Raw genomic sequence first — 93421 nt, 5'->3', positions numbered from 1 at the left:
TCTACAACCAGGAACGCATCCAGCTTAACTTGAACAACAAGAGCCCGATTGAATACCGGACTCAAGCTGCTTAATTTAAGGGCATTTTCTTTACTGTCTATTTGACAGGGGTAAGTTCAGGACAGAGGCTCTTTTTTTATATTCATAATTCATTTCAATGTAGAGCATATAAATCAAAACTGGCTTAGAGACTAATCTTTTGTAGTCTGATCTCTTTTATTCTTTTTTTCTGAAATAAGTAATCCTAGCAACGTATATCCCCTATACAATATTCCTATCAATAGAACACCACTAATAATAGAAAGAAGAATAACCAGGATATTAAGTATAAGGGACAATATTTCCATGACCAAAGGTAACACATCCTTCAAAAAATCATAGAAGTATAAATAGTGATCTGATCTACATCTAAACTCTATATTCTATATACGCCGGACTAAAAGTTACATATCGTGCCACTGGCTTACTTCTCTTCAACTTGGTTGATTAATAGCAAAAGAACTCCCCGCTAACTTCAACTGGTCGGTGAGGATTTCTTTTGGTCCCTAACCGTTTAGAATCCTCCAATTTGTACTTGAGGCGCTATTCTTTGATTTTCGTTATGCGACTGAACAGGTATAGCTAAAATAAACAAGAAGCTAGTTGCGATGACCAGCAGAATCATTTTTTTCAACATTGTCTAACCACACCTTTTCTAATAGTTTGAAATACTCTTCTCTTGTTTCAGGAAGCGCATGTGCTTGAAAATGTGCAAAGAGCCCTGTACAGTTTATAAAATAGGTCTCATTATTTAGTATATGAGCTTTTAGCAATGCATATATTAAGTGTTTAAAGCCATCACTGTACATTCCTCGCTTCAAATAATAATAAGCCAGTTCGTAACCAAACCACGCAAAATAATCCGGCATCACTTGTTGAGTGTACATATCAGTAGATGTTGGTAACTGAGCAAAAGAATTAATCTCCACTTCAAAACGCGAAAGGACTTCATCGATATCTATTGTATATCGGTTAGCCGCTATCATAACGTTCAGCAACTTTGATAGCTTTTCATTCTCTGTAGTGATTGATGTGGCTGCAATATATTCAACATAATCCGGAAGCACACTGGTATCTCCAGACAGGAGTTTATTTACATAAGTATTACCTTCTGCCCAATGCTTGAACAAGTTGACCCAGTGTTGGGTTTCCTGGTCCGTCTCGATCACCCAATCTAAATCTGCGTAGGCGTATGTAAATTGTAGAGCTTGCTGATAATCGCCTTGGGCTTCACAGACACATGCACACAACAGGTCAGCATAAGCAATGTATCCAAATAACGGACCCCTTGTTTTCTTTCCGTGCTCCCTATGCTTGCGTTCTTCATTATAATTCAGTGAATATTGGATCTCCGCTTTAGCTCTCATTTTTCGAGCTGTTGCATCAAGCTTGTCCCATTCACGCAGAGAACGATACACATTTGCCAAATCTTTCAACGCATCAAGTTGATCTATTTCATCCAGACGTTCGACAAAGGGTTCAAATCGTGTAGCCGCCTTGAGATTTCGGATCTGATTGTTCCCCACCTGAATTGTAAACAGACGATACTGACAGATAGCCAAGCGTTCAGAGTGCTGGTACTTCTCGCCTTCCGCAATTCCTTCGTAGAGCAACAATGCAGCATTATGCTGACCTTGTGCGAATAACTTTTCTGCCGCATCAAATAGCTTCGGGGAATAAAGGAGGTTGTCCATAATATGTCCCACTACAAGCCGGATCGCATCCAACTTGTCCAGTTCCGCACAGCGAAATAACAATGGCTCAATTCGCCGCCAATCCGGTGAACGCTCAATGATGTAGTTATCTATGTACAGTTCGTAAAAAAAACCTGCCGGTAATCCCATAGCCAGAGTGATTCGATCTAGCTGATGTATAGCAACAGGACGATGCTTGGCAATCCAATTATTAAGCGTTCTTTGATGAACACCTGAATGCTCCGCAAATTGTGCCAGTGTCAAATTATTTTGCCCTAAATAATCCTCTAACGTCGCTAAAATCGTAGGTGTATGTCCCAAGTCATAACCACCCTTCATACAAAAAATCCAAATTTTATTATCTCACCTCAAATTATTCATCAAGTATTGACATGTGTCAACATATTTTTTTCCATTATACCTACTATATGAACATGAATATGGAAATTAATAACCACTCGCATGAGAACCCTTTCAGAATTCAGGTGGTCGTTCGCTCCACTAATTTGAATTCCAAATGATGTATCGATTCATCCAGCCCTTCAAGGGCATTGCGAATCATAATGAACGCATTCTCGGCTTGCTTGTCTATCGGGTAATGAATCGTAGTTAAATCAAGCAAATGTGAGATTTCTGTGTTATCAAAGCCTACCACCGCAAAATGATCCGGCACACGGACGTCGAGCCTCCGCGCTTCAGTCAAAAGACCTGCTGCCAAATAATCTGTAGAACAGGCGAAGGCATCCGGTCTGTCTGTTTGTTCACGTTCTGCCCACCAGTGAGCTATTTTTTCACCGGCTGCTATTGAATTTAAATCATAAAAATGCGGGAAGGCCTCAGCGTCCAAATCATATTTTTCGCAAAAGTCATGATAAGCCCGAATGCGTTCCTTTGTATTCAGCCCCCGCATGCTGCCATACACATTCACAATTTTTCGGTATCCTCGGGCGTACAAATGCTCCAATGCCAGCGTATAGCCCTGATACTGATCCATAAATACGGATGGAATCGTCTCTATGTTCACACGCTGCCAGGTCACAATCGGACCATATTTGGTGTAGTGCTCAATCACACTCCACTCATTGACGCGAATCATACAGACCAAAGCGTCCAGTTGCTTTCTCCGCAACATTTCCAGTGCTTCAAGCTCCCGTTCCTTCTCTCCATTCGTAATAAACAGCGCTATATTAAAGCCATGCTCCTGAGCATACATTGTAAAACCACGCACAAATAAACCCAAGGAATCATTAAAAGAAATTGAAATAATCCCTATGAGCTTTGTCATGCCCTTTTTTAAAGATACCGCATTTAAATTAGGAACATAATCCAGTCGGTCTATAACCTCCTGTACACGCTGTCTTGTCGATTCACTTACGTACGGATGTTTATTAATGACACGGGACACCGTTGCCGAGGATACACCCGCTAGCTTTGCAATTTCATGAATATTCGCCACTTTTCTCACCTCGTTCTTTCTATTTTAGCATGTTCGTGGTCCCCGCCCTATAATTGTCACCTTCCCCAACTAAGTTTTGTAAAAGCCCTTGACCTGTAATGCATTACAGAGATTACAGTGAAATAGAAGCTTAAGAAAGCGGTTTAAAAAAACGTACTCAGGAGGCAACAATCATGAAAAAAGGCTTGAAGATAGCAACCATCGGCGGAGGCTCCAGCTATACACCAGAATTAGTAGAAGGCTTCATCAAACGTTATGCAGAGCTTCCCATTCGGGAATTGTGGCTGGTAGACATTGAAGCAGGACGCGAAAAGCTGGAGATCGTAGGGGCCATGGCCAAACGGATGGTGAAGGCAGCCGGCATTGATTGTGAGGTACATTTGACGCTGGATCGTCGGGAAGCCTTAGTTGATGCTGATTTTGTAACGACACAATTTCGGGTAGGCTTACTCGAAGCCCGGATTAAGGATGAAAGTATTCCTTTAAAACACGGCATGATCGGTCAGGAAACCAATGGTGCCGGGGGGATGTTCAAAGCCTTTCGTACCATTCCCGTTATCCTCAGTATCGTCGAAGATATGAAAGAACTGTGTCCGAATGCATGGTTGATTAATTTTACCAACCCTGCGGGTATGGTCACCGAAGCCGTGCTTCGTTATGGTCAGTGGGACAAAGTCATCGGATTATGTAATGTTCCAATCGGCGCGATCAAGAGTGCATCGGCTGTGCTAGACAAACCGGAAGAAGAGCTGTTCTTTAAATTTGCAGGGATTAACCACCTTCATTGGCACAAAGTTTATGACAAAACAGGGGCCGAATTAACAGAGCAAGTCATTGAAGGATTGTACGCTCCCGGCGCAAAGCCAGAAAAAGTCGTTGAAAATATTAAGAACATGCGCTTCCTGTATGATCAAGTTCGTCAATTGAAAATGCTGCCTTGTCCTTACCATCGGTATTACTACATGACGGATAACATGCTGAAGGAAGAATTAGAGGAAGCCAAAAACGAAGGAACTCGGGGCCAAGTCGTCAAACGTCTGGAAGAGAGCCTGTTTGAATTGTATAAAGATCCGAATCTGGATTACAAACCGGAGGAACTATCCAAACGCGGCGGTGCGCATTACAGCGATGCAGCCTGTGAAATCATTAATTCCATTTATAACAACAAAGGCACATTGATGGTGGTTAGTACACGTAACAATGGTGCGATTGATGATGTTCCTTATGATAGCGCCATCGAAGTGACCAGTGTCATTCGCGCCCATGGTGCCGAACCTGTCAACTTTGGCAAGTTCCCACCTGCACAGCGGGGCTTGCTGCAAGTGATGAAGGCGATGGAAGAGCTGACGATTGAAGCGGCGGTAACCGGTGACTATGCGACAGCGTTGCAAGCCTTCACCCTGAATCCGCTCGTACCAAGCGGTGATATCGCCCAAACGGTGCTGGATGAATTGCTGGAAGCACATAAAGAGCATTTGCCGCAGTTCTTTGCTCATAAGGCGAAGGCGACAGTGTAAATCTATAAAACATGCTGTCCATGCTGGACGTATGAAAAAACGGTCATCTCCCTCCGTTTCGGAAGGGTCATGGCCGTTTTTTGTTTGCCATCTATGTTGAATGTAGATTGAACCAAGCGCTGTCATATAAAAAAAGCTTCCTACAATATAGGAAGCTTCCGCAGTACGTCCCAGGAGGGATTCGAACCCCCGACCGACGGCTTAGAAGGCCGTTGCTCTATCCAGCTGAGCTACTGGGACAAAATGTTACTCAGTAAAACCTTATGTATTCAGCGCATTAGTTATTATATCACATTTCGGGCAACTGTCAAAAGCATTTTTTCATGATATAGGGAAGCTGGCTGCAAAAGGAATCATTTGGACGCTGACGGGGTATTATGTACAAAGAGCCATGCCATAAAGGAGGGGTTGAGCCGTGAGAGGTCTTTTGTCGTCACTTTGTTATTTCAGCATTTTCTTCGCGCCTTTTCTAGTGCCTGTCATTGTGTGGATTGCAGTACGGGACGAATATGTTCAAGGACATGCAAAAAAAGCTATTTTATCGCATATTTTCCCCATTATTGCGGCGATTCCGCTGGTGTATTTTATTATAACGGCGAATCATGCAGGTTCGGTTATCGGGTTTGTACTGCTATTCGTAGTGGTTTATCTCGGGGTTTTTGTTTATAACATCTACAAAGGGATTATGACGCTGCGTGAAGCGGCCTAGTTCAAAAGAAGCCTCCTGCATCCGCAAATTTGTCGGGATACGGAGGCTTCTTTAGGGCATTTTTGATGAGCGGCTGTCTAGTTCTATGACTGCTTATTTATTACCAAAGCGTTTAGGACTTCTCCGTACCTCGTGTCTTACGTTTTTCTCCAGCACTTCTTCCGCGAACTCATTGTTATGAATATAACTGCTGCCTTTATTTTTCTTGTACTTCGCTTTACTGTCTATGATTTCCCCCTCCTTTCACGCTGATTCGGCGATGGCGCCGAAGTCCAAATCAACAGAAGCCGAGGCATAGCACACCATATCCTCATGCCCCAAACTCCTTGGCAAACTCTGTGCTGAGCTGCCCATAGGAGAGCAATTCCCTTTTAAACTTTTCTCGTTCCTCACCAGCGGTAATGTGTGTAGAGTCAGTAAAAGCCTTGTCTGTCACTTCCTCAAATGCTGAATGCAGATTATTGTCGTACCAATCCAGCTCCAGATCGGCGTCATTGCGGATGATCCGTACCATGTCATAGTCATGCTGACCATCCTTCTGATCCGTGGCCGTGATATAGACCAGCAGTTCCGGGTCATCTGCGGCACCGGGCCGCACCTCTACCTCAGCGCAGCGCACTCCGTCAAGTTCAGTAAAGCGGCGTATTTTGGCATCCTTGATGTAGTACATTGTCTCCCTCCTTCCTTGCGAGTAGACGGGTTGCCCCATCTGTAGTTTTCGGAACGGACAGACATTTTATGCTTCTTTTCGGCATATATACTGATGAACTGGGGATTTAGTTTTTGATTCATTCCAACACTGGATGAACACGACAAAGAGAGGATGAACAGACATGTGCGGAATTACAGGTTTCATACAGTGGAACGGAGACTTAATGCATCAATCTGAGCTGCTGCTGAATATGACGCAAACGCTCTCCGATCGCGGACCGGATGCTGCGGGTACCTGGATATCCAACCCGTGTGCCTTCGGACACCGAAGACTGAGCGTTATGGACCCGGAAAATGGCGCTCAGCCCATGATCCGGCAGCTTGAGGATATCACTTATACGATTGTATATAACGGGGAAATATATAACGCGCCTGAGCTGAAAAAAGAGCTGCAACAGCGCGGGCATTTTTTCCGTACACAATGCGACACGGAGGTGCTGCTCGAATCCTATATCGAATGGGGCCCCGAATGTGTGAATCGGTTGAACGGCATTTTTGCGTTTGCTGTCTGGGATAGTGAGCGGGAGCAGGTATTTCTGGCACGGGATCGGCTGGGAGTGAAGCCGCTATTTTATAGCCAAACCGAAGATGTATTCGTATTTGGCTCAGAACCCAAAGCGCTGCTCCAGCACCCTGCGGTAGAGGCGGCAGTGGACGCCGAGGGCTTGGCCGAAATTTTTATCATTGGGCCTGCACGCACCCCTGGACACGGCGTCTATTCGTCCATGAAGGAGCTGCGTCCCGGGCATACGCTAACCTACAGCCGCGACGGCGTGCGCATTCAAGCCTACTGGAAACTGGAAAGCATTGCGCATGAGGATAACACCGAAGAAACGGCGCTTAAGGTACGAGAGCTGTTGCTGGATACGGTGGAGCGGCAGCTCATTTCGGATGTTCCGGTGTGCACCTTATTATCTGGCGGGCTGGATTCAAGCGCTCTGTCCGCATTAGCTGTCGATTATTACAAACGTACCGGGCAGGGACAAGTTCATACGTATTCGGTCGATTATGTGGATAACGACAAGCATTTTAAAGCCCATGCGTTCCAACCTGGAGCTGATGCCCCCTGGATTCAGCGGATGGTCGATGAATTAGGCACAAATCATCACTGGATCGAATTCGATACGCCTGAGGTCGTAGCGGCTCTGAATAATTCGACGCTAACGCGCGATTTGCCCGGTATGGCAGACGTGGATTCGTCGCTGTATCTCTTTTGCCGGGAGATTAAAAAAGGAGCTACGGTTGCCATTTCCGGCGAGGCGGCGGATGAAGTGTTTGGCGGATATCCATGGTTCCATCGGGAGGATATGCTGAACTCGGGCACATTCCCATGGGCGGTTGCTCCCGACATGAGAGCCAGTCTGTTGTCTCCCGAGGTGCGGGACTGGATCAAGCCGCTGGAGTATTTGAATGACCGTTACTCAGAAGCGGTAGGAGAAGTGCCGAAGCTACCGAGGGAAACAGGAAAAGCTGCGCAAATGCGCGTCATGTCCTATTTGAACATCACCCGCTTTATGCCTACTCTGCTGGACCGCAAGGATCGGATGAGTATGGGGGCCGGACTGGAAGTGCGGGTGCCGTATTGCGATCATCGGCTGGTGCAATATGTATGGAACATTCCGTGGAGCATTAAGATGACAGGCGGACGTGAAAAAGGTATTTTGCGCAAGGCGCTGGAGGGCGTATTGCCTGATGATGTGCTGTATCGCAAAAAAAGCCCCTATCCCAAAACGCATAATCCTTCCTACCTTGAGGCTGTAAAAAAGCAGGCGCTGCAACTGCTGGATGATTCCTCTTCCCCACTGCTCAAGCTGATTGATGCGCAAAAGGTACGGGATATTGCCGCCTCACCGGAGGCATCCACCAATCTGCCCTGGTTTGGTCAGCTCATGTCGGGCCCCCAGTTGTTTGCCTACTTGGCCCAAGTGGATAACTGGTTGCGCACTTACAAGGTAGCTATTCGATGAGATACGCTGAATGCTGAAGCAGCAGTAGAGCTTTTTAAGCGGGAAGCGGCAATTTTTCGCTGTGCACTATACGGAGAGCAGAAAGTACCAAAAAGGCTATCCGCAGCTCATGACTGGCGGATAGCCTTTTTTCGTTATGTGACTGGGCTGTGGTTGCGCCCCTGTTACCAAGCTATGCCTGCGGATTACCCAGCTTTGTCGCCAAATTACGCAGGGCTATTCCTCGATGGCTGATAGCCTGCTTTTGTTCCAACGTCAGCTCGGCCATTGTCTTTTCAAACTCCGGCAAATAAAACAGCGGATCATAACCAAATCCGCCGCTGCCAGCGGTTTCAGTAGTAATCCAGCCCTCCACCGAGCCCGTCGATTCCAACGTCTCCCCAGTCTGCGGATTATACAGAATCAAGGTACAGACGAATTGAGCCGGGCTTAGCAAAGGCTGTCCGGTATCATCACCAAGCTGCTTCGATTCCAGAACGTCGAGCAGCTTTATATTGTTTTCGTGATCGCTGGCACCTTCTCCAGCATAACGGGCCGAGTATACCCCCGGCGCACCGTCCAGCAAGTCCACACATAGGCCGGAATCATCGGCTAGCACAGGCAATCCGAGCACGTCTCCAACCGCTTTGGCCTTTTTTAACGCATTTTCGGCAAAGGTTTTGCCATCCTCAACGACATCAGGAATGTCGGGATAGTCGTACATGCTTTTGACTTCCTTGCCAAACGGCGCAAAAGCATGTGCAAATTCCCGCACCTTCCCTTTATTCTTCGTAGCGACAATGACGACCGGGCCATCCAGCCGCATTAGGCTCCAGCTCCCGTACGTCCTGCCCCGATTTTATCAGCAATCGGTCCGAGCACTTCTTTTTGGCGCTCGATCATTTGCAGAATCCCTTGTTCGCCCAAGCTAAGCAATTGATCCAATTCCTGACGATCGAATGGGCTTTCTTCACCTGTACCTTGCAGCTCGACATATTTTCCACTGCCAGTCATGACGAGATTCATGTCCACTTTGGCCTTGGAATCCTCTTCATAGTTCAAATCCAGCAACGCCTTCTCGCCAACAACCCCTACGCTGACGGAAGCCAGAAAATCGGTAATTGGAAAAACAGGCAACTTGTGCTGGATCACAATTTTATTTACTGCAATCGCCAACGCTACGAAAGAACCGGTAATTGAGGTTGTGCGTGTACCGCCGTCCGCCTGAATGACGTCACAGTCCAACGTAATCGTCCGTTCACCAAGCGCCTGCAAATTTACAACCGAACGCAACGCTCTTCCGATCAGACGCTGAATTTCCATGGTACGGCCTGTCAGCTTGCCACGCGCAGCTTCACGCTGATTACGGCTGTGAGTCGCCCGCGGAAGCATGGAATACTCTGCGGTCACCCAGCCTTTTCCTTGGCCCTTCATAAAGGGTGGCACGCGTTCTTCCACCGTAGCCGTACAGATGACTTTCGTCTCGCCAACCTCTATAAAAACAGAGCCCTCCGCGTATTTATTTACTCCTGCTGTCAATTTCATCGGGCGCAGCTCATCACCGTTTCGTCCGTTAGATCTACTCATGCTTTTTCCTCCTACGTCGTATGCAACCTGTTCTTATATGTTTATTTTACCAAAGTGTGCAGGCAAAAGCACCCCAAGGACGATTCCCCGTCCTTAAAGAGGAATTTCGTTAATGTGCTGCGGCTTGGCTACAGGCTCTCCGTAATTTTGATTATTTTGTCCAATAACGCTTTTCTCACCATTCAGTTCAATCCGAATCTTCGTTTTGACCGCATCATCCGAATTGTCTGCCGCTGTCAGGACAACCGATTCCAAAAATTCAGCAGGCACGGCTTCTCCCTTGGCAAACATATCATCCGAGAGCGATACCGTAATTACGTTATCTTTGGAGCGTTCTACCGATTTCAGCGCCGTCTCCCCTGTCATCACTTCCTGTAATCCATCCTTGGTCTGCGGCCCTTGAATCAATTGATGCAGCGCTGACTGGACACGATCTTTTTCCGGGCTGACCAACCGTGTTACAGGCACATAATATTGAACTCCAGCAGGAGAAGATGAGGAAAAATACACGGTGACTGGACTGGAATCCAGTGGTGTCACGCCATGACCGATCTCCAAATTAATACCTACTGCGCGCGTCAACGGATGATCCAACGGTGTGCCGCCAACAGGCATTTCGTTCAACTTTTTGCCATCTACCCAGATCTGTACGCTCTCAATATCGGGACGGTCGGTCAGGGTCCAGGTCAAGCTTTCCATTAATTTGCGTTCTTCCTGTGGCTTGTAGTTTGCGAAAGATTTGTTGAATTCGACGACAGCCAGCTTGTTATTCTTGTCCACCGTCACACTTTTTACTTCCGTACCTTGGGGTAATACACCTTTAAATCCCTCTGGCAATAATCCGGCATATGGCCCGCCCTCAACCAGTGTTTCCAGCGCCGACTTGGCATCTGCCTGTACATCACCTGTAGCAATCGGTAAGGATACAGGGGCCAGCAAACCGTTATGATCTTGCAAAAAAACAGCTCTCAGTTGACCGGTACTGGCGGGTGCTTTTCCAGTTACAGCCTTAATCATGGACTGCTCTGTCGTGGACGGCGGGGGGTCAATGGATGCCGATTCATTGCCGAAAAGGCTGCAGCCGGACAACAACAGAGGCAGGGACAGCAGCCCGGCTACAGAAGTCATACGCCATGGGTGTTTTATGTTCATAAGTGAAGTTCCTCCCTAACAATTTTGTACAGATTGTACTAATATGTATACGAGCCCCGCTAAAAAAATAACTACTTTTTCAGCAGACTGGACACACTGGTCATAATTGCAGTACAAATCAGGATCTATACCAGGAGGGGAACTTCAACTTTATGGACAAGAAAAAAGTACCTTATAGCTTGAATAGTAAAAAGGTAGCCGATGCCACCCGCGAGTTACTGCACAAGCGTGGTGTAAACATGACTGAAATCGCAGAACTGGTCATGCTTTTACAGAAAAATTATTACCCGACCCTAACGATGGAAGAATGTATTGAGAATGTGGACAAGGTGCTGATGAAGCGCGAGGTTCAAAATGCAGTGCTCACGGGCATCCAGCTAGATATCCTTGCCGAACAGGGCGCCCTTCTTTCCCCCTTGCAGGATATGATTGAAAATGATGAAGGGCTGTACGGAGTGGATGAAATTCTGGCCTTCTCCATAGTCAATGTGTACGGCAGTATTGGATTTACAAATTACGGTTATGTCGATAAGCTCAAACCGGGTGTACTGGAACGCCTGAACGATAAAAGCGACGGGCCAATCCATACGTTTCTGGACGATATTGTGGGTGCTATCGCAGCTTCGGCCAGCAGTCGTATCGCCCATCGCAAACAGGCAGAGCGCGAACAGGAGCTCGGAGAAGAAAGTGCTTCGGATACAACACGTTAAATAACGACACGCTAAATAACCATACGTATAGAAATAATGCATTAGAATACAACAGATAGATACAGGGTAAGAGGAGAACTAGACATGGCAAACGTAACTGAAGGTTATACATTCCGTACGATGAAGGCTGACGATTATAATCAGGCCATTGAGCTGTGGAATGGCTTAGACGGATTGGGATTAAGCGAGGCCGACTCACCGGAGCGGATTGCACACTTTTTACAGCGTAATGATGGGCTTAGCTTTGTCTGTGAGTACGCTGGAAACATCATAGGCACGATTTTAGCGGGCCATGATAGTCGCAGAGGGTTTCTGTATCATCTAGGTGTAGCCACAGAACATCGTGGTCAAGGGATTGCGCCCAGACTGGTGGATAAAGCGTTATCTGCTTTGCTGAGAGAAGGCATTGATAAATGTCATCTTTTTGTGATGGAGCATAATGCAGGGGGTCAACGCTTCTGGTCATCTAACGGCTGGGAAAAGCGAAATGGGATTTTACTATATTCGCGAGGGCTGGAATAGTATCTAAGCGCTTGAGTTACTAAATAGGAACGCCGGGTCTGATTCAAGTCGAGCCAGAAACGATCAGATCCGGCGCATAAAACTCACAGCTTATTCATTGGCAATCCTGACATTTCAATCCAAGACTACCTTCATTCATAAATTACAATCAATTTTGTGGACGTAATGTACGTTCTACAATTCCCAGCGTGGATTGACGAGAGAAGAACCGGGACACCTGAGCTACCCAATAGTTTTGACGACCGGAAATGATGTGACTACGCCCCTTTTCAAATGCTTTCAACGCGTTCTTCACAACGGTTTGGGGAGTTTCCCTAATTCCAATTGACGCTTCACTTGCGCCAACAATATCAAAAAACGGCGTTTCTGTTGAGCCTGGACAAAGGGCCAAAACTTTAAGCCCCCGTTTCCGATTTTCGGCCCATAGCGCTTCAGTAAAAGAAAGCACAAATGCTTTGGTTGCTCCATACACCGCCATATAAGGATCGGGCTGAAATGCAGCTGTGGAAGAAACATTGATTAATCCACCATCCCGCTTACGCAATAAATCAGGCATAAATGCATGTGTGATGTCGACTAAAGCAGCCACATTGAGCATCACTTCCTCATGCTGTCGTTCTCCTGAAACCTGCTCAAAGTATCCATAGGTGGCAAAACCCGCGTTGTTAATCAAGAGATCTACCTTTAGCTGTTGTTTTTGAACCTCCTGATGCAATGTTTGGGGTGCTCCTGGTGTGGAAAGATCCAACGCAATCACTGTTGCTTTTACGTTATATTTAGCTGAGAGTTCTTTAGCCAGCGCTTTTAATTTGGTTTCGTTGCGTGCTACCAAAATGAGATTACATTTCTTAGCTGCGAGCGAATAGGCAAATGCCTCGCCAATACCGGATGAAGCCCCTGTGATCAGAGCTGTTTTGTTTGCGTACATAAACATGATGATAACCTCCATAGTATCGTTGTTTTATTCAGGAAACATTGTTACCACTACTCTATAATGAACTGAAGTCATCTACTATGACGACCTCAGTACACTTCATATTTACGATGGGGATGAGGATGTTTTAAATGCTACGAGCGTATTCTTCAATGTAAATGCATACACTCCTTGAGCCATATCTACATCCGAAAAATGACCTGCAAACTGAAGATGTATGACTCCATGTAAAGCAGACCAAAACATCCGGACAACCAGCAGCGGATCTTGCTCTTTCAGTGCCCCTAGCTCCATAGCGTGTGTGACGGTGTGCAGAATTCGTGACAAGGCCGTTGTGGTACCCTCCAAGCTCTGTTCATCCGGCTTGAAATCAGATAATGCCCCGCCAAACATCATTTTGTAATAGGCTGAATGAAGCTGCGCAAATTCCCAGTACGCCCAGCATAGAGCTTCAAGATCAGCGAGTACGCTTTCGGTAACAGGTACTTGCTGGAAGGTTTCAGCCAATAACCGACATCCATCCAGGTACATCTCATTGGCAAGACCATCCTTACTCCCGAAAATACTGTAAATAATTTTAGTAGAACAGCTTAATTTCTGCGCAACTCGCCGTACGGTCACAGCCTCAGGCCCTTCTTCCACAAGAAGGATGCATGCGGCGTCAATGACATTTTTACGGAGCAATTGCTGCTGCTGTAGCTTCACCTCAGAATAGGTTCTATAAGGCTGCGATGGCTCGGACATGATTAAATGCACTTCCTTTTGCTTATTAAAAACTGTTGCTTATTGCTACTATAATAAATTAAAGATCTACACAAGATTTTCAAGAAACGGTGTTTCCTTTAAGAATCATAGTATTCTAAGCCTGAGTGTTTGTCAAATAAAAGAACGCAATAAGTAGGTACACACTTACCGCGCTCTGGTTGAATGCTTAAAAATGAAGCTATGTTTGGCGTTCCACGATCAGTAAGCAATGCCTACCCGTGTACGGATAAATTCGTAACTCTTGCATTGACGATAGGTAAAATCAGCCGTATCCGCGGTGGTAATTTGTGAGCCGCCTTCAGGCAAAAAATCTTTTTCCACGCGATAAATACCTGTCCGTGCTCCATCCGGCAGATAGGTGGGACATACGATTGTCCAGTCCAGTGCCGATTCACGCAGCAATTCGTAAACCCGCCGATGTTCCTCGGCCGCACGGGTACTGCGTCGCCGGGTCTCGGAAGACTCGTACCGATACAGGTCCGGTTCGGTCCGGCTTTGCAAAATTCCTGCCGTTCCTACCGTAATGAGCCGAGAAATGGACTGCTCCTGCATGAGCCGGATCAGAAGACCTATATTAACGGATAAGGTAGTCGTTCCATCTGTATTCAGCGCACTGATCACAACCGTTGCCCCGCCCTTCAGCGCTTGTGCTACGTCCTCCGCATTGGTGGCATCGCCTTGTACGATTTGCAGCTGCTTCCCGTATTTGGATGCGTAATCCTCCAGCTTGTCCGGTGAACGAACGAGGACAGTAACGGTATGACCGTCCGCTAATGCATAATCTAATATAAAACGTCCTACGCGTCCGGTAGCTCCCAGCAGCAGCAAATTCATAAAAGCCTCTTTCCCGGCATGCATGCCGCTTTGTCATGTTGCTTTGCCATGTCGCTTTGTCATGTCACTTTTTTCGGTAACTTTCCGCAACTATTTCCGGCAAAGAGGATAGAAGCGCGTGATTAGGTCCATCTCGCTCAGAGAGGCCCGTTCACGGCGCACTAGCTCCACCAGATGAGCTAGCGTCTCGGACATGGCAAACCTTAGCTGGTGAATACCCAGCTTGCCGCCAAACACGGCAATGCACAGCTCATAGGCTGTGCTGCCTTCCGGTTGGATCAGCTGCTGGAATTTCTCCAGCCGTTCTTCATGATGCGCCAGCAATGCTTGCGTCCGTTCTCGAAAATAACCAAACGGATTGCGGTGCCCGGGATATGCCCATGCTACCTCCAGCTCGCCCAGACGCTGCAAGCCGTCGACATAAGACTTCAACGGCTGGGCATCACTTCCCGGCAGCAGACTGATATTAGGTGAAATCTGCGGCAAAACCGCGTCACCGCACAGGATAACGCCGCTATTCGGCTCATATAAGGACACATGTCCGGGCGCATGCCCTCCTGTCTCTACCGGCATCCAGCTACGTCCACCCCAATCCAGACAAGCATCCATTCCGGTAGGAATAACGGTAATCTCTGGCTGTGGATTCACTTGCAAATAAGCCTGTCGCATATGTAATTCCAAGGCCGATACTTGCTCCAAAGGAAAGCCATGCTGAACAAAAAAGCTGGGAAGCCTGTTTTCCATGGCAGCCGTCGATTCTTGATCGTCCCCGTCCCACATCATCATCGCTTCCTTATGGCTTCGAGCTGACATATGTACGCGAGCCTGACTTTGCTGCTGCATCCAGCCCGCCAATCCATAATGATCGGGGTGATGATGCGTCACCACAATGTCCGAGATATCCCCAAAGGACATCCCCAGTTGTTGGAAGACATGCGCCCATTCTGCCTCTGTATCCATATTGCGCGGACCAGGGTCTACAATCGTAAAACCGTGCTGTCCCTTGAGCACATAGCTATTCACCCAGCGCAGCGGAAAAGACATGGATATTTTGACCTGAAAGCCTCCGTCTATTCGCTCACACGGTGTAAGCTCTGGCATTTTCATGGCTTCCCATCCGCCTTTCTGTTTCAAGCCCGCACGCCGACAAAAATCATTCGAGGCGAAGCATCTTCGATATATTGATCTTCATTATAGCTTCCGTGCACCTGCTCTACGGATAGCCCTGCTTGCTCTAGCAATCCACGGAATTTTTCATACGGATATAACTTCACTCGCTCATGATACACGCGCGCGGGTTCTCCCCCATTGGGAGTCGTACCCAGACCAGAGGCTGCCTCAGTAGCCGTAACGGATGCGGCTGACCGAATCGCAATTTGTTTTTTCACAAATCCATCTTCAATGACCCGATGCTCCTCAATCCAATTTCCTTCATCTTCCCGTGACGAATGCGGAACCAAGTGAGCGGCTACGTAGGCAGGGTTCAAATAATCTATGATAAAGCGTCCTCCCGGCTTCAACAGTCGATAAATTTCCTTTAATACTTTTAGCTGCTCCTCATCCTTCTCAAAATAACCGAAGGAGGTAAACAAATTCACCACCGCGTCAAAGCTTTCATCCAGCGGCACCGCTCTCATATCCCCTTGATGCCAGCTTACCCGCCCTTCGGAATCTGCTGCACGAGCCTCTCTCAGCAGCACATTGGAAAGGTCCACACCCGTCACCTTATAACCTGCATCTGCGAGCGCAAGAGAATGACGTCCCATACCACAGCATAAATCCAATACGCTTGAGCCTTGCGGTAATTTGAGCCAGGAGATCATTTTTTGCACTTCCTGATAGGCTCCCTGAAAGTCGCGATGCTTGTATACCAATAAATAATCTTCCCCAAAGCTTTGCTCGTACCATTCTGCCATATCGTTTCTCCTCCATGAACTCATTTCGCTCTATTACATACTATATTAGCTTTTTCAAACTGGAAACTCAAAAGCATTACGAATAAGGGTTTTACAAAAAATCCTGAACAACAAACATGTTACAATAATCGTTATTTGAATCCATTTCATAATACCTTCAGTAGCTTTAATAAAGAGTACATATAGATCAAAATGGTTTAATAATTTATGAAATGGATTCATTTGAGCTTAAATATTCATAGGAACTTCATACCAACTCCATGTGATTCACCCCATTTTATCATTAAAATGAATCATGGGAACGCCTTTAGAGAGGATTCATGAAAGAAAGGAGCGGCAAAGTTATGATTCAAATTGGACTAACAGGTTGGGGCGATCACGATGACTTGTATCCAACCGGCACCAAAGCTAACCAAAAACTAAGCGTCTATGGAAGCCATTTTCCGGTAGTAGAGATGGATAGTTCTTTTTATGCGGTGCAGCCTACGGATCGTATGGCACGCTGGGCGGCGGAAACTCCTGACTCCTTTTCATTTCTCGTTAAAGCCTATCAAGGCATGACAGGACATACCCGTGGCAAACAGCCCTACTTCAAAACAACTGATGCAATGTTCGAAGCACTTCATGCATCCATACAGCCTCTTCGCGAAGCGGGCAAGCTCAAAGCTGTGCTGTTTCAGTACCCGCCCTGGTTCGACTGTACACGTGAAAATGTAGCTGTGCTGCGAGACACGAAAAAAAGAATGGGAGAGGTCCCATCCGTACTTGAATTCAGACATCAAAGCTGGTTCACACCCGACTTTCGGAAACAAACGCTGGCATTTATGCATGAAGAAGGCTGGATACATAGTGTATGCGACGAGCCGCAGGCGGGACCTGGGTCGGTTCCCATTGTGCCGCAGGCTACAGACAGCAACCTGACAATCGTACGTCTCCACGGACGGAACATATCCGGCTGGAATCAAAGCTCCGCACCTAATTGGCGGGAGGTTCGTTATCTGTATCGGTACAATGAACAAGAGTTGACCGAATGGAGAGACAGGTTGCTGGAGCTGGAGCAGCAAAGCCGTGAGGTGTGTGTTATTTTCAACAACAACTCAGGTGGAGACGCCGCTGCTAACGCTAAGCAGCTCATGACCATGCTTGGCATGGAGCCTAAACCTTTTCCACCTCGCAAGCCACCCGAAGAGGATAACGGACCGGAACAGCTTGAACTATTTTGAGGGACGAGCTGAGGGTGAATGATTGGGAATAGCCTCCCTGAGCTTGCGTTCGTTATCCAGCAAATGCGGGTCGTCAGGTAAATAACGTAAAGCAATTTGGTTATGCTCATACGAAGCGTCCAGCTTACCTAAATGGGCGTAGCAATGACTGAGCCGCACATGGGGTAACCAAGAGTAGCATGGTAGTGGAACAGGTCTCATACCAGAATGGTGATGCTGTTGCTCCAATGCCTTTTCGTACCAGTATGCGGCAGTGCTCCATTCGTTTCTTGTGAAAAACCAGTCACCGATCATGCAGCACAAGTCTGCTTGCGGCACACCGTATCGGAAGGAGCGCAGCAGACTATCCAGCTGTTGCTCCGGCTTCCCGAGATGGAGATAGCATTCCGCCGACCGCGCACAAGCGGTAATCCGATCCTCCCGGTAACCGCTTGGCTCCTTCAGCAGACGGTTGAACGCCTCTGCCGCTTCGGCATATTCTTTACGGTCAAAGCATTCATTGGCGTGAAAATACAGCAGACGCCCCTCCAGCTTGCCGCTTTCACTGATCCACCGGGCGAGAATATGTTGATTACGGAGCGTGTGGTCTTGCATTCGGCGGTGTGTTACTGCCACATCCGAATGAACGATTTGCCCCTCAGGTATCACCAGATCCTCATGCAGACGCCCTTTCCAGCGGTATTGTCGCTCCCGCTTCACGAGACGGATACGGCGTGAGGTGAACAATAGTTCACCCTGCTCACCTTCTGCCAAATGAAGCGGCATCATCACTGCGTCGATATCCACAGACAAACGCTGCTTCAAGGTACGCAGGCGCTCGCGATCCGGGCTCAGCAGCACATCGTCTGCATCCAGCCACATGATATAGGAACACGTTGCCTTGTCAAACGATTCATTACGGGCGGCTGCAAAATCATCCTCCCACTTAAACGTATATAGCCGATCCGTATAACGGGCTGCTATCGTCTTCGTCTGATCCGTCGATCCCGTGTCCACAATGATGATTTCATCCATCAGGTCGGCGACCGAATCCAGACAGCGGGCAAGTGTCTGCTCCTCGTTTTTTACGATCATACACAAGCTGATGGTCATTGGATGCTCAGTCATGACTTCACGTCATCCCCTTTACCTCTCCTTTCAGCCTGCGTCTTGTCTATCTGTTCGACACGTGCATACCTTTCCAACTGCAAAAGTTGTTCCTCCATATGCCGGATTCGCTGTACCGCCTTGTCGAGTGCGGCCTTTCGCTGATTCATTTTGCGAACATGCTGCTGCTCCACCAGTCGGAACTGCTCCTCATCCAGTTTCATCCACTCATTCAGATGCTCTGTCCCTGGCTTGGCCTCACGAAGTTCTTTCGATTTCTTGCGACCTGCAAAGCACAAATATTTGTGATGCACCTCCAACGCTTTTTCTTCAAAATAAGGATACAACACACGGGAGAGGTTCCCGGCATAGTAAGTCCGCTTGTGATCGTGAAACGGATGGTATCCATAAGGTACAGAAAGGACGAGCGTCCCCTTTTTATTCAACAAGCGGTAAGCATGAGCCAGCAGGGTGTCGGGATGCGCAAAATGTTCCAAAATCTCCCCTAAAATAATCGTGTCAAATCCACCAGGAGGACGTTCAAATTGTGAAATGTCCTTTAATTGAAAGTGGACTCTTCCCCGGACGGGTGCGGATTCCTGACGAAGTTCTTTTTTTGCATAAGAAATGCTGCCCTCTTCCAAATCAATGGCCGTTACCTCAAAACCTTCCCGCCCGAGCAAAATGGACGTTATGCCCTGACTGCACCCAACATCCAGCACGGTATGGCCCTGTACATGGCGGCAAATCCAGTGAATTCTATTGCGGGTGGCTTCATGAGATTCCTCCGAATTGATCTGCCCGTAATAACGTTCATTTACCTGATCATGGTTAGCCAACAGCGGCGCCTCCTCCATCACCAGGATGCCCCAAGATCACGACATGTCCACCTGTGCAATGTGCAGTCGCATTACGTGTATCGAAGACCAGCGGGGCATGGTCGACCAACTGTTGGTAGTCCACCACAGAATGGTCTGTCGTGATGACTACGATATCTGCACTTTCCCATAGCTGGGCATTTGCCGTTCGAGATGGGATTACTTCACCGTTCAGCTTAAAGCTCGATACATACGGGTCGGTGAAGCTCACCGAAGCTCCCATTTTTGTTAGATGTTCAAACAGGACAAGAGCCGGGGATTCCCGAACATCATCAATGTCCTTTTTGTAGGCCACACCGGCCAGAATGATTTTGGCCTTGTTTATGGCTTTACCTTCCTGAGCAAGCATGGCTTCAATTCGCTCCGCGATATACAACGGCATACGCCGATTCATACGGTCTGCCAAATCCACGAACTCCAGCGGAAAACCATGCTGCTCGGATTTCCACGACAAGTATAGCGGATCGACCGGGATACAGTGTCCCCCGATGCCTGGTCCCGGATAAAACGGCATGTAGCCGAACGGCTTGGTTGCCGCTGCATCCAGTACCTCCCATATATTGATGCCAATTTTCTCACAGGCAGCTGTCAGCTCATTGACCATTCCAATGTTGACGCTGCGGAACGTATTCTCGAACAGCTTGGCGGCTTCCGCCACTGTTGTCGAGCTAACCGGAACAATCTGATCCAAAAAGGACCCGTAAAAACCTGCTCCCGCTACTAGGCAATCCGGCGTGCAACCGCCGATCACCTTGGGTGTGTTGCGAATGTTAAAATGAACGCTGCCCGGATCGACACGTTCCGGTGAAAAGCACACATAAAAATCCTTACCTACCGTCCAGCCCCTGCGCTGCTCTATCACCGGCCGGATCAGTTCCTCGGTTGTTCCCGGATAGGTGGTGCTTTCCAAAATCAACAGCGTTTGTCTACGCAAATGAGGTATGGCCTGATCAATAGCCGTTTCAATATAGGACGTATCCGGCTGATGTCCATCCGTCAGCGGCGTAGGCACACAGATCACGACGATATCCGCATGCTCCAGCACCTTGATATCCGTAACCGGATGCAATTGCTGCCCGATCAGACCTTCCAATGCATCATCGCCAATGTCTATGATGTACGACTTTCCTTGAAGCAGCTTGGCTACTTTGACGGGATCGGAATCCACACCATATACATCATAACCAGCCTTTGCCATTTCCACTGCCATGGGCAGCCCTACATAACCGAGGCCGATCACCGCAACTTTTACAGTTCCTTTAGTTATTTTTCCCATAAGCTGCAAAATACCCACCTCTTTCATCGTTACTCCATGCCTCGCAGTAACTCAGCAATTCCCGCACGATCCATTAACTCATCGTCTGAGCGATATTGATCGAAGCTCACCCGTTCTAGTCCACCATATTGGCTCAGTAAGCGCTTGTCTGCTTGCTGGGGAAGAATAACAAAATAACGATCATCGTAGCGATACGTGTTCGGCACCTCATAGGGTGAAATCAGCACCTCATGCAGCTTTTCCCCACCACGTATACCAATTTCCTTCACTTTCAATCCAGGCTGACCCGCCTGTTCTTTCATTACTTCTGCCAAATCCGCAATATTGCAGCCCTTCATTTTCATCACTAGCGTCTCTCCACCAATCGCCGTGACAGAAGCCTTCAGCAGCAAGCCAATCGCCTCTCCGAGCGTAAGGAAGAAGCGTGTCATATCTGGGCTCGTCAGCGTTAAATCCTGTCCTTCCGCGATCTGGCGCTTGAACAGGGGCACGACGCTTCCACTCGTCCCTAACACGTTGCCGCCGCGAATACACACAAAGCGAGTACGCTCACTTAAAGCGTTGGCGCGGATCATCAGTCTCTCACCTATCGCCTTCGTCATGCCATATACATTCACCGGGTCTACCGCCTTGTCTGTAGAGACATCAATTACTTTGGCGACTCCCTGCTCTATACTGGCCCGAATCACATTTTCCGTACCATGTACGTTCGTCTTGAAAGCCTCTTCCGGCTGTCTCTCACACACGGGAACATGCTTTAACGCCGCCAAATGGAATACATAGTCCACCCCGCGACATGCCTCCTGCAATGCCTGAAGATCCCGAATATCTCCAATAATGAAATTCAACCGAGGATCAGATTGAAATTGCCGCTGCATGGCAATCTGTGCAAATTCACCGCGTGAGAAAATACGAATTTCCTCCGGTCCCTCCTTCAGCAATTCAGCCGTTAGGCGTTGTCCCCAAGATCCCGTGCCTCCGGTCACCAGCAGTTTTTTTCCTTTGAACAATATAATCTCCTCCTGACCGTTACGAATTGGCAATGCCTGTTCCCAGAAATTCAGCCAGTACGGCATTCATTTCATTCTCTGACAGCCGATCCTTCGCCGGTACTTTTTTCACCGAAGTATTTGCGGCATGGATGACGTTCACATAGTTGCGAAGCGGAATTACCTCATGCGGCAGCTCCGTTACATATCCGTGCGTGCCCTTCCCAGGAATGACGACACGGTAATCATTCAGAAAATCCTCCACTTGATAGCGAAACACATAAAAGGAAGGCGAACGGTGAAACACCGGTGCCATCTGCCCCTCAACCGCATCCCACAGGTAACCCATCTGGTTCACCAGCGCAACTGTCTCCGGTTGAAACTTGTAATCATGCAACTGTTGTACAAATGACTGGTGATACAAATCGTCGGAATCTATTCGAGCAATGAGCAGTTCGTCCGCGCCTTCGATGTACGCATTAATACGACGTTTGCTTTCGATGCTCGTGCCAAAGCGAATGTGGTCGGGAATGGGCTCACGTTTGGCCAGCTCCTCTTCCACGATGTCACTGCATCCGCCCGCCAGCTTGACGACAGATAGGAAATCCGCATTCGTCTGACTGAGCAAACTACGCAGTGTAAAGGTTCTGAATATATCCAGTCGCTCGCTGATCCACTCACGTGTCAGGCGGTTGGGATTCATCCCATAGTTATTAAAATTAATTTCAATGACAATCTTGCGATTCATGTATCTTCCTCCCTTTCAACCGTCTTCTCTCAAGTTATGAAGACGCCCCTGAAACGGCATGTACAAATGCAACAACTCTTTCAAAAATAGGTAGAATCCAAAAAGAATAGCCGTTCATACAAAAACCTTTTCGCTTTCGACATATGATAGAATACAAAGTTTTTTGCTCTATTTGAAAAGTTGAACAAGCAGGAACGACAGGGAGGAAACATGATATGACTAATCCAAAGTATCTGGAGATTGACGAGGTACTGAAACGTTTGAAGCTGGCACTCGATCAACACCAGCCCTTTTCGCTGATTCGTATTGGAGATGGTGAAAATTTGGTGTTGGCGCAGGACACCGTCTGGCCGATGGAAAAGGTGTTACAGGAACGTTGGGCGGTCAAAGCCAATCTCGGTCAAAAGGGACTATTTCTGCCGAATACGGAGCTGCGAGACGCGGTGGCTGAGGCAGTAAACAAAGCCAGCATCGCTGGCATTTTGCCATATGATGACGAATCTATTAAAGCACCATCCTATATGAAGCGGGAGCTGACCGATCAGATCTTTGCTCACTATGCTCTTTCCCCCGCGCTGACCTGCCATGCCTGCCTGAATCGGTATTTGGCTGAGACACCCGCTTTCTGGGACATGCTGAAAAATCGACGCATTCTGCTGGTCACCCGGACGGCCGCTGAAGTCAAGCCCGTTCTTGAGGCCGAGCCGTACGGGCTGCATATCGCACACACGCTCGCATTTCATCAGTATGAACAGATGTCTGAAACACTCCAATGGATCGCAGCACACAGAGATGACTTTGATATTGCGTTGTTCTCTTGTGGTGTCAATGCAGTGGTGTTGGCGCAAAAAACGGCAGAATTAACTGGCAAAGTAGGGATAGACTTCGGCAAAGCGGTTAACATCGTCATGTTCGGCAAAGCTAATTAATGGATAAAAATAATATTTAAGAAAAATTAGCTTAGTAATCTTTGCTCCGTATATCAAAAAAGCACCAGCAAATTGAAATTTGCTGGTGCTTTTTGCTATCCTATACTGTCCTAAACCGTGGTTGCACAGAATAATCCATATAAAGCCTTGAAACCTTACTTGCTTAAAAATAGAATTTGAGATTTCCTGTCACTTCTTTTACAATATCACAGAAACTAGCATTAAATTGGAGATCATGAGGAGGATATTGAAAATGTCACATAACAAGAGATTGAAGACATATCCACTTACAAAAGCAAAGCATGTAAAGGTTCATGGTCGAACTACGCAAACACTTACACCTCTAACTCTGTTTTGGACAGGCAGCGGCATTGAATTGAATATCAAAAGCTCGGAGCTGTGGATTGAAATTGAGGCCGATTACCAGGTATATGAGCCCTGGATCAGTATTGTCATCAATGGTGTCTCGATGAGTCGCCTGATGGTGACCGCTGGACGGCATTGGATCTGTCTTTTGAGAGGTATGAACCCTGACACGGTCAAAAATGTCCGTGTAGTCAAGGATGTCCAGCCTATGAGTTCGGACTCGCGCTGCTTGTTGCAAATTCATGCCCTGAAGGTTGACGGAGACTTGCTGCCGGTCATAGATAAGCCTCACAAGGTGGAATTTATAGGTGACAGCATTACCTCGGGAGAAGGAACGATTGGAGCGAAGGAGGAAGTAGACTGGGTTCCCATGTTGTTCACGGCACTACATAATTATACAGCCATAACAGCCGAAGCACTGAATGCGGATTACCGAGTATTATCACAAAGCGGATGGGGTGTCCTAACAAGCTGGGATAATAATCCGCATGCGAACATACCGGCATATTATGAGCAGATATGTGGTGTGCTCACCGGAGAGAGAAATGAAGCATTAGGGGCATTTTCCGATCATGATTTTACCTCATGGCAGCCGGACGTGGTCGTAGTGAATTTGGGGACTAATGACGGGGGAGCCTTTTATTCTCCTGAATGGACGGACCCCGTAAGTGGGAAAGTGTACAAACAACGCTTGAACGAGGACGGCACATTCAATGAAGAAGATTTACAAGCTTTTGAAAACGCTACCGAACTTTTTCTTATCAAGCTTCGGACCTGTAATCCTGCTGCCCATATTGTGTGGGCCTATGGGATGCTTGGTACTCTGATGATGCCAGCAATCTACCGGGCGGTAGACGCATACAAGAAAAGAACGAGGGATCGGAATGTGTCCGTGTTCCAACTGCCTAACACGACAGAAGAAATGATAGGGTCTCGCAGCCATCCCGGGCTCCCCGCCCATACCAAAGCGGCAAATGAGTTGACAGGGTATTTGCGAGAGATTTTAAAGAATTAGATTCCGGGAAGCAAAATCAACTCTATTGAACACAACACCCAGGATATTTGTGTTCTGGGTGTTGTTGTTAAAAATCATAGGAGAACCATGAACAGGCAGCGAGCTTTTAATAGGGAATTACTTGTCTGATATATTTACAAAAACGGAGTCGAAGCGATGCCCGTAAATACCTCCGGACCATTACGAACAGTGGTCGATACACCAGAAATATAAGAAGAATATACCGTTTGTATTGCCCAGGGGGCGGACAGATCCTGTGCATTAAAAGCTTGCGTTTCATTAGCCCCAGTCACGCCCAGTACCCCCTCGGCGCGGTAGACTACCTCACTCGGATCATAGTCGGCTCCACGCACGATTTCAACCGCATACTTATCACCAAGTTCACCGATTAATCCAATGGAACCGCTAAAAGCCACAATCGGACCTGGCACAAGAAAGGTCCGCAGGGAAATCAAACCAAACCGCTCCGGTACAGGACCCAGTTGTATATCGGGACCCTCACCTGTTTTTGATGAATTGGTGGAGCTTCTCATATCTAGAAAAAAACCCATAGCTTATCCCTCCAAATTGCAAGATACTCCATGCTATGCTAGAAATTCTTAAGCGTATTGGACAAATTAGCAATAAATCTATCAATTCAGCTCAAAATAACCGATAGTAAATACATATGGTATAAATATTAGAAATGAATATGTAGATAGAAAGCAGGGGTTTGATGAAACAACTGAGACGACTCAAAACATTAACACTACGCAAGAAATTGACAGCAGCATTTCTACTGGTCATGCTTGTTCCAAGTATTATTGTAAGTTCTTTTTCTTATCAAGCAGCATATAACCAGACGGACCGCCAATTACTTGACAGTGCGACGACTAGCGTCACCGCATCCGATCGTGCAGTTACTCAAACGATTCAAGCCAAAATCGCTGATCTCGAATATTACTCTACGACGATGACGGCTAGTGATAACAGTGCCGAAGCAGATGATGACATTCTGAAAAGGTTACAAGTGTATTTGAAAATGCATGCGGAAGCTGTTGATATGTTTGTAGGAACTCCCGAAGGAAAACTCATTATTGGCAAAGCCGTAGGATCCACAAACGACCCTCGTGAACGTCCGTGGTACAAACAGGCCATGGAGAAACCCGGACAAACCGTAATCAGCCCTGTCGGACTCAATACGGCTAAGGTCCCCGTTGTGTATATTTCACGTACACTTCCTGACAACAGTGGTGTTCTCGGTCTTTCCCTGAACCTAAATAATTTGAAAGAGATCACAAATTTAAAAATCGGACAAAATGGATATGTCATGATATTAGATGGCACCAAACGTATCGTTACCCACCCGACAGAAGTCAGCGGAAGCACCAAAATGGGGGAAGCGATACCCAAATTGTTTGCCTCCAAAGAAGGCAGCTTTAGTTACGATCTTAATGGTGTAGATAAACACCTGATTTTCAAAACCAATACGCTGACAGGCTGGAAAATTGCCGGAACGATGAACAAAGCAGAAACCAGTGCCTCTGCCCAACCGATTCTTATCACAACTATCGTTGTGTTGGTGATTGCAGCCATCATCATTGGTGTGCTCGCAATGTGGCTAATCAGCAGTATACTTAAGCCCATCCAAAGATTACGTAATTCTATGGATGCCATCAGCCAAGGTAATCTTTCGATTAACGTGGCTACGACCAGCACAGATGAAATTGGTGAATTATCAAGATATTTTCAACAAATGGTAGATAACCTGCGTAACATGATTAGAGAAATTCAAGCGATGACAGGCAATTTGTCGGCATCCTCGCAAGAGCTTGCAGCAGGTGCAGAACAAACGACCCGTGCCATCGAGCATGTGACCATAGCCATTCAAGATGTGGCCGCAGGCAGTGAGCGCCAAGTGGGCAGCGCTAAAGATAATCAGGAACGGATTAGCGGCATGGCAACAGACATTACCGCTATGACCGAAACCATGGCTGAAATGACCACTTACTCCGCACAGGCCATTCAGGCGTCGGATGCAGGCAGCGAGCATATCGGCAACAGTGTCGTCTCCATTGACGGCATTCGTACTACAGTGGAAGAGCTGGATACGATTATCAGTGCTTTGAGTGACCGATCCGGACGAATCGGGACGATCGTCACCGTCATTACGGAAATCGCCAGCCAGACTAATCTGCTCGCACTGAACGCTTCCATTGAAGCAGCACGCGCAGGAGAGCATGGCAAAGGTTTTGCTGTCGTAGCAACAGAAGTCCGCAAGCTGGCTGAAAACTCAGCTTATTCCGCACAACAAATTCGTGAACAGATTCAAGGGATACAGAGCGGTGTATCTGAAGCCCTGATCGCTATGGAATCCGCCAAGGAACGCGTAAGCGAAGGTATCAATTCCATTGACCTATCCGGTCGCTCCTTCTCCCGCATCCGTAGAGCGGTAGCCAAATCAGCGAAGCAGCTCGATAACGTCGCAGCTTCTACCGCCGGAGTCGTAGATGGAACGAGTACAGTCGTTAGTAGCATGGAGGAAATTACACGCATCGCTGAAGAAGCGGCATCCCATACGGAGACCGTATCCGCAGCCGCAGAGGAACAGCTCGCCTCCATGGAAGAGATCGGTTCTTCTGCCGCAGATTTGACCCGTCTGGCAGAGCAGCTTCAAGATTTGCTGACACAATTCCAATTAGATGAAACAAAATAACCGTTCCAACCGATAAATATAGAGAAAGAGTCTTTTCAATGAAGGAGGATGGGACATGGATATTGCAGCATTATCAACAGGTATGAGCCAGGTCAGCTTGGCTCAAGCCGTAAGTGTGAAAGTATTGGGTATGGCTAAGGATCAAGCTGGTGAACAGGGTCAAGCACTGATCCAGATGATGGAAAAGAGCGTGCAGCCACATCTCGGTGGTCAACTGGACATCCGGGCATAAGTACATCCTATTCATGGTTAAGGGCGATTCTACTCAGGTCTGGACAGACCGGGGTAGAATCGCTATTTTTTATCTCCCTATTTTTCGTTCAGCACAAAACGTAGTAAACTAGACATATCGTCCACGACCTCGTTCGGAGGATAGCGCCACATACACACGATTTATATTTAAAAAGGAGGATACATAGTTTATGAGTTATTCTGAATATTTTGAAAAAGCCAGAGAACAACAACTGGGCGAGCTACAGGAATGGTTGTCCATTCCGAGTATTTCCGCATTATCGGAGCACAAAAAGGACATTAACCAAGCAGCCGATTGGCTCGCTGCCAAACTGACTGCTGCCGGTCTAGAAAACGTTGAAATTATTCCAACCAAAGGTCACCCACTGGTGTACGCCGATCATTTGCACGCACCTGGTAAACCAACGATCCTCGTTTATGGACACTATGATGTACAACCCGTAGACCCGCTTCACCTGTGGGAAACGCCACCGTTTGAGCCATCCATCCGTGATGGAAAATTGTATGCGCGCGGAGCGACAGACGATAAAGGACAGGTTTTCTTGCACATTAAGGCGGTTGAGGCCATTTTGAAGCAGGAGGGCAAGTTGCCGCTGAACATCAAATTTTGCATTGAAGGCGAGGAAGAAGTGTCCAGCCCGAACCTGCTTGAGTTTTTGCAAACTGGAGCTGAACGTCTGGCTGCCGATGCTGTACTGGTGTCCGACACCTCCCTGATCGAAAAAGGGAAGCCTGCGATTTGCACAGGGTTGCGTGGACTATGCTCACTGGAAGTCGCCATTCACACTGCGAACACAGATCTGCATTCCGGCTCCTTCGGTGGCGGCGTGCCGAATGCCTTGCATGCTCTGGTGTCCTTGCTGGCAACCCTGCATGACGACAAAGGCGGCGTTAGCGTCGAAGGATTCTACGACGATGTTGCTCCATTATCGGCAGAGATGAGAGAAGAATTCGTGAAGCAAGGCTTCAATGAGAGCAAGCTGCAACAAGATCTTGCACTTGATTCCCTCTATGGCGAAGAAGGATTCAGCTTCGTCGAGCGTGTTGGGGCGCGTCCGACACTGGAGCTGAACGGCGTATACGGCGGCTTCCAGGGCGAAGGCACGAAAACGGTTATTCCGAAGGAAGCCCACGCAAAAATCACGTGCCGCTTGGTGGCTAACCAGAATCCGCAAGATATTCTGGACAAAATCGAGCGCCATTTGCGCGCACATGTTCAGGCAGGAGCTACCCTAGATATTCAACAGGGTGAGAAAGCGAACGCCTTTAACATCGACCCGTCACATGCGTTTCTGCAAGCGGCGGCCGATGCTTTTGAGAAGGTATACGGAGTGCGTGCCCTGTTTACCAAGGATGGAGGCTCCATCCCAATTGTGGAAACCTTCTCCCGTGTGCTGACTGCCCCGGTCGTGCTGATGGGCTTCGGCTTGCCGGATGAAAACCTGCATGCGCCAAACGAGCATTTTAACTTGGACAATTTTGACAAGGGTCTGCTGACGATTGTAGAGTTTTTGAAATCTGTGTAAGCACATGACAACTTCGTATGGCTAAGTTACAATAGAGAGGGCGAAAGCCCTTTCTATTTTTTTAGAGGAGCGCTGCACAATATGATTATTCAGTTCATTCGTTTACGGTAATGTGAGGTACAGTTCATATAAACTCAACCATTTTCAGAAAAATGGGTTGGGTCTATTTTACTGTGCCTTTTTCATTCACCAAATACGAATGAACGGGGTGCTTTTCTGTGTCCAAATGGAATAAACACGCGATGAAGGCTGGCCTGATTGGGAAGCATCAACATCTTTTTAGATGTCCTCTATGCTCTCAACCGATGCATATGGTGGAAGGTAAAAGCCTCTTATGTACGAATCAGCATTGCTATGATCTTTCAAAGCACGGGTATTTACATTTATCTTCCCGGTCCTATAAAACCAAATATGATAAACAATTATTTACCTCCAGAAGAATGATGTGCAATAGCGGATTTTTCGATCCCTTAAATAAAGCCATAAGCAGCAATATGATGACGTTTATGAAGCCGCTGTTCGATCAAAAAGAACACCTTTACTTGTTGGATGCGGGTTGCGGGGAAGGCTCTCATTTGAGCCACATTCAGGATAAGCTAACCTGGAGGGGAATCACCGAGCTTACATGCGTAGGTATGGATCTGTCTAAAGAAGGTATTGTTGCTGCGTCCAAAAGATATCCTCATACCCTCTGGTGTGTTGCCGATCTGGCTCATTGTCCGTTTACAAATCAACAATTTGACGGTGTACTCAATATTTTATCCCCTTCTAATTATGCTGAATTCACAAGGGTTCTTTCGGAGGACGGCTGCATCCTGAAGGTCATTCCCGAACAATATTATCTTCAGGAATTGAGATACTTGTATGAACAGAAAAAGAATAAGCCTGCTTATTCAAATGACAATATATTAAGCCGGTTTAAAGATCATTTTAAACTTCTATCCGCCGAACGGGTAACCTATCGTTTTATGTTAAATGCCGATCTCATCGAGCCTTTGCTCCATATGACTCCCTTATCATGGGGAGCTACGGAAGCAGACTGGCAGCGAGCGCAGGAAATAGATTTACCGTATATCACAGTAGACTTGCTCATCTTATGCGGTAAAAAATAGAATACCAAAAAGCATTCACAGCATGGAATCATCCATGCTTCGTGAATGCTTTTTTTACGTTACTGCCGTCGCTTAAGAAAAACGGGTGTAGCGCAACAGGTGAACCAGCCGATTCAGCCGTTCTATTTCCCGATCCAACTCGTGAAGCGGCTGTCCGGCCAAAGCAGCGTTTGCTCTCAGATCACGTAGCGGGTTCATTTTCCGATCAATGAGTTTCAGCACTGTGGCCTTCCCCATGTTATTCACCACCACATATTGCGTTAACGGATCAAGCTCAATCCACAATACATGATGCTGTTGAAAAAACGACAATAGTTGCTTTTTCAACTCCTCCAGCCCTCCAAGCTCACCTGTGATTTGCGGATGATGATGAAAGGCCACATAGCCCATCACCCGCAGGTCACTTATGATTTGTTCCAAATGAAGCGTTTCATTTATGTACACGTTGTTCGTGCTCATGCGGTTTCTTGCACCATTCGTATGATTTTCCCGGATGACGTTCACCACCTGACTATCGTTATCATTTTATCGAGTATGATTCAATAATATACAAAAAAAACAACCGGCTTATACGCCAGTTGTTTCCCGTTCTACAAAATACTTATTGGTCATATAATGAGCCTTGCCTCTGGAAGTGTCAACCATTCCCTTTTTGTTGTCGAGAAAAACAATCTCCCGGCATTTGGTGCAGTACCACTTGGTCCGCTTAAAGGGGGATTCTGTTACATACGATGTACCACATTTGCAATCTACTTTAATTAAGGTTTCTGTTGATTTGTAAGCCTGGGACAGCTCTTTTAAGCCAGTATCCGGCTGTTGAACCGGGATAATGACCTCCTGATAGGTTGAATACTGATTATGCACTTTAAAATCAGCCACCAGTTCCGCATGCAGTCCAAAGTACTCTTTGCCAATCTCGGTTACAAATTTCTTGCCGATTCTGTAACACTCAAGCCATTCCTGTATCTGTTGATTAGACAAAGGCACCGTGCCCTTGATACCACTATTTAATGTGTAAGTCATGATGTATAAAGTATCATCTTGTCTATGTCCGTACATGAGAAGCCTCCTTATAATACACTTGATAATGTACTACAAAGCGCAAAAAACATCAATTTTATTATTTGGCAAAAGACTTAATATATCTCGGTAAGCACACAAGAGGTATGAGTGTATAGTTAGAAAGCAACTGACAGATTGTCAGTTGCTTTGTCTTTCCACATAGTATTTGTTGGTCATGTACCACGCCTTGCCTTTATCCGTATCCACCATGCCCTTTTTACGATCCAGGAACACAATGTTATTACACTCCTTGCATGACCACTTGGTTCTTTTATGCGGTGACTCTTCTATATAGGAAGCTCCACATTTACATTCTACCTGAATTAATGTTTTATACTGGCTGTACGCCTCTACCAGTGGATCCAGCTCTACAGCTTTGCGTTCCATTACAGGCTGTATCATGGATATGTGCTCTCTCTGCTCCGAGTATTCATTATGTACCTTGAAATCTGCTACCAACTCAGGGTTTAAACCAAAATACTGTTTACCCACAACCGTTACAAACTTACTGCCAATTCGATAGGCTTTGATCCATTCCTGCACCTGCTTACTGGATAGGTCGACAGTTCCCTTTATGCCGCTGTTCAGCGTATAAGTCATCAAGTGTTGGTTGGGTGTCATATGTCTTAACGTTCACCTCCGATCAAGAATATACCACAGGTAGCTCTATGGAAAAGCTACTTATTGCCACCTGAAGCAACGAGCCTTTCTGCCTTGTGATTCTTCTTCAACACCTTTATACAAGTATAACTCAAAACCCGATCCATCTTCCATCCTGTCGTCATACTGAATACTGCTTTTGCAGGGATCTAGATTCGCCCTCTTAGACTATCACCAGATGCATTTCTATCTTAGTATAACTTTGTGGTACAGCCTTCTACCTCAATGATTCATGTGGGTTAGCGGCAAATCTAATGGTATTTTCTTCCTTCCCTATATAATACAACACTTACACACAATTTCCCACATATTTCAGCGGTTTAAATCGTTTTATTTTTTTACATTCCCTTGAGACGTAAATACACTTTATTTAACTTATTACAAAACAAAAGCCTTCCCGACCACCCTTCACTGTTAAAGGATCATCGAGAAGACTTTGTACCCCGCAAGGAACGAGAGGTCAGATTTTTATTTCGCCAAGCCTGATTAATTCCACGACCGCCTGTGAACGACCTTTTACGTTCAGTTTCTGCATTACATTGGAAATATGGTTTCGGACCGTCTTTTCGCTAATAAATAGCTGTCCGGCGATGTCACGCGTCGTTTTGTCCTGCACGAGCAGTTCAAATACTTCACGTTCACGGTGAGTTAACAAAAACTTGTTTTTGTGGTCGTTACCCTTCGTCAATTTCACCCCTCCTTGCTCGGGTTTTGTGTGGTGTAACAAGGTTAAGGGATACAGTCAACACATTTTATGTCATGTGCTCAGGTATGGTTCAATATGCGGATAAAAATGGGCATAGGCACCTTATGATCAGCCTTCGATGAAGGGTTGGACTTTGTGTCTAATTTATGTATTGACAGGCATATGGGCCAGCCTTATGATAAGAAAAACCGCGACTGATAATCATTATCAAAATGATAATTCGATATAGATATCGCGCAACAGACTATGGTTCAGGGCCAGTTTGGCCAGAAAGGGTGATCATTGATTATGAAACTACGTTATGCCGTACCGGCCGGAGTGCTAGTCTCTTCTATTCTGTTCGCAGGTTGCGGACAAACCGGAACTACTACTCAGCAGCCTGCTGCAACGACCAAAGATGCAGGAGCAACAACACAGACAACGACTCCTGCCGCTTCTGCTCCCAATTTTGATCAAGCGGTAGCAGCTTACCGCACCTATGCCATCGAGCAATGCGATACGTTTGTGAAGAAGACAGAAGAATTCACGAACGCGGTCAAAGCTGGCGAGCTGGATAAAGCCAAGGCGCTGTATGCTCCTGCACGTATGTACTATGAACGGATTGAACCGATTGCAGAAGCACTGGGTGATCTTGACCCGAATATTGATGCACGTGACGGTGATGTGGATGCAGCGGATTGGCGCGGCTTTCACCGTATTGAAAAAACATTATGGGAAGAAAACACCACCAAAGGAATGGACGAGTTTTCCGACCGACTGCTGAGTGATGCCAAGCTGCTGCGTGCCAAAGTAGAAACAGTTAATATTGACGCCAGCCTGATGGTAACGGGTGCAGTCGAATTGCTGAATGAAGTATCTACCTCGAAGGTGACGGGTGAAGAGGAACGGTATTCCCATACGGATTTGTACGACTTTGCTGCCAATGTAGAGGGCGCTCAAAAGATATATGACATTTTGAAAACAGATCTGAACCAAAAAGATGCCACGTTGGAAAAACAAATCGGTGAGCGCTTTACAGCCTTACAGCAGGAGTTGGCTCCTTTTAAGGACGGAGAAGGCTATGTATCATATACAAAACTGAAACCGGAAGAAGTTAAAAAGCTGAGCCAAAACCTCGATGCCTTGGCAGAACCATTGTCCCAAATGGGGAAATTGTTAGGAGTGTAATGATATGAAAGGCTTTAAGCGGCAAAAAGGGCAAGAAAAGCCGCAATATGCGGAATCCCATAATGAACAGGCCGATCTGGTAAAAAAGGATGCTCAGCCAGCGGATGATGAGCTATCAGGAAAGAGCAAATCCGTATCGCGCCGGGATCTATTGAAGCTGGCCGGAGTAGGTGGATTGGGTCTCCTGCTTGGCGGCGGTGGCGTGGGGGCCGTGCTGTCAGCCGGTCAACGCCTCGAAAGCATGATGACGGAGGCAGATACCAAAGATGTGGTCCCTTTTTACGGAAAGCATCAGGCTGGTATTGTGACTCCGGCACAGGATTTCATCTGCTTCGCCGCTTTCGATCTAACGACCAGCGACAAGGAACAGGTGCGAAACCTCTTCAAAGCCTGGACGGAAGCAAGCGCTTCAATGACTTCTGGCGCGCTGCTTGGCAACGATAATGAAAATCTCAACCTCCCACCTTCCGATACGGGCGAGGCGGCAGGGCTGTCGCCATCCCGCACGACGATCACCTTTGGTGTGGGTCCATCGTTTTTTGATGGACGATATGGCCTGTCAGGACTCAAACCTGCCGGGTTCCGTGAGTTGCCCCGTTTTCAAGGGGATGCGCTGGATGCGCAATGGTGTGGCGGCGATATCGGAGTGCAGGTATGTGCCAATGACTTGCAGGTGGCTTTCCATGCCCTGCGTAATTTGGCGCGTATCGCCAGAGGAACGGCGGTGCTCCGCTGGACGCAGGAAGGCTTCCAGCGGACAGCACAGGCCGATCCTGCGGGAAGCACACCGCGCAATTTGCTTGGCTTCAAGGACGGTACGGGGAACCCGGACACGTCCAAGGCAGACGAGATGAATCGGCTGGTGTGGACACAGACCAGTGACGGGCCAGCATGGATGGGCGACGGCAGCTATATGGCTGTACGCCGTGTACGTATGCGGGTAGAGGTATGGGATCGCTCAACACTGGGCGACCAGGAGGATACCTTTGGACGCCATCGCAGCAGCGGGGCCCCACTGGGCAAGGTCAAGGAATTCGACAAGCTCGATCTGGCGGCCAAAAATCCAGAAGGCAAGCCGATTACGCCTCCCACCTCTCATGTGGCATTGGCTCATGGAGACGGAAGCATTAATATTTTGCGGCGCTCTTATTCGTATTCAAGCGGATTGGATAAGCAAACAGGACAGCTCGATGCCGGGTTGCTGTTCATCAGCTACCAACGTGATCTGTTCAAGCAGTTCGTCCACATTCAGGAGAAGCTTGCGCGCAACGACAAGCTGAACGAATATATTGTACACAAAGGCAGTGCGGTGTTCGCCTGCTTCCCGGGTGTATCGCAAGGCGGCTACATCGGGGATACGTTATTTTAGCAGCAGGCAAGGAAGGGGATTTATATGAATCGGAGCAATAAAAGCTTGGGGTGGGTGTTTCTGCTGGTGGCGGCTCTGCTGCTGACCGTAACTCCGTTCATATCCGGCTCCGGAGCGGTCGCTTTTGCACAAACAGATGCCAAAGCTGTCTCCAACGATCAGCTGATGCCTGTAGTGGGCGGAGCGCTGGTGGAGGCGGGACAAGCCCAATGGACGGAAGCCTCCAAGGATCTGAAAGAATTCCGCACGCTGTGGGAGACCGCCAAAACAAATGGCGGGGATTCAGCTCACATCACGGCTGTAGATCAAGCACTCACCGATGCGGAGCAGACACTCGCCAGTGGCGGCGGGGAACCAGCGAAAGCTGCGTTATCCGTGCTGGCGCGCTCGGTCAATGAGTACGTCACTGCTGCCGAAGGGGACAAACCAGCCCCGGCTGGAGCCAAAGCAGCGGAAAAACTGCTTCCCATGGCGAAGGGCAGTTTGGCCGCCATGCAAAAAGGCGATTGGGCAGCCGCCCGGGTGGATTACGACCGAATCGTCAAAGCCTGGTATCAGGTAGAAACACCGATTCGTTTGGACAATTTTCCGGTATACAGTTCGCTCGAAACTAAAATCAGTCTCATTCGCATCTCCATGCAAGCTGAGCCCATTCGCCAAGAACAGGCTCTCAAGGAAATGCAGGAGTTAACGACTCTGTTGTCTGATTATAGTCAGGGCAAGTCTGTGAACACAGGCCAAGGAACAGATGCAGACAATACGGCTGCCGGAACAGCGAATGGTTCGACAGCTTCCCTGAGCGATGCAGTCACCTTACTCGAATCCGCACGCCAAGATGCTGTAGCTAATCAATCAGAGCAAGCGGCTGGCAAGATAGGGCAGTTTATCGCTCTGTGGCCTTCCGTCGAAGGACATGTACAAATTTCCGATCCGGCGTCTTACACTGCGATTGAAAATGAAATGACAGAGACTTCCGGTTATCTGCTGTCTTCTCCACCGAATACGGACAAAGCCATTCAGACTCTTGATCAGATGCTGGACAGGCTCCGTCCGTTGACGGAAGAACGTTCTTACACTGCGTGGGATGCAGCGCTGATTTTGCTGCGTGAGGGCCTGGAGGCCATCCTCGTGCTCGCAGCTCTGCTGGCGTATGCCAAAAAAAGCGGCGAAGCCGTGGCTGGACGATGGATATGGGTAGGAGCCGGAACGGGGCTGGTGCTAAGCGGAATTCTGGCGGTGCTGTTCACCACGCTGGTTGCAGCTGCCGCATCTGGCAGCATGCGTGAGCTGCTAGAAGGTATCACGGGGCTGGTGGCGGTCGTGCTGATGCTGACCGTCGGTAGCTGGCTGCATAGCAAATCCAACGCTGCCGCGTGGAACCGCTTTGTGGAAAACAGCGTGGGCAATGCGCTGGCGCGGGGCAGCCTGTGGTCGCTATTTGCGGTTTCTGCGCTCGCGATTCTACGTGAAGGAGCCGAGACAGCTATCTTTTATATCGGTATGGCTCCGGCTATCGAGACCTCGCAATTGCTGATCGGCATTGGCTCGGCGGCGGTTATACTGGTCGTTCTGGCATTTGCGATCATTAAGTTCAGTGTACGATTGCCGATTCGCGCCTTTTTCCTGACTGCCACTATCCTGATTTACTATCTCGTATTCCGGTTTCTGGGCGAAAGTATTCATTCGCTTCAGGTGGCTGGCAAGCTTCCGGGACACACCGCCTCCTCGCTTCCATCCATTAGCTGGCTGGGAATGTATCCAACTTGGGAAACGTTTGTCCCACAAGCCGCTGTACTGATCTTCATGGTGTGGCAGCTAGTGCGTCAGGAAATGCGCAGCTCCAAGCAACATTAAGTCGATACTACAATACTCATAATGTAAAAAAAGCGCCAAATCACAGGTCCGATTTGTTTCGGCTCCCATGATTTTGGCGTTTTTTACATACTTACATCACATCCTCCGGCAACGGAATCATGCGCTGATGATGCAGCAAATCCGTACGGTTACCGTGTTCACGAATCACATGCACCTCCCCACGAAAATCGAGCAGCTCCGCTGGGGTAGCATGTCCCAGAAAATGTAGTGGACTGTAGCTTAATCCATAGGCTCCTGCATTCGGAAAAGCAATATAATCGCCCTCGTGAATCGGGGGAAGCTGCGCTTTTTTCACAATACAATCCTCGGGTGTGCAAAGCGGACCGACAATGCTTACTGTCTCCAGCTCCATGGATGCCTCTGCCGGAAGCCCTCCTATCTGGCTTGCGACCTCTCCTAATGATTGTTCGACAGCGACAGCCGCCTGAGCAGAAGCGTTTCTCTGTCCCATCCGTAGGGTTGCCTCCACTTCTCGTTCTTCCTGTTCTCCCGCTTGCCTGCGCATAATTCGCACCGGGTAGTTGTCCCTAATGCGGCGTCCTCGAAAGGTAGCCGCGGCGTAGTGATTCATGCCACCATCAGCCACGACAAACTTCTCTCCCTTGGATTCCTTTGTATACAATGCGCGGCAGACGTACATGCCCGATTGAGCGACCAGATACCTGCCGCTTTCGATGATCAGCGTAACCCCTGGCATGCGGGATCGGGTCTGCTCCGCGAGTGCGTTCAGTCCGTCAATGACGTGATCCATATCGAGCGGCTGCTCATGAGTAAAATAAGGTACACCAAATCCGCCGCCCAAATTGACCGTATGCATCGCTACACCATACTGAGCCTGTACCCGTTCAGCCAACTGCAGGGTATTCTCAAATGAAGCTAAAATCTGATCCGCCTTCAGCATTTGCGTACCTGTATATACCTGAATGCCTTGAAAATATACATGTGGGCAACCTTCCAACACCTTAAAAAAGTGATCCAGCTGCCCTTCATCGACTCCAAAGGGGCGAGGAACGCCACCCATTTTAATCGTTGCTCCCGACAGATCGTTATCAGGATTGATGCGAACCGCAGCCCTGACAAACAGGCCCGCTTGGGCGGCAATGTCCTCCAGCTGACGTAGCTCCCTCACCGATTCAACATGGATACAGCCGATACCACAGGCTATTGCCTCGCTCAGCTCCGCTACCGTTTTTCCCGGCCCGGCGTACAGCACGTCTTCCGCGGCATACCCGGCCTCCATGGCGACGAACATTTCTCCAGCCGAAGCAATCTCGACGCCGCAACCTATCGAGCGCAGCAACCCGGCCAAGGCTACGTTACCATTAGCCTTGAGCGCATAATGTACACGCACAGCCGGGTGCAATCGGGCCAGCAACGAGCTGACATGCGTATACAGCGCATCCCCATCATAATAGTAAAATGGTGTTGGATGCTCTCCGAATCGCTCCAGTAAGGCTTCGTCCTTCTTATCCATCTGCTGAATCCCCACCTCTCTTCGCTTTTATACCCGGCATTTTGCATCATTCGATTTTCACCGCTCGAAAGTGCAATAATACTCATACTGCATAGATCGTCTCGCCCGAGCGTGCTGCTTCATGAATGGCTGCCAGCAGTCTGACACGCTCGGCTGCCTCGTGAAATGGAATGGGCTCCGCTTCCCCCCGGATGATGCTGCAGAAGGCATCCAACTGATTGACATAATAGTTCATGGGCTCGAAAACCGTTTTGGTTTGCAAAGATGTCTGTGATAACACGGGCAGTGCGTCCGCATCCGTTATATTCGCCGCGATATCCTTCTTTATTTCCGTCTTGAGTGTCATTTTATAAAAGCCTAAATTTGCCCGAAAGCAGTCCTTCAAGGTGACCACTGCCGAATCAAAGGTCAGTACATGAGCACAGCGATAAGGCCGCTCAAATGAAAAGAGGGCGGATGCCTCCAATCCACTCGGATAAAGGGCTTGCGCACGAAATGTCCAGTCACAGCCATGGGGACCATCGAAATCCGATTGACTGTGGAATTCCGCCTGCTCTAATCCAATGACGGCCTGAAGTAACTGGAGCCAGTACACGCCCAAGTCCCAAAAGCATCCCCCACCCTGCTCCGGTCGGGATCTGTAATTGTCCGCATGCCCTTCTTTTGCCGGAATGCATAGACTCGTCTCTATGGAGCATAAACGACCATAACGCCCCGATTCTACGATCCTTCGCAGCTCACGCTGCCAAGGGTGATGCTGTACCATGACTCCCTCCAGCAGGTAAGCGCTGCTCTGCTCGACTGTCGCTGCCAAGGGAGCCAGATCAGCCGTATTCAGGCATAACGGCTTTTCCACCAGCACATGCTTATGAGCCCGTAGTGCTTTGCCAATCCACTCGGCATGTAAGTCGTTGCTGAGCGCAATATATACAGCGTCGATCTCCGGGTCCTTTAGCATATCCTCAGCATGCCGATAAACGACACTGACGCCAAAACGATCTGCCATTTCTCCTGCCTTGGCAACCGTGCGGTTCGCAAGCGCGGTCACGCGTGCTCCTGCAACATGTCGGATCGGTTCCAGCAACGCACGGGGAGCAATGGCAGAACAGCCAATGATCCCAAAGCGAATATCTCGCATCGCAGGCTCTTGCGCAGCGGCGGCAGCGTTCATGACCCCTGCTCCATTCCCGGTGAGCCTGCTGGCATTTGGATGCTATTCACATAGGACTCTATATAACGCGGCGTTCGACTACGCAGCTCTACGATCCTGCGATGCATATCCTCCAGGATCTGAGCACTGCCGTCATAGGTTTGTATCCACGTATCGTACCGCATACCAAGTCCCAGCCGTTCCCATAGATCTGCATTATGCTTTTCATGCACACCAAATGGCTCCAGCATAATGAGTGGAGTGGCTGTAGCGAACGAATCGGTCAGGCTTCCACCACCTGGCTTGCTGACAATGGCCTGGACACGACATGCTTGGTCCAGCATGTTATGGTAATCCGGTCCGACCTGATACACTGTCTTCTCGCCCTTTTTCACCTCTCCGAAAGGCGGAAATGTATGCTCCCCGGCTTCATTACGCTGCCATGTCCTCCACTGCGGATCCATCTGAAAATAGCGTATACTATCCCGCTGTTCATCCGGTTGATCCTGATCATACAACAGCAGATCCAGCTCCCAGCCCGCTTCTTCCAGCCGTCCAACCTTGTCACGGTATGTCCCCATTCCCCAACCGCCGCCATGTACGAACAAGCGGGATTGCCGTGCTTCAAACGGTACATACTCCACGGCCGGTACATCAATATAGTGGCTGACTCTATTCTTATCATTTTCAAAAAAGGTCATTTCTCCACAGCCATCCGCAAAACGTGGGTTATGCTTGGCTAGATTTTTCCAGGAAGGAGAAGGTGTCGAATCCATGTACACGATGTCCACATGCACCGACTCCGGTTCTCTGCGCTTGCGATACTCCTCCAGTACATACATCCAATGACCGGATAAGCATATAAAATACCGCCGATCCTCCTCCATCCATTGGTTCAGCAGCACTTCCATCGCAGCGAGATCCAGTGAATTACGCATATCCTGCGGAACCTTTTGTGACATTAAGGCCACCGCAAAATTGTCATGGTAAGCTTTGCGGCTTTTATCGACCTTGAGACGGGCCGATTCTGGCAGCACATTTTCAAATACATGAATCGCCGTATCCACGCCCAGCCTGCGAAGACCCGCTTGCAACAACAAGCCGGGGGTATAAAAGCCCAATCCGAAACCGGAACACAAAATCGTGACCTTCATAAGCTTATCCGTACTCTTACGCATGCTCATACGCCTCCCGTTTAATTCAGCACTGTAAAATGACGCTCTGCCAAAAAACGCTCCAGCTTTGTAGTCAATCGCATTTTCTCTTCATCACCCGCAGCAACCAGTTCCAAATAAAGACGACCCTTGCCTCGTGCCCGTTCGCTTCCAGTAGCTTCTTTTTTACCACTCAAGTCCGGCTTACCCACGCCGTTCCCTTCTGATCCACCATCACCAGCACTAATTCCGCTCACACGAACCTGCCTGGCAGACGATCTGCCTCCGCGCCCGGTTGCATTTCTGCTTGGCGTGCTTGTATGGCCTACAATCTTGTTCTCGCCATCTCGTCCACCTGTGTTTACATATAATGTATTGGCACCTAGAGGCATGACACCTTCCTCACGTTCACCTGTGAACAGCAATCCTTCACCTTTCAGCCCTTCCAGCAGTTCTTCATAGCATAGACTGCCATCATGGGACAGCGAATAATTCGTCAGCGTGCCACGCATATTTTTCCCGGCCAGAAAGGTATCGAGCTGATGCTTGATCAAACTCATCGACTTTCTGGCATTAATTTCGATAATGGGCTCCAGCTTCCCACCACGAAGTGTCATAGAGTCAATGCAAACATCGCCGTAATATCCATCCTGATACAATTGCCGCCCCACGTCCTGCATTAAGCTAAAATAGCCCTCGCGCTCCAGCCGTTCCAAAAAAGCCCCGTCCGGTGACAAGGATTCCCGATAGGCGAATTGAGTGTTAGCCAGCCATTGCACAGATATGATATCGACACTTCCATCATCATCAATCGTAAATTGGCATGAAAAATCCTGCTCTTTCTCCAGAAAAGGCTCCAGAAGAAACAGCACCCGTTTGCCTTTGCGCTCCTGTCCACGCAAATACGATACGATCCGGTCCAGCATTTGCGTCGAGGTAATGTGCAGGTTTCCTTTGCCCGATACGCCAAAATCATCCTTGATTAAAAAGCTTCCATCCCGCAGAAGCTTACGCCCCGCCTCTGCCACATCTGCAAACGAAGTCACAATATAGCCCGGGTTGCGCAAACCGAGATTGCGTTTTAGATCAGAGGAATAGGTTTTGGCATTTACCTTGCGAATCGTTTCCAGCGGTGGCTGATGCAGTGTTATTCCCCAGGCCCGTGCAGCCTCCTCCACATGCGGCAAACCCGCAAACGGGCTAAGCACACAACCTTCCAGTTGAGGAAAACCCGCTCCGGCATCGGCCTTGCGACTGCCCAGCAGCTCAAAAACGGAAGCGGCCGACACATTGCCCGCTTGCTCCATTCCATCGGTCAAATCCCGTTCGTTTACAGCCGGATGAAAGCCCAACTGCGCGATATACTGACGATGTACTGGCGAAATGGCATAACGGGTCAATAACGCATCTCCCGGCTGGCAAAAGCTGAACAGCAGTTCATCCATGGCCGCTACTATCGCAGAAGAAGCCCGGTCAGGCAGGGCTGGCAGGGAAGCTAACTGGGCATCTCGCCAGTAAACCTCCGCTTCGAACGTTCCCATATACAAATGACGCTGGTTCGGTATCGCATTCATATGATTCGCTTCCTTTCCTGCTTCATATTAGCTACTACACGGTAGTGCTACTGGCTCGCGCTCGTATAGTCACGCAGAGCAAATTGCCATATCAAGCGGATGATCGCCAGCAGCCAGAGAGGTGCGAGAAATGCCCATACAATCAAACCGGGTTCCATTTTGCCGAGAATGAACATGGGCGGGAAATTACAAATGACAAACACCGGAAGCACGAACAAACCGATACGCTGAATCAGGTTACTGTACACGGCCATCGGCACATAGTTCGTCTCGAAAATGCTGTTGGACAGCTCCGTGATGCCGTTCGTGCGGATAATCCAGAAGGCCAGTAGTTGGGGCAGCAAAAACACGGAGTATGCCGTAAGTACTCCGCATCCGAGCAGCACAGAGAACCCTCCTACGGTTTCCAAATTAAACGGTAATCCGACTCGGTACCAGCCGATCCCCGTCATAATTCCGCCACCAACTACATTCGGCACGGTATAGCCCAGTTCAAACTGACGCAGTGTCACCATAAATTGCAGCGACACCGGTTTGGTCATGAGCACATCCAGTGAGCCGGTACGAATTTTGTCGGGCAGGCTTGTAAAATTACTGTAGAACAATCCACTGTAAAATCCGCTCATCATCGTAAACACGCCGATATATAACAGCATGGCGTCAGGAGACCAGCCGTTAATGTCCGTCCCGGCCCGGTATGGAACCGAAGCGTACAGCAGCTTGATGAGCAAATAAGCCGTTTCAACCAGGAACGCAGTTATAAAATTAATACGATATTCCATCTGCGACATGACGGAAAACTGGACAAACTTCCAGTACAGTCTGATGTAGCGCCCAACGTTTCGGAAAACATTTTTCATGTTAACCCCCCACCGAGACAAAGCGTTTGACCCCGGCTTGCCACACCCAGCGTGATACGGCCGTCAGCACTACAATCCAGAGCCATTGCACGCCAATGCCTTCAGCGGCTTCCAGTACAGTCAGCTTGCCCGTCAACGCATTTACCGGAAAAAATACGGTATAGCTGAAAGGTAGCAAACTGAACAAGCGGGCCAAAACGTCTCCAAAAATCGTCAGCGGAAATACGGTACCGCTAGCTACATAAATGACAAGCGAGAGCGTATAAAATAGTCCCGCCGATTCCGTCACCCAAAAGGCTATGCCGCTCAGCGCGTAATAGACCACAAAATTAAGCACAAGCGCTCCCGGCAACGCCAATATGTAAAGCAGGATATACGACAGCCCGAAGCTAATTTTCCCTTCCAGGCTAAGACATAACAGCAGAATAGCAGCCGCCAACAGCACTACTGCGGACTGTACTACTTTGCCTCCGATAAATCGGCAAAAACGGTAAGCAAAATAATGCACAGGCTGTACCATGAATTTTGCCAGTCCGCCTTCCTTGATATCTGTAGCAATTTCGTATTCAAAGCCCGTGGCAATCAGTTTTCCGGTTACTCCCGCCATAACCACATACACCAGCATTTCCGACAGAGAGTAGCCCAGCACTCTTGCTTGTCCCGAAGAACCGAATACTGCAAGCCAGAGAAAAATTTGCGTCATGATCGGCAGCATAAATCCTGCCATCTGGAGCCAGTAATTGGCCCGATACTCCATTTCATTTTGCATGCCAAGCTGGAGTACTTTCACATATTTGTTATTTCGCATCGGCCAGCCTGCCCCCATCGTACAAATTGGCTATCCCCTCTTCCAGTGGGACGTCCTCAATCGTAAAATCAACGACAGGCAGTGCATCCAAAATCTTTTTGGACCAAGCCAAGGTATCTTCTGCATCCAGCTCAAATACTGCCTCCAGTTCCGAGTTGGAGCGAAGTTTGCCGAGTCCCGCCAACGTCAGGTTAGATACGGGGGTCTCCAGTCGAACCTTGAGCAATTTACGAGCACCGATGACCTCATTCACTTTGTGCAAGTCTCCGTCATAAACCAATCTGCCCCCGCTGATAATGATGGATCTACTGCATAAATCCTCAATGTCCTTCATGTAGTGGCTTGTCAGCAGGATGGTCGTCCGATGCGTACGGTTATAGGCTTTGAAAAACTCACGAATCCGCCGCTGAGAAACAAGGTCCAGTCCGATGGTCGGCTCATCCAGCAAAATGACCCGTGGACGGTGCAGAAGCGCGGCGATCAGTTCCATTTTCATACGCTCGCCGAGAGATAGCCGCCGAACCTGCACATGAAGCTGCTCCTCTACCCCAAGCAGAGTGACCAGCTCATCCAGCGCCTCTTTATAACGATTTTCATCGATTTCATAGATAAGCTTGTTCAGCTCAAACGACTCGCTTGCAGGCAAATCCCACCAAAGCTGGTTTTTCTGTCCCATCACGATGGAAAACTGACGTTTAAACTCTTTTTGTCGCTTCCACGGGGTAAAGCCGAGTACCGATGCCTCCCCGTCAGTGGGATGAAGAATGCCGGACAGCATTTTGAGCGTCGTTGTTTTGCCCGCCCCATTCGGACCGAGAAACCCGACAATTTCACCTTCCTCAATGCTGAAGCTGACATTTTGCACAGCCTCCTTGGTCAGCTTCTCACGCTTGAACAGGTTTTGTAACGATTTGCGCACGCCCGGCTCCTTTTTGTAGTACGTAAACGTTTTCGACAATTGGTTCAATGTAATGGACGGCAATCAATTCCCCTCCTCTTTCCTCTGTGCGTGACACCTGGATGAACGTGCCTGATACGACCGAATGCTTTGAACTACTCGGCTGCTTGCTCCGCTAAAATCATCAGTTCCTCCAGCATATGCCGCTGTCTTTCAATCAAATGTAGAGCTCGTTCCGTAATCTCAGGCATCCGATGCTTGCGCAGTTGAAGACCTGTTTTGTAAATATGCAGATTGAGCTTGTGCCAATCCGCGTGCAGCGCCTGTGCCAATTCAATCACATGCTGTGTTTGCGGCCCTAGAGTAGCTTGATGCAGCAGGCAATAATCAGCCGTGTAATCCGTCAAATGAAGAGCACTACCCAATCGCAGATTGTAATAGATTTCATGACAGTACGTCCGAAACTCCTGATCCTCCATGTCTGCCAACAGGCGGAAGTCACCGACAAATGCCCGGTAACCCTCATCTCCCCGCTTGATCTGCTTGCCTGTTGCAACATTTTCCGACTCATTAGACGAAGGCACGCCTCTCCAGATGGCTTCGTGTCCAGTCACATACTGACGAATATGGTAAGCACACGCAGCATGCAACTCACTTGGCGAAAGCGGGGCAGGCTGCTCCACCAGCCATGCATACTCAATAATGCCCTGCATCAAATCGTCGAGCCGGGCCGAGCCCACATAAGTCATGGCATGTCCCGAGGAATCGAGCAGGAAGCTATCATTCACCTGTGCCGTCCGCTCTTGCAAGTCCAACCCGCACAACTCAATCACATGACCCCTTGGGTAATTTTTCACATATACATCGTGATAGGTTAAAGCGGTGCTCGACGTATGCAGCATCGTGCCATAGCCTGATGTGAGTACCCGCAACAGGTCGGTTTCATCGCTGACACCAGCGACCCACGGTTCTACCTGAATAACAGGTCCACCACTGGCCGCCATTTCTTGAAGCTGTTCCGGATATTTCTCGGGTCCGAAGCGCTTCAAATCTCCACTATACTCCGCGCACATACTCCCACACAGCATGAATAGCTCGGATTCTGCCATGTTCACTCCGTACCTCCGCAATGAAGTACGCAGGGAAGAATATACACAATGTTTCCCTGGAAGAGCGTTTGCTGCTTCTTCAGCACCATAGTCAACAACGGAATCATTACGGGTCCCCATACCGGATTCCTGCATAGGTCTTATCTTTTCAGCGCCCTTATGCATATTTGCCCAGCAGACGCTCAATGCCTTGCAGTGTAGATAGATGCTCCAGCACCAAATCGTCGTCCTCCATCGTAATATCAAGCTCATTTTCCAACTCTACAATTAATTCAACAGCGGATAGGGAATTCAGCCCCAAGGTTCGCAGATCCTGATCCGGAGTCAATTGTTCCAGCTCGCCCGGAGCCAGCTTCAAAATCTTTTCCAGCAAGGGTACTACATGGTATACATCTGTTTTCATCCTAGATTCCCTCCAATTTATGAGCATCCTAATCCAGCAATGATACCTTCCAATTTGTGCGCATAAGCTTCGGCTTCCTGCCAGCTGTCTGCCAAAATAAGTGTGAAAATCCGGTTCACATAGCCCCGCTTCACAGGAATACCGGATAATGTACCCGCCGTATACACAAACACTCCTTCAGGCCGTTCCGGCGTATAGAGCAAGCCTTCCTCCGCGAGCAACCCGCACAAGCGGCTGTAAGTGAGGGGTGTGGCGGTAACGTTGCGGTAATAACGGGACAATGTTTTATGCTGTTCTCCCAAGACGGACGACAGGAACGAGATATAGGTAGACAATGTAAATCTGCCGTTAATCTCAATTACTGGAACCAGCAAACCTTCTTCGTCAACAAAACCGTCAATAGAGGCCATTCCTGTGTACCCAATGGAATAGAGATACGTACCCAGCTGATAGGCGCAACGTCTCACTTCTTCTTCCAGCGCATCACCAATCTCAGCCGGCACTTGAGATCCGATATATACGGTGCCGTCCACGTTTTGCCTTTTTAGCGAAAACATCGTCACACCACCGCCCTCGTCAATGCAGAGCTGGTAGTTCAGATCCATCTGCTTATTGTGCCAGCGCTCCACCAGCCAGCCGCCGGAAGATGGCGACGAGCCGCCAAAGCGCCTCATCACACTCAGCAGCGTGTCCAGCTTGGACAGCTCGTCCAGCATATACATGCCTTGTCCCGAGGCACCGTGCGGCTGCTTGATAATCAGCTTCACAGGTCCATCCGATAAGTCAGCTAGTCTGGCACACTCCCTGCGGATCGCCGATTCGTCTGCACATACGGCGCCTTCGCTGACAGCAAAACCAAGCTTTTGCGCGGTCAGGCGGCTGAATATTTTATCATTCACCTGAGCGCTGACCGCGGATGGAGCGCCGATCAGCTCCAGCCCGCAACACTCCGCAATCGCTTCCTCCTGCGGTGTGACCGCATATGGAACGAGCCACGCTTTGGCACCGCCGCTGCTGTGGCCTGCATCCGCAACCGTGCGTAGTCGTGCCAAAAGCGCCTCGTCCGCCAGCACCAGTTCTGAAATCGGCGTTAGCGGATCAGAAGGCTCCGGCACCTCAATACGCGGCAGGCTAAAGCCCAACCGCTGAAGCATGTCGAGAAAAGCCTCATCCGGCTGTTCCCGAAGTACAATGACATCCTGACTTCGGCATAGCAGGAGATTCATTTCCTCCATCCGGTTTACGACCTGCTGTTCATCACGGTCTACCATGCCCCCCTTACGGGGGGATGGATGCCACACTTGCTCTGCGCCAATATTAAACAGCCAAATCAGGACCCCATGATCCCGTTCATGAGCAAGCGCTTCCACAAGGTTAATGGTTTTAGTCGTCACGTCTTGTCATCATCCCTCTCTCTTCCATCCAGTAACAAACAACATCCATAGAAAACTAAATGTATTTCAGAGAGCCTGCCCCGTGCAGATACAATACGCTGCATTTGGAGCACACCGGCGTCAATCCTTCATGATTAATCTTTTGACGGGTTTTCTCATACGCATCCGAATTCCATATTTCCTTCAGACTGTGCTCACGCAAGCTTCCAATCGTGAACTCGCTGAAAAATTTGCAAGGCATGACCTTTCCGTCCGGTAAAATATCCGTTCTGGAGGTGAGCGCCAAGCAATGATTGGAACAACGGCTGACCATTTCCTCGCCATGTATAAATTTATCAATTTCCTCATAATCCAAGCCGGGTTGATAGCGCACGCGAATGTTCCATACCCGCTCATTGATCCGCTGCAATTCCTGCATCAGAGGGTCGATGTTATCCGGGTTGATTTTATATTTGAAAGCATGCCAGCTACTAATATTTTTTTCTTCAAGTTGTCGGAGCCAGGAGAAATTACGTGTAAAATATTCATCCATTTTGAGGGAGGTTTCTTTGGAAATGTACCAGGGGAACGTCAGCAGCACCAGATCCAGCCTCTTGTCCTCCAGCATTTGCAGAAATTCGTACATCCGTCCGATCATGTTATCGTTAATGACCGCATGGACAGTTACCCGTCCCTTGTACAATCCCTGGTCGCGCAGTTCAATCAGCTTATCCATCTGCCGCATTGTTTTTTGAAAGGTGCCTTTACCGCGAATTAGGTCGTGTTCTCTTTCAAAACCTTCAATCGCTATTAACAACTCCAGATTTTCGGACAAATCCAAAATCCGGTCCAAATATTTATCAATGAGTAATCCATTTGTACAAAAGGTCATTTCGCGCCGATCTTCCGCTAGCACGTCCAGAATTTCATCAAAACGCCGATGAAACATCGGTTCACCGCCCCACATGTACAGCCGGGACTTGACTTCCTTGGTTTCACTCAAAATCTGCCGGAGCATGTCTGGAGCAAGATCCATGTTTTGCTCTTCTTTATCCATTTGGTGATGGTAGCCTTCCTCGTTCCATTCAAAGCAGTGTGTACATCTCAGGTTGCAGCGGTTGGTCAGCTTAATACCGATCGTCTGGGGCATGTCCGTTTTGAAAGCCGGGTCCTGTGTTGCGTTACGGTAAGACACAGAAGCGTTTTTCAGGTTGCGCTTGATGAGCTTGAACGCTTTCTCATCAATCAGCACATTGCTTTTGGGCTGCATGCTAACACCTCGTTTAATGGATTTTCAGGCACATGTACCAAGCTGTACGTCAGACCGTCTCCATTCCCTCCAGGTGCGGCGCTTGTTCCGCATCGCTGATCCCCTGAATGTAGCTGCAGAACGCATCTACCGAGCTCAAATGCTCTAGCTCAAAGGAATCAAAATCAATTTCCACATCAAACGCATCCTCCACTTGCAGCATGAAATGAACCAACTGCAGCGAATCCAGTCCCGCATCATGAATAATGTCCGAATGTCCATCCAGCTTAGCGACCAGTTCAGGATCTTCTTTGACCGCGCTGATCATTTCAATCACTTGGCTTTGCATAGCAAACTCCTCCTTGTGAATGAGATTCTGTTCGTTCCGCCCAATGATGCCCTCTGCAAAGCTCCTAGAAAAATTCCTTCACTGGAACTTTATTCAATTATACTCCTCCAATGAAGAGACAAGTCAATAGGTTGTTTTGTAAATAAAACTTGTAATATGTAAATTAATGTATGATAATTTCCACAATTTTCGCAGGCTATTTTTTCGTAAAATCGAATAAAAATCCTCCTCACATCTCTTGCATGAAGGGCAGAATTATTTTACAATAAACGCGAAAATGTTTTTCTTCATTTTATATATTTAAAAGAAAATTTTTTTCATTCAAACACTCTACAGCCAAAGGAGCATAGCTCATGTCCCCCATTCTTCATACATTAGCCCACAGACTGGAGCAGCTTCCCGTACAAGAGCGCAAACTGGCGGAATCCATCCTGCAATCCCCGGAAAATGTGCTGCATCTGGGTATTCGGGAGCTGTCAGAGCGTTGTGGTGTGAGTGCGGCGACCATTACGCGGTTTTGCAAATCACTGCATTTTAAAGGCTATCCCGATTTCAAAATGAAGCTGGCCGCCGAGTTGTCCCATTCAAACCGTAATGGTGAAGAATCCTATCAGGACATTGTGGCCGGAAATTCACTTTCACGTATCGTGCAGGCTATTCAGGCGAACCATACCGCATCCATTGCGGACACGACCCGACTGCTGGATTTCGACAAGCTGGAGCAGGCCATTACATGGCTGTCAGCCACAAGCCGCATTGATCTCTATGGGATGGCGACATCCTCGATTGTGGCGCAGGATTTTTACCAAAAGCTCATCCGTATTGGCAAGAATAGCACCGCCTTCGCGGATTCGCACATGCAGATTACCTCTGCCTCCTCACTCGGAGCCAAAGATGTCGCCTTTGCCGTCTCTTATTCAGGGGAAACCCAGGAAACAATTGCGGCTCTACGTTGCGCAAAGGAACAGGGGGCCAAGACATTATCCCTGACCTCCTTCGGGAACAATACGCTGGCAAGCCTTGCGGATATTGCGCTTTTTTCCTCCTCATTGGAGGAGGGAATGCGACGTGGAGACATGGCCTCCCGCATCGCCCAGCTTCATATCATAGATATCCTGTTTACAGGTATGGTAAGCGCGGATTTTGACAAATATATTCCGAGATTGGAAGGTTCATATCAACAAGTGAGCAAGCTCAAAAAACAACCAGGGGGTCACTAAAGATGAACATACGCATTTTGAACAGCCGTGAAGACCTGAACGCTACTGCCGCCGCTGTGATCACCAGCTTGTTGCTGTCCAAACCACAGGCCATGCTTGGCCTGGCCACCGGTAGTACGCCGATTGGCATTTACCGACATCTTGCAGATATGTACCGCAAGGGACAGGTCAGCTTTGCACGAGCCTATTCCGTGAATCTTGATGAATACGTTGGTCTTCCCCCAGAACATCCGCAGAGCTATCGAAGCTTTATGAATGAGCACTTGTTTCAGCATATCGACATTCCTATGTCCCATACACGCGTCCCTGACGGGAATGCACTAGATCTGGCAGCAGAATGTGCAGCGCACGAACAGGCCATTCTGGATCATGGACCCGTGGATCTCCAATTGCTTGGCATTGGTCATAACGGCCATATCGGCTTTAATGAACCCGGTCACAGCTTGACTGGAGCCACACATGTTGTAGATTTGAAAGATAGAACGCGCTCGGCGAATGCCCGATTTTTTGGCGATATAGATGCTGTACCCCGGCAAGCAGTTACGATGGGAGTAGGCACGATTCTTAAGGCGAAGCAAATTATACTGGTGGCTTTTGGTGCGGATAAGGCCGACATTATAAAGCAGGCTTTAACTGGACCCGTCACGACTGAGTGTCCGGCTTCCCTGCTGCAATGCCATCCCAACGTGCTTGTCTTACTAGATCAGGAAGCAGGAGGATGGTTCAATTGAAGTCAGATGAAATGAGTGGTAACATACCCCAGCTACTGTATGGGCAAGTCGTCGTTGGCAATGACATCATTGAAAACGGGGTTGTCATCATTGAGGGACAATCCATTGTATACGCTGGTTCAGAGGAGGATTTGCCCGTTGATTGGACATCAGTAGTCTTGGCAAATCAGGAAGAAAGCGCAGCGAAAGCAGCAAAAATTGTACGTCTGGAAGGAGGCTATCTGCTTCCAGGCTTTATTGATATTCATGTTCACGGCGGTAACGGTGAGGACTTTATGGACTCCGATCCGAGGGTGCTGGATACGATTACCTCCTTTCACAGTTCGCACGGAACGACGGCTATGCTGGCTACCACCATGACCGCGCCCAAGGAACGAATCGACCGGGTATTGAGAGAAGTTCACGCATACATGGCACTACCCATGCCCCATGCTCAGTTGGAAGGCGTGCATCTGGAAGGGCCATTCATCAGTCCGAACTGGCCGGGAGCGCAAAACCCGGAACATATCGTGCCACCGAATCTCGCATGGATGGCAGAATGGGAGCAGCGCTACCCGGGCCTTGTTCGTCAGCTCACGCTTGCGCCCGAACAAAAAGGCGCGCTGGAGCTAATCGCATGGCTGCGAAGCCATGGCATTACCGCTGCTCTCGGTCATACGGATGCCACGTATGAAGAGGTTGAACAGGCAGCGACGGCGGGACTGAACCACGCAGTGCACGCCTTTAATGCCATGACTCCGCTGCATCACCGCAAGCCGGGAGCTGCCGGAGCTGTACTCGCTGATCCACGCATTGAAGCGGAAATCATCGCGGACGGCATTCATGTGCATCCCGCCGTCATTTCCCTGCTCGCCAAGTTAAAGCAGGATCATAATCTCATTCTCATCACCGATGCCATGTCTGCTACCGGGCTGGAAGACGGGCATTATACGCTCGGCGATTTGCCAGTAATCGTGCAGGGCAGTATAGCACGATTGGAGGATGGAGTCACATTAGCGGGAAGCACATTAACGATGATTGAAGGTTTCCGCTATCTGGTTCAACATGTAGGCATGAGTATTCCCGAGGCATCACAAATTGCCAGCCTGAATCCGGCTCGATCCCTAAACATTGCTTATCGTACAGGTTCGCTTGAAGCAGGTAAACAAGCAGACATCCTCTTACTGGATGCAGACTTAAAGCTGCAAGGCGTGTGGATTAAAGGGCTGCGCAAATAATTCAGTTATAGTTATATAATTCCCCGAAACCAAAGAGCTATCCACCAGGCGTATTCGCCGAGATGGATAGCTCTTTCTTTGGCATTGCACACATATAGGGTTTGAATTAGCGATGATTCATCGGCGCGGGCGTATAATTTTGTGGGCGTGTGGGTGGTGTATTTTCCATTGGACGGTTTGTATCTGCCGCAGACGTCGGGAATACACGTTCAATCACATCCACCATTTCATTGCTCAAGCCTCTGATCGGACGACCATTTTGCACACTGCGTGAAAAGTCAGTGGTTTGTTTGATAAAGTCCGGGTTAGCCGATACATACACCTGTTCAATCGAAGGTGCAAATTGCTTAACTTTGTTAGCAATACGGCTCTTGACTTCATCACTTGGTTCGTATGCAGTTCTTGCTCCCTCAATTGTGGTATTAGTGTTATCTGTACGATTGTTGTCCGTCAAGCCACGCAACATACCGTACGAGCCTGTACCCATCGTACCGAACAAACCATCATCACGACGCGCAGGTGTTCCAATCCCGGTAACACCATTGTCAGTCATTCCTGGCGTTGTAGTATCCGTAGTACGGTTCCCTCTAGTACCATTTACACCATTCACACCATTCACACCCGGTACATTCCTGTTACGCTCAGTACCGTTGACGCTCGGAGTACCGACACCTGTTCCGTTTCCTTGATCATTCAAGGAAACCGCTACATAGGCATTACGTTCACCAACCAGTACCGTCGCTGATTTTACATCCGGCAGCTCAGATATGCGATTAGATAGGGAACGATCTACACGCAGATTACCGACACGGTTTCCATTTCCGTTGGCATTTTCATTCAGCCGCATTCCGTCCATACCATTGGACTTGACCCCGAAACGGTTCACACCATCCATCTGTGTGTTCTGTGCATTGTAACGGGTATTGTTCGTGCGGACGTTACGATTATCTGCTTCCCCACATCCAGTCAAAGCAGCCATGCTGGCGAGTAAAGCAGCAGAAATCGTAAAACTGATGACCTTCTTAGTTACTGGCATGAACTCATCCTCCATACATATAAAATGTGTGACGAGATTAGCATGCGCCATGAATCATAGGGATATCCTGACTAAAAAATGACTAAAAAAATAAAATTTTAATGTAAATATGAAATACAATTGATGATTTACCACAAGATGGCATGTATAATAAGCTTGAAAAATACTTTATTTTACAAAAAGGAGGATTTCAAGTTTGAAAAAGATCACCGTTTTGATGCTTATTTTTGTGTTATCTGTCGCTCTTGTTCCCGTCGGCGCTTTTGCAGGCTCCACTACACCCCAACCCCCGAAAGATCCCGCCGGAAGCTGGGCAGAAGGCCCGCCACCTGATCGCGTTGATCCTGCCAAGCCGGCACTATTGTTTGTACATGGTTTGAACAGTAGCGCCGAAGTCTGGACCAAGAATAACAACGATATGCTTCAGCACGCACGTGACGCCGGATACCAGACGGCCACCGTTAATCTTTACGATACAAATGGTACATCCCAGGATATGTGGGACAATGGTAAGCTTCTAGCCGACAAAATTAAAGCAATTAGTAATCACTTTGGAAAAAAGCTCATCGTCATCGCCCACAGCAAAGGTGGAGTGGATACTCAAACCGCTCTCGTATATAACGGAGCCGCTCCCTATGTACAACGTGTCATCACCCTCAGCAGTCCCCATCATGGCTCACAACTTGCAGATCTCGCCTACAGTAGCTGGGCCGGATGGCTGGCAGATATCGTCGGCTCACAGAATCCCGGTACCTCTACTTTACAAACATCTTATATGAAGTATTTCCGATCCAAGACCGATACACTCAGCAACGCGACTACAATTCCGTTTTTCACGTTTGCTGGTGATAACTGGTCTGACGGCACCGCTTCCTACATACTGGGTGGACTTTACCTCTCATCCTTTGGCAAGAATGATGGAGTGGTCACAGTCGACAACGCAAAGCTTCCCGGTGGACGTATAGTCAAAGTCGGCCCTTGGAATCATGCCAAAGTTCGTACCGGCTCTCACGTCTTCTCCCTGATCCAACCCTACCTCCAAGCGAACACTCCAGCATTGAATCAAGAAACTGAAGCACTTTCAGCATCTTCTTTGACGGCTTCCGCTTCACAATCCACCTACGGTGGAATCGACAATTCCTACTTTATCCGAGGCGGCGATTATAATGGAAAAGCCTCAGAAACCCTCACTGTTGAAAATGGTGTCAAATCCATTGAACTGGACTGGATCAGCGATAAGCGTGTGAGCAAGCTTGAACTGACCAAGCCTGACGGTACTAGCGAAATTGTTAGTCTGAATGCAGGTTATGATGACGAAATTTTTGCTGGTGCCTGGCATCATAGTGCAGTTATTACAAATCCAAAACCGGGCATGTATAAGCTGAACGCCATGATTCCAGATAAAGGGGCCTATCTCCTGATTGCCCGCTACCAGGCTGTTCAGGTTCCTGAGCTGAAATACAATCTGAATGCAGTAGGTCCGAAACTGAATCTGGAACCACAGGACTCCCCGGACAGCGTTACACAAGTCACCTATCAGGTTCAATATTACGGTGATCCGCAACAAGGAATCACTTCTGCATCCAAGGGTCTGACGTTACAGCAAAAAACCGTTAACCCTACCGGACAAATTGAGCTTTCCAAAGCGGACAAGCCTGGCATTTATTCTATAACCTATGAAATTAACGGCACCACAGAGGCAGGATATCCGTACCGCCGCACAGCTGTTCAATCCATTTATATTGATGCTGACGGTAACAAGTATGTTGACTAAATAAATCCACAACCTAAAAAGCCTGCGAACACCCATTATAGTTTGGGCGTTTGAAGGCTGTTTTATCATTGCAAAACATCTTGATAGAGGAAATACTTTGTAATTCATTCGTTGTGTTCAATCCGTTGTCTGATTTTTCAGCTTATTAAGCCAATAGTAGCGGTGTAACTCCATAATAAAATGAAAAAGAACAAATGCCAGCATAGAGTATACACTCATCAATACTGTGGCTACTAATTGTTGTGTAGCAAATCCGAGGGAAAGATTAGCTATCAGATAACCAGCCCCAGTAAATGTGGTAATAGTTACTACAGACTCTCGCTTGTTTTTTTTCTTAACTTTTGGTTTTTTCTTATGATTTGAAGGATCTTTGAATTTCGCCAAATCATATTTTATATAGTAATACAAGGCGACTCCATAAAGGGCAAAAGAACCTATAAAATACCATGGAGTATCCAGACCCAACATGCCATAAGCAAACTTTTGTGTCATAATCATAAAGCCAATAGAACAAACCAAACCAAATACACCGCGGAATAAAATGTAATTCAACTGCAATTTTCGTGGCATGATGACCAGTACAAGGGCCCAAATGTTTATCATAACAATCGGTGGCATCAGTACATAAACGTAAACTGCAATGTAGGGATTTCCCACTAAGGGGATAATCAAAAACAGATCTAACAGTAATAAAACAAGAATGATGACATTGGAACGAATACTGTTGACTGGATACATCTTCATATTTTTTTCAAAAGAAGTCCTGTTATCACTCATAAACTTATAAGTCCTCCGTTAAATAAGTTAAACCTACCGATAAGGATAGACAAGGCTATATCCATTGTCCACTTTTTCTATTTCAGCATTTTACATAATTCGATTCCCAACGCTCGTAAGTACAATATATAGACGAACTAAAGCGTTTCGATCTATATATTGCTGACTTGAAAACGCTCTTGGGATTTATGCAAAATGCTCATTGATCTGTCTTTAACTCTTGCCGCAGTTCTTCTATAAAATCAGTCACAATACTTTGGACAGCATCTTCACGGGACATACGAATATATCGACTAGTCTTCTGAATGTCTTCCTCGAACAAATGAAGTATCCTACACATGGCTTCCTGATCTCCACTTCGTACTAATTTGAGTAATTGGACAAACTCAGCATCCGAAATAACTCTTTGAGCATTTTCTTTTTCCATTTATTCACCGCCTGTTGGGATAGCTTCAACTCTTTTGCAATCTGTGCTTCGGTTTTGTCTAGTATGTAAAGGTCAAAGATGATCATTTTTCCGATCTCAGAAGATAGAGAGTTGATAAGCTGTAGTGTGTACATGTTAGAATTTACAGAGTCTGTAAAAGATGGAGTGCTGACGGCTTCGTTCTTTTCCATTACGAATTCATGATTGGTTTGTACCCGAGCACGATACTGGATTCTCCATGCAATGCGGTACAACTTCTTTCGATATTGTTCTACCAATGTTAGCTGAGACTGATTCATAGTAAATCACCCTTTCTCTTTGGATTTGACTTTTTCTAAATCCTCATACTATAGGGTAATTTGCAAACCTATTTTACAACCAAAACAGAACACTTGTTCTTATTTATTATACTATTTTTACGTTCAGTTGTATACGGTTCTTTTAATTTACCTTCCTTTATATATGGCTAAAAAGGGGGGAATACATTGCAAATGGATGACGCTCTTTCTCTGGTTACCAACGTAGGCTTTCCGGCTGGACTTTGTTTTATTTTGTTGAGGCACATTCTGCACACGATGGAGGAAAAGTTGGATAAGCTGGATCTCTCGCTTCATGAGCTGATTCAGGTTATTAAGGAATTGAACGATAGTAACAGCTCTTCTTCCAAAAACAGCAGACCTGATGAATAACGAACGCAAAGAAGCTCCAGCCGACGGTAATCCGCCGATGGAGCCTCTTTGTCCGTTCATGACTATGTTCTAATCATCATTTTCCAGTCTGAGCCTGGTTATGCCCATCCTGTTCGATACGGTTCACGTCAGATATCGACATACCATACGCCCAGTTGCTTTGTGGAGGTACGACCCATACGGTATCTGGATCATCGTTAAGCGTCCAACCCTGATAGACCAGCTGGGAATCATCCTTATCCAGCGATACGCTCAGCGTAAAGCGGTGGACGGGTTTGCTCAGCTCGGAGGCTTTGCGCAAGGCCTGACTGCTGGTCAGGCTTTTGATTTGTTGGGACAAGGAGGTCGCCGTGTCACTGGCTACTGACTTTCCGTTCAGCGTCCAAGATGTGGAAGCACCGTCTCCGGTTCCACTGTTCCCGGAGGATTTGAGCATCCATGAGGCATTCTGGCCTTCCCACTCTATTCCGCTCAGCTTGGTATCGTCCCAATCGAACGGCGTTGTATCTGTAAAATCATCAGCACCCAGCAGCAAACTTGAAAGTGTATCTATAGGTACGGAAGCTATCTCTTTTTTGTCTGATAATACATAAACAGCATCACCGGAAGGCAACGTTTCACCGAAGGCAAAGGTACGCACGTCACCATTCTTGGTCTTAATCTCAATCTGGTCATTGGTAGCGCTGATTCCATATTTGGCTACGTCTGCAGGAGAAGATTCCACCACTTCACCCAACTTTACATTTTGAATCGCGATTAGCCAATTGTCTATTGTATATCTGTTTAACGGGTAAGACCGTGGCTTGCTCATGCTCCATTTGCCATCACGTTGTTCAAGTTCCACCGACTTGCCGTCCTTCCCTGTTATCGCGAAAGACGTAATGTCGCCTTGCGTAATCTGAACCAGCTGACGAGCCGCCGGCGCTGATTCACGAAAGAAGTTTTGGCTCTTGGCATAAATTATACCCGCTCCCAATACAACTAACAGCAGCACTGTGGGTATCCATTTTCTCATGCTCTTCTTCGCCTCCACCATAATAAGATTCCGATTACCGCGAACAGCAACGGCAATCCGATGACAGATATGGTCAATATTGTTTTCGCTTGTGCAGGAGTCAAATAAGTTACCTTATAATCCTGCTCCTGACGAGGACGAATGGTGAGCCCATCAGAGTGTTCCTGCACATAATTGAGACTGTTCAGCACAAAGTCTCGATTGCCTCCCGTACTGATCTCGGTGTCGCTTAGGAGAGCCGACGTTCCGAGAATAACAGCTTTGGGCTTACCGTCTTTCCCTTCTACCGCGTAACCGAGATCAAGCGGCCCCTGCGGGTCCTTGTCATCCTTCTGCGTTTCGTTGTTCAGTAGCCCCTGGATATTCGTTTCGCCATAGCTGGCTGCAGAAGATTTAAGCAGAAGCGTCGTCTTCCAATCCTTCTGCTCCCCTGCCTGCAAAGCAATAGACAGTGAAAGAACCGGGTACAGATTGGAGGCCGCCAACTTATCGGTGATCGCGTGACTGCCGAAGGTAGGAACCGTCCATAGAGGCCCAAGCGTATTCGTCTGTTCCTGATCCACCACGATCGCATGAGTATCCTTTACCCCATAATCAGCCGCTAATGCGTCAAGGTTTTTCCAGTCGGACCCCAAGTTCGGATGAAAGCCTAACGCCATAAAAAGCTTTCCACCATCATTCAGGTACTTACGAATACTCTTCAGTTCCGTTGCGCTGATATCCCGCTCTGGCCCAACAATAGCCAATACCGACGCATCTTTGGGCACGCTACCCGCCTGATTGAGCTGCACTTCCTCTGTTTTCACATTATCTTGTGCCAGTGAGCCGCTTAATTCGGCCATTTGGGACAAAGGGATTTCCTCATGTCCAGTCAGAAAAACCACTTTCCCTTGACGGGTTGATGATAGTCCCAGCAGTCCACTAGTCAGCTTTTCTTCCCCGGTAAACTGGTATGCCCCTTCGCCACTCCCCTGCGCTTGCGTAAATAGACTCCCAATATCTATAACCCGCTTCTTCTCTCCCTGCACCAACACAATGGATGCTGCAGTAACACCATATTGCTTGGCCAGCACCGGTTCCTGATTCAAATCGTACTGCTCGACCTTGAGCTTGTTGTTACGCTTGGCATATTCATTCAGCATATCCGTAACATCCCGGTTCAGCTTCTGATTTTGTGAAGTAGATACGGTAAAAGCAATTAATCGTACGTCTTCTTTTACTCCCTGAATGGTCGTCAACGTCTGGTCAGACAGCGTATACTGCTTGCCTGCCGTCAAATCCAGTTGAAAGCCTCCCAGCGAACGCAGAAATAACGTTAGCAAAATAAAAATACCTACAGCAGCAACCGATAGTACCACACTATTTGTATGACCCAGCCATTTTTTCATATTCATTACCTCCACCGTTTCCGTTCAACCACTTGGATGCTGAATAGCAAAAAGAGCACCGCCACCGTCACGTAGTACATCACATCGGCTCCGTTCAGCAATCCTTTGGTGAAACTGTCAAACCGTGCGGTTAGTGAAAAAGGCTCGAGCCATTGCTGTACCGCCGCAGATGCACCCGTTTGTCCACCAAACGAATCCAGCATCCAGAACACGAGTAAAATAATAAAACTGACGACCGCTGACATCATCTGATGCTGTGAAAGCGTCGAAGCGAATAAGCCGATCGCCATCATGGCTGCGCCAAGCATAAACAGACCGATCACAGATGTAAATACCAGCGTCCAATCCAGCGACCCATAAAAGGACATCACGACCGGATACGCCAGGCTGCACAGCACCAAAATGAGCAACATGCCCAGCGACGCCAAAAATTTACCCACAATCATTTCCGTCACACTCACAGGTGAGGTAAGTAGCAGTTCATCCGTACCTTGCCTGAATTCCTCCGCAACCAGCCGCATCGTGAGCAATGGGACGACGAACACCAGCATTGACAAAGTGTCACCGAGTACCAGCCGATAATCCAGAATACTAGGCTGATACATAACAAAATTCGTATAAAAAAGTAACCCCGTCAGCAGCATGTACACCGCAAGCGCAAAATACGTCGTTGGTGTCCACAGGTAGGCTTGCAGCTCCTTTTGACAGACCGCGAACAAACGCCTCATGACCGATTACCTCCTGTATCCTTGTTTTCTTCAGTCTTGTCGTCGCTGGACGCAGCTTCTCCATGATCTACGATAGTCGCAGATGCTGCATTCTCCGAGGAATGTAGGTCATGAACCGCTTGATCACCGACCTGACCTTCTCCCGTCTCGCGGGTCGTTAACTGCTGGAAGATATTTTCCAAGCTAAGGCTTTCTTTTTTCATTTCCAAAATCGGAAGCTTCGCACCAGACAGCACATAAAACAGCTCTTCGCGAAAATCCTCACCGGAAGCTCCTGTGAGTAGCAATCCGGTCAGGTCTTGCTCTGCAGCAGTCTGCTTCATATTCGCTGGAGGCAGCGTAGCCGTCAAAGATTCAACCTCTACTTTTCCCCAAGCACGCAGCACCTTCAGCACCTGCTCACGCTCGCCCTTAACCTCCACCTTTACCTTGAATCCATCTTCCATCGAACCGCCGAGCGCGTCAGGGCGCCCATCCATGACCAGTTCCCCTTCATGGATAATAAGAACCCGATTGCACAATGCGTCCACCTCAGGCAAAATATGCGTGCTGAGCAATACCGTATGATTTTCACCAATCTCCTGAATAAGCTGACGAATCTCCAAAATCTGATTGGGGTCCAAACCCGAGGTCGGCTCATCCAGCACCAGTAAATCCGGGTTATGAATAATCGCTCCTGCCAGTCCCAAGCGCTGTTTATACCCTTTGGACAAACTACGGACCAGTTGTTTTTCACGCCCATTTAGTCCCAGCCGGGAAATCATCTCCGAAATACGCAGCTTCTGCTCTCTCGCAGGCACGTCCCGAATACTAGCTACAAACTTTAAGTAGGATTGTACGGACATATCCCCATATAAAGGGGGTGTCTCCGGCAAATAACCGATTTTGGAACGGGCCTGTCTGCCATTATCCTGAATCGGGATGCCATCAATCGTAATCACTCCCTCGATTGGCTGAAGATACCCCGTAATCATGCGCATCGTCGTCGTTTTGCCCGCACCATTCGGCCCCAGAAAACCAACAATTTCACCGCGCTGCATTTCAAAATCCAGCTTATGTACGCCCCGGTTGCCCTCATACCACTTGCTCACTTGCTGCACCTTGAGCACATGTTTCACCCTTTCCTTTATCGTAATCTTCTCCCTACTGCTCCCCTACCCCAAAATGTTGCATGGGAAGCGGGTAGCAGCGGAGCGGAGGATTTGGAGCTGTAGAAGCGTCAACAGCGATCGGAAGCCCAAAACCTTCGCGGAGCGGTCTCCCCGCACCTCATGCTACACTTTTAAATTCTAATGATAATCCCCCACATATAACTCCAGCTTAACGTCACTTAAATAGAAGCTTAAAATAATGTGTCTAAAATGTGAAAACAAAAATACACATCTATCCTCGGAAAGCTGTACGGTTCACTATGGCCTTCTTTCGAATTTACTACCATTACAACGTGTGAAGGGAGTGTATAAAAAGCGATGAGCGTATTGTTTACCAATCTTATTTCAAACGGCGACTTCGAAGCCGGATCAACCCTTTTTTGGAATTCTGTCAATGTAACCGTCACTAACTTATCCGTAAAAAAGACAAACTTTTATAGTGCGATCCTGGCAGGAGGCGCGGTTGACGCGTCTCTTTCCCAGGTCGTTTTAGCCAATACAGGCGAAAGCTATACATTGAGCCTTTCAGCCGCAAAAATAGGAAGTATGTTCAATCCTCAAATCAACATATATCTGTTCTATTATGATGCGGCCTTTAACTTCCTTGGCACGGGACTGACTACCTATTTGAGTGCTGGCACATTGCCGGACGCTGTTAATGGAACATGGCAGAGCGTGTATGAAGTAACGGCTCCTGTTCCAGCCAACACAACCTATGCTTTTTTGGCTATTACCAAAAGCCCTTTGCTCAACTCAGCTGATGTAGCAATTGATTCCGTTTCCTTAGTCAAAGCAAGTGCAACTGGACTCGTGGGGCCAACCGGACCTACCGGCAGTACAGGACCTACAGGACCTACAGGACCTACAGGACCTACAGGACCTACAGGGCCTACAGGATTCACTGGACCTGTAGGCCCTACCGGCGACACTGGGGCTACCGGACCTGTCGGACCTACTGGCGACACTGGAGCTACCGGACCTGTCGGACCAACAGGAGATACAGGTCCAGAAGGACCAACAGGAGATACAGGTCCAGAAGGACCGATTGGCCCAACTGGACCTACGGGGCCGACTGGACCTACCGGACCTACCGGACTCTAACCTCCTTTTACTACCACATCATGGATTTAAGCGATGTACCACACCCTATCGACAAGCCGCCCAGCACGTTATGACTTTGTCATCCTTGCCCTGCCGCGATTGCGGCAGGGCTTCTATAAATCAGACCTCTTGATAAATAAAGCTTTATGTTTGACCTGAATCCTTAGATGATTCCCGAGGGAGTGATGCTCAATTGATCAGTATCAGCCTGTGCATGATTGTCAAAAATGATCAGAATACCATTGGCCGTTGCCTTGAATCAGTCCATCATATTGTGGATGAAATCAACATCGTGGACACGGGTTCACAGGATCGGACCATTGACATTTGCCGTACCTTTACAGATCGGATTTTTCCGTTTGAATGGGTAGATCATTTTGCCCTTGCACGTAACTATTCGTTTGAGCAAGCTACGCAGGAGTACATTCTCTGGCTTGATGCCGATGATATTTTGAAGGAGCAGGATGCCGTCAAGCTGCTTGAACTGAAGCAAACCCTTGATTCCTCAACCATACCAACCGTCGATTCAGTGTCCATGAAATATCATTACGGCTTCGATGATCATGGCAATGTTACTCTACATTTTCGTCGAAATCGCTTGGTCAGACGGTCGGCCGGGTTCCGTTGGCACGGAGCAGTGCATGAGTACCTCGCCGTAGATGGAAATATTCAACATGCGGATATTGCCATAACTCACACCAGAGCACATACGGTCTCTCCAGGACGAAATCTGCGAATTTATGAGAAACAGCTCGCCCAAGGCCACATCTTCTCTCCACGCGACCTCTACTATTACGCTAACGAGCTTAGAGACAATGGAAGATATGAGCAGGCAGTGCAGGCATACCAGGATTTTTTGGATACCGAACAATGCTGGGTAGAGGACGCGATTAGTGCATGTGGTAAAATGGCTGACTGTCTGCATCGGCTTGGCAAGCTGGAGCAAAGCATCACCGCGGCTCTCCGTAGCCTGACCTTCGATACGCCCAGGGCAGACCTGTGCTGTCGGATGGGTCATTATTTTTTGCACAAAAATGAGATCCCCAAAGCCGTTTACTGGTACGACATGGCTACCATTCTGAATCCTCCTGACACGATGGGACCGGTACAGGACGCGTACCAAACTTGGCTTCCTCATATTCAGCTATGCATTTGCCATTTTCGGCTGAAGGACTATACACGTGCGAACTGGCACAATGAGCAAGCTGCCACGTACGTTCCCAACGACCCGCATGTCCTGCATAATCGGCGATATTTCAGCACAATCCTGAATCCTCCCCAATAAAGGTGCCTCCCATACTCACCCATCATTCTTTAAGTAAGTCAAAGGAGGAGCAAGCAAATGCAACAACAGAATCGGTACAAGATAGCTGTCTATGCCATCAGTAAAAATGAAGCCCGATTCGCCAAGCGCTGGATGCACTCCATGCGAGAAGCAGATGTTGTCATTGTAGCGGACACCGGCTCAACAGACGACACCGTTTCCCTGCTACGCGAGGCGGGTGCAGAGGTGCATCGCATTCAGGTAACCCCTTGGCGTTTTGACAAGGCTCGCAATGAGTCCCTGCGGCTGGTCCCCGACGATGTAGATATTTGTATCTGTACGGATCTGGATGAAGTCTGGGAGGAGGGTTGGCGGGCGCGGCTGGAACGCAACTGGAAGGAAGGAACTACCCGAATGCTATATGCCTTCACGCATGGACAGCCCGAGCAAGATACCGCTTATACATGGTTCTGGAAAGAAAAAATACACACTCGTCACGACTACCGCTGGGTACGCCCGGTTCACGAGGTACTTGAATATATCGGGGAGGGTGAAGAACGCAGCATCCGATCAGACCAGCTCCGCTTGTATCATGATCCAGATCCGCACAAATCCCGCAGCCAATACCTTCCACTGCTGGAGCAGTCAGTGCGCGAGTTTCCCGAGGATGACCGCAACATGCATTACTTGGGGCGGGAATATATGTATCATGGCCGTTGGGACGAATGCATCGCTACACTGCAACAACATCTTGTCATGCCGCAGGCGCGCTGGGCAGATGAACGCAGCGCTTCGATGCGCTTTATTTCTAGAGCCTATAAGGCAAGTGAACAATGGCAGGAGGCTGCACGTTGGTTATACCGAGCTATTGCGGAAGCGCCGTATTTACGTGAACCTTACACGGAAATGGCTCAGCTTGCCTATCATACACGGAACTGGCCCGCCGTCTATCATATGGTCGAAGAAGCACTGCGTATTTCAACACGACCGGATACGTACATGCAAGAGGATTTTTGCTGGGACGCCACACTGTATGATCTTGGAGCCCTCGCTTGCTACGAGTTGGGTCTACTGCACAAAGCATGTGAATTTGCGAGAGAAGCAACGGAGCGCTCACCGGAAGATTCTCGCCTTAGCCATAATTATGCGCTGATTCAATCCAGGCTTCCATAGAAACCCACACCCCGTCCTGTAGGTTGAATAACTTGGTATAGGAGCTTGTGATTGGCAAAGGAGGTTATCGAGATCAAAGTTCTATTTACTTTTTATATACCTAGCGGCGGCGTGGAAACCTTGAACCGCCAACGCTGTAAAGTGCTCATTCAGGACGGGATTGAATGTCATCTTCTCTATTATCAGCAGGGTACGGGGATGCAAAACCTGCACGGCGATATTCCTGTGTTCATGACTTCATCTGAAGAAGAAATTCGAATGCTGGTAATTACTAACCGCTATGATGCAATTATCGTCTCATCGGATTATCCTATGCTCGCCAGACTGCGAATGTTGGGCTATCAGGGGATATTAATCTATGAATCGCAGGGCTTTGGTTCTCACGAAGAGGCTGCTTGGGTTGTCGCGGATGCAGTTCCGTATCTTCAAAGATATGCCAACGCGGTGCTCTTGCCCAATACAACTCATCTGGTGCAGCTATTTACCAACACGTGTCCATGGCTTAATCGTTATGTATTTCCCAACGTACTGGATACCAGCGTATTTAATTATGTACCTAACACTCCTCCGACCAATCCGGTCATTGCATGGGTTGGGCGGCTGGAGCCCAATAAGAATTGGAGGCATTTTATCGACATTTCTTACTGGATGCTACAAAATCGTGCGGATCTTCGGATTTGGATGTTTTATGATGACACATTGTCACAGCCAGAGGATAAAATACAATTCGAAAAAATGCTTACTCAGCTCGGCATGTCCTCAGTAATCGAGCGTTTTCAAAGCGTGCCTCATGTCAAAATGCCTCTGTATTATTCCATGATTGGCGACTCAGGTGGCTACCTGCTATCGACTTCGCTGGTGGAGGGATTTGGCTATGCGGTAGCTGAGGCGATGGCCTGTCGTTGCCCGGTATTAAGCACTGATTCAGACGGAGTACGGGCATTCATTGACCATAACGAAACCGGTAAATTTTATCAGCAGGGAGACATCTTACAGGCGATATTGCAAGGACTAGACCTGATGAACAACGTACCTCAACGCGAATCTATCCGCCAGAAGGGGCTGGCGCGGATCGTCAGCCTGTTGGCACCGGATAAATATGTACGCTCCTTCCGGCAGATGATGAACACGCTGGGTGTGAGGTAACCCGCTATTTTAGTGAATGTCTGCAAAAGTCAGTTTTATTTTCCAAAAAACAGCTGACGACAACCCTTTTTATACACGGGCCATCGTCAGCTTTAACTTTCCTTTTTATGATTGAATATTGGAATCTATCTAATCTTTAGTATGCAGTCTCCTGCATGAATATCCTTGGAGTCTTCAACTAAGATATCCGTGTACACGGCTGTATTGGTTACAATGACGGAGGTGGTAATATCATATCCTTCATCCTCTATAGCTTTTGGATCGAATTCAACCAGCTTGTCCCCTTTTTGAATCGTATCCCCTTCAGACACAAAGGAAGTGAAATGTTTTCCTTTCAAGCTGACCGTATTAATTCCAATGTGAATGAGCAGTTCAACTCCATCCTCAGAAATCAGACCGATGGCATGCTTGGTCTTGAAAACGGTAACAACTGTTCCGTTAAATGGCGCATAGGCTACCCCTTCCTTCGGGATAATAGCAGTCCCCTGACCCATCGCACCACTGGAAAAAGCTTCATCTTTTACTGCGGTTAAAGGAATCAATTCACCGTTTAAAGGACTGAATACCGTTTTTTCTTCTTCTTTGCCTTCATCTGCGACCTTAATCTTAGACGCCGGTTTTGCATTTTTATAACCAAAAAGATAGGTCAAAATAAATGCGACTACAAAAGCTACAACCAAAGATATGATAAAGCCTATGAAGCCTGCATCCATGCCTTTTGGATTAATGAATAGAGGTATACCAAAAATGCCGCCTGAGGCAAATCCATATGCCGTTGAGCCGAGTAAGCCCGCTACAGCTCCTCCTATACCTCCAGCGATCGAGGCTAAAATAAACGGTTTTTTGGCGGGTAGCGTAACCCCGTAAATAGCTGGTTCCGTAACCCCCATCAAGCCTGCAATCGTCGCGGAAGTCGCAATCGGCTTTAATTTAGGGTCCCGTGATTTCAAAGCGATAGCAAAAGCCGCACCTGTTTGCGCAAACGTAGTACAGAACAGCATACCGTTAATCGGATCAAACCCGTTCGTAACTACATTATTCAGGAGAATTGGAATGAATGCCCAATGCAGACCGAAGATAATGATGCCCTGCCAGAACCCGGCCAAAACGAGACCAGCTACAGCCGGACTTAACTGGTAAATCCACATGGAGCCTTTGGCTAACCCATCACTGATTATAGTTGCTATCGGTCCGACAACCAGAAAAACAAGCGGCGATACGATGACCAAGGTCAGAAAAGGCACAATGAACATTTTAATGGAGGCAGGTGCATATTTACTTATCATTTTTTCAACCTTAGCTGCCAACAACGCTCCAATAATGATAGGTATAACAGAAGAAGTATAATTAATCAGAACGACAGGTATGGTCAAAAAGGACAGCGCCGCTTTATCCGTAAAGGCCGAAGTAATGGTGGGATACACCAAGGCGGCCCCCAAAACAGCAGACAGGTACGGGTTTCCTCCAAACTTTTTACCTGCTGAAAACCCTAGAATAACCGGAAAGAAATAAAACATAGCGTCTGCTGTCGCATATAAAATTTTATACGTGCCCATCTGATCAGTCATCCAGCCCAGGGATGTGCATAAGGCCAATAGTCCTTTTAGAATCCCCACAGCAGCGAGCACACCCACAACGGGCATGAACACGCCTGAAATTACATCGACAAATCGGCTGAATAGGCTCGCTTTTTCATTTTTTTGATCGTCTTCAACCATTTGATCTCCATGCTTTACTCCCATTGTATCCAAAAGAGCTTCATAAACTTTGGGGACCTCATTCCCAATGACCACCTGAAATTGGCCACCACTTTCCACAACGGTAATGACACCGTCAATTTGCTTGATCTTTTCTTTATCTGGCAATTGATTATCCTTCAGTTTGAATCTCAATCGAGTGACACAGTGAATGACACTGTTCACATTTTCATTTCCGCCCACGGCACTCAAAACTTCTTTGGCTGTTTTTTTATGATCCATCATGTTCACTCCTTCTTGGATGCGCTTTCTATTTTTCTATTCGCAGTAGCCGGATGTGCAATAACTGCGACAATTACGGCACTTATCCCACCTGCAAGTTTACCCACGATCATAGCAATCACCATATTCTTGTCCATTCCTGCTACAAAGCCAAGATGTCCTCCCAGAACAAAAGATCCACTGACAGCAAAAGCAATACTGATCACTTTTCCTCTGGGCTCCATCTCTTTAACTAAAGTGAAAGTAGGAATATTATGAGCAAGACTAGCTACCAGACCCGCAGTAGCCGATGGATTTATGTTGAGCAAACGTCCTGCCCGTTCAAGCGGATCTTTAAATATTTTTGTAATACATGCAACCAACGGAAACGCACCAGCCAATACAATAGCAATCGTTCCAACCGTTTGCACACCGACAGACAACGGAGCCATATTGGGAATGATCACAAATCCGGTTAAGGTTTCGACCCCAATGGCTACCAAACCGACAAGAGATAGAAGCCTGATGCCGTTACCAAACCACTTGAACAATCGGATCGTAAGCTCCGTAAATAAACGTAAACCCATCATAATAAGGAGTGAAAGTACAATTGGAATGATCAGATTTTTTAAAATCATAATCACGTCAAATCCGGCGGTCATTCCCCCTATGAAACAGCCAACGGGAATTGTACTGATACCGATCAAGATACCTTTTGCAAAATATGGATGATCCTCTTTTCCCAAAATGCCGAGGGCAACCGGAATCGTAAATACGAGCGTTGGGCCAAACATGGTTCCTAGAAAAACCCAGGAAAACACGCCCGCTTGTTGGCTGTGTGCCATTTCCGCCGCAAGTGCGTACCCTCCCATATCTACCGCCAATATCGTATTGGCAAAGGATGCCGGATCGGCACCGATTGCCACATATAACGGTGAAACAATGGGGATCAACCATGCGGCCAGTACAGGAGCCAAGGAAACAATTCCTATCATGACCAGGGCAAGAGAGCCCATGGTCATTAGCCCATTGTTGAAGGCTTGTCCCAACCCCCAGCGGTTACCCAAACATTGATCCAATGCACCCAGCACTAAAAAAAGAGCGATAACATACATCACAATATCGTTAATAGACATTTACTTGCCTCTTAATACACATGAACTTTATGATTTTCTGCGCTGTCATAGGTGTCGAATACAAGCTGGAGTGTCTTGATATTATCGTGACCACTCGTTTGAAATTCTTTTCCCGTGTTGAGGCAATCTATAAAATGAGCCTGTAGCTTTTTGTGGCTCTCCTCATAGTTTAATTCTGTTTTTTCAACCAATACTTTTTCAACTCCCTGGTTATTAATGAGCGTTAATTTACCTGTGTTATACAGTTTTAGGGTGGCCTGATCGCCTTCAATCACCAGCTGTTCTTTATGATCAGGAAGGACCTGCTCCGGCAGTTGCTCATTCAGTTCCCTACGAGTCGCCCAGCTCATGTCCATGAGACCGAAATAATGTTCATAACCTAACATGATGATGCCGGTGTCTTCTCCCTTTGTATAAGGGCTGACTCGTTTGGTTTCCGCATATAGACGTTGGGGTTCACCAAATAAGAAACGCCATGTGTCCAGCCAATGAACTCCCATTTCATAAAACAAAAGCTTGGGCATATCTCTGAAAAATGGCTGCGGCAGCTCTTTTTCCGGGGCGAACCTCGGCGAATAAAAATCAGTATGCGTATAACGTATAACGTTCATATTCCCAACGATATTCTCTGCCAGCAGTTTTTTAATGATTTGAAAAGGTTCAAGCCAACGCCAATTTTCGGTCACCATAAGTCTGACTCCTGCTGCTTCAGCAATACCTACAATCTGCTCAGCTTCTTCAACAGAACGTGCAAAAGGTTTTTGGCACATAATATGTTTTCCGGCTGCGGCCGCCAGTCTAACCAGTTCCAGATGTGTCTCAGGAGGTGTAATGATGTCCACGACATCAATATCCGCTTCGCTTAGCATCTCCTCCAGGCCGGTATAACAATATTCAGTAGGTATATGGAATTGAGCTGCTTTTTCAAAAAGTAAACCTTTATTTCGATCACAAAATCCTTTGATTTCTGCATCCGAGATAAACTGCCATGCTTTTATATGTTTTTCCGACCAATATCCCGTTCCAATAACGCCGATTTTCCACATGTTGCTTCACTCCATCCACATTCTTCTCTGTTTTTATTTCGTTCCAATGATGACAACATCACTTTCAAAGCTGTGCATGTCTAGCACCGATTGATCCTTTTGGACAGACACATCAGTTTGGGCAAACCGCTTCCCGGCTAAATCAATCGTTGTAAACTTGTAATCCTGCACGTTGATACTTAGTCGTACCTTCGTGTTAAATGGGACATACAAGACAAGGGTATTCTCGTTCCCCGCAGCTCTAATTTCCTCTGTCTTGTTTAAAACAACATCCAGCGGCTTAACGCCAATAAGGTTATACATTTCAAACAAATATTTAATAAAGGAATAATCCCACGCACCTTCAAATCGTAAGGCCGTTCTCCAATCATAGGGACTATCGAATCCTTCCCCTTCTACAATACCGAATTTCTTCCCTTTTTTATGCCAGCTCCAAATGCCATGCGCCCCGTAGGTAATTCCCGCTCCCCCGCCTGCAAGGAGACTTTGCCATGCCGCTTTTCTGGCATCCAGAGCAGTGTATCTGCCATACACATTGCGGCTGTAACTAATTTGTTCATAACATGGCTCCCCATTAATGACAGGCCGTATATCCGGCTTATGATAGAAATGTTGAGCAATCTCATGGGCTACATGTTGAAACTGGGAGTTATGTCCTGATTGATACATATAGAATCCAAGACCCTGGTGTTTCTCAAAGGCTTGAGGAATTTCTCTCAATCTTCCTTGAATATGCAGCGTAGTTAAGCTTGCAGGGCTTAATTGTTGTACAATATCCAGTGCTTTTAAATAATAGGAATTGGCACGTTCGGTCGGAAAATCACTATCCCCGCTGATCAGAAAAATAGGATCCAATGGAGAAAAACGGTTTACGACGTACGTTACATAGTGTTCAACGCATTCAAACGGCATTTTATTACCCTTTTGGAACATCTCAGCCCATGTATCCGGTACATAGTTACACCACAACAGAACCAATGCTGGAACAAATCCACGCTCTACAGCCATCTGTATCATGACTTCCGCCCGGTCAAAGTAAGCTTCGTTTAAGGTATGGTAGTCAAAATCTCCATTTTTCAGTAATACAAACGGCTGTAGATCCAGATCTGATTCACTGGCATCCCATTGTCGGAGCATATTGATTTGCAAAACGTTGAAGCCCTGCATCTTCCGATAATCCAGGTAATCGCTCCACTCTTCCAACGTTGCATTAGTAAACACACTCCAGACGGTATCCGCTAAATAAAAGAAAGGCTTACCCTCTTTTGTAAAACTTCTTTGATTATCTGCAATGTTCAAACTCAAATAAATCACCTTTCCTTTCTTGCTGCATTTACAATCACCTCTAAACAAAACTAAACAATAAACTAAATTTATATGTGTTTTTCGCGAAATAAACTAAATTAAAGCGCTTTACAGTTGAATATTAACACTATCAATGATAATAGGTCAATAAATTTTTATTTTTAGTTATTTAGTTTAGTTGAGTTTATAAACTAAACTTTTTTGTAGAGTAATGATATAATTTATGTAGTTTAGTTCAATAGGGGGTTCCACATTGAAAATTGATGATATTGCAAGGCTTGCAGGTGTTTCGAAATCTGCTGTTTCTCTTGCTTTTAATAACAAACCCGGAGTCAGTGAAGAAACTAAGGAGCACATTCTAAAAATTGCCCAAGAGCATGGATATAAACCACGCACTATGAAGACCAGCAAGGAAATCATTAAAAATCATCATGTGATTCGCTTTGTGGCCTGTAAAAATACAGACATCGTAACAGAGCATTATGATTCACTTCCATTTTTCAATGAATTAATTCATCATATTACCAATCAGGTGAGAGAACATGGAAATACTTTGATTTTTTCGTCTTTTGATAGCCATAACCTTGAAGAAGAATTATCTGCTTTGGAAAAAGATCAGCCTTCTTCAGGTATACTTCTGCTTGGCACCAATTTAACTTCCGAGATTATTCATTCCATACAATCCATTCATTCCAATATCGTGATTTTGGATACGTGCTTTGAACACGTCGATGCCAGTTTTGTATCCATTAATAACTATCTTGGCGGGTATCAGGCAGGCCAATATTTAATTCAGTCGGGACACAGAAATATAGGATACGTACAATCCAGTACCAGAATTCTTAACTTTAAAAAACGAAAGGAAGGGTTTATGGCGGCTTTAGAGGAGCACAATCTTTCTATAGAAAATGGGCTTACATTTGATATGCATCCCATGCTTGTGATGTCACAGGACACATTTAAAACAGCTATTCATGAATCGAATGAGCTCCCTTCGGCCCTATTTTGCGAAAATGATTATATGGCAATCAGTGCCATAAAAACGTTTCAGGAAATGAACATTCGAGTGCCTGAACAAATTTCCGTCATGGGATTTGATAATATTCATGAGGCCAAGGTCATTAGCCCGGAACTCACAACCATTCACGTGAAAAAGGATATTTTGGCCCGAACTGCTGTAAACTTGCTTATGGAGAGGCTTAACAACAAGCAGGAGCATCATACTCAGGTTCTCGTGAATACAGAGGTTATTGAAAGAAGATCTTGTTTAGTCTCAGAATGACCTATGATCATTGGTTTATTATTGTTTGCTGTCTCTATGATTTTAGAATAAAGCCGCCGTGTAGGCGGCCTTTTCTATCATCGGATTCCACACTGGAACCTTCCAATTTCTCATCATTCTTTGAAATCTTCCTCGGTCAAATCCATATTTACGCTCGCAGCAGTTCGACTGCCGTCGGCCGCGGCAAAAATCAATTGAGAAGGCATGAAATACGAAGAATCCCCCGCAGCATATACACCAGGTATGGAGGTTCTTCCCGCTTCATCTGTCTTGATCCCGCCCGACTCCGTCCTTTCACAGCCCAAACGTTCTCCAAACGGTGCACTTTGAACAAATTGAGGACTCACGAAGCCGCCGACCCTCGGGACTTGAGTGCCATCCGTAAATCGCATATGCTCAAGCTGTCCATTGTGACCGATGAACGCCGCAACAGGTTGCTCCATTACCACAATTCCCTTGGATTGAAGCCGTTCTTTTTGCTCGTCAGACAGGGATGCTTGACCGTTCGTGCAGACGATCAAATCCTTACTCCAATTGAGGAGTAGTTTGGCTGTATGATATATAGCCGACGATTCAGAGACGAGGACAAGCGGTTGATCCCGCAACTCCCAGCCGTCGCAATAAGGGCAATTAAACAAACTTTTCCCGTATAACGGATAAAAACCTTCGATCTCAGGGAATATCTCCTTTACGCCCGTCGCCAATATCAATTTTCGCGCTTGAACGCGAAGGCCTGACGAATCAAGCACCTCAAATCCGGATTCTTTTTTCGTAATCGAAATAACCTCGGTTTGCAGATGATGGACAGACGGATAACGCAGCACTTCCTCGTAAGCTACGCGGCGGAACTCGGCCGGCGTTACGCCGTCTCTCGTAATAAAACCGTGCGACGCATGCGTAACAGCATTTCTGGGCCGATTATTATCAATCAAAGCCACACTTCTCCTTGCCCTGCCAAGCACGAGGGCTGCATTCAATCCGGCGGGCCCTCCGCCAATAATAGCGCAATCGTACAGCAAAACATCCAACTCCTTTTAAAAGATATTAAAGACTTTTTATATCTGTAAATAAAACAAAAAAACGCTTCACATCACTGGCAACCACCCTCTTTCTATATAAAATCGCTTATCTTTAAACTTGCGTTTGCTTTTGAGCCAAATCGACCAATTTCGTATTTTTAAGATGGCGTTCCATTTTCTCCTCTGCTTCCCTCATTACAGCTTGAATCACGCATTCCGATCCGTGGACAAAATCACATTCAAACAAAGAATTCGTCCCTTCAATGGCATGGATAATATCCAAAAAGGTAATATCATCTTTATTACGGGATAGGCGATAGCCTCCATTGGCTCCAGAAATCGATTCGATCATTCCAGCTTTCACAAGCCTCGTCAAAATTTTTGAAAGATAGGTTGGTGAAACATTTTGGGATTCGGCCAATTGCTGAACACCTACCGGCTTGACCGACGAATCCGTAACGAGCATGAGCATAGTGTGCAGAGCATAATTTGTTGCTTTTGTAAATTTCATAACTACACCTCAATTAAAGACTTATTGTATCTACTATATCTCCGAAGCTGCTGGTGAGTCAAGTTACGCCTTTTCACAAAAAAATGTGCGTCAGTACAGAAACCATCATCTAGGATTCACGCTGTTGTCAATCCTTCTTTTGGTTACGCTCTAACCGTTGTATACTGTTCATCAGAACAGCTAAGAAAGGGGGCTCGTTTTGCGTATTTTTGATATTCTTCGTATATTGGTTGCTGAACAGATGGTCAACGGAGAACACTTGGCAAATGCATTGAAGGTATCCTCTCGAACCATACGAACGGATCTAAAGGAATTGGGTGCGCTGTTGTCAAAGCATGGAGCAGCAGTCAAACCCCTTAAAGGAACAGGCTACAAGTTAGAGATTCATGACGAACAAAAATTTCATCATCTGCTGAAGCAATTAAAGGATCATGAAAATAATGTGCCCTATCCATTAGCGAATTCTTCTGAAGCCAGAAATCGTTTTTTAATGAAAAAGCTGTTGCTTACCAATGCATATGTCAAACTTGATGATTTGGCTGAGACCCTGTTTGTCAGTCGGTCTACTTTACAGAATGACCTCAAAGAACTGCGCAAGTTACTGGCAACTTACGGACTATCCCTGGAGAACAGACCTCATCATGGTATTCGAGTCAAAGGGAATGAGGCCAAGCTGCGTTATTGCATTTCCGACTATATATTCAGTAGGACAGATGAAATAGGCGAGCAGCAGATGTCCCACCCTCCTTTGATCTCTAACGAAGAGATGGAATTCATAAGAGAAGTGATTCTGGATCGTATTGAGTTCAATGATATTCAGTTGTCGGACATTGCCCTGAACAATCTGGTCATTCATATCGCCATAGCATGTAAGCGCATTCGTGAAGAAAGATATGTTTCGTATTATCCTCAGGAGATGAAAAAAATTGAAGCGCAGAAAGAGTTTAGGGTGGCGACTGAGATCGTATCTGCTTTGGAAGAAAACATGAAGCACTCCTTTCCACTTGTTGAAGTTGCGTACATTGCTGTACACCTGCTGGGTGTAAGGACCGTCGTTAGTGCCCATATGGATGAAGTGGAGATTAAAAAGATCATTGATAAAGATATCTACGAATTGACTATAGAAATACTGGACCAAATTGATCAGCAGTTGAAAATGAACATTCAAAACGATCAAGAATTGCTGATTGCTTTTTGCCTTCACCTCAAACCGGTCATTAACCGTTATCAATACGGAATGAATTTGCGTAATCCTATGCTGGATGAAATCAAAGCCAATTATCCGCTTGCCTTTGAAGCAGGTATCATTGCTGCGGAAGTCATTAAGCAGCGGCTTCATATACACATCGAGGAAAATGAAATTGGGTATTTAGCCATTCATATCGGAGTCGCGATGGAAAGAAAGAAAATGGAGGACGCACCCAAAAGGTGTATGATCGTATGTGCTTCTGGACTCGGCAGCGCAAAGCTGCTGTATTATAAGCTTCAATCGGTCTTCGGTTCCAGGTTGGATATCGTGGGAACCACTGAATTTTATAAGCTCAAACAAATGCCGTTGGATACACTGGACTTTGTCATTAGTACGATCCCCATTTCAGAACCGCTCTCTATACCCATGATCCATGTGAATACATTTTTGGGTGGTTCCGATATTACTAAAATTGAGCAAGCCATTTCTGAGGCAAGACTTCCTGCTGTGCAGTATGTACGAAAAAAATTGGTCTTTCTTCAGCAGAAGTTTGATAACAAACTCCAAGTGCTTGAATTTATAGCCGAAAAAATACACGAAGCAGATCTTGTAAAAGGCCCCCTGCTGCAATCTGTGATAGAGCGTGAAGCCGTTTCCCCCACTTCATTTGGCAACTTTGTCGCGATCCCGCATCCGATGGAACCTTTCGCTGATTCCACGTTTTGGGCCATCTGTACATTACAAAAAGCTATCGATTGGGATGGCAAGCCGGTACAGTTGATTTGTATGCTCTGTATACAGCGCGCCAAATCGGAAGATTTACAGAATATGTATAATATTTTGCTTGAAATCTTAAATAATGAAAAGCTCGTCCAGCAGCTTATTCGCTGCAAAACATACACGGAATTCGTAGAAGTGTTGCATAAAAATAGTTGAACATAGGAGTATGTAAAAACGGAGAAATCTGAAGCCTACATGGCTGGGTTTCTCCTTTCTTTATGTTTAATGATGGAGATATCATGTAGAAAGAACGATTTATTTCCGTTAAGAAGAGGAAATAATGTGCGTTATGTTGAAAGCGATTCCAAATTATAATAAGCATACGGCAGAAACGCCAAAACACAGTAAAGCAAATACACATGCATAAGGAGAGCCCACGAAGTATAGGTTGGCGTATGCTCAAAAAGACAGCTATTGAAAGGAGTCAAGATCACGTGAATAATGATGAAACTACAGAGCACGACGTGAGCATGGAGGACATGGATGATACAGAAATTGTATTCCAAATTATATTATACGCTGGGAATGCACGCAGCTCGGCCATGGAGGCGATTGAGCTTGCAAAGGCGGGAAAGTTTCGGGAAGCCAAAGAAGAATTAGCCTCAGCTAAAAAAGAACTGGTGTCCTCTCACAAAATTCAAACCAGAATCATCCGTAAGGAAGCAGCGGGTGAAAAAACAGAAATGTCGGTCATGATGGTACATGCTCAAGATCATTTGATGAATGCCATCACCATTCGCGATATGGCCTCAGAGTTTGTAGAACTGTATGAACGCATTGATCAATTCGTACCAAAATCGTAGAGGGAGGGGCGCTATCCCATGGCTTTCAAAGACAAACTGGTCGATGGCCTCACATCAGTGGCAAATGCAATCAACAATTTTAAATACATTATAGCGATCAAATCAGCTTTTATCACATTAATGCCTGTTATTATTGTCGGTGCCTTTGCTGTACTGATTTCCAATATGGTCATGGACCCGGTAAATGGTCTGGCCCATTTTAAGCCGTTCTCATTTCTGGCTGAGTACAAACCGATTTTCTCAGGCATTAACTATGCCAGCTTGAATATCCTTACCATCCTGGCTATTTTCATGATTGGTCTGGAGCTAGGAAAAATTAACGGAGAGAAAAATCTCTTCCCTGGGTTACTGGCTGTGATCTGTTTTATATCTGTGACACCAACCACAATAGAGTTGATGGTTAATGGAGAAATGCAAAAAGTAACGGATGTCATAGCCCGTCAATTTACGGATACCAAGAGCTTGTTTTTAGGTATTTTCATAAGTATTCTATCCGTTGAGCTGTATAGCAAACTGGGCAAGTCTGATAAGCTAAAAATTAAAATGCCTGAAAGTGTTCCCAGCAATGTGGCCGTTTCTTTCTCTGCACTCATTCCAACCATCATTACGGTGACTGTCTTCTCGATGCTCGGATTCTTCTTTCATAAGTTTACGGGGCTCTACCTGTACGATGCTGTCTATAATGTGGTGCAAAAACCTCTAGAGACCGTGGTACAAGGACTGCCGGGTATACTGGTGCTGATGCTGGTTGCGCAAATCTTCTGGGTGATCGGTATTCACGGGAACCAAATGGTAAAGCCAATTCGTGAACCCCTGCTGCTTGGAGCGATTACCGTCAACATGACTGCTTATGAGCAAGGACTGCCAATTCCGAACATTATTACGATGCCTTTCTGGGACGTATACATGAGTATCGGTGGTTCAGGGATTACGCTGGCCCTTTTGATTTGTATTATGATCGCTTCCAAGCGTGAGGATATGAAGGAAATTACAAAGCTTTCGTTTGGCCCGGGTCTGTTTAATATTAATGAGCCTGTCATTTTCGGACTTCCGATTATGTTGAATCCATTGATGGCTATCCCTTTCATTATTACTCCGCTCATCACAGGAACGATTGGTTACTTTTCCACGTTGCTTGGATTTGCAGGTAAAGCCGTCGTCATGGTTCCATGGACGACTCCGCCTATTATTAATGCATACCTATCTACAGGTGGAAGTATTGGCGCCGTCGTAACTCAGATTATTTGTATTGTCGTAGCGATTATCATCTATTTCCCGTTCGTCAAAATTGCCAACAAGCGAACGGCTGAATAATGCGCTACTATAGAAATACATCATTCAATTGAAAGCGTATTCTTGGCAGATTCAGGTTAGTGATAATTTTTAAAGGAAGAAGCTGATCATGATGAAAATGACTTTTCGGTGGTATGGCGAGCAGGATTCCATTCCACTCTCCTACATCCGACATGTCCCCTACATCAAAGGGATTGTAAGCGCCGTTTACACCGTTCCTCCCGGAGAGGTATGGCCTTTGGACCGTATTACTGCTCTCAATCAGCAAATTGAGGAAGCAGGACTTACATTTGAAGTCGTGGAAAGCGTTCCAGTGCATGAAGCGATCAAGCTGGGGCTCCCCACCAGAGATAACTATATTGCCAACTATAAAGAAACGCTGAGAAGACTGGGTGATACCGGGGTAAAAGTAGTTTGCTACAATTTCATGCCTGCCTTTGACTGGTTCCGTACTGTCATCGACAAGCCCCTTCCCGACGGTTCGTTGACCTTGGCCTTCTCGGGGGGAGAACTGAAAAAGATTGAGCCGATCATTGCTGACTTTACGCTTCCAGGTTGGGATTTATCATATCCAAAGAAAGAGCTCCCTGCATTGATGAAGCAGTATAAACAACTGGGAGCCGAAGGAATCTGGGAGAATCTAGCTTATTTTCTGGCAGAAGTGATTCCCGTAGCCGAAGAGGCCGGTGTGAAAATGGCTATCCATCCGGATGATCCGCCATGGCCTGTTCTGGGTCTGCCGCGTATTCTTAGCAAGGAAGCGGATTTTGACCGTCTGCTGGAGCTTCAACCCAGCGTGCATAACGGTATTACCTTTTGCAGTGGCTCGCTAGGCAGCTCTTCAGACAATGATTTACCCAGAATGCTAGACAAATATGCCGCGCAGAAACGGATTCATTTTGTTCACCTGCGTAATGTCCAACGTTATCCCAACGGTGATTTTGAAGAGTCCGCACATCTGTCTGAATCCGGCAGCATAGATATGGCGGAGCTGATTCATATCCTGCATCGTCATCAGTTTGAAGGGTATGTAAGACCTGACCACGGAAGAATGATCTGGGGAGAGCAAGGAAAGCCGGGTTATGGACTGTATGACCGCGCACTGGGAGCAGCCTACTTAACAGGCCTTTGGGAATCTATAGAACGAAAAGGAGAAGCATGTAATGGCTAAACATACGATACAAATTCCGCCGAATTTCATCATGGGTGCAGCGGCTTCCGCCTGGCAGACAGAGGGCTGGAGCGGTAAAAAAGAAGGTCAGGACTCCTATCTGGATTTATGGTACAAAAATGACCGCTATGTCTGGCACAATGGATATGGACCCGCGGGTGCAACCAACTTTTATAATCGTTATGCCGAGGATATTGCGCTGATGAAGCAGATTGGCCTGACCCATTATCGTACTTCTATTAATTGGTCCCGCTTCTTAACAGATTATGAGAATGTTGTGGTGGATGAAATGTATGCGGATTATATGGGCCGGGTCATTGACGAGTTGATTGCAAGCGGGGTCGAGCCGATGATTTGTCTGGAGCACTACGAGGTACCCGCCTATCTGATGGACAAATATGAGGGCTGGTCTTCCAAGCATGTGGTGGAGCTGTTTGTGAAATATGCGGAGAAGGTTTTGGAACGGTTCGGGGATCGGGTCAAACACTGGTTTACGTTTAATGAGCCCATTGTTGTACAGACTCGTGTCTATCTGGATGCCCTTCGCTATCCCTATGAACAAAATACGCGGAAGTGGATGCAATGGAATTATAATAAAACGCTGGCAACCGCGAAATGCGTACAACTTTTCAAAGCAAAAAACTATAGTCAGAACGGGGCTAAAATAGGCGTTATTCTGAATCCCGAAGTCACCTATGCCCGATCCAGCGCCCCTCATGATCAGTACGCAGCGCATGTGTATGATTTATTTTACAATCGAGTATTTCTGGACCCGCTTATTAAAGGCGAGTATCCGCAAGAATTGTTCGATCTCATGAGCAAGCATGATATTGCATTTGAAGCGACAACGGTAGAACTGACAGTGATTAAGGAAAATACCGTTGACTACGTCGGGATCAATCTCTATTATCCCCATCGGGTCAAAGCACAGAGTAAAGCGTGGAACGAAAATATTCCCTTCCACCCCTCTTACTACTATGAGCATTTCGATCTTCCGGGTAAAAGAATGAACAAGTCACGGGGCTGGGAAATTTATCCTAAAATCATTTACGATATGGGGATGCGTATCAAGACTGAATATAACAATATCGAGTGGTTTGTCGCGGAAAATGGTATGGGCATTGAGAATGAAGTTGCCTTCAAAAATGAGGAACACATCATTCAGGACGACTATCGTATTCATTTTATAACTGAGCATTTATACTACACGTTACAAGCTGTAGAAGCGGGCTCCAACTGTACAGGTTATATGCTGTGGGCCTTTACAGACAACGTTTCTCCTATGAATGCTTTTAAAAATCGCTATGGACTGGTAGAAATTAACCTGGAGAATGATCGAAGTCGGCATTTGAAGAAATCGGGCTACTGGTATCAAGCTGCTATCAAGAACCGCTTGTTTGTTGCTGATCTGGATGAAGAGTATAAGTAATTAAAAATGAATTTCTGGAGGCGCTCAAATATGAAAAAAATTATTCTGGCCTGTGCTGCGGGTATGTCCACATCCATTCTGGTTTCCAAGATGAAAAAAGAAGCAGCAGCAAGATCCATAGAGCTGAACATCGAAGCCATCCCCGAAAGCACCATTAAGGAAGAGCTGGAAGGCATTAAAGATTCTGTGATTGCTATTTTGCTCGGACCTCAAGTGCGGATGCGTAAAAAGGCAGTAACCGAAATTGCAGCACCCTATGGTATCCCTGTAGATGTCATTGACACGTTGGCTTACGGTAGAGGAAACGGTGCAGCTGTCCTGGATCAAGCCTTGAAGCTGGCTGGCGAGAACTTATAATTTCTATTCAAATTAAAAAGAGGCTGAGAGTTTTCTCAGTCTCTTTCTTGAGTCGCTGTCAGGTGATAAAACACATAGGAACCAATTCGTAAAAAAAGAATGTGTGGAACCGCCAGGAATCAGCATAAAAAGAAAGTTAGAAACCAATATCGAACGGTACCATTGGACATTAAAAAATGACTCCTAATGAAATCAGAGTTATCTCATTGTGGCTTGATTAAGAATTATATACCCTGAACGTTATCCGGCGAAATCCAGAAAATTTTTATACAAAAAAGCGGCTCGCATCGATCCAGCGCGGCCGCTTTTGAAATCAAGCTATACAATTTTCGTCGTATTACTTTAAATTGCATTAGAGGCGATTGCTTTGTTTCTTTACCGTTCCCACAAATTTAAACAATCGCTTGGCAATTTCCGCCCGATTCAGTCCCTTTCCGTTTAGACCATCCCCCCTTTTTATAATTGTTTGATAGACATTTAGTAAGCTGTCCAGCCGTTATTGCCCAGGATAGTGATTTGCTATATCCTTATCGACCAATTTTCTTGATAACGGCCTCAGCAACTGCAATGGTTGATTTGGGGTTTTGGCCTGTAATCAGATTTCCGTCGATTTCAACGTGACTCGTCCAATTCGGAGCAGCGACATATATCGCTCCCAATTCTCGAATTTTACTTTCGAGCAGAAACGGCAAATCTGGTCTAAGCCCTGTCTGTTCTTCTTCAAGATTAGTAAAGGCGTTAACCCTTTTGCCAGCTACCAACGGTTCACCATTCGATAGACTTGCACCTACCAAACCGGCAGGTCCGTGGCAGACCGCAGCTACTATTTTGTTGCTTTCATAGAAGTGTCGCAGAAGCTGTTGAAGTTTTTCGTTGTTCGGCAGATCAAACATCGTGCCGTGTCCACCCGGAAGGAAAATAGCATCAAACTGGCTCTCTGATACCTCGTCTAGTGACACCGTGTTCGAGAGATGCTTTTGTGAATCCCAAATTTCTTTAGGCGTATTAGCATCAACACTAACTGGATCAACCGGTGCTTCGCCTCCGAGGGGACTGGCTACAACAACCTCATAACCTTGTTTGCTAAATGCTTGGTAGGCTTCGGCAAATTCGGATAACCAAATTCCCGTCGCTTTACCTGTTTTAATTTCAGATTGATTTGTCACAACCATCAATATTTTCACCATTTTCCTGGCCTCCTTAATATTTTCGGGTGAGTCAACCTCAATGTGTTATGTAAGAAACTCCGAAACCACTAAAGATGTGAGAATCGAAGCATCTTACATGTTGGGGTTAAAAAAGAACTATTAAAATTACATAATGGATTGGATAATACCGCCTTCGACGCGCTGGGCGATGCCATTGATAGCCGCGGCATTTACGGAGCTTAGAAAGACGATCGTATCGGCTACTTCCTCTACGGTGGCGAAACGCTGAATCAGGGAAGTAGGCGTGCTATCTTGGAAATACTCCCGGATGAAAGAATCTAGTTCTTGACCTTTCTCCGCCGCCAAGTCCGTAATAAATTTAGCAAATCCTTCCGTCCATGTTGGGCCTGGAAGCACAGAGTTAACGGTTACGCCAGTTCCTTTCGCCAACTCGGCCAATCCCCGAGAGAACGTAATGAGGGAAGTTTTGGAGACTCCATAAGGAATCAATTCAGGGTAAGGTTTAATGCCTGCTTCGCTGGCAAGATTGATAATGCGTCCCCAATTTCTCTCCATCATGCCAGGGAGAAATGCACGGGAAAGCCTTATAGCACTGAGTACATTGGTTTGGTAATAGTCCAGCCACTCCTCATCAGTAACATCTACAAAGGGTTTGACTTCGAAAACTCCTGTATTGTTAACTAGAACGTCCAACGAACCTATTTCGTTGACTTTTTCCACAAGAACTTGACTTTCTTCAGCCTTTGATACATCAGCTGCAATCCCATACACTGTGCCGAATGCCGCCAACTCCTCGGCGACTGCTTGAACACCTTTTTCAGTTCTGCCATTGATTATGACGCGAGCACCTTCCTGCAAAAAGCTCTTAGCTGTACCCTTTCCAATACCGCCAGTAGAGCCCGTAACAAGAACCAGTTTATTTTCTAATCCTAACTTCATATTATTACCTCCCAATTGATTTGTATTGACCAATTAATATCTCGTGATCATTGTAAAGTGATGAGAAAGAATAAAAAAGTATGTACTATTTAGTGCCATAAACACTTTGTGGTACTATAGGTACTAAAAAGTGCTCAGGGAGTGATTAAGTGAAGAAGTATAATATTCCGGTTGAGGCGGCGTTAGAGGTCATAGGAGGTAAGTGGAAAGTAGTCATTCTATGCCATTTGATCTTAGGCACAAGACGAACAAATCAGTTAAAAAAACTAATGCCGGGCATCACGCAAAAGATGCTCACTCAACAACTACGTGAACTCGAAAGTGATGGCGTGATTGAACGGAAAGTTTATAACCAAGTTCCACCGATGGTAGAGTATACATTAACGGAGTATGGATGGTCGCTTAAGGATATTCTGGATTCGTTGTGCAAGTGGGGCGAGCGGCATATTGTGAAAGTCCATGGAAACAAATATGAAGTCCTTGAAGAGAGTATACTGAACAAGTAACACAAGAGCACCCTGATCCTATCCTAGTAAGTCAATGTATTATTGAGATCATCACAAAAAGCAGGCCAACTGATGGCCTGCTTTTTGTGATTCGGTATGATGAGCAAGTTTCGATTAATTGATACGTTTTACCCAATTAGCTCATTGTTGTTAAATCATGTGCCGCACCAATCCTCCATCAACTCTCAGTACGGCGCCGTTTATAGCTGAAGATAAAGGACTACTTAGGAAGGTGACAAGATTAGCGATTTCCTCCGGTCTAATAAGCCTCTTAATGATAGAGGTTGGCCGACTTTCCGCCATAAACCTCTTTTCAGCTTCCTCCGCAGTCATTGTTTCATTAGGATAAAGAACCTTTAACATGGCTTCGACGCCTTCCGTAAGTGTAGACCCAGGCATAATTGTATTCACAGTCACCCTCGTTCCAGTAGTAAGTTCCGCCAAACTTCTGGAAATTGAAAGTTGCATTGCCTTCGTAGCGCTGTAATGAGCCATATCCGGAGGCGGTGTGATGGCAGCCTCGCTGCCGATAAATATGACTCGACCATCCTGTTTTTCGATCATTCGATGTAAGTAATGCCGGGAGAGTCGTACGCCGCTCATTATGTTGATCTCAAAAAATTTATACCAGTCGAGATCAGGTATTACAAAGAAATTGGCCGACTCGAAAATCCCTAAATTGTTGATCAAAATGTCAATCTCAGGATATTCCGAAATGATCTCCTCGCATCCTTGTTCCGTTCCCAGATCAGCGATCGCGGTTTCAAGAATTGCACCAGGATGGCAATGACGTATATCTTGGATCGTTTGAACAACTTTGTCCTCATGACGTCCATTAATTATGACATGTACGCCTTCCGCAGCCAGTGCGGCTGCGATGGCTTTTCCGATCCCGGACGTAGAGCCCGTAACTAGAGCTTTCTTGCCTTGAAGATGAAGTTCCATAATGATTCCTCCACAGAATGTAATATGGATGATTATCTAAGGCGTAAAATCCATGATTACCAAAAGATAGGGTCATCCATTATTATTATGAAGATTTGCGGAATTGTTGAGAAGTGCGTACTTTTTGGTGACATAGGTACTATGGAGTGCCTATCGAACTTAAAAGTGCTCTCTTGTAGCCGTAGAGAATTAGAGCATAATAAAAGAAGTCGACACCAATTCTTATAGCTAAAGGGCCCTTTTGGTTTACGGAATCTTAAAGGAGGAGTTTACATGATAACAGATGCTAGTGCTGTTGCAATTAAATAATCGAACTCACGAAGCATGCTAGCACTACTTGCCTTAGCTATCAGTGCATTTGGGATAGGTACTGCGGAGTTTATAAGCGTAGGGTTATTGTCTTCGATGGCAGATGATCTAAGTATTTCCGTAACTACGGCACTTTAACGGTTTCTCTTTATGCACTTGGAGCAACTATTGGGACTCCTATACTAACTGCCATAACATCTTACACCTAGAAAAACATTAATGCTATTATTATTGGTCGTTTTTGTACTTGGAAATTCAGTGGCTGCAATCTCTACAAATTTCACTATGCTATTAGTAGCGCGTATTATTACAGCATTGTCTCATGGAGTGTTTATGTCTATCGGCGCAACATTGGCAGCTAGTCCTGTGCCAGAGAATAAAAGGGCAAGTGCAATTGCCATCATGTTCACAGGGTTAACAGTTGCTACGATTACGGGAGTGCCAACTAAAGGTGCACCTGCTTCTTTGAGTGACATTTTTAAATTAGTCTCAAATGGGTGTCTGTTATTGGATAGTACGTATGTTTTTGTTATCCTACAATAATTAACTACTTAGGGAACAGCTGAGCTGCCGCTAGTCGTTCTTGAGGAGAGATGAGGATACACAATTAATAGTCATTCCCGATGATATCTCATCGGGAATGACTTCAGTGGTACCATATATTCTTTACTGGTTCCACACTTTATTATCACCAGACAGTCGCGCACTCTTTATCACTACATACCTTCTTTGCCTGAGCCCATACTGCTCACATACGTTTCCTTTAAACCGGCAGAGATGCCGTATAGCGGTTCCCAACGAAGCCAATGTCTGGCGACTGCGTTACTAAGACAGCTATGGTGAATGTCTCCCGCCCGCGCTGGTGAATACACAGGGCGGACAGACGAACCGTGCAGCTTTAGTAAATCGTAGGCCAATCGATTGATGGACGTCGTTCGTCCCGTACTTACATGAACCGTGCGTTGGTCCGCTGCATGTATAGCCGCCATATTCGCTCGGACTACATCCTTGACGTACACAAAGTCGCGGGTTTGCGTCCCGTCACCGTGAATGAGCAAGGGGCTTCCTTTTTTCAGTCGCTCCATAAAAAGAGCGACTACACCGCCCTCTCCCTTCGCGGCCTGACCGGGACCATACACATTACCGTAACGCAAAATCGTGTAGTTCATACCGTACAACCGATAAAAAAGCCGAATATACGATTCTGCGGTCAGCTTGGACAGTCCGTAGCCTGAAATGGGCTCCACGGGATCGTCTTCCTGAATACATTGCTTTTGCAGTTCTCCATATACGCCGGATGTGGACGCAAATATGAATTTCGACACACCGGCTTCATGACAAGCCTGCAACAGATGAATCGTCCCCAGCACATTCACATCCGCGTCCTCATCGGGTTGATGGATGGATTGTTGCACATCAGCCTGTGCGGCCAAGTGAAACACAATATCCGGGCTTTCCCGAATCAGCAGCGTCCTGACTTCAGAACTGCGAATATCCGCAATATGCATGACCGCGCGCGGGTCCACATTTGCGACATTCCCGGTCGTCAGATTATCCAGCACATGCACTCTGATGCCCGAGTCAGCAAGCGCACGTACCAGCTGGGAACCAATAAATCCGGCTCCCCCGGTGACCAAAGCCTTCACTAGCGCACCCTCCTTTTGAACCGAAGCATATGTCTTCCCTTCGCATCATGTTATGCGATGCCCTACAGCTTGGCGCAGGCACAAGCACAGTCCGAAGACAATCTATAGTGTCTCTCCAGAATCTCAGCACCTCAGACATGCAGCCTGACGTCTTCCAGCATATAACGCCACATCTCATCCTGACCGTTCCATATATCCTCAGGTGGCAGCGCCACTGAAACCAGCCGCTCCAGCCCCCAATCCAGCTCCGTCACACCATCAGTCCCTGTATAATCCACGTATAACAAGCGAAAATCATGTGCAATCATCTGTGACAACACATCATGTAGTTCTACCGCTTGCTCCCGACTGCCCCCGAGACGAACCAGCAGCAGACGGGACGCAAGCGCGAATTTCTCCAGCAGACGTGCGATACGGCGATCAAGCGTCGTTTTGAATGCAGGGTAGGAAGTCAGATGCTTAGATGTATTCTGGCTAACCGGAAAATGGTGTGCCGCTGTAATCTCATAGGACGCATCCTCGACCATGAAGTTATGGTCACCGTAATCATGCCCCGTGACACGCAGACTGTCATAATCCATAAAATTGGAAAAACGGGCGTCCAGCAAGCGACTGATCTGTGACAAGTTGCCGGAAATCATCCAGTCCAGCGGACCCGCATACGGACGCAGTCCGTTTTTATCCAGCTGAATGGAAGGCAAACAATGTCCTCCCAGACTGAATACAGCATCATAATCCCCCTGCAATCGCTCAAGCACGACGCCCTCCCCTTTCCGAAGACAAGGATATCCCCTCAAAAAGTGTGCGCCAGTGTGGATCACTCTTGTAATTCCATACATCGGCAAAAGGCATTTCCACCGCGCATACATGCGGAAGCTGCCAATCCACCTCCGTTAACTCCGTTACACCGGAGCAATTAACCACCAACAAATGAAATTCATTCGCTACCATGCCCGACAAAATACGTTCCAGTTCCTCTACTTCTTCATAGGTTCCCAGCATACGGACGAACAAGCTGCGCTTCGCCATCTGTGTTTTTGCAAAAAAACGTTCGATACGACGGTCTATCTTTTCCCTGAACTCGGGATAGGTCACCAGATCTGCGGATGTATTGCGCTCCTGCGGAAAATCATGTACCGAGATCACATTATAAGCAATATCTCTGACCATATAATTCAGTTGGCTCGTACCAACGACACTTAAATTAGGCAAATCCATAAATCCGGCAAACCGATTTTCAAGCAAGCGGTTCACATCGGACAGCGTGTCAGACATCATCCAATCCAGCACGCCGGCAAACGGCCGCAAACGGTTTTTTTCCAATTGAATGGCAGGTGTACAGTTTTGCCCCAGACTGAAGACCGCCTCATATTCTCCTGCCAGCTGTGCGAGTCTCATAGCCGTGCCTCCTTTTTTAATGCGACCCTTCTCTCACATCTTGCTCTACCCTTCTTCTGTAGTCGAAAAGGGGCTTCAGGCCGCAGATTGTTCCACTCTACATTACATGCACGGCACGGTGGAAAGGGTTGGACACCGATGCGCTTTTTGTCAAAGAGGCGTACAACTATCCAGTCCGACCCCGGCTATTTTTCATATGATATAAGGCTGGTAACCTAACGGAATTCAAGGAGGCATCATCATATGTCCGTGTTTCTTTTAACCGTCGATCATCATCTCGCTTACCACAGCGCCCATATACAATACTGCCATGTGACCTTTTTCAATCGTGAAAAGAGAGCCGTCGATGTGTTGCTGGAAATGGGGAATAGCAGTGGCGTTTTCCGACGGCATCTTCTTCGGTTGAGCCCTTCTCCCGAAGCTGGCTCTGTGCTAGAACTCAAGGATATGGAGACAGCCCAAAATCCTTTTTACCTGCGAGTGGTCACGAGTATTTACAATCCGGAAACGCTGTTTATCCTGGCTGAATTTGTGGAAAACGGGAACGTAGTCGCTAAGCGTACAGCCAGTCATTTTACCGTGATGCCCTAATGAACGGGCAGGGAGGGAAGAATGTATGTTGAAATATTCAGTACAAAACAAAGCTGAGGCAGGCACACATGCACTGCCTTTTCAGGTCACCGAACAGGAGAACGTGCTCTCTACGTTGATCATTCCTGCAAGTGAGTCTGAAGGACGTATTGTCATTGAAGCCTCTTTGGCATGGGGAAATCCGCTGCTCAACTGGGATATCGGGGAGCTGGATATTCGATTGCGTCGCAACGATGAGCAGGGACCTGTGCTGGATTGGTTGCAGGATTCTTGCTATCAGGAGGGATTTGCCGAGTTAAGTTATGAGGAAATGGGGAAACAGGCAGAGCCTTATGTATATTGCCTGACCGTGCAATCATCTGACCGCCGTGCTGTTATTACAGGACCGCTCATGATTCGAGGCTCGGTTTATGAAGATCGGATTGACGAAACCCTGGATGGACAATGAGCTGAAATGAACTAAAGGCAGGTGGGAGTTTTAAGCCCGACCTGCCTTTTTAAATTGTCTGTACTTTTATGGCGCGGGTTGTTTCAGACGTTCCAAAATGTCAGCGTCCGGCAGCTTATAATTTTCCGGCAACGAGGTGTTAATTCGGTTCCATGTTGCGTAATCGACCTTCAGATCCGGGTGCGACTGCTGGATTTCAAAAATACGGTTGTACAAGTCTCCAACGACAGGAAAAGTCATGCTCTCCCTCCTAACTATTGAATCAACGTACTTGATCAAGCGCTTGCCCATAAATATTCACGAGTCGTTCAATCATGACATCGAGAGACCAGTGCGCGGTCCCCCATGTTTTGGCACAATTCCCCATAGCTATCCGTACTTCATCCTGAGCCACCAAATGCTGCAAATGAGCTGCCAGCGTCTCTACATCGCCAACCGGGGAAACCAGTCCGGTGTGTTCATGCTTCACCATTTCCGGCAGTCCACCCGCATCCGATACCACTGCCGGAAGCCCCAAAACCTGTGCCTCCATGACCGAAAACGGCTGATTATCCTGTATGCTCGGATGAACAAAAAGATCCGCCAGTTGTAAAAGAGCAGGTACATCTTCACGATGCCCCAGAAAAACCACTTCTTCCTCCAGTCCCAGCTCCTTCGCCTGTGTTTGAAGTTCTTCCCTTTTATCTCCCTCCCCGACAATCCAGCAAACCCAGTCCGTACGTCGACCTTTCAGCAGTCCAAGAGCGCTTATTAAATAATGCAGCCCTTTGATATAGACTAGCCGCGAAGGACAAATCATAACTTTTTTCCCCTCAGGCCGTACCATGTCCGTTCCCTGGGCATGGACTTCCCAGAAGTGCTCGGTATCCAATCCGTATTGGAAAGTGACAATCTGCTGCTCAGGCACTTCGAACTCACGAACAAGCGTCTGTTTCATCCATTCTGTCGACGTAATTGTAATATCAGCGGATAGAGCGCCATAGTGCTCCAGCGCCCAATAATATTTCCACATCAAGGTCTCGCGATAACCTTCCTCATGATCCCGTTCCAAAGCCATCATGACTTCACGGGCAAGCGAGCCATGAATATTGGCCACCAATGCGCTATCCTTGCGTTTGACCCGGCTTAGAGCACGTGTCGCAATGACATCCTGCGTGTGAATGACATCGTACTGATCCACCCCAAAATACGCCGCCGCCAGCTCCATACAGTAGCGATCCTTTTCCACCGTCTGCACCCATGAATCCAAATGTAAAACAGGGACAGCCAATTCATTCAGCTTCGTGTCCAGCATGGGCAGCAGTTGAGCCTTCAGCAGTTCCTTGTCTTCAAAAACAATATGGTATTTAGGTGTATCCGGCCCGTTCCCCATCAAGTCTACCGTGTGACCCAGTAGCTCGAGCCTTCGTTTAATTTGCAGCATAAAGGGCCACACGCCACCCAAATGAGGAATCGGCCAGTACGTAGCCAACAAAATTTTCAAAACAGCCTCACCTCCTCTGTCTCGTACGCCAAGCTACATTCCGTTGCTCCCGTAAATTTGCTGGAAGCCCGATAATGCATCTGTCCAGACTGCAAAAAATCCGTTATTCGGCACGATCGTTACATCAATAAAATTACCGATCGTAACGACTGGAACCGGACTAATTCCGTTAGGATTAAAGGAGCTGTCTGTTATTCTGAGGTTCGTAAATGTATTCCCTCCGTCCGTTGATTCGGCCACAAATACGTCTAATAAAGAGGTCGTTATTTGATTGGTATAATATACGATCTTAATCACGCCAGTCACGGGCGAAACATCAATGGCCGGGAAAAAATGCTGTGCCCCTGCACTGGCCCCTGTCACGGATTGTGGTGCAGTCCAGCTCAATCCACCATCCAGCGACCGGGCGAGCAGTACATCCGCATACCCTGCCCGATTATCCTGCCAGACCGCATAAAGTGTACCCTGATTCGGGCTAGTAGAGCGATCCACGGCAATGTTGGCCGTCGGCAACACGTTAAAACCGAAACCAGCCACGGGCAGCGGGCTGGGAACCGGGACAACAGAAGACACAGGTAGCGAGGAACTGAAGGCCGTCCCTCCATTGAAGGACACAATGACCTGATATTGGTTAACAGGACTGGTCACAATGTACCCGACATAAATAACCCCCGTAATATTCACCGTGATTTCCCCACGCGTAATCTGATTGGAACCAGCAGTGAGCAACACGGGTGTATCCCACGTGATCCCCCCATCCTGTGAGCGCTGGAAAAACATGACCGATCCGCCGAAGAAGTCAGGATTGAACTGATGCGTATAACATAAATAGATGTTTCCGGTATAGGAGCTAACCTGAGATGTATCGAACTTCACACTTACCTCCACATTATTGACAAACGTACCATACCCTCGCTGGGCAATCACGGGTGCTTCAAATGTATTGCCATTGTCTCTGGACACGTAAGTAGCAATGGTACCGTTCAACCCGTCTGAGGTGAACACATGACAGGCTACGATGAACAAATTGGGAAAGCCATAACTGACACTATGAGACTCGGCTCCCACGAATCCGGCTGGAAGCGGTAAAAACTGCTGTGTAAAGGATACGCCACCGTTACCTGAACGGTACACCACCGTCAACGGCGGCCCTGTCGTAAAATCGATAGCCGCGCTCACGATGGTACCGTCGAGCAGATTGAAAGCTACACTAGGCTCCTGCGCAAGCCTTCCATTGGGCGTGAGCTGTACGTTCGGCATCAGGCTTCACCTCCCGGTACACCAGCAAAAATCGTCAGGCTGCCTGTGCGCGTATCCGTCCAGACGGCAAGGTAGCTGTTCGGCGGCACAATGGCTACATCAATATAGTCACCGATTAGCTCTGATTCGCCTCCACCGACATTCGGGTTAAATGAGGTCGTCGTCAGACGGCTGTTTACAAAGGAGTTGCCTCCATCTGACGATTGAGCGGTGAATACATCCAAATTAAAACCGTCCAATCGATTGGTGTAATATACGATAGCAATAAGCCCCGTCTTGGGCGACACCGAAATCGCAGGAAAGAAATTTTGCGAGCCGGGCGGGCTATCCGTCACGATGACCGGAGCACTCCAGGTTGTGCCGAAATTAAGTGATTTGGACATTAAAATATTGCTGTATCCCTGACCAAAGTCCTGCCAAACGGCATATAACGTATTTGTTGTGGAAGGCGCACCCGAGCAGTCCGCGGCCAAGCTGGGAAAATTCAATATCCGAAAGTTATAACCGGGAACGGGTAGGGGGTTTGGCACAAGCGTTATATTGGATACCAGTATATCCCCGCTAAAGGTAGCCCCCCCATCAAAGGATCGCCGGATAAAAAAAGCCGGCGTTTGCGGCCCCGTACGAATCCAGCTGACATAGACACTTCCAAATTTGTCGACCGCAGGCTCAGGTCGTTCCGTGGAGGATTGGATATTCGAAAGCAATAACGGGCGGTCCCAAGTTAAACCTCCATCGGTGGAACGCTGGTAGAAGGCCGCAGACCGGGCATTAAACTCTATAT

At 47.2% G+C, this 93421-nt stretch carries 91 protein-coding genes, 1 tRNA gene and 2 pseudogenes (1 of these 94 only partly in view); 36 read left to right on the top strand and 58 right to left on the bottom strand.

What is annotated here, in order from left to right; translation table 11 throughout:
• Nucleotides 1-638 precede the first annotated feature (638 nt).
• Nucleotides 639-2054, bottom strand: coding sequence for a helix-turn-helix domain-containing protein (locus AC6EJC_RS07600; protein WP_444953427.1), 1416 nt, complete (start codon nt 2052-2054; stop codon nt 639-641).
• A 160-nt stretch (nt 2055-2214) separates the two neighbouring features.
• Nucleotides 2215-3189 carry a LacI family DNA-binding transcriptional regulator gene (locus tag AC6EJC_RS07595; RefSeq protein ID WP_444953426.1) on the bottom strand — a complete coding sequence of 325 codons (975 nt, stop codon included), beginning with the start codon at nt 3187-3189 and terminating at the stop codon, nt 2215-2217.
• A gap of 173 nt (nt 3190-3362) precedes the next feature.
• Between AC6EJC_RS07595 and AC6EJC_RS07590 the strand changes: the two genes are divergently transcribed.
• The gene (locus tag AC6EJC_RS07590; RefSeq protein WP_444953425.1) at nt 3363-4706 is read left to right on the top strand and encodes a 6-phospho-beta-glucosidase; all 1344 of its coding nucleotides are present in this window, start codon (nt 3363-3365) and stop codon (nt 4704-4706) included.
• A gap of 166 nt (nt 4707-4872) precedes the next feature.
• On the opposite strand, the gene AC6EJC_RS07585 is transcribed toward AC6EJC_RS07590, so the two are convergent.
• Nucleotides 4873-4946, bottom strand: a tRNA-Arg gene (locus AC6EJC_RS07585).
• 175 nt (nt 4947-5121) lie between these two features.
• Here AC6EJC_RS07585 and AC6EJC_RS07580 point away from each other — a divergent pair.
• Nucleotides 5122-5415, top strand: coding sequence for a magnetosome magnetite crystal formation protein family (locus AC6EJC_RS07580; protein WP_016324668.1), 294 nt, complete (start codon nt 5122-5124; stop codon nt 5413-5415).
• Between the two features lie 310 nt (nt 5416-5725).
• Here AC6EJC_RS07580 and AC6EJC_RS07575 read toward each other — a convergent pair whose 3' ends face one another.
• On the bottom strand, nt 5726-6085 hold the full coding sequence (locus tag AC6EJC_RS07575) for a hypothetical protein (protein WP_444953424.1): 360 nt from the start codon (nt 6083-6085) through the stop codon (nt 5726-5728).
• Between the two features lie 163 nt (nt 6086-6248).
• Between AC6EJC_RS07575 and asnB the strand changes: the two genes are divergently transcribed.
• Nucleotides 6249-8093 carry an asparagine synthase (glutamine-hydrolyzing) gene (asnB, locus tag AC6EJC_RS07570; RefSeq protein WP_444953423.1) on the top strand — a complete coding sequence of 615 codons (1845 nt, stop codon included), beginning with the start codon at nt 6249-6251 and terminating at the stop codon, nt 8091-8093.
• A gap of 172 nt (nt 8094-8265) precedes the next feature.
• On the opposite strand, the gene AC6EJC_RS07565 is transcribed toward asnB, so the two are convergent.
• The 3 genes from AC6EJC_RS07565 to AC6EJC_RS07555 all read right to left on the bottom strand — a co-directional run bounded on the left by AC6EJC_RS07565 (nt 8266) and on the right by AC6EJC_RS07555 (nt 10811).
• Nucleotides 8266-8898 (bottom strand): XTP/dITP diphosphatase, encoded by a 633-nt coding sequence (locus AC6EJC_RS07565; RefSeq protein WP_444953422.1) that lies wholly within the window; start codon nt 8896-8898, stop codon nt 8266-8268.
• Nucleotides 8898-9659: a ribonuclease PH gene (gene rph, locus AC6EJC_RS07560; RefSeq protein ID WP_444953421.1), complete on the bottom strand. Its 762-nt coding sequence runs from the start codon at nt 9657-9659 to the stop codon at nt 8898-8900. Before rph ends, AC6EJC_RS07565 begins: the two co-directional genes overlap by 1 nt.
• Before the next feature lie 93 nt (nt 9660-9752).
• Nucleotides 9753-10811: a GerMN domain-containing protein gene (locus AC6EJC_RS07555; protein ID WP_444953420.1), complete on the bottom strand. Its 1059-nt coding sequence runs from the start codon at nt 10809-10811 to the stop codon at nt 9753-9755.
• A gap of 152 nt (nt 10812-10963) precedes the next feature.
• Between AC6EJC_RS07555 and AC6EJC_RS07550 the strand changes: the two genes are divergently transcribed.
• Both AC6EJC_RS07550 and AC6EJC_RS07545 read left to right on the top strand, forming a co-directional pair.
• Complete coding sequence (locus AC6EJC_RS07550) at nt 10964-11521, top strand: phosphatidylglycerophosphatase A family protein (protein ID WP_444953419.1); 558 nt, start codon at nt 10964-10966, stop codon at nt 11519-11521.
• A gap of 84 nt (nt 11522-11605) precedes the next feature.
• Nucleotides 11606-12043, top strand: a complete 438-nt coding sequence (locus AC6EJC_RS07545) for a GNAT family N-acetyltransferase (RefSeq protein ID WP_444953418.1) — start codon at nt 11606-11608, stop codon at nt 12041-12043.
• 148 nt (nt 12044-12191) lie between these two features.
• On the opposite strand, the gene AC6EJC_RS07540 is transcribed toward AC6EJC_RS07545, so the two are convergent.
• From AC6EJC_RS07540 to AC6EJC_RS07520, 5 genes are all read right to left on the bottom strand, one after another.
• Entirely contained in the window at nt 12192-12977 is a 786-nt protein-coding gene (locus AC6EJC_RS07540; protein ID WP_444953417.1) for an SDR family NAD(P)-dependent oxidoreductase, read from the bottom strand.
• A gap of 105 nt (nt 12978-13082) precedes the next feature.
• Entirely contained in the window at nt 13083-13721 is a 639-nt protein-coding gene (locus tag AC6EJC_RS07535; RefSeq protein WP_444953416.1) for a TetR/AcrR family transcriptional regulator, read from the bottom strand.
• A 219-nt stretch (nt 13722-13940) separates the two neighbouring features.
• On the bottom strand, nt 13941-14576 hold the full coding sequence (locus AC6EJC_RS07530) for an NAD(P)-dependent oxidoreductase (protein WP_444953415.1): 636 nt from the start codon (nt 14574-14576) through the stop codon (nt 13941-13943).
• Between the two features lie 90 nt (nt 14577-14666).
• On the bottom strand, nt 14667-15683 hold the full coding sequence (locus AC6EJC_RS07525; protein WP_444953414.1) for an MBL fold metallo-hydrolase: 1017 nt from the start codon (nt 15681-15683) through the stop codon (nt 14667-14669).
• Nucleotides 15684-15706: 23 nt separating this feature from the next.
• Complete coding sequence (locus AC6EJC_RS07520) at nt 15707-16492, bottom strand: class I SAM-dependent methyltransferase (protein WP_444953413.1); 786 nt, start codon at nt 16490-16492, stop codon at nt 15707-15709.
• A 344-nt stretch (nt 16493-16836) separates the two neighbouring features.
• On the opposite strand from AC6EJC_RS07520, the gene AC6EJC_RS07515 reads away from it, so the two are divergent.
• A complete protein-coding gene (locus AC6EJC_RS07515; RefSeq protein WP_444953412.1) occupies nt 16837-17715 on the top strand; it encodes a DUF72 domain-containing protein in 879 nt (292 codons plus the stop codon).
• Here the strand turns inward: AC6EJC_RS07515 and AC6EJC_RS07510 are convergent.
• The 5 genes from AC6EJC_RS07510 to AC6EJC_RS07490 are packed head-to-tail and all read right to left on the bottom strand — an operon-like array spanning nt 17707 to nt 22692.
• The gene (locus tag AC6EJC_RS07510; protein WP_444953411.1) at nt 17707-18822 is read right to left on the bottom strand and encodes a glycosyltransferase; all 1116 of its coding nucleotides are present in this window, start codon (nt 18820-18822) and stop codon (nt 17707-17709) included. The genes AC6EJC_RS07515 and AC6EJC_RS07510 overlap by 9 nt on opposite strands.
• The gene (locus AC6EJC_RS07505; RefSeq protein WP_444953410.1) at nt 18819-19640 is read right to left on the bottom strand and encodes a class I SAM-dependent methyltransferase; all 822 of its coding nucleotides are present in this window, start codon (nt 19638-19640) and stop codon (nt 18819-18821) included. Before AC6EJC_RS07505 ends, AC6EJC_RS07510 begins: the two co-directional genes overlap by 4 nt.
• On the bottom strand, nt 19633-20982 hold the full coding sequence (locus tag AC6EJC_RS07500; RefSeq protein ID WP_444953409.1) for a nucleotide sugar dehydrogenase: 1350 nt from the start codon (nt 20980-20982) through the stop codon (nt 19633-19635). Before AC6EJC_RS07500 ends, AC6EJC_RS07505 begins: the two co-directional genes overlap by 8 nt.
• Nucleotides 20983-20984: 2 nt before the next feature.
• Entirely contained in the window at nt 20985-21965 is a 981-nt protein-coding gene (locus tag AC6EJC_RS07495; protein WP_444953408.1) for a polysaccharide biosynthesis protein, read from the bottom strand.
• A 19-nt stretch (nt 21966-21984) separates the two neighbouring features.
• On the bottom strand, nt 21985-22692 hold the full coding sequence (locus AC6EJC_RS07490; RefSeq protein ID WP_444953407.1) for a glycosyltransferase family A protein: 708 nt from the start codon (nt 22690-22692) through the stop codon (nt 21985-21987).
• A 215-nt stretch (nt 22693-22907) separates the two neighbouring features.
• On the opposite strand from AC6EJC_RS07490, the gene AC6EJC_RS07485 reads away from it, so the two are divergent.
• Nucleotides 22908-23621, top strand: a complete 714-nt coding sequence (locus tag AC6EJC_RS07485; protein ID WP_444953406.1) for a GT-D fold domain-containing glycosyltransferase — start codon at nt 22908-22910, stop codon at nt 23619-23621.
• A 253-nt stretch (nt 23622-23874) separates the two neighbouring features.
• Complete coding sequence (locus AC6EJC_RS07480; protein WP_444953405.1) at nt 23875-25002, top strand: SGNH/GDSL hydrolase family protein; 1128 nt, start codon at nt 23875-23877, stop codon at nt 25000-25002.
• Between the two features lie 134 nt (nt 25003-25136).
• Here the strand turns inward: AC6EJC_RS07480 and AC6EJC_RS07475 are convergent, their stop codons facing one another.
• On the bottom strand, nt 25137-25553 hold the full coding sequence (locus AC6EJC_RS07475; protein ID WP_444953404.1) for a hypothetical protein: 417 nt from the start codon (nt 25551-25553) through the stop codon (nt 25137-25139).
• A gap of 164 nt (nt 25554-25717) precedes the next feature.
• On the opposite strand from AC6EJC_RS07475, the gene AC6EJC_RS07470 reads away from it, so the two are divergent.
• From AC6EJC_RS07470 to AC6EJC_RS07450, 5 genes and pseudogenes are all read left to right on the top strand, one after another.
• The gene (locus AC6EJC_RS07470) at nt 25718-27697 is read left to right on the top strand and encodes a methyl-accepting chemotaxis protein (RefSeq protein ID WP_444953403.1); all 1980 of its coding nucleotides are present in this window, start codon (nt 25718-25720) and stop codon (nt 27695-27697) included.
• Nucleotides 27698-27752: 55 nt separating this feature from the next.
• On the top strand, nt 27753-27929 hold the full coding sequence (locus AC6EJC_RS07465) for a YjfB family protein (protein WP_444953402.1): 177 nt from the start codon (nt 27753-27755) through the stop codon (nt 27927-27929).
• Nucleotides 27930-28119: 190 nt separating this feature from the next.
• Entirely contained in the window at nt 28120-29475 is a 1356-nt protein-coding gene (locus tag AC6EJC_RS07460) for a dipeptidase (RefSeq protein WP_322160240.1), read from the top strand.
• Nucleotides 29476-29717: 242 nt separating this feature from the next.
• Nucleotides 29718-29849: pseudogene (locus AC6EJC_RS07455) on the top strand (putative RNA methyltransferase); the annotation flags it as partial.
• Between the two features lie 120 nt (nt 29850-29969).
• Nucleotides 29970-30587, top strand: a complete 618-nt coding sequence (locus AC6EJC_RS07450) for a methyltransferase domain-containing protein (protein WP_444953432.1) — start codon at nt 29970-29972, stop codon at nt 30585-30587.
• 72 nt (nt 30588-30659) lie between these two features.
• Here AC6EJC_RS07450 and AC6EJC_RS07445 read toward each other — a convergent pair whose 3' ends face one another.
• From AC6EJC_RS07445 to AC6EJC_RS07430, 4 genes are all read right to left on the bottom strand, one after another.
• Nucleotides 30660-31046, bottom strand: a complete 387-nt coding sequence (locus AC6EJC_RS07445) for a hypothetical protein (RefSeq protein ID WP_444953401.1) — start codon at nt 31044-31046, stop codon at nt 30660-30662.
• Between the two features lie 108 nt (nt 31047-31154).
• Nucleotides 31155-31646 carry a hypothetical protein gene (locus AC6EJC_RS07440; protein ID WP_444953400.1) on the bottom strand — a complete coding sequence of 164 codons (492 nt, stop codon included), beginning with the start codon at nt 31644-31646 and terminating at the stop codon, nt 31155-31157.
• 141 nt (nt 31647-31787) lie between these two features.
• A complete protein-coding gene (locus AC6EJC_RS07435) occupies nt 31788-32270 on the bottom strand; it encodes a hypothetical protein (protein ID WP_444953399.1) in 483 nt (160 codons plus the stop codon).
• A gap of 499 nt (nt 32271-32769) precedes the next feature.
• Entirely contained in the window at nt 32770-32997 is a 228-nt protein-coding gene (locus AC6EJC_RS07430) for a helix-turn-helix domain-containing protein (RefSeq protein ID WP_134912963.1), read from the bottom strand.
• A gap of 306 nt (nt 32998-33303) precedes the next feature.
• On the opposite strand from AC6EJC_RS07430, the gene efeO reads away from it, so the two are divergent.
• From efeO to AC6EJC_RS07415, 3 genes are read left to right on the top strand one after another with little or no spacing between them, the layout of a single operon-like run.
• Nucleotides 33304-34182, top strand: coding sequence for an iron uptake system protein EfeO (efeO, locus tag AC6EJC_RS07425; RefSeq protein WP_444953398.1), 879 nt, complete (start codon nt 33304-33306; stop codon nt 34180-34182).
• A 4-nt stretch (nt 34183-34186) separates the two neighbouring features.
• Entirely contained in the window at nt 34187-35551 is a 1365-nt protein-coding gene (efeB, locus tag AC6EJC_RS07420; RefSeq protein WP_444953397.1) for an iron uptake transporter deferrochelatase/peroxidase subunit, read from the top strand.
• Between the two features lie 24 nt (nt 35552-35575).
• Nucleotides 35576-37405, top strand: a complete 1830-nt coding sequence (locus tag AC6EJC_RS07415) for an FTR1 family iron permease (protein WP_444953396.1) — start codon at nt 35576-35578, stop codon at nt 37403-37405.
• A 91-nt stretch (nt 37406-37496) separates the two neighbouring features.
• On the opposite strand, the gene AC6EJC_RS07410 is transcribed toward AC6EJC_RS07415, so the two are convergent.
• The 12 genes from AC6EJC_RS07410 to AC6EJC_RS07355 form a co-directional block, all read right to left on the bottom strand.
• The gene (locus AC6EJC_RS07410; protein WP_444953395.1) at nt 37497-38900 is read right to left on the bottom strand and encodes a type III PLP-dependent enzyme domain-containing protein; all 1404 of its coding nucleotides are present in this window, start codon (nt 38898-38900) and stop codon (nt 37497-37499) included.
• An 82-nt stretch (nt 38901-38982) separates the two neighbouring features.
• Nucleotides 38983-40071, bottom strand: coding sequence for a Gfo/Idh/MocA family protein (locus AC6EJC_RS07405; RefSeq protein WP_444953394.1), 1089 nt, complete (start codon nt 40069-40071; stop codon nt 38983-38985).
• Nucleotides 40068-41228, bottom strand: a complete 1161-nt coding sequence (locus AC6EJC_RS07400; protein ID WP_190297871.1) for a UDP-glucuronosyltransferase — start codon at nt 41226-41228, stop codon at nt 40068-40070. Before AC6EJC_RS07400 ends, AC6EJC_RS07405 begins: the two co-directional genes overlap by 4 nt.
• 17 nt (nt 41229-41245) lie before the next feature.
• Nucleotides 41246-42778: a hypothetical protein gene (locus tag AC6EJC_RS07395; RefSeq protein WP_444953393.1), complete on the bottom strand. Its 1533-nt coding sequence runs from the start codon at nt 42776-42778 to the stop codon at nt 41246-41248.
• 47 nt (nt 42779-42825) lie between these two features.
• On the bottom strand, nt 42826-43638 hold the full coding sequence (locus AC6EJC_RS07390) for an ABC transporter permease (RefSeq protein WP_103050078.1): 813 nt from the start codon (nt 43636-43638) through the stop codon (nt 42826-42828).
• A 1-nt stretch (nt 43639) separates the two neighbouring features.
• Entirely contained in the window at nt 43640-44446 is an 807-nt protein-coding gene (locus tag AC6EJC_RS07385; protein ID WP_444953392.1) for an ABC transporter permease, read from the bottom strand.
• Nucleotides 44436-45428: an ABC transporter ATP-binding protein gene (locus AC6EJC_RS07380; RefSeq protein ID WP_444953391.1), complete on the bottom strand. Its 993-nt coding sequence runs from the start codon at nt 45426-45428 to the stop codon at nt 44436-44438. Before AC6EJC_RS07380 ends, AC6EJC_RS07385 begins: the two co-directional genes overlap by 11 nt.
• Before the next feature lie 71 nt (nt 45429-45499).
• On the bottom strand, nt 45500-46618 hold the full coding sequence (locus AC6EJC_RS07375; RefSeq protein ID WP_498474395.1) for a hypothetical protein: 1119 nt from the start codon (nt 46616-46618) through the stop codon (nt 45500-45502).
• Nucleotides 46611-46856, bottom strand: a complete 246-nt coding sequence (locus AC6EJC_RS07370; protein WP_023990061.1) for an acyl carrier protein — start codon at nt 46854-46856, stop codon at nt 46611-46613. The genes AC6EJC_RS07375 and AC6EJC_RS07370 overlap by 8 nt, the downstream gene beginning before the upstream one ends.
• 17 nt (nt 46857-46873) lie before the next feature.
• Nucleotides 46874-48250 carry a preATP grasp domain-containing protein gene (locus AC6EJC_RS07365; RefSeq protein WP_444953389.1) on the bottom strand — a complete coding sequence of 459 codons (1377 nt, stop codon included), beginning with the start codon at nt 48248-48250 and terminating at the stop codon, nt 46874-46876.
• Nucleotides 48251-48305: 55 nt separating this feature from the next.
• Entirely contained in the window at nt 48306-49499 is a 1194-nt protein-coding gene (locus tag AC6EJC_RS07360; protein WP_444953388.1) for a radical SAM protein, read from the bottom strand.
• A 49-nt stretch (nt 49500-49548) separates the two neighbouring features.
• Nucleotides 49549-49827 (bottom strand): acyl carrier protein, encoded by a 279-nt coding sequence (locus tag AC6EJC_RS07355; RefSeq protein ID WP_013311713.1) that lies wholly within the window; start codon nt 49825-49827, stop codon nt 49549-49551.
• A 353-nt stretch (nt 49828-50180) separates the two neighbouring features.
• Between AC6EJC_RS07355 and AC6EJC_RS07350 the strand changes: the two genes are divergently transcribed.
• From AC6EJC_RS07350 to nagA, 3 genes are read left to right on the top strand one after another with little or no spacing between them, the layout of a single operon-like run.
• On the top strand, nt 50181-51047 hold the full coding sequence (locus tag AC6EJC_RS07350) for a MurR/RpiR family transcriptional regulator (protein WP_444953387.1): 867 nt from the start codon (nt 50181-50183) through the stop codon (nt 51045-51047).
• A gap of 2 nt (nt 51048-51049) precedes the next feature.
• A complete protein-coding gene (gene nagB, locus AC6EJC_RS07345; protein WP_444953386.1) occupies nt 51050-51778 on the top strand; it encodes a glucosamine-6-phosphate deaminase in 729 nt (242 codons plus the stop codon).
• Nucleotides 51775-52995 (top strand): N-acetylglucosamine-6-phosphate deacetylase, encoded by a 1221-nt coding sequence (gene nagA / locus AC6EJC_RS07340; protein ID WP_444953385.1) that lies wholly within the window; start codon nt 51775-51777, stop codon nt 52993-52995. Before nagB ends, nagA begins: the two co-directional genes overlap by 4 nt.
• Before the next feature lie 106 nt (nt 52996-53101).
• On the opposite strand, the gene AC6EJC_RS07335 is transcribed toward nagA, so the two are convergent.
• Nucleotides 53102-54031, bottom strand: coding sequence for a YhcN/YlaJ family sporulation lipoprotein (locus tag AC6EJC_RS07335; protein ID WP_444953384.1), 930 nt, complete (start codon nt 54029-54031; stop codon nt 53102-53104).
• 196 nt (nt 54032-54227) lie between these two features.
• On the opposite strand from AC6EJC_RS07335, the gene AC6EJC_RS07330 reads away from it, so the two are divergent.
• Nucleotides 54228-55805, top strand: a complete 1578-nt coding sequence (locus tag AC6EJC_RS07330) for an esterase/lipase family protein (RefSeq protein ID WP_444953383.1) — start codon at nt 54228-54230, stop codon at nt 55803-55805.
• A gap of 117 nt (nt 55806-55922) precedes the next feature.
• Here the strand turns inward: AC6EJC_RS07330 and AC6EJC_RS07325 are convergent, their stop codons facing one another.
• From AC6EJC_RS07325 to AC6EJC_RS07315, 3 genes are all read right to left on the bottom strand, one after another.
• On the bottom strand, nt 55923-56582 hold the full coding sequence (locus AC6EJC_RS07325; protein ID WP_444953382.1) for a hypothetical protein: 660 nt from the start codon (nt 56580-56582) through the stop codon (nt 55923-55925).
• Between the two features lie 199 nt (nt 56583-56781).
• On the bottom strand, nt 56782-57009 hold the full coding sequence (locus AC6EJC_RS07320; protein WP_444953381.1) for a helix-turn-helix domain-containing protein: 228 nt from the start codon (nt 57007-57009) through the stop codon (nt 56782-56784).
• Entirely contained in the window at nt 56946-57308 is a 363-nt protein-coding gene (locus AC6EJC_RS07315) for a sigma-70 family RNA polymerase sigma factor (RefSeq protein WP_444953380.1), read from the bottom strand. Before AC6EJC_RS07315 ends, AC6EJC_RS07320 begins: the two co-directional genes overlap by 64 nt.
• A 186-nt stretch (nt 57309-57494) precedes the next feature.
• Between AC6EJC_RS07315 and AC6EJC_RS07310 the strand changes: the two genes are divergently transcribed.
• Nucleotides 57495-57698 carry a hypothetical protein gene (locus AC6EJC_RS07310; protein ID WP_444953379.1) on the top strand — a complete coding sequence of 68 codons (204 nt, stop codon included), beginning with the start codon at nt 57495-57497 and terminating at the stop codon, nt 57696-57698.
• 76 nt (nt 57699-57774) lie between these two features.
• Here the strand turns inward: AC6EJC_RS07310 and AC6EJC_RS07305 are convergent, their stop codons facing one another.
• Genes AC6EJC_RS07305 through AC6EJC_RS07290 form a run of 4 tightly spaced genes read right to left on the bottom strand, consistent with a single transcriptional unit; the run spans nt 57775 to nt 61938 of the window.
• A complete protein-coding gene (locus tag AC6EJC_RS07305; protein WP_444953378.1) occupies nt 57775-58713 on the bottom strand; it encodes a DUF4340 domain-containing protein in 939 nt (312 codons plus the stop codon).
• On the bottom strand, nt 58710-60101 hold the full coding sequence (locus AC6EJC_RS07300; protein WP_444953377.1) for a GldG family protein: 1392 nt from the start codon (nt 60099-60101) through the stop codon (nt 58710-58712). Before AC6EJC_RS07300 ends, AC6EJC_RS07305 begins: the two co-directional genes overlap by 4 nt.
• A gap of 5 nt (nt 60102-60106) precedes the next feature.
• A complete protein-coding gene (locus AC6EJC_RS07295; RefSeq protein WP_025719492.1) occupies nt 60107-60829 on the bottom strand; it encodes an ABC transporter permease in 723 nt (240 codons plus the stop codon).
• The gene (locus tag AC6EJC_RS07290; RefSeq protein ID WP_444953376.1) at nt 60826-61938 is read right to left on the bottom strand and encodes an ABC transporter ATP-binding protein; all 1113 of its coding nucleotides are present in this window, start codon (nt 61936-61938) and stop codon (nt 60826-60828) included. The genes AC6EJC_RS07295 and AC6EJC_RS07290 overlap by 4 nt, the downstream gene beginning before the upstream one ends.
• A gap of 360 nt (nt 61939-62298) precedes the next feature.
• Here AC6EJC_RS07290 and AC6EJC_RS07285 point away from each other — a divergent pair, with 360 nt between their 5' ends.
• From AC6EJC_RS07285 to AC6EJC_RS07270, 4 genes are all read left to right on the top strand, one after another.
• Nucleotides 62299-63081 carry an NTTRR-F1 domain gene (locus tag AC6EJC_RS07285; protein ID WP_444953375.1) on the top strand — a complete coding sequence of 261 codons (783 nt, stop codon included), beginning with the start codon at nt 62299-62301 and terminating at the stop codon, nt 63079-63081.
• A gap of 193 nt (nt 63082-63274) precedes the next feature.
• Nucleotides 63275-64366: a glycosyltransferase family 2 protein gene (locus AC6EJC_RS07280; protein ID WP_444953374.1), complete on the top strand. Its 1092-nt coding sequence runs from the start codon at nt 63275-63277 to the stop codon at nt 64364-64366.
• Nucleotides 64367-64423: 57 nt separating this feature from the next.
• Entirely contained in the window at nt 64424-65518 is a 1095-nt protein-coding gene (locus AC6EJC_RS07275; protein ID WP_444953373.1) for a tetratricopeptide repeat-containing glycosyltransferase, read from the top strand.
• Between the two features lie 51 nt (nt 65519-65569).
• Nucleotides 65570-66664: a glycosyltransferase family 4 protein gene (locus AC6EJC_RS07270; protein ID WP_444953372.1), complete on the top strand. Its 1095-nt coding sequence runs from the start codon at nt 65570-65572 to the stop codon at nt 66662-66664.
• Between the two features lie 125 nt (nt 66665-66789).
• On the opposite strand, the gene AC6EJC_RS07265 is transcribed toward AC6EJC_RS07270, so the two are convergent.
• From AC6EJC_RS07265 to AC6EJC_RS07250, 4 genes are read right to left on the bottom strand one after another with little or no spacing between them, the layout of a single operon-like run.
• The gene (locus AC6EJC_RS07265; protein ID WP_444953431.1) at nt 66790-68643 is read right to left on the bottom strand and encodes a beta-glucoside-specific PTS transporter subunit IIABC; all 1854 of its coding nucleotides are present in this window, start codon (nt 68641-68643) and stop codon (nt 66790-66792) included.
• A 5-nt stretch (nt 68644-68648) separates the two neighbouring features.
• Entirely contained in the window at nt 68649-69758 is a 1110-nt protein-coding gene (gene eutH / locus AC6EJC_RS07260) for an ethanolamine utilization protein EutH (RefSeq protein WP_444953371.1), read from the bottom strand.
• An 11-nt stretch (nt 69759-69769) separates the two neighbouring features.
• Entirely contained in the window at nt 69770-70804 is a 1035-nt protein-coding gene (locus AC6EJC_RS07255; protein WP_444953370.1) for a Gfo/Idh/MocA family protein, read from the bottom strand.
• Between the two features lie 33 nt (nt 70805-70837).
• Nucleotides 70838-72118 carry a glycoside hydrolase family 140 protein gene (locus tag AC6EJC_RS07250; protein WP_444953369.1) on the bottom strand — a complete coding sequence of 427 codons (1281 nt, stop codon included), beginning with the start codon at nt 72116-72118 and terminating at the stop codon, nt 70838-70840.
• Nucleotides 72119-72362: 244 nt separating this feature from the next.
• Between AC6EJC_RS07250 and AC6EJC_RS07245 the strand changes: the two genes are divergently transcribed.
• On the top strand, nt 72363-73391 hold the full coding sequence (locus AC6EJC_RS07245; protein ID WP_444953368.1) for a LacI family DNA-binding transcriptional regulator: 1029 nt from the start codon (nt 72363-72365) through the stop codon (nt 73389-73391).
• Nucleotides 73392-73504: 113 nt separating this feature from the next.
• Here AC6EJC_RS07245 and AC6EJC_RS07240 read toward each other — a convergent pair whose 3' ends face one another.
• Together AC6EJC_RS07240 and AC6EJC_RS07235 are read right to left on the bottom strand one after the other, a co-directional pair.
• Nucleotides 73505-74410, bottom strand: coding sequence for an NAD(P)/FAD-dependent oxidoreductase (locus AC6EJC_RS07240; RefSeq protein WP_444953367.1), 906 nt, complete (start codon nt 74408-74410; stop codon nt 73505-73507).
• Nucleotides 74411-74522: 112 nt separating this feature from the next.
• A complete protein-coding gene (locus tag AC6EJC_RS07235; RefSeq protein WP_444953366.1) occupies nt 74523-74921 on the bottom strand; it encodes an Rrf2 family transcriptional regulator in 399 nt (132 codons plus the stop codon).
• A 199-nt stretch (nt 74922-75120) separates the two neighbouring features.
• On the opposite strand from AC6EJC_RS07235, the gene AC6EJC_RS07230 reads away from it, so the two are divergent.
• From AC6EJC_RS07230 to AC6EJC_RS07205, 6 genes are all read left to right on the top strand, one after another.
• Nucleotides 75121-77046, top strand: a complete 1926-nt coding sequence (locus tag AC6EJC_RS07230) for a BglG family transcription antiterminator (protein ID WP_444953365.1) — start codon at nt 75121-75123, stop codon at nt 77044-77046.
• 323 nt (nt 77047-77369) lie between these two features.
• Nucleotides 77370-77693, top strand: a complete 324-nt coding sequence (locus AC6EJC_RS07225) for a PTS lactose/cellobiose transporter subunit IIA (protein WP_444953430.1) — start codon at nt 77370-77372, stop codon at nt 77691-77693.
• An 18-nt stretch (nt 77694-77711) separates the two neighbouring features.
• On the top strand, nt 77712-79007 hold the full coding sequence (locus AC6EJC_RS07220; RefSeq protein ID WP_134912936.1) for a PTS sugar transporter subunit IIC: 1296 nt from the start codon (nt 77712-77714) through the stop codon (nt 79005-79007).
• A gap of 91 nt (nt 79008-79098) precedes the next feature.
• Nucleotides 79099-80157: a mannonate dehydratase gene (uxuA, locus tag AC6EJC_RS07215; protein ID WP_444953429.1), complete on the top strand. Its 1059-nt coding sequence runs from the start codon at nt 79099-79101 to the stop codon at nt 80155-80157.
• Nucleotides 80150-81586, top strand: a complete 1437-nt coding sequence (locus AC6EJC_RS07210) for a glycoside hydrolase family 1 protein (protein ID WP_444953364.1) — start codon at nt 80150-80152, stop codon at nt 81584-81586. Before uxuA ends, AC6EJC_RS07210 begins: the two co-directional genes overlap by 8 nt.
• A 30-nt stretch (nt 81587-81616) precedes the next feature.
• On the top strand, nt 81617-81943 hold the full coding sequence (locus AC6EJC_RS07205) for a PTS sugar transporter subunit IIB (protein WP_444953363.1): 327 nt from the start codon (nt 81617-81619) through the stop codon (nt 81941-81943).
• A 527-nt stretch (nt 81944-82470) separates the two neighbouring features.
• Here AC6EJC_RS07205 and AC6EJC_RS07200 read toward each other — a convergent pair.
• Together AC6EJC_RS07200 and AC6EJC_RS07195 are read right to left on the bottom strand one after the other, a co-directional pair.
• Complete coding sequence (locus tag AC6EJC_RS07200; protein ID WP_444953362.1) at nt 82471-83130, bottom strand: type 1 glutamine amidotransferase domain-containing protein; 660 nt, start codon at nt 83128-83130, stop codon at nt 82471-82473.
• A gap of 126 nt (nt 83131-83256) precedes the next feature.
• The gene (locus AC6EJC_RS07195; RefSeq protein WP_444953361.1) at nt 83257-84051 is read right to left on the bottom strand and encodes an SDR family NAD(P)-dependent oxidoreductase; all 795 of its coding nucleotides are present in this window, start codon (nt 84049-84051) and stop codon (nt 83257-83259) included.
• Nucleotides 84052-84200: 149 nt separating this feature from the next.
• Between AC6EJC_RS07195 and AC6EJC_RS07190 the strand changes: the two genes are divergently transcribed.
• A complete protein-coding gene (locus AC6EJC_RS07190) occupies nt 84201-84557 on the top strand; it encodes a winged helix-turn-helix transcriptional regulator (protein WP_229526747.1) in 357 nt (118 codons plus the stop codon).
• Nucleotides 84558-84707: 150 nt separating this feature from the next.
• Here the strand turns inward: AC6EJC_RS07190 and AC6EJC_RS07185 are convergent, their stop codons facing one another.
• Nucleotides 84708-85502 carry an SDR family NAD(P)-dependent oxidoreductase gene (locus tag AC6EJC_RS07185; protein ID WP_444953360.1) on the bottom strand — a complete coding sequence of 265 codons (795 nt, stop codon included), beginning with the start codon at nt 85500-85502 and terminating at the stop codon, nt 84708-84710.
• Nucleotides 85503-85826: 324 nt separating this feature from the next.
• Between AC6EJC_RS07185 and AC6EJC_RS07180 the strand changes: the two are divergent.
• A pseudogene (locus AC6EJC_RS07180) lies at nt 85827-86345 on the top strand (MFS transporter); the annotation flags it as partial.
• 182 nt (nt 86346-86527) lie between these two features.
• Here AC6EJC_RS07180 and AC6EJC_RS07175 read toward each other — a convergent pair.
• From AC6EJC_RS07175 to AC6EJC_RS07165, 3 genes are all read right to left on the bottom strand, one after another.
• Nucleotides 86528-87457, bottom strand: coding sequence for an NAD-dependent epimerase/dehydratase family protein (locus AC6EJC_RS07175; RefSeq protein ID WP_444953359.1), 930 nt, complete (start codon nt 87455-87457; stop codon nt 86528-86530).
• A gap of 131 nt (nt 87458-87588) precedes the next feature.
• Complete coding sequence (locus AC6EJC_RS07170) at nt 87589-88215, bottom strand: DUF1796 family putative cysteine peptidase (protein WP_444953358.1); 627 nt, start codon at nt 88213-88215, stop codon at nt 87589-87591.
• Nucleotides 88208-88855 carry a DUF1796 family putative cysteine peptidase gene (locus tag AC6EJC_RS07165; protein ID WP_444953357.1) on the bottom strand — a complete coding sequence of 216 codons (648 nt, stop codon included), beginning with the start codon at nt 88853-88855 and terminating at the stop codon, nt 88208-88210. Before AC6EJC_RS07165 ends, AC6EJC_RS07170 begins: the two co-directional genes overlap by 8 nt.
• A 243-nt stretch (nt 88856-89098) precedes the next feature.
• On the opposite strand from AC6EJC_RS07165, the gene AC6EJC_RS07160 reads away from it, so the two are divergent.
• Nucleotides 89099-89446: a hypothetical protein gene (locus AC6EJC_RS07160; protein WP_444953356.1), complete on the top strand. Its 348-nt coding sequence runs from the start codon at nt 89099-89101 to the stop codon at nt 89444-89446.
• A gap of 25 nt (nt 89447-89471) precedes the next feature.
• Entirely contained in the window at nt 89472-89894 is a 423-nt protein-coding gene (locus tag AC6EJC_RS07155; RefSeq protein ID WP_444953355.1) for a hypothetical protein, read from the top strand.
• A 66-nt stretch (nt 89895-89960) separates the two neighbouring features.
• Here the strand turns inward: AC6EJC_RS07155 and AC6EJC_RS07150 are convergent, their stop codons facing one another.
• The 4 genes in view from AC6EJC_RS07150 to AC6EJC_RS07135 are tightly spaced (at most 33 nt apart) and all read right to left on the bottom strand, a layout consistent with a single transcriptional unit that may run on beyond the window.
• On the bottom strand, nt 89961-90134 hold the full coding sequence (locus AC6EJC_RS07150; protein WP_444953354.1) for a hypothetical protein: 174 nt from the start codon (nt 90132-90134) through the stop codon (nt 89961-89963).
• A 22-nt stretch (nt 90135-90156) separates the two neighbouring features.
• Entirely contained in the window at nt 90157-91377 is a 1221-nt protein-coding gene (locus AC6EJC_RS07145) for a glycosyltransferase family 4 protein (protein WP_444953353.1), read from the bottom strand.
• A gap of 33 nt (nt 91378-91410) precedes the next feature.
• The gene (locus AC6EJC_RS07140) at nt 91411-92637 is read right to left on the bottom strand and encodes a sialidase family protein (protein WP_444953352.1); all 1227 of its coding nucleotides are present in this window, start codon (nt 92635-92637) and stop codon (nt 91411-91413) included.
• A protein-coding gene (locus AC6EJC_RS07135) for an exo-alpha-sialidase (protein WP_444953351.1) crosses the window boundary here: on the bottom strand, nt 92637-93421 show its 3' portion. It continues 457 nt past the right edge of the window; only the last 785 of its 1242 coding nucleotides appear in the window; the start codon falls outside the window, past its right edge; the stop codon is at nt 92637-92639. The genes AC6EJC_RS07140 and AC6EJC_RS07135 overlap by 1 nt, the downstream gene beginning before the upstream one ends.

The organism is Paenibacillus sp. TY11 (assembly GCF_059772165.1).
The sequence above is the reverse complement of the archived record's forward strand: the minus strand, read 5'-3'. Positions and strand labels throughout refer to the sequence as shown.

What these genes read in the sequence shown, in the direction of transcription:
- AC6EJC_RS07590 (WP_444953425.1), top strand. Translation starts at nt 3,363, where the DNA reads ATGAAAAAAGGCTTGAAGATAGCAACCATCGGCGGAGGCTCCAGCTAT.
- AC6EJC_RS07575 (WP_444953424.1), bottom strand. Translation starts at nt 6,085, where the DNA reads ATGTACTACATCAAGGATGCCAAAATACGCCGCTTTACTGAACTTGAC.
- asnB (WP_444953423.1), top strand. Translation starts at nt 6,249, where the DNA reads ATGTGCGGAATTACAGGTTTCATACAGTGGAACGGAGACTTAATGCAT.
- AC6EJC_RS07565 (WP_444953422.1), bottom strand. Translation starts at nt 8,898, where the DNA reads ATGCGGCTGGATGGCCCGGTCGTCATTGTCGCTACGAAGAATAAAGGG.
- rph (WP_444953421.1), bottom strand. Translation starts at nt 9,659, where the DNA reads ATGAGTAGATCTAACGGACGAAACGGTGATGAGCTGCGCCCGATGAAA.
- AC6EJC_RS07555 (WP_444953420.1), bottom strand. Translation starts at nt 10,811, where the DNA reads ATGAACATAAAACACCCATGGCGTATGACTTCTGTAGCCGGGCTGCTG.
- AC6EJC_RS07550 (WP_444953419.1), top strand. Translation starts at nt 10,964, where the DNA reads ATGGACAAGAAAAAAGTACCTTATAGCTTGAATAGTAAAAAGGTAGCC.
- AC6EJC_RS07545 (WP_444953418.1), top strand. Translation starts at nt 11,606, where the DNA reads ATGGCAAACGTAACTGAAGGTTATACATTCCGTACGATGAAGGCTGAC.
- AC6EJC_RS07540 (WP_444953417.1), bottom strand. Translation starts at nt 12,977, where the DNA reads ATGTTTATGTACGCAAACAAAACAGCTCTGATCACAGGGGCTTCATCC.
- AC6EJC_RS07535 (WP_444953416.1), bottom strand. Translation starts at nt 13,721, where the DNA reads ATGTCCGAGCCATCGCAGCCTTATAGAACCTATTCTGAGGTGAAGCTA.
- AC6EJC_RS07530 (WP_444953415.1), bottom strand. Translation starts at nt 14,576, where the DNA reads ATGAATTTGCTGCTGCTGGGAGCTACCGGACGCGTAGGACGTTTTATA.
- AC6EJC_RS07525 (WP_444953414.1), bottom strand. Translation starts at nt 15,683, where the DNA reads ATGAAAATGCCAGAGCTTACACCGTGTGAGCGAATAGACGGAGGCTTT.
- AC6EJC_RS07520 (WP_444953413.1), bottom strand. Translation starts at nt 16,492, where the DNA reads ATGGCAGAATGGTACGAGCAAAGCTTTGGGGAAGATTATTTATTGGTA.
- AC6EJC_RS07515 (WP_444953412.1), top strand. Translation starts at nt 16,837, where the DNA reads ATGATTCAAATTGGACTAACAGGTTGGGGCGATCACGATGACTTGTAT.
- AC6EJC_RS07510 (WP_444953411.1), bottom strand. Translation starts at nt 18,822, where the DNA reads ATGACTGAGCATCCAATGACCATCAGCTTGTGTATGATCGTAAAAAAC.
- AC6EJC_RS07500 (WP_444953409.1), bottom strand. Translation starts at nt 20,982, where the DNA reads ATGAAAGAGGTGGGTATTTTGCAGCTTATGGGAAAAATAACTAAAGGA.
- AC6EJC_RS07490 (WP_444953407.1), bottom strand. Translation starts at nt 22,692, where the DNA reads ATGAATCGCAAGATTGTCATTGAAATTAATTTTAATAACTATGGGATG.
- AC6EJC_RS07485 (WP_444953406.1), top strand. Translation starts at nt 22,908, where the DNA reads ATGACTAATCCAAAGTATCTGGAGATTGACGAGGTACTGAAACGTTTG.
- AC6EJC_RS07480 (WP_444953405.1), top strand. Translation starts at nt 23,875, where the DNA reads ATGTCACATAACAAGAGATTGAAGACATATCCACTTACAAAAGCAAAG.
- AC6EJC_RS07475 (WP_444953404.1), bottom strand. Translation starts at nt 25,553, where the DNA reads ATGGGTTTTTTTCTAGATATGAGAAGCTCCACCAATTCATCAAAAACA.
- AC6EJC_RS07470 (WP_444953403.1), top strand. Translation starts at nt 25,718, where the DNA reads ATGAAACAACTGAGACGACTCAAAACATTAACACTACGCAAGAAATTG.
- AC6EJC_RS07465 (WP_444953402.1), top strand. Translation starts at nt 27,753, where the DNA reads ATGGATATTGCAGCATTATCAACAGGTATGAGCCAGGTCAGCTTGGCT.
- AC6EJC_RS07460 (WP_322160240.1), top strand. Translation starts at nt 28,120, where the DNA reads ATGAGTTATTCTGAATATTTTGAAAAAGCCAGAGAACAACAACTGGGC.
- AC6EJC_RS07450 (WP_444953432.1), top strand. Translation starts at nt 29,970, where the DNA reads ATGATGACGTTTATGAAGCCGCTGTTCGATCAAAAAGAACACCTTTAC.
- AC6EJC_RS07445 (WP_444953401.1), bottom strand. Translation starts at nt 31,046, where the DNA reads ATGAGCACGAACAACGTGTACATAAATGAAACGCTTCATTTGGAACAA.
- AC6EJC_RS07440 (WP_444953400.1), bottom strand. Translation starts at nt 31,646, where the DNA reads ATGTACGGACATAGACAAGATGATACTTTATACATCATGACTTACACA.
- AC6EJC_RS07435 (WP_444953399.1), bottom strand. Translation starts at nt 32,270, where the DNA reads ATGACACCCAACCAACACTTGATGACTTATACGCTGAACAGCGGCATA.
- efeO (WP_444953398.1), top strand. Translation starts at nt 33,304, where the DNA reads ATGAAACTACGTTATGCCGTACCGGCCGGAGTGCTAGTCTCTTCTATT.
- efeB (WP_444953397.1), top strand. Translation starts at nt 34,187, where the DNA reads ATGAAAGGCTTTAAGCGGCAAAAAGGGCAAGAAAAGCCGCAATATGCG.
- AC6EJC_RS07415 (WP_444953396.1), top strand. Translation starts at nt 35,576, where the DNA reads ATGAATCGGAGCAATAAAAGCTTGGGGTGGGTGTTTCTGCTGGTGGCG.
- AC6EJC_RS07410 (WP_444953395.1), bottom strand. Translation starts at nt 38,900, where the DNA reads ATGGATAAGAAGGACGAAGCCTTACTGGAGCGATTCGGAGAGCATCCA.
- AC6EJC_RS07405 (WP_444953394.1), bottom strand. Translation starts at nt 40,071, where the DNA reads ATGAACGCTGCCGCCGCTGCGCAAGAGCCTGCGATGCGAGATATTCGC.
- AC6EJC_RS07400 (WP_190297871.1), bottom strand. Translation starts at nt 41,228, where the DNA reads ATGCGTAAGAGTACGGATAAGCTTATGAAGGTCACGATTTTGTGTTCC.
- AC6EJC_RS07395 (WP_444953393.1), bottom strand. Translation starts at nt 42,778, where the DNA reads ATGAATGCGATACCGAACCAGCGTCATTTGTATATGGGAACGTTCGAA.
- AC6EJC_RS07390 (WP_103050078.1), bottom strand. Translation starts at nt 43,638, where the DNA reads ATGAAAAATGTTTTCCGAAACGTTGGGCGCTACATCAGACTGTACTGG.
- AC6EJC_RS07385 (WP_444953392.1), bottom strand. Translation starts at nt 44,446, where the DNA reads ATGCGAAATAACAAATATGTGAAAGTACTCCAGCTTGGCATGCAAAAT.
- AC6EJC_RS07375 (WP_498474395.1), bottom strand. Translation starts at nt 46,618, where the DNA reads ATGCATAAGGGCGCTGAAAAGATAAGACCTATGCAGGAATCCGGTATG.
- AC6EJC_RS07370 (WP_023990061.1), bottom strand. Translation starts at nt 46,856, where the DNA reads ATGAAAACAGATGTATACCATGTAGTACCCTTGCTGGAAAAGATTTTG.
- AC6EJC_RS07360 (WP_444953388.1), bottom strand. Translation starts at nt 49,499, where the DNA reads ATGCAGCCCAAAAGCAATGTGCTGATTGATGAGAAAGCGTTCAAGCTC.
- AC6EJC_RS07355 (WP_013311713.1), bottom strand. Translation starts at nt 49,827, where the DNA reads ATGCAAAGCCAAGTGATTGAAATGATCAGCGCGGTCAAAGAAGATCCT.
- AC6EJC_RS07350 (WP_444953387.1), top strand. Translation starts at nt 50,181, where the DNA reads ATGTCCCCCATTCTTCATACATTAGCCCACAGACTGGAGCAGCTTCCC.
- nagB (WP_444953386.1), top strand. Translation starts at nt 51,050, where the DNA reads ATGAACATACGCATTTTGAACAGCCGTGAAGACCTGAACGCTACTGCC.
- AC6EJC_RS07335 (WP_444953384.1), bottom strand. Translation starts at nt 54,031, where the DNA reads ATGCCAGTAACTAAGAAGGTCATCAGTTTTACGATTTCTGCTGCTTTA.
- AC6EJC_RS07325 (WP_444953382.1), bottom strand. Translation starts at nt 56,582, where the DNA reads ATGAGTGATAACAGGACTTCTTTTGAAAAAAATATGAAGATGTATCCA.
- AC6EJC_RS07320 (WP_444953381.1), bottom strand. Translation starts at nt 57,009, where the DNA reads ATGGAAAAAGAAAATGCTCAAAGAGTTATTTCGGATGCTGAGTTTGTC.
- AC6EJC_RS07315 (WP_444953380.1), bottom strand. Translation starts at nt 57,308, where the DNA reads ATGAATCAGTCTCAGCTAACATTGGTAGAACAATATCGAAAGAAGTTG.
- AC6EJC_RS07305 (WP_444953378.1), bottom strand. Translation starts at nt 58,713, where the DNA reads ATGAGAAAATGGATACCCACAGTGCTGCTGTTAGTTGTATTGGGAGCG.
- AC6EJC_RS07300 (WP_444953377.1), bottom strand. Translation starts at nt 60,101, where the DNA reads ATGAAAAAATGGCTGGGTCATACAAATAGTGTGGTACTATCGGTTGCT.
- AC6EJC_RS07295 (WP_025719492.1), bottom strand. Translation starts at nt 60,829, where the DNA reads ATGAGGCGTTTGTTCGCGGTCTGTCAAAAGGAGCTGCAAGCCTACCTG.
- AC6EJC_RS07285 (WP_444953375.1), top strand. Translation starts at nt 62,299, where the DNA reads ATGAGCGTATTGTTTACCAATCTTATTTCAAACGGCGACTTCGAAGCC.
- AC6EJC_RS07275 (WP_444953373.1), top strand. Translation starts at nt 64,424, where the DNA reads ATGCAACAACAGAATCGGTACAAGATAGCTGTCTATGCCATCAGTAAA.
- AC6EJC_RS07265 (WP_444953431.1), bottom strand. Translation starts at nt 68,643, where the DNA reads ATGGATCATAAAAAAACAGCCAAAGAAGTTTTGAGTGCCGTGGGCGGA.
- eutH (WP_444953371.1), bottom strand. Translation starts at nt 69,758, where the DNA reads ATGTCTATTAACGATATTGTGATGTATGTTATCGCTCTTTTTTTAGTG.
- AC6EJC_RS07255 (WP_444953370.1), bottom strand. Translation starts at nt 70,804, where the DNA reads ATGTGGAAAATCGGCGTTATTGGAACGGGATATTGGTCGGAAAAACAT.
- AC6EJC_RS07235 (WP_444953366.1), bottom strand. Translation starts at nt 74,921, where the DNA reads ATGAAATTTACAAAAGCAACAAATTATGCTCTGCACACTATGCTCATG.
- AC6EJC_RS07225 (WP_444953430.1), top strand. Translation starts at nt 77,370, where the DNA reads ATGGATGATACAGAAATTGTATTCCAAATTATATTATACGCTGGGAAT.
- AC6EJC_RS07220 (WP_134912936.1), top strand. Translation starts at nt 77,712, where the DNA reads ATGGCTTTCAAAGACAAACTGGTCGATGGCCTCACATCAGTGGCAAAT.
- uxuA (WP_444953429.1), top strand. Translation starts at nt 79,099, where the DNA reads ATGAAAATGACTTTTCGGTGGTATGGCGAGCAGGATTCCATTCCACTC.
- AC6EJC_RS07210 (WP_444953364.1), top strand. Translation starts at nt 80,150, where the DNA reads ATGGCTAAACATACGATACAAATTCCGCCGAATTTCATCATGGGTGCA.
- AC6EJC_RS07205 (WP_444953363.1), top strand. Translation starts at nt 81,617, where the DNA reads ATGAAAAAAATTATTCTGGCCTGTGCTGCGGGTATGTCCACATCCATT.
- AC6EJC_RS07200 (WP_444953362.1), bottom strand. Translation starts at nt 83,130, where the DNA reads ATGGTGAAAATATTGATGGTTGTGACAAATCAATCTGAAATTAAAACA.
- AC6EJC_RS07195 (WP_444953361.1), bottom strand. Translation starts at nt 84,051, where the DNA reads ATGAAGTTAGGATTAGAAAATAAACTGGTTCTTGTTACGGGCTCTACT.
- AC6EJC_RS07185 (WP_444953360.1), bottom strand. Translation starts at nt 85,502, where the DNA reads ATGGAACTTCATCTTCAAGGCAAGAAAGCTCTAGTTACGGGCTCTACG.
- AC6EJC_RS07165 (WP_444953357.1), bottom strand. Translation starts at nt 88,855, where the DNA reads ATGAGACTCGCACAGCTGGCAGGAGAATATGAGGCGGTCTTCAGTCTG.
- AC6EJC_RS07160 (WP_444953356.1), top strand. Translation starts at nt 89,099, where the DNA reads ATGTCCGTGTTTCTTTTAACCGTCGATCATCATCTCGCTTACCACAGC.
- AC6EJC_RS07155 (WP_444953355.1), top strand. Translation starts at nt 89,472, where the DNA reads ATGTTGAAATATTCAGTACAAAACAAAGCTGAGGCAGGCACACATGCA.
- AC6EJC_RS07150 (WP_444953354.1), bottom strand. Translation starts at nt 90,134, where the DNA reads ATGACTTTTCCTGTCGTTGGAGACTTGTACAACCGTATTTTTGAAATC.
- AC6EJC_RS07140 (WP_444953352.1), bottom strand. Translation starts at nt 92,637, where the DNA reads ATGCCGAACGTACAGCTCACGCCCAATGGAAGGCTTGCGCAGGAGCCT.